At 72.5% G+C, this 111,497-nt stretch carries 101 protein-coding genes, 1 tRNA gene, 1 other RNA gene, 4 pseudogenes and 1 riboswitch (1 of these 108 running past the window's edge); of the genes and pseudogenes, 55 read left to right on the top strand and 52 right to left on the bottom strand.

The genetic code is table 11. The features are described 5' to 3' along the window. Positions 1-74 precede the first annotated feature (74 nt). Positions 75-734, top strand: coding sequence for a pirin family protein (locus ACFQZ6_RS11140; RefSeq protein ID WP_381618226.1), 660 nt, complete (start codon positions 75-77; stop codon positions 732-734). On the opposite strand, the gene ACFQZ6_RS11135 is transcribed toward ACFQZ6_RS11140, so the two are convergent. Further along, positions 731-1,000, bottom strand: a complete 270-nt coding sequence (locus ACFQZ6_RS11135) for a DUF397 domain-containing protein (protein ID WP_381607185.1) — start codon at positions 998-1,000, stop codon at positions 731-733. The genes ACFQZ6_RS11140 and ACFQZ6_RS11135 overlap by 4 nt on opposite strands. Continuing rightward, positions 984-1,808, bottom strand: coding sequence for a helix-turn-helix domain-containing protein (locus tag ACFQZ6_RS11130; protein ID WP_381607183.1), 825 nt, complete (start codon positions 1,806-1,808; stop codon positions 984-986). Before ACFQZ6_RS11130 ends, ACFQZ6_RS11135 begins: the two co-directional genes overlap by 17 nt. An 83-nt stretch (positions 1,809-1,891) precedes the next feature. On the opposite strand from ACFQZ6_RS11130, the gene ACFQZ6_RS11125 reads away from it, so the two are divergent. Continuing rightward, positions 1,892-2,308 carry an ATP-binding protein gene (locus ACFQZ6_RS11125; RefSeq protein WP_381607181.1) on the top strand — a complete coding sequence of 139 codons (417 nt, stop codon included), beginning with the start codon at positions 1,892-1,894 and terminating at the stop codon, positions 2,306-2,308. An 8-nt stretch (positions 2,309-2,316) separates the two neighbouring features. Here ACFQZ6_RS11125 and ACFQZ6_RS11120 read toward each other — a convergent pair whose 3' ends face one another. From ACFQZ6_RS11120 to ACFQZ6_RS11085, 8 genes are all read right to left on the bottom strand, one after another. Next, positions 2,317-3,444, bottom strand: coding sequence for a DUF5954 family protein (locus ACFQZ6_RS11120; protein ID WP_381607178.1), 1,128 nt, complete (start codon positions 3,442-3,444; stop codon positions 2,317-2,319). Positions 3,445-3,498: 54 nt separating this feature from the next. Then, a complete protein-coding gene (locus tag ACFQZ6_RS11115; RefSeq protein WP_381607176.1) occupies positions 3,499-4,701 on the bottom strand; it encodes a hypothetical protein in 1,203 nt (400 codons plus the stop codon). Continuing rightward, positions 4,698-7,643 (bottom strand): DEAD/DEAH box helicase, encoded by a 2,946-nt coding sequence (locus ACFQZ6_RS11110; RefSeq protein ID WP_381607174.1) that lies wholly within the window; start codon positions 7,641-7,643, stop codon positions 4,698-4,700. The genes ACFQZ6_RS11115 and ACFQZ6_RS11110 overlap by 4 nt, the downstream gene beginning before the upstream one ends. Before the next feature lie 7 nt (positions 7,644-7,650). Continuing rightward, positions 7,651-9,312 carry a phosphorylase family protein gene (locus ACFQZ6_RS11105; protein ID WP_381607172.1) on the bottom strand — a complete coding sequence of 554 codons (1,662 nt, stop codon included), beginning with the start codon at positions 9,310-9,312 and terminating at the stop codon, positions 7,651-7,653. Between the two features lie 52 nt (positions 9,313-9,364). Continuing rightward, entirely contained in the window at positions 9,365-9,928 is a 564-nt protein-coding gene (locus ACFQZ6_RS11100) for a DUF4913 domain-containing protein (RefSeq protein ID WP_381607170.1), read from the bottom strand. Between the two features lie 20 nt (positions 9,929-9,948). Further along, positions 9,949-13,239: a trypsin-like peptidase domain-containing protein gene (locus tag ACFQZ6_RS11095; RefSeq protein WP_381607168.1), complete on the bottom strand. Its 3,291-nt coding sequence runs from the start codon at positions 13,237-13,239 to the stop codon at positions 9,949-9,951. Positions 13,240-13,278: 39 nt separating this feature from the next. Then, on the bottom strand, positions 13,279-13,593 hold the full coding sequence (locus tag ACFQZ6_RS11090) for a trypco2 family protein (protein WP_381607166.1): 315 nt from the start codon (positions 13,591-13,593) through the stop codon (positions 13,279-13,281). Between the two features lie 67 nt (positions 13,594-13,660). Beyond that, entirely contained in the window at positions 13,661-14,485 is an 825-nt protein-coding gene (locus tag ACFQZ6_RS11085; protein ID WP_381607164.1) for a serine hydrolase domain-containing protein, read from the bottom strand. A gap of 79 nt (positions 14,486-14,564) precedes the next feature. Here ACFQZ6_RS11085 and ACFQZ6_RS11080 point away from each other — a divergent pair, with 79 nt between their 5' ends. Further along, complete coding sequence (locus ACFQZ6_RS11080) at positions 14,565-15,047, top strand: MerR family transcriptional regulator (protein WP_381607162.1); 483 nt, start codon at positions 14,565-14,567, stop codon at positions 15,045-15,047. Continuing rightward, on the top strand, positions 15,044-16,051 hold the full coding sequence (locus ACFQZ6_RS11075; RefSeq protein WP_381607160.1) for an aldo/keto reductase: 1,008 nt from the start codon (positions 15,044-15,046) through the stop codon (positions 16,049-16,051). Before ACFQZ6_RS11080 ends, ACFQZ6_RS11075 begins: the two co-directional genes overlap by 4 nt. 11 nt (positions 16,052-16,062) lie before the next feature. Here the strand turns inward: ACFQZ6_RS11075 and ACFQZ6_RS11070 are convergent, their stop codons facing one another. The 3 genes from ACFQZ6_RS11070 to ACFQZ6_RS11060 all read right to left on the bottom strand — a co-directional run bounded on the left by ACFQZ6_RS11070 (position 16,063) and on the right by ACFQZ6_RS11060 (position 19,070). Next, positions 16,063-16,923, bottom strand: a complete 861-nt coding sequence (locus tag ACFQZ6_RS11070; RefSeq protein WP_381607158.1) for a DUF4429 domain-containing protein — start codon at positions 16,921-16,923, stop codon at positions 16,063-16,065. 57 nt (positions 16,924-16,980) lie between these two features. Next, complete coding sequence (locus ACFQZ6_RS11065) at positions 16,981-18,198, bottom strand: alpha/beta hydrolase (RefSeq protein ID WP_381607156.1); 1,218 nt, start codon at positions 18,196-18,198, stop codon at positions 16,981-16,983. A 221-nt stretch (positions 18,199-18,419) separates the two neighbouring features. Next, a complete protein-coding gene (locus ACFQZ6_RS11060) occupies positions 18,420-19,070 on the bottom strand; it encodes a TetR family transcriptional regulator (protein ID WP_381607154.1) in 651 nt (216 codons plus the stop codon). 82 nt (positions 19,071-19,152) lie between these two features. On the opposite strand from ACFQZ6_RS11060, the gene ACFQZ6_RS11055 reads away from it, so the two are divergent. Both ACFQZ6_RS11055 and ACFQZ6_RS11050 read left to right on the top strand, forming a co-directional pair. After that, positions 19,153-20,748 carry an MFS transporter gene (locus ACFQZ6_RS11055; RefSeq protein WP_381607152.1) on the top strand — a complete coding sequence of 532 codons (1,596 nt, stop codon included), beginning with the start codon at positions 19,153-19,155 and terminating at the stop codon, positions 20,746-20,748. 88 nt (positions 20,749-20,836) lie between these two features. Next, entirely contained in the window at positions 20,837-21,145 is a 309-nt protein-coding gene (locus ACFQZ6_RS11050; protein WP_381618223.1) for a small hydrophobic protein, read from the top strand. Positions 21,146-21,286: 141 nt separating this feature from the next. Here the strand turns inward: ACFQZ6_RS11050 and ACFQZ6_RS11045 are convergent, their stop codons facing one another. Together ACFQZ6_RS11045 and aceE are read right to left on the bottom strand one after the other, a co-directional pair. Further along, positions 21,287-22,075: a potassium channel family protein gene (locus ACFQZ6_RS11045; protein WP_381607150.1), complete on the bottom strand. Its 789-nt coding sequence runs from the start codon at positions 22,073-22,075 to the stop codon at positions 21,287-21,289. A 63-nt stretch (positions 22,076-22,138) separates the two neighbouring features. Further along, positions 22,139-24,886 (bottom strand): pyruvate dehydrogenase (acetyl-transferring), homodimeric type, encoded by a 2,748-nt coding sequence (gene aceE / locus ACFQZ6_RS11040; RefSeq protein WP_381607148.1) that lies wholly within the window; start codon positions 24,884-24,886, stop codon positions 22,139-22,141. 410 nt (positions 24,887-25,296) lie between these two features. Between aceE and ACFQZ6_RS11035 the strand changes: the two genes are divergently transcribed. From ACFQZ6_RS11035 to ACFQZ6_RS11010, 6 genes are all read left to right on the top strand, one after another. Continuing rightward, complete coding sequence (locus tag ACFQZ6_RS11035) at positions 25,297-25,734, top strand: DUF3052 domain-containing protein (protein WP_360217037.1); 438 nt, start codon at positions 25,297-25,299, stop codon at positions 25,732-25,734. Positions 25,735-25,854: 120 nt separating this feature from the next. Then, complete coding sequence (locus tag ACFQZ6_RS11030; RefSeq protein ID WP_381607146.1) at positions 25,855-26,313, top strand: peroxiredoxin; 459 nt, start codon at positions 25,855-25,857, stop codon at positions 26,311-26,313. Between the two features lie 113 nt (positions 26,314-26,426). After that, positions 26,427-27,002 (top strand): calcium homeostasis/redox stress adaptation protein, encoded by a 576-nt coding sequence (locus ACFQZ6_RS11025; protein WP_381607144.1) that lies wholly within the window; start codon positions 26,427-26,429, stop codon positions 27,000-27,002. 139 nt (positions 27,003-27,141) lie between these two features. Next, positions 27,142-27,717, top strand: coding sequence for a TerD family protein (locus ACFQZ6_RS11020; protein ID WP_360217046.1), 576 nt, complete (start codon positions 27,142-27,144; stop codon positions 27,715-27,717). Between the two features lie 57 nt (positions 27,718-27,774). After that, on the top strand, positions 27,775-28,920 hold the full coding sequence (locus ACFQZ6_RS11015; protein WP_381607141.1) for a DUF475 domain-containing protein: 1,146 nt from the start codon (positions 27,775-27,777) through the stop codon (positions 28,918-28,920). Between the two features lie 122 nt (positions 28,921-29,042). Continuing rightward, positions 29,043-29,783 carry a TerD family protein gene (locus ACFQZ6_RS11010; RefSeq protein ID WP_381607139.1) on the top strand — a complete coding sequence of 247 codons (741 nt, stop codon included), beginning with the start codon at positions 29,043-29,045 and terminating at the stop codon, positions 29,781-29,783. A 118-nt stretch (positions 29,784-29,901) separates the two neighbouring features. On the opposite strand, the gene ACFQZ6_RS11005 is transcribed toward ACFQZ6_RS11010, so the two are convergent. Further along, a complete protein-coding gene (locus ACFQZ6_RS11005) occupies positions 29,902-30,699 on the bottom strand; it encodes a TerD family protein (protein WP_381607137.1) in 798 nt (265 codons plus the stop codon). A gap of 175 nt (positions 30,700-30,874) precedes the next feature. Between ACFQZ6_RS11005 and ACFQZ6_RS11000 the strand changes: the two genes are divergently transcribed. The 3 genes from ACFQZ6_RS11000 to ACFQZ6_RS10990 are packed head-to-tail and all read left to right on the top strand — an operon-like array spanning position 30,875 to position 35,344. Next, entirely contained in the window at positions 30,875-32,044 is a 1,170-nt protein-coding gene (locus tag ACFQZ6_RS11000; RefSeq protein ID WP_381607135.1) for an HpcH/HpaI aldolase/citrate lyase family protein, read from the top strand. 16 nt (positions 32,045-32,060) lie between these two features. After that, the gene (locus tag ACFQZ6_RS10995; protein ID WP_381607133.1) at positions 32,061-34,520 is read left to right on the top strand and encodes a phosphoribosyltransferase; all 2,460 of its coding nucleotides are present in this window, start codon (positions 32,061-32,063) and stop codon (positions 34,518-34,520) included. Continuing rightward, on the top strand, positions 34,520-35,344 hold the full coding sequence (locus ACFQZ6_RS10990; protein ID WP_381607131.1) for an HAD family hydrolase: 825 nt from the start codon (positions 34,520-34,522) through the stop codon (positions 35,342-35,344). The genes ACFQZ6_RS10995 and ACFQZ6_RS10990 overlap by 1 nt, the downstream gene beginning before the upstream one ends. Positions 35,345-35,438: 94 nt before the next feature. Here the strand turns inward: ACFQZ6_RS10990 and ACFQZ6_RS10985 are convergent, their stop codons facing one another. The 3 genes from ACFQZ6_RS10985 to ACFQZ6_RS10975 all read right to left on the bottom strand — a co-directional run bounded on the left by ACFQZ6_RS10985 (position 35,439) and on the right by ACFQZ6_RS10975 (position 37,976). Continuing rightward, the gene (locus ACFQZ6_RS10985) at positions 35,439-35,660 is read right to left on the bottom strand and encodes an FmdB family zinc ribbon protein (protein ID WP_381607129.1); all 222 of its coding nucleotides are present in this window, start codon (positions 35,658-35,660) and stop codon (positions 35,439-35,441) included. Positions 35,661-35,679: 19 nt separating this feature from the next. Continuing rightward, complete coding sequence (locus ACFQZ6_RS10980; protein WP_381607127.1) at positions 35,680-37,113, bottom strand: hypothetical protein; 1,434 nt, start codon at positions 37,111-37,113, stop codon at positions 35,680-35,682. Positions 37,114-37,187: 74 nt separating this feature from the next. Further along, positions 37,188-37,976, bottom strand: a complete 789-nt coding sequence (locus ACFQZ6_RS10975; protein WP_381607124.1) for a DUF4097 family beta strand repeat-containing protein — start codon at positions 37,974-37,976, stop codon at positions 37,188-37,190. Between the two features lie 285 nt (positions 37,977-38,261). Here ACFQZ6_RS10975 and ACFQZ6_RS10970 point away from each other — a divergent pair. The 4 genes and pseudogenes from ACFQZ6_RS10970 to ACFQZ6_RS10955 all read left to right on the top strand — a co-directional run bounded on the left by ACFQZ6_RS10970 (position 38,262) and on the right by ACFQZ6_RS10955 (position 41,182). Then, positions 38,262-39,889 (top strand): annotated as a pseudogene (locus tag ACFQZ6_RS10970) (IS200/IS605 family accessory protein TnpB-related protein). Between the two features lie 78 nt (positions 39,890-39,967). Beyond that, positions 39,968-40,039, top strand: a tRNA-Val gene (locus tag ACFQZ6_RS10965). Between the two features lie 227 nt (positions 40,040-40,266). Then, the gene (locus ACFQZ6_RS10960; RefSeq protein WP_381607122.1) at positions 40,267-40,683 is read left to right on the top strand and encodes a PASTA domain-containing protein; all 417 of its coding nucleotides are present in this window, start codon (positions 40,267-40,269) and stop codon (positions 40,681-40,683) included. Between the two features lie 130 nt (positions 40,684-40,813). Further along, entirely contained in the window at positions 40,814-41,182 is a 369-nt protein-coding gene (locus ACFQZ6_RS10955; RefSeq protein WP_381607120.1) for a hypothetical protein, read from the top strand. Between the two features lie 309 nt (positions 41,183-41,491). Here ACFQZ6_RS10955 and ACFQZ6_RS10950 read toward each other — a convergent pair whose 3' ends face one another. Further along, positions 41,492-42,040 carry a DUF1062 domain-containing protein gene (locus tag ACFQZ6_RS10950; protein WP_381607118.1) on the bottom strand — a complete coding sequence of 183 codons (549 nt, stop codon included), beginning with the start codon at positions 42,038-42,040 and terminating at the stop codon, positions 41,492-41,494. A gap of 188 nt (positions 42,041-42,228) precedes the next feature. Next, the gene (locus ACFQZ6_RS10945) at positions 42,229-42,576 is read right to left on the bottom strand and encodes a hypothetical protein (protein WP_381607116.1); all 348 of its coding nucleotides are present in this window, start codon (positions 42,574-42,576) and stop codon (positions 42,229-42,231) included. Between the two features lie 78 nt (positions 42,577-42,654). Between ACFQZ6_RS10945 and ACFQZ6_RS10940 the strand changes: the two genes are divergently transcribed. After that, positions 42,655-43,185 (top strand): GNAT family N-acetyltransferase, encoded by a 531-nt coding sequence (locus tag ACFQZ6_RS10940; protein WP_381607114.1) that lies wholly within the window; start codon positions 42,655-42,657, stop codon positions 43,183-43,185. 71 nt (positions 43,186-43,256) lie between these two features. Here ACFQZ6_RS10940 and ACFQZ6_RS10935 read toward each other — a convergent pair whose 3' ends face one another. Continuing rightward, entirely contained in the window at positions 43,257-44,171 is a 915-nt protein-coding gene (locus tag ACFQZ6_RS10935; protein ID WP_381607112.1) for a ketopantoate reductase family protein, read from the bottom strand. 122 nt (positions 44,172-44,293) lie between these two features. On the opposite strand from ACFQZ6_RS10935, the gene ACFQZ6_RS10930 reads away from it, so the two are divergent. After that, positions 44,294-44,527 (top strand): DUF2277 domain-containing protein, encoded by a 234-nt coding sequence (locus ACFQZ6_RS10930; protein ID WP_381607110.1) that lies wholly within the window; start codon positions 44,294-44,296, stop codon positions 44,525-44,527. 61 nt (positions 44,528-44,588) lie between these two features. Here ACFQZ6_RS10930 and ACFQZ6_RS10925 read toward each other — a convergent pair whose 3' ends face one another. After that, positions 44,589-45,182 (bottom strand): DedA family protein, encoded by a 594-nt coding sequence (locus ACFQZ6_RS10925; protein ID WP_381607108.1) that lies wholly within the window; start codon positions 45,180-45,182, stop codon positions 44,589-44,591. 204 nt (positions 45,183-45,386) lie between these two features. Between ACFQZ6_RS10925 and ACFQZ6_RS10920 the strand changes: the two genes are divergently transcribed. Further along, the gene (locus tag ACFQZ6_RS10920; RefSeq protein WP_381607106.1) at positions 45,387-45,917 is read left to right on the top strand and encodes a superoxide dismutase family protein; all 531 of its coding nucleotides are present in this window, start codon (positions 45,387-45,389) and stop codon (positions 45,915-45,917) included. Positions 45,918-45,938: 21 nt separating this feature from the next. On the opposite strand, the gene ACFQZ6_RS10915 is transcribed toward ACFQZ6_RS10920, so the two are convergent. Beyond that, complete coding sequence (locus ACFQZ6_RS10915; protein ID WP_381607104.1) at positions 45,939-47,603, bottom strand: alkaline phosphatase D family protein; 1,665 nt, start codon at positions 47,601-47,603, stop codon at positions 45,939-45,941. Between the two features lie 89 nt (positions 47,604-47,692). Beyond that, positions 47,693-48,337 carry an HNH endonuclease family protein gene (locus ACFQZ6_RS10910; protein WP_381607102.1) on the bottom strand — a complete coding sequence of 215 codons (645 nt, stop codon included), beginning with the start codon at positions 48,335-48,337 and terminating at the stop codon, positions 47,693-47,695. Positions 48,338-49,070: 733 nt separating this feature from the next. Between ACFQZ6_RS10910 and ACFQZ6_RS10905 the strand changes: the two genes are divergently transcribed. Both ACFQZ6_RS10905 and ACFQZ6_RS10900 read left to right on the top strand, forming a co-directional pair. Next, complete coding sequence (locus ACFQZ6_RS10905) at positions 49,071-49,652, top strand: TMEM165/GDT1 family protein (protein ID WP_381607100.1); 582 nt, start codon at positions 49,071-49,073, stop codon at positions 49,650-49,652. 184 nt (positions 49,653-49,836) lie between these two features. Beyond that, positions 49,837-50,505 (top strand): HAD family hydrolase, encoded by a 669-nt coding sequence (locus ACFQZ6_RS10900; RefSeq protein ID WP_381607098.1) that lies wholly within the window; start codon positions 49,837-49,839, stop codon positions 50,503-50,505. Between the two features lie 27 nt (positions 50,506-50,532). Here ACFQZ6_RS10900 and ACFQZ6_RS10895 read toward each other — a convergent pair whose 3' ends face one another. Beyond that, the gene (locus ACFQZ6_RS10895; protein WP_381607096.1) at positions 50,533-51,714 is read right to left on the bottom strand and encodes a peptidoglycan-binding domain-containing protein; all 1,182 of its coding nucleotides are present in this window, start codon (positions 51,712-51,714) and stop codon (positions 50,533-50,535) included. 182 nt (positions 51,715-51,896) lie between these two features. Between ACFQZ6_RS10895 and ACFQZ6_RS10890 the strand changes: the two genes are divergently transcribed. Then, on the top strand, positions 51,897-53,975 hold the full coding sequence (locus ACFQZ6_RS10890) for an MDR family MFS transporter (RefSeq protein WP_381618219.1): 2,079 nt from the start codon (positions 51,897-51,899) through the stop codon (positions 53,973-53,975). Here ACFQZ6_RS10890 and ACFQZ6_RS10885 read toward each other — a convergent pair. Next, positions 53,896-54,474 carry a GNAT family N-acetyltransferase gene (locus ACFQZ6_RS10885; RefSeq protein ID WP_381607094.1) on the bottom strand — a complete coding sequence of 193 codons (579 nt, stop codon included), beginning with the start codon at positions 54,472-54,474 and terminating at the stop codon, positions 53,896-53,898. The genes ACFQZ6_RS10890 and ACFQZ6_RS10885 overlap by 80 nt on opposite strands. Before the next feature lie 120 nt (positions 54,475-54,594). Between ACFQZ6_RS10885 and ACFQZ6_RS10880 the strand changes: the two genes are divergently transcribed. After that, positions 54,595-55,275 carry a hypothetical protein gene (locus ACFQZ6_RS10880; protein WP_381607092.1) on the top strand — a complete coding sequence of 227 codons (681 nt, stop codon included), beginning with the start codon at positions 54,595-54,597 and terminating at the stop codon, positions 55,273-55,275. A 4-nt stretch (positions 55,276-55,279) separates the two neighbouring features. Then, complete coding sequence (locus ACFQZ6_RS10875) at positions 55,280-55,786, top strand: hypothetical protein (protein ID WP_381607091.1); 507 nt, start codon at positions 55,280-55,282, stop codon at positions 55,784-55,786. A gap of 19 nt (positions 55,787-55,805) precedes the next feature. Here the strand turns inward: ACFQZ6_RS10875 and ACFQZ6_RS10870 are convergent, their stop codons facing one another. Continuing rightward, positions 55,806-56,213 (bottom strand): DnaJ family domain-containing protein, encoded by a 408-nt coding sequence (locus ACFQZ6_RS10870; protein WP_381607089.1) that lies wholly within the window; start codon positions 56,211-56,213, stop codon positions 55,806-55,808. 130 nt (positions 56,214-56,343) lie between these two features. Between ACFQZ6_RS10870 and ACFQZ6_RS10865 the strand changes: the two genes are divergently transcribed. Further along, on the top strand, positions 56,344-56,736 hold the full coding sequence (locus ACFQZ6_RS10865; protein ID WP_381607087.1) for a hypothetical protein: 393 nt from the start codon (positions 56,344-56,346) through the stop codon (positions 56,734-56,736). A gap of 33 nt (positions 56,737-56,769) precedes the next feature. On the opposite strand, the gene ACFQZ6_RS10860 is transcribed toward ACFQZ6_RS10865, so the two are convergent. Then, positions 56,770-57,441, bottom strand: coding sequence for an O-methyltransferase (locus tag ACFQZ6_RS10860; RefSeq protein ID WP_381607085.1), 672 nt, complete (start codon positions 57,439-57,441; stop codon positions 56,770-56,772). Between the two features lie 242 nt (positions 57,442-57,683). Here ACFQZ6_RS10860 and ACFQZ6_RS10855 point away from each other — a divergent pair, with 242 nt between their 5' ends. Together ACFQZ6_RS10855 and ACFQZ6_RS10850 are read left to right on the top strand one after the other, a co-directional pair. Beyond that, positions 57,684-59,750: a bifunctional glycosyltransferase 87/phosphatase PAP2 family protein gene (locus tag ACFQZ6_RS10855; protein WP_381607083.1), complete on the top strand. Its 2,067-nt coding sequence runs from the start codon at positions 57,684-57,686 to the stop codon at positions 59,748-59,750. Positions 59,751-59,925: 175 nt separating this feature from the next. Further along, positions 59,926-61,152 (top strand): M48 family metallopeptidase, encoded by a 1,227-nt coding sequence (locus ACFQZ6_RS10850; RefSeq protein WP_381618216.1) that lies wholly within the window; start codon positions 59,926-59,928, stop codon positions 61,150-61,152. A gap of 162 nt (positions 61,153-61,314) precedes the next feature. On the opposite strand, the gene ACFQZ6_RS10845 is transcribed toward ACFQZ6_RS10850, so the two are convergent. The 7 genes from ACFQZ6_RS10845 to ACFQZ6_RS10815 all read right to left on the bottom strand — a co-directional run bounded on the left by ACFQZ6_RS10845 (position 61,315) and on the right by ACFQZ6_RS10815 (position 68,886). Next, the gene (locus ACFQZ6_RS10845) at positions 61,315-61,731 is read right to left on the bottom strand and encodes an aggregation-promoting factor C-terminal-like domain-containing protein (RefSeq protein ID WP_449334073.1); all 417 of its coding nucleotides are present in this window, start codon (positions 61,729-61,731) and stop codon (positions 61,315-61,317) included. Positions 61,732-62,068: 337 nt separating this feature from the next. Then, positions 62,069-62,896, bottom strand: coding sequence for an ECF transporter S component (locus ACFQZ6_RS10840; RefSeq protein ID WP_381607079.1), 828 nt, complete (start codon positions 62,894-62,896; stop codon positions 62,069-62,071). After that, complete coding sequence (locus ACFQZ6_RS10835; RefSeq protein ID WP_381607077.1) at positions 62,893-64,677, bottom strand: ABC transporter ATP-binding protein; 1,785 nt, start codon at positions 64,675-64,677, stop codon at positions 62,893-62,895. The genes ACFQZ6_RS10840 and ACFQZ6_RS10835 overlap by 4 nt, the downstream gene beginning before the upstream one ends. Further along, positions 64,674-65,774 carry a CbiQ family ECF transporter T component gene (locus ACFQZ6_RS10830; protein ID WP_381607075.1) on the bottom strand — a complete coding sequence of 367 codons (1,101 nt, stop codon included), beginning with the start codon at positions 65,772-65,774 and terminating at the stop codon, positions 64,674-64,676. Before ACFQZ6_RS10830 ends, ACFQZ6_RS10835 begins: the two co-directional genes overlap by 4 nt. Further along, a complete protein-coding gene (locus tag ACFQZ6_RS10825; protein ID WP_381607073.1) occupies positions 65,767-66,420 on the bottom strand; it encodes an SCO2322 family protein in 654 nt (217 codons plus the stop codon). The genes ACFQZ6_RS10830 and ACFQZ6_RS10825 overlap by 8 nt, the downstream gene beginning before the upstream one ends. Next, positions 66,417-67,643 (bottom strand): prenyltransferase/squalene oxidase repeat-containing protein, encoded by a 1,227-nt coding sequence (locus ACFQZ6_RS10820; RefSeq protein ID WP_381607071.1) that lies wholly within the window; start codon positions 67,641-67,643, stop codon positions 66,417-66,419. The genes ACFQZ6_RS10825 and ACFQZ6_RS10820 overlap by 4 nt, the downstream gene beginning before the upstream one ends. Positions 67,644-67,769: 126 nt before the next feature. Beyond that, positions 67,770-67,859: riboswitch (cobalamin riboswitch) on the bottom strand. Positions 67,860-68,241: 382 nt separating this feature from the next. Then, positions 68,242-68,886 (bottom strand): TetR family transcriptional regulator, encoded by a 645-nt coding sequence (locus ACFQZ6_RS10815; protein ID WP_381618213.1) that lies wholly within the window; start codon positions 68,884-68,886, stop codon positions 68,242-68,244. A 176-nt stretch (positions 68,887-69,062) separates the two neighbouring features. Between ACFQZ6_RS10815 and ACFQZ6_RS10810 the strand changes: the two genes are divergently transcribed. Genes ACFQZ6_RS10810 through ACFQZ6_RS10800 form a run of 3 tightly spaced genes read left to right on the top strand, consistent with a single transcriptional unit; the run spans position 69,063 to position 72,258 of the window. Beyond that, positions 69,063-70,448: a glycosyltransferase family 4 protein gene (locus ACFQZ6_RS10810; protein WP_381607069.1), complete on the top strand. Its 1,386-nt coding sequence runs from the start codon at positions 69,063-69,065 to the stop codon at positions 70,446-70,448. Then, positions 70,442-71,185: a class I SAM-dependent methyltransferase gene (locus ACFQZ6_RS10805; protein WP_381607067.1), complete on the top strand. Its 744-nt coding sequence runs from the start codon at positions 70,442-70,444 to the stop codon at positions 71,183-71,185. Before ACFQZ6_RS10810 ends, ACFQZ6_RS10805 begins: the two co-directional genes overlap by 7 nt. Beyond that, positions 71,182-72,258: a prenyltransferase/squalene oxidase repeat-containing protein gene (locus ACFQZ6_RS10800; protein WP_381607065.1), complete on the top strand. Its 1,077-nt coding sequence runs from the start codon at positions 71,182-71,184 to the stop codon at positions 72,256-72,258. The genes ACFQZ6_RS10805 and ACFQZ6_RS10800 overlap by 4 nt, the downstream gene beginning before the upstream one ends. 23 nt (positions 72,259-72,281) lie before the next feature. On the opposite strand, the gene ACFQZ6_RS10795 is transcribed toward ACFQZ6_RS10800, so the two are convergent. Continuing rightward, positions 72,282-72,575: a hypothetical protein gene (locus ACFQZ6_RS10795; RefSeq protein ID WP_381607063.1), complete on the bottom strand. Its 294-nt coding sequence runs from the start codon at positions 72,573-72,575 to the stop codon at positions 72,282-72,284. A 149-nt stretch (positions 72,576-72,724) separates the two neighbouring features. Here ACFQZ6_RS10795 and ACFQZ6_RS10790 point away from each other — a divergent pair, with 149 nt between their 5' ends. The 3 genes from ACFQZ6_RS10790 to ACFQZ6_RS10780 are packed head-to-tail and all read left to right on the top strand — an operon-like array spanning position 72,725 to position 76,345. Next, a complete protein-coding gene (locus ACFQZ6_RS10790; RefSeq protein ID WP_381607061.1) occupies positions 72,725-74,014 on the top strand; it encodes a hypothetical protein in 1,290 nt (429 codons plus the stop codon). Then, positions 74,011-75,591, top strand: coding sequence for a vWA domain-containing protein (locus ACFQZ6_RS10785; RefSeq protein ID WP_381607059.1), 1,581 nt, complete (start codon positions 74,011-74,013; stop codon positions 75,589-75,591). Before ACFQZ6_RS10790 ends, ACFQZ6_RS10785 begins: the two co-directional genes overlap by 4 nt. After that, positions 75,578-76,345, top strand: coding sequence for a hypothetical protein (locus ACFQZ6_RS10780; RefSeq protein WP_381607057.1), 768 nt, complete (start codon positions 75,578-75,580; stop codon positions 76,343-76,345). The genes ACFQZ6_RS10785 and ACFQZ6_RS10780 overlap by 14 nt, the downstream gene beginning before the upstream one ends. A 69-nt stretch (positions 76,346-76,414) precedes the next feature. On the opposite strand, the gene ACFQZ6_RS10775 is transcribed toward ACFQZ6_RS10780, so the two are convergent. The 3 genes from ACFQZ6_RS10775 to ACFQZ6_RS10765 all read right to left on the bottom strand — a co-directional run bounded on the left by ACFQZ6_RS10775 (position 76,415) and on the right by ACFQZ6_RS10765 (position 80,307). Beyond that, positions 76,415-77,263, bottom strand: a complete 849-nt coding sequence (locus ACFQZ6_RS10775; RefSeq protein ID WP_381607056.1) for a hypothetical protein — start codon at positions 77,261-77,263, stop codon at positions 76,415-76,417. A gap of 157 nt (positions 77,264-77,420) precedes the next feature. After that, the gene (locus tag ACFQZ6_RS10770; RefSeq protein ID WP_381607054.1) at positions 77,421-78,413 is read right to left on the bottom strand and encodes an N-acetylmuramoyl-L-alanine amidase; all 993 of its coding nucleotides are present in this window, start codon (positions 78,411-78,413) and stop codon (positions 77,421-77,423) included. Positions 78,414-78,477: 64 nt separating this feature from the next. Continuing rightward, positions 78,478-80,307: a DUF1492 domain-containing protein gene (locus ACFQZ6_RS10765; protein WP_381607052.1), complete on the bottom strand. Its 1,830-nt coding sequence runs from the start codon at positions 80,305-80,307 to the stop codon at positions 78,478-78,480. Between the two features lie 133 nt (positions 80,308-80,440). Between ACFQZ6_RS10765 and ACFQZ6_RS10760 the strand changes: the two genes are divergently transcribed. The 3 genes from ACFQZ6_RS10760 to ACFQZ6_RS10750 all read left to right on the top strand — a co-directional run bounded on the left by ACFQZ6_RS10760 (position 80,441) and on the right by ACFQZ6_RS10750 (position 83,623). Continuing rightward, complete coding sequence (locus ACFQZ6_RS10760; protein ID WP_381607050.1) at positions 80,441-80,953, top strand: RICIN domain-containing protein; 513 nt, start codon at positions 80,441-80,443, stop codon at positions 80,951-80,953. Positions 80,954-81,123: 170 nt separating this feature from the next. Further along, entirely contained in the window at positions 81,124-82,887 is a 1,764-nt protein-coding gene (locus ACFQZ6_RS10755; RefSeq protein ID WP_381607048.1) for an MFS transporter, read from the top strand. Positions 82,888-82,957: 70 nt separating this feature from the next. Next, on the top strand, positions 82,958-83,623 hold the full coding sequence (locus ACFQZ6_RS10750) for a class I SAM-dependent methyltransferase (RefSeq protein ID WP_381607046.1): 666 nt from the start codon (positions 82,958-82,960) through the stop codon (positions 83,621-83,623). Positions 83,624-83,689: 66 nt separating this feature from the next. Here the strand turns inward: ACFQZ6_RS10750 and ACFQZ6_RS10745 are convergent, their stop codons facing one another. The 4 genes and pseudogenes from ACFQZ6_RS10745 to ACFQZ6_RS10730 form a co-directional block, all read right to left on the bottom strand. Next, positions 83,690-84,322: a response regulator gene (locus tag ACFQZ6_RS10745; protein ID WP_381618210.1), complete on the bottom strand. Its 633-nt coding sequence runs from the start codon at positions 84,320-84,322 to the stop codon at positions 83,690-83,692. 16 nt (positions 84,323-84,338) lie between these two features. Then, a pseudogene (locus ACFQZ6_RS10740) lies at positions 84,339-85,618 on the bottom strand (sensor histidine kinase). Positions 85,619-85,634: 16 nt separating this feature from the next. Further along, positions 85,635-86,351, bottom strand: coding sequence for an ABC transporter permease (locus tag ACFQZ6_RS10735; RefSeq protein ID WP_381607044.1), 717 nt, complete (start codon positions 86,349-86,351; stop codon positions 85,635-85,637). Continuing rightward, positions 86,351-87,241 (bottom strand): ABC transporter ATP-binding protein, encoded by an 891-nt coding sequence (locus ACFQZ6_RS10730; RefSeq protein ID WP_381607042.1) that lies wholly within the window; start codon positions 87,239-87,241, stop codon positions 86,351-86,353. Before ACFQZ6_RS10730 ends, ACFQZ6_RS10735 begins: the two co-directional genes overlap by 1 nt. Positions 87,242-87,473: 232 nt before the next feature. Here ACFQZ6_RS10730 and ACFQZ6_RS10725 point away from each other — a divergent pair, with 232 nt between their 5' ends. The 3 genes and pseudogenes from ACFQZ6_RS10725 to ACFQZ6_RS10715 all read left to right on the top strand — a co-directional run. Further along, positions 87,474-88,334, top strand: a complete 861-nt coding sequence (locus ACFQZ6_RS10725; RefSeq protein WP_381607039.1) for a MaoC/PaaZ C-terminal domain-containing protein — start codon at positions 87,474-87,476, stop codon at positions 88,332-88,334. A gap of 27 nt (positions 88,335-88,361) precedes the next feature. Further along, positions 88,362-89,441, top strand: coding sequence for a Zn-dependent alcohol dehydrogenase (locus ACFQZ6_RS10720; protein WP_381607037.1), 1,080 nt, complete (start codon positions 88,362-88,364; stop codon positions 89,439-89,441). A gap of 167 nt (positions 89,442-89,608) precedes the next feature. Then, positions 89,609-89,860, top strand: a pseudogene (locus ACFQZ6_RS10715) (hypothetical protein); the annotation flags it as partial. Between the two features lie 7 nt (positions 89,861-89,867). Here ACFQZ6_RS10715 and ACFQZ6_RS10710 read toward each other — a convergent pair. Further along, positions 89,868-90,026 carry a hypothetical protein gene (locus ACFQZ6_RS10710; RefSeq protein ID WP_381607035.1) on the bottom strand — a complete coding sequence of 53 codons (159 nt, stop codon included), beginning with the start codon at positions 90,024-90,026 and terminating at the stop codon, positions 89,868-89,870. Between the two features lie 97 nt (positions 90,027-90,123). Further along, entirely contained in the window at positions 90,124-91,350 is a 1,227-nt protein-coding gene (locus ACFQZ6_RS10705; protein WP_381607033.1) for a hypothetical protein, read from the bottom strand. A gap of 267 nt (positions 91,351-91,617) precedes the next feature. On the opposite strand from ACFQZ6_RS10705, the gene ACFQZ6_RS10700 reads away from it, so the two are divergent. From ACFQZ6_RS10700 to ACFQZ6_RS10690, 3 genes are read left to right on the top strand one after another with little or no spacing between them, the layout of a single operon-like run. Then, entirely contained in the window at positions 91,618-92,463 is an 846-nt protein-coding gene (locus ACFQZ6_RS10700) for a Nif3-like dinuclear metal center hexameric protein (protein WP_381607031.1), read from the top strand. After that, on the top strand, positions 92,460-93,203 hold the full coding sequence (locus ACFQZ6_RS10695) for a zinc ribbon domain-containing protein (RefSeq protein ID WP_381618207.1): 744 nt from the start codon (positions 92,460-92,462) through the stop codon (positions 93,201-93,203). The genes ACFQZ6_RS10700 and ACFQZ6_RS10695 overlap by 4 nt, the downstream gene beginning before the upstream one ends. A 13-nt stretch (positions 93,204-93,216) precedes the next feature. After that, entirely contained in the window at positions 93,217-94,434 is a 1,218-nt protein-coding gene (locus ACFQZ6_RS10690; RefSeq protein ID WP_381618204.1) for a bifunctional RNase H/acid phosphatase, read from the top strand. Here the strand turns inward: ACFQZ6_RS10690 and eda are convergent. Together eda and yaaA are read right to left on the bottom strand one after the other, a co-directional pair. Then, on the bottom strand, positions 94,406-95,050 hold the full coding sequence (gene eda, locus ACFQZ6_RS10685) for a bifunctional 4-hydroxy-2-oxoglutarate aldolase/2-dehydro-3-deoxy-phosphogluconate aldolase (RefSeq protein ID WP_381607028.1): 645 nt from the start codon (positions 95,048-95,050) through the stop codon (positions 94,406-94,408). The genes ACFQZ6_RS10690 and eda overlap by 29 nt on opposite strands. Positions 95,051-95,115: 65 nt before the next feature. Continuing rightward, a complete protein-coding gene (gene yaaA, locus ACFQZ6_RS10680; RefSeq protein WP_381607026.1) occupies positions 95,116-95,904 on the bottom strand; it encodes a peroxide stress protein YaaA in 789 nt (262 codons plus the stop codon). A gap of 157 nt (positions 95,905-96,061) precedes the next feature. On the opposite strand from yaaA, the gene ACFQZ6_RS10675 reads away from it, so the two are divergent. The 4 genes and pseudogenes from ACFQZ6_RS10675 (at position 96,062) to rnpB (ending at position 98,819) form a co-directional block, all read left to right on the top strand. Next, complete coding sequence (locus tag ACFQZ6_RS10675; protein WP_381607023.1) at positions 96,062-96,622, top strand: Uma2 family endonuclease; 561 nt, start codon at positions 96,062-96,064, stop codon at positions 96,620-96,622. Positions 96,623-96,694: 72 nt separating this feature from the next. Then, positions 96,695-97,489 (top strand): AraC family transcriptional regulator, encoded by a 795-nt coding sequence (locus ACFQZ6_RS10670; protein ID WP_381618201.1) that lies wholly within the window; start codon positions 96,695-96,697, stop codon positions 97,487-97,489. Positions 97,490-97,508: 19 nt separating this feature from the next. Next, positions 97,509-98,294 (top strand): annotated as a pseudogene (locus ACFQZ6_RS10665) (DMT family transporter); the annotation flags it as partial. Between the two features lie 118 nt (positions 98,295-98,412). After that, positions 98,413-98,819: RNase P RNA component class A (rnpB, locus tag ACFQZ6_RS10660), an RNA gene on the top strand. A 269-nt stretch (positions 98,820-99,088) separates the two neighbouring features. Here the strand turns inward: rnpB and ACFQZ6_RS10655 are convergent. The 3 genes from ACFQZ6_RS10655 to ACFQZ6_RS10645 form a co-directional block, all read right to left on the bottom strand. After that, the gene (locus ACFQZ6_RS10655; RefSeq protein WP_381607021.1) at positions 99,089-99,871 is read right to left on the bottom strand and encodes a DUF6907 domain-containing protein; all 783 of its coding nucleotides are present in this window, start codon (positions 99,869-99,871) and stop codon (positions 99,089-99,091) included. Further along, positions 99,868-100,185, bottom strand: coding sequence for a hypothetical protein (locus ACFQZ6_RS10650; RefSeq protein ID WP_381607019.1), 318 nt, complete (start codon positions 100,183-100,185; stop codon positions 99,868-99,870). The genes ACFQZ6_RS10655 and ACFQZ6_RS10650 overlap by 4 nt, the downstream gene beginning before the upstream one ends. Before the next feature lie 464 nt (positions 100,186-100,649). Further along, a complete protein-coding gene (locus tag ACFQZ6_RS10645; protein WP_381607017.1) occupies positions 100,650-101,573 on the bottom strand; it encodes a hypothetical protein in 924 nt (307 codons plus the stop codon). Between the two features lie 211 nt (positions 101,574-101,784). Here ACFQZ6_RS10645 and ACFQZ6_RS10640 point away from each other — a divergent pair, with 211 nt between their 5' ends. The 5 genes from ACFQZ6_RS10640 to ACFQZ6_RS10620 all read left to right on the top strand — a co-directional run bounded on the left by ACFQZ6_RS10640 (position 101,785) and on the right by ACFQZ6_RS10620 (position 110,417). Beyond that, positions 101,785-103,299, top strand: coding sequence for a hypothetical protein (locus ACFQZ6_RS10640; protein ID WP_381607015.1), 1,515 nt, complete (start codon positions 101,785-101,787; stop codon positions 103,297-103,299). Further along, positions 103,286-104,077: a hypothetical protein gene (locus ACFQZ6_RS10635; RefSeq protein WP_381607013.1), complete on the top strand. Its 792-nt coding sequence runs from the start codon at positions 103,286-103,288 to the stop codon at positions 104,075-104,077. The genes ACFQZ6_RS10640 and ACFQZ6_RS10635 overlap by 14 nt, the downstream gene beginning before the upstream one ends. Continuing rightward, positions 104,077-108,462 carry a hypothetical protein gene (locus tag ACFQZ6_RS10630; protein WP_381607011.1) on the top strand — a complete coding sequence of 1,462 codons (4,386 nt, stop codon included), beginning with the start codon at positions 104,077-104,079 and terminating at the stop codon, positions 108,460-108,462. Before ACFQZ6_RS10635 ends, ACFQZ6_RS10630 begins: the two co-directional genes overlap by 1 nt. Beyond that, entirely contained in the window at positions 108,459-109,364 is a 906-nt protein-coding gene (locus tag ACFQZ6_RS10625) for a hypothetical protein (protein WP_381607009.1), read from the top strand. Before ACFQZ6_RS10630 ends, ACFQZ6_RS10625 begins: the two co-directional genes overlap by 4 nt. 501 nt (positions 109,365-109,865) lie before the next feature. After that, on the top strand, positions 109,866-110,417 hold the full coding sequence (locus ACFQZ6_RS10620; protein ID WP_381607007.1) for an ATP-binding protein: 552 nt from the start codon (positions 109,866-109,868) through the stop codon (positions 110,415-110,417). A 123-nt stretch (positions 110,418-110,540) separates the two neighbouring features. Here the strand turns inward: ACFQZ6_RS10620 and ACFQZ6_RS10615 are convergent, their stop codons facing one another. Beyond that, complete coding sequence (locus ACFQZ6_RS10615; protein WP_381607005.1) at positions 110,541-111,086, bottom strand: IS1096 element passenger TnpR family protein; 546 nt, start codon at positions 111,084-111,086, stop codon at positions 110,541-110,543. A gap of 393 nt (positions 111,087-111,479) precedes the next feature. Between ACFQZ6_RS10615 and ACFQZ6_RS10610 the strand changes: the two genes are divergently transcribed. Then, a protein-coding gene (locus tag ACFQZ6_RS10610) for a hypothetical protein (protein ID WP_381607003.1) crosses the window boundary here: on the top strand, positions 111,480-111,497 show its 5' portion. The gene runs 831 nt beyond the window's last position; the window shows 18 of its 849 coding nt (coding positions 1-18); it begins with the start codon at positions 111,480-111,482; its stop codon lies beyond the right edge, outside the window.

Raw genomic sequence — 111,497 nt, 5'->3', positions numbered from 1 at the left:
GCGCCGCCCATGCGCCGCCGGGTCAGCAGTGCGCACGGGCGGGGGACGGGAGCGGGTCTACGGTGGACCCCGTGATGGACGTACGGCGCGCGGACGAGCGCTACCCAGGCGGCGACCCGCACGCGGGCATCGACACCCGCCACGCCTTCTCCTTCGGCCCGCACTACGACCCCGACAACCTCCGCTTCGGCCCCCTGATCGCCTGCAACGAGGAACACCTGGCCCCCGGCGCGGGCTTCACCGAGCACCCGCACAGCCACACGGAGATCGTCACGTGGGTGGTCGAGGGCGAGCTGACCCACCGCGACTCGACGGGCCGGGAGACGGTGGTCCGCCCCGGCGACGTCCAGCGCCTGAGCGCGGCGTCGGGCGTCCGCCACGTGGAACGCAACGACGGCCCGACGCCGCTGGTCTTCCTCCAGATGTGGCTGGCCCCCCGGGAGCCCGGCGGCGACCCCTTCTACGAGATCGTCCACGGCATCGCGGACTCCACGCCGTACGCCCTCCCGGAGGCGGGCGCGATGCTCCACGTCCGCCGCCTCGGTCCGGGCGAGCGCACGGCGGTCCCGGACGGCCGGTACGTGTACGTCCACGTCACCCGCGGCGAGGCCCGGGTGGGCACCGAGCACCTCGGCCCCGGCGACGCGGCGAGACTCACGGCCGAGAAGGAGACGGAGGCGGAGGGTCTGGAGGCGGGGGCGGAACTGCTGATCTGGGAGATGGCGGAGGGCTAACGCAGCCCGTCAACGAACGCCTGCCAGGCGGCTCCGCCGACGGTGAGGACGGGTCCGGAGGGGTTCTTGCTGTCCCGAACGGGGACGGTGCCGGTGGGGCGACCGGGGGCGACTTCTACGCAGTCGCCGCCGGTGTTGCCGCTGTGCGAGGACTTACGCCACGCCGCGCCGTCGATGACCGTGCACTCAACGCACTCGCCGCCGTTGGTGCCGCTGTACGACGACTTCCGCCACCGTGCTGCGGTCAGGTCATGGCCGGTCCCCATAACGTTCCTCCATCACGCGAGCGATCAGTGCCGCCGAGTCCTCGGGGGAGAGGGCTGTGGCTTGCAAACGAGCGTAGCCGACTGAACGCTCCTTGATTACCTGTGGGTTGGCGGTCATATGACCCTGGTCGTAGCCGTCCACGTAGAACAGGTCGGGGTCGTCGTCGAACCTGAGGAGCGTGAACGTGCCCATCATTCCCGTGTGCTGGCCGACCGAGAACGGAAGCACCTGGATCTGCACCCACGGGTTGTCACGGAACTCCAACAGGCGGGCGAGTTGCCCGCGCATGACGTCACGGCCACCGACGTACTGGAGCAGCGCGGCCTCGCTCAGTACCACCCACAGGGCCGGAGGCTGCTCGCGGGCCAAGATGCGCTGGCGCTCCAACCGGGCCGCCACCATCTCGTCGACCTTGTCGGGATGACCGACGCTGAGCAGCGCCCGCGCGTACTCCTCCGTCTGCAACAGGCCGTACACCAACTGCGCCTGGTAGGTCGAAATGTACGTCGCCTTCGCCTCCATGTCCGCGTACGGCTGGAACCACGTCGGCAGTTGGCTGCGGAGTACCAGGCCCACCAGCCGGGAGAACACCCCGTCCGTGCCCAGCGCCGCGTCCACGCGCTCGGAGAAGTCCCGGGTCGGGACCTTCTTCGCCGTCTCGATCTGGCCCACCAGCGAACCCGTGCAGAAGATGATGTCCCCGAGCTGACCCTGTCTCAGGTTGGCCGCCTCGCGCAGGCGGCGCAACTCGCCGCCGTAGTAGTGGAGCGGGGACGCGGTCGGGTCGAGCGTCTGGATGTGGGCCACGTGTGCACCTCCGGCCTGCAACGCCTCACAGCGTTCGTTTCGTTGCGTAGTCGAGCGTATGCGGTGCGTCGCATCCTGGTGACGTGAATCACGTAATTGGTCCGCGGGCGACGGACTTTGAGTCGAAGTACCGCGCCGAGTTCGCCGTGGGCGAGCACTCGGCACGGCACCTGCGCCGCATCCTGCGGCTGTACCTGACGGGCGCGGGCCTGCTCGACGTGGCGGACGCGGCCGAGCTGGCGCTGACCGAGCTGATGGCGAACGTCGTACGGCATGTGCCGGGGCGCCGCTGCCGTATCTGCTTCCTGCTGCTGCCCGCCGCCGTGCGGGTGGAGGTGTCGGACGGCTGTCCGAGGCTGCCGGTCACGGGCGGTGGGGACACGCTCGCCGACAACGGGCGCGGGCTGCTGCTGGTGGACGCGGTGACCGACCGGTGGGGCGTGACGGTACGCCCCACCGGCGACGGCAAGACGGTGTGGTTCGAGTGCCGGGCGAAGTAGCCGTCGGCTCAGCCGCCCCGCTTCCGCCGCCTGCGCTCCTTGGCGGCGAGGCGCCGGGCCTCCTCCTGCTCCCACAGGGCGTTCAGCTCACGGGCGCGTGCGTCGAGTTCGGGAGAGGTCTCCTCGTCCTCGTCCCACAGCCCCTGCTCCTCCAGTTGCCGCTTCTGCACCAGCACCGGTGGTTCGGGGTCGTAGTCGCTGGGCCGGGGCCCCTCGGGGCCGTCCGGGCCGATGCGGATGAGCCGCTCCATGCGGGTGACGCGGTACCGGACGCCGTCGACGGTGAGGTTGTTGCCGCGCTTGTCGTCGAGCACGTCGGCCGCGCGGGCGTACTCGGCCTTCTTCTCCTCCGGCAGCCGCAGCGTGAACGGGGCCATGACCCGCAGCCACCCGGTGAGGCTGTCGCGGGCGCCCTGCGGGGTGGAGTGCGAGGCGCCGGGGTTGTGGGACTGCCACTTGCCGTCCACCCGCTCGGAGATCATGAACACGGCGGGCAGCAGCACCCCGCCCGGATAGGCGTGCGCGGCGTGCCGCGCGTCCGCCAGTACGTCGTCGGGCGCGCTGGAGGGTACGCCGACGAGCTGGAGGAGGTCGAACTTCAGCAGGCTCTCGGAGAGTCCGGCGCTGGTGTACGGGTCGACGACGAACCCCTTGGTGCGGGAGCGCACCTGATAGCCCTCCCCGACCTCGGCAGGGTCGGGGTCGGAGGGCCGGGGCGGCTCGGGCCCGCTGCGGCCCATGCGGACGAACCGTGAGGCCCGCAGGACGCGGAACCGCTCGCCGCGGACGCGGAGGTCGTTGACGACCTCGCGGTCCATGCGCTCCGCGGCGGCCATCCACGTCTTGTGGGCCTTCGCGTCACCGTCGGCCTCGGCCTGCTGGGCGCGCTTGCGGAAGTGCGACCCGAGGGAGTCCCGGGCGCCCTGCGGTGTGTCGTTTCCGTACTCGGACAGCTCCCAGCCGCCCGTGTCCAGCTCCCGCGCGTGGAAGAACTCCGCGAGCCCGACCCCCATCAGGTCGGGGTAGTGCTCCCGCGCCTCCCACGCCTCCTGCTCCGCGAACGCCGCGATGGGCCCTTCCTGCGCGGCCACCCGGAACGTCAGATACGCGGGCACCCTGTCTTCGTAACCGGCCATGCACAGAGCGTGCCCGAAGGGGAGGTGCCTTCGCCGCGAAACCGGGAATTCGGCTCAGCTCGTCAGCCGGGCCAACTGGTCCGCGAGGGCGCGCAGGCCGGTGCGCTCCGCGCCGAGGCGTAGCTGCCAAAGGTCCGGCACGTCCAGCTCCAACTGCCGGGCGAGCTGGCCGACGAGCGCCTCCGCGTCGAGGACCTCTACCCGCTTCCGTGGGCCCAGCCACAGCTCCAGCCGCGCCAGCAGCGCGCGCTTGCGCAGGTTCTCGTCGGCGCACCACACGTGCAGGAAGCCGCCACCGCGCACGACGTACGAGCCGACCCGGGTGAGGGGGAGGCCGTCGCCGCCGAACGCGGACGCCGGGAGCGTGACCGAGTGGCGGCCGTCCGGCAGGCGGCGTGGCCGGTGCGCGCCCAGTCCCTGCCGCTCCAGCCACTGTTCGGCCGCCCGGCGGCTGGCGTCCCGGTGCTCCGCCTCCCGTTCCTCGGTCTCGATGGCGGCCAGGAGGTGCCCGGCCCGCTCCACGACCGCCGTCAGGTCGTCGTCGGGTTCGGCGCCGATCTGGCTGTAGACCAGCAGCCCCGGCCGCCCGCTGCCGCGCACGCCGCGCACCACGAGGACGGGCAGGAACACGCACTCCTCCGCGCCCAGGCTCTCCACCTGGTCCAGCGCCACGGGCAGGTTGAGCCGCTCGCGCTCCTCGCGCCCGGTGCGGGTGGCGAGCCGGGTGAGCGCCGCGTGGTCGAAGCCGGTGCGGGGGAACACCCGCGTGAACCGCGGGTACCCGCCCGTCTCCGGGGCGTCCCCGGCCACGTACGTCACCCGCTTCTCGTCGTAGTGGGTGCGGGGCAGCGGGGCGTGGGTGAGCGCGTCGAAGTACAGCTTGCGGCGGTCCTCGCGGGTGACGACGTACCGCCGGTCGTCCCGCACCGAGCGCAGGCCCAGCGGGGTGAGGCGGAGGGTGCCGCCGAGGTCCTCGACGTGCCCGGTGCGCGTCAGGAAGCGCACCGCCTGGGCGACGAGCGGCTCCTCCAGCGCGAAGAACTCCGCCAGTTCCGCCACGGTCTCCAGACCGCCGTAGGCGAGCCCGCGTTCCAGGAAGCGGTCGATGAGGTCGAAGTCCTCGCCCTCGGTGACCGTGGCCCGGATCTCCACCCGCCACACCGGCAGCAGCAGCGCGTGCAGCCAGGTCGGGGTGAGCCCCCGCCGCACCGCCGCGTCCTCCAGTACCCGTTCCGGCGGGTACGGCATGGTCGTCACGCGGTCCCGTCCCCTTCCGGCGCCGCCTTGTCGAGCAGCGCCACGATGTCGTCGTACGACCGGATGTCGCCGCACCCCGTGAGGTGCCGGTGCAGTTCGGTGGCGAGGGCGCGGAAGTCGGGGTCGTCGGCGGAGAGCAGGGTGCCGAGGTCGCCGACGAGGACGAGCTGCCGCTGGGCGCGGGTGAAGGCGACGTTGGCACGCCGCAGTTCCTTCAGGAAGCCGACGCGGCCCTGGGCGTTGCTGCGGGTGAACCCGTAGAGGACGACCTCGCGTTCGCCGCCCTGGAAGGAGTCGACCGTCTTCACCCCGTCGGCGGCGAGGGCGGCGCCGACGAGCGGGGTCAGCGCGGCGGTCACCGCCGTGATCTGGGCGCGGTAGGGCACGATCACCGTCCAGCCGGTGCCGCGCCGGTGGTAGAACGCGGCGAGCCGGGCGAGCAGCCGCGCCTCGCAGTCGTTGCGGACGCCCTTGCGCGCGAAGCGTTCGGTGGCCCGTCCGGTGGCGGTCTCGCGGCGCAGGCGCGCGGGCAGCCCGCCGGTGTCCACGAACGCCATCGGGCTGGCGAACAGGGGGTCGTCGTGCGGGTGGTCGTGCTCGGTGCGCAACCGGTTGCCGTAGAACACGGCGGACGCGAAGCTGGCGATCTCGACGGGCATCCGGCGCTGGAGGGTCAGATGGACGACGTGCGACTCCGGCAGCCCGTCGACGAGCCGTTCCAGTGCGCTCTTCGTCATCAGCTCCCGCACCTCGGCGCAGGCCACGTCCCGCCCCCAGGAGTCCACCTCGCTGTCGAGGAACGGCGGGAGCTGCATGTGGTCCCCGACCAGGACGCCGCGCCGGGCGCGTACGAGCGGGACGAGGGCGTCGGCGACGCCGATCTGGCCCGCCTCGTCGACGATGGCGAGGTCGAAGTCGATGCCGGACAGCTCGGGTCGGGACGCGGCGCCGATGCAGGTGGCGCCCACCACATGGGCGTACCGGATGAGTTCGGGGGTGAGCTGCCCCGGCTCGGCGGCGACCGCGGCCCGCCACTGGGAGGTCAGCTCGCGCCGGGCGAGGAGCAGCGGCAGGCGCTGGGTCAGCCAGTCGTGCAGCTCGCGCGGCCCGGTGTGCCCGTCGGCCGGTCGCGGCCACGGCGGTGTGTCCACGTGGGCGACGGCCGACGCGGCCCGGTCGGCCGCCTCGTGGGCCCGGCGTGCGGTGTCCGCGAGGTCGTCGAGCACCCGCTGCCGGGCGTCGCGGGCCCGCCGTACGGCGGGGGCGTCGCGGGTGACGGCCTCCCACTCGCGCTCCGCCGCCGTGATCGCGCCGTCGGTGGCGGTGAGCGCGGCGCGTAACTCCGCCTCGCGGGCCCGGAGTTCGTCGAGCCGTCGCTGTCGACGGGGGAGCAGGGCGCGGTGCAGCCAGCCCAGTGCCCTGCCGTCCGCGCGCTCCCGTGTCCGGCGTACCTTGAGCGCCGCCTGTTCGAGGTCGGCGGTGGTGCGCTGGTGCCGCTCGCGGTCCTGGTCCCGGCGTGCGGTCAGCTCGTCGAGGCGTTGCCGTACCGGGGCGCCGACCGTGCGCCGCGCGGCGTCCAACTCGGCCTGCGCGGTGGCCTCCGCCGCGGTCAGCTCGTCCAGCCGCCCTACCTCGCGGGCCAGTTCCCCGGCCCAGGCGCGGGCGGCGTCGAGGTGCGCGTACGCCTCCTCGCGCAGGCCCATCGTGCCGGTGACCTCCTGGGCCAGCTCGGCGGCCTGGTGCTCCAGCAGGTAGGGGCGGCCCTCGTCGGACACCTTGCCGTCGTTGCCGACGCGGATCACGACCAGGTCGCGCGGCAGCTTGCCCAGCACGTTGTCGACGGCGCGGTTGGTGTGCGAGGTGACCAGGACCCGGCCGCCCGCGCAGGCATGCGCGATCTGCGTGATGGTGCGGGTCTTGCCGGTGCCGGGCGGGCCGAGCACGACCAGGACGTCGTCGGTGGCGAGGGCCTTGTGGAACGCCGTGAGCTGGTCGTCGTCCAGGGGCAGGGTCGGTGTCACGGTGCTGGGCCGCAGGGGGCCGACCCGGTGTTCGGCCAGCGCGGGCAGCAGGCGCGGGTTGCGGCTGCCGCGGTCCCTGAGCAGCCGTACCGCCTCGCGCTGCTTGGCGAACACGACCGTGTTCGGCGTCGGCGTGAGTTCGCCCTGGGGTGGGAGGTGGTCCCAGGAGATCCGCTCGTCGAAGCGGACGGTCACCAGGTCGCCGTCCACCCGCGTGACCTGGCCGCGCGACTCGACCTCGCCGCGCACCTCGACGAAGGTGTCCGGCTCAGGCAGCGCGGGGCCGACCACGCGGAAGTCGTACAGGGCGCGCGGTCCGTGGCGCCGCCCGCCCGTCGCGACCACCTCGGCGTACGGGTAGGGGCCGCCGAGCCGTTCCTCGCGCGTGGTGATGCGCTCGCTGGCGTCGATGAGCCGCCCCACCGAGTCCAGGAACGCCGCCTCGGCGGGGTTCGGCGCGGGGACCTCGTGGGGGGCGGCGCGTACGGCGCCCAGGTGCCACCAGGCGTCGAGCACCCGTTGCCAGCCCGCGTCGGCGTTCAGCGGAACCGCGCGCACGTTGAACATCATGTGCCAGGCGGGGGCCCGTAACAGCAGGCAGGAGCGGGCGAGTTCGTTGTGGTCGCGCAGCCGCACCGGGTCGACGGCGCCGACGACGTAGCCCGTACCGCGGTTCGTCGGGAACAGCCGCAGCCGGTACGACGCCGTGTGCAGCAGCAGGCTGGCGTCCCGGCCGCCGCCGCCCTCGTCGATCCGCGCGGGCACGCCGTCCCGCAGGCTGCCCAGGTCTGCGGCGATTTGTTGGACGTCGTGTGCGGGCAGCGCGGGGTGGACGCGGGCCTTGTCCCGCAACTGCCTCTCCAGGGAGTTGCCGGGCACCAGGAACACGGGGGAGGTGAGGTCCAGCGTGGCGAGGGACATGGACGGTTCACTGCTTCCTGGACGCGGGGCGGTGGCTGAGGGTGTGCAGGGCGCGTGACAGGTCACGCAGTGGGGGACGCCGGGCGGGGTCGGCGTGGAGCGCGGCGTCGACGGTCCGCCAGGGTGGTCCCTCCCCGGCTGCGCGCAGCCCGGACGGCAGGCCGGGGACCGGTGGGGTGCCGGTGAGTATCCGGTGCGTCAGCGCGGCCAGGCGGTAGACGTCGGTGGCGGCGTCCGGTCGGGCGCGCCGGTTGAGCCGCTGCTCGGGGGCCTGGTAGGGGCCGGGGGCCTCGCCCGGCACCGGTGGCGTCGTCGCCAGCCCCAGGTCGCGGAAGAGGAGGGTGCCGTCGTCGTGGACGATCAGCGCGGTGGGTGTCAGGGCCCGGTGGGCCCGCTTCCGCTGATGCAGTTCGGCGAGCAGGCGGCAGCAGGCGGTCAGTCCGCGCAGGACCCGGTGCGTCCGCCAGGCGTCGAGGGGTTCGCCGTCGTCGCCCAGGAGGGCGGCGAGGGTCTCGCAGGGGGCGCCCGGCCAGCGCAGGGCGAGGGTGGTGGTGTCGGCGCGCCGCCCGAAGAAGGCGACGGAGGGAGCGGCGCGGGGGAGCTGGCGCAGCAGGTCGTGCTCGTCGGCCAGGGCGCGCAGGGCGACCTCGGCCACTGGATCGTCGTACGACCCCACGGCCTGCCGTACCCACACGTACCCCGCCTCGCCGCCCCGGCCCGGCACGACGCGGGCGAGCGCCTGCCGCCGCAGGACGCGGTGGTCGGGGGAGGCGGTCTCGGCGAGCAGGTCGCCCGGCCCGTCGTGCAGCAGGCAGGACTCGCCGCCCACGTCGACGACGGCGCCGCCGCGCCAGGCCCGCGCCCCGGGGTCCGCCGGGGCGGGCGGCGCGGCCACGAGGACCACCGACTCGCCCCGCGTCGGCTCGGGCGGGGCCGACGGCCGGGCGCCGGGCGGCGGCAGCTCCCGCAGGACGCGCACGGCGACGGCGGCGGCGCGCTGGGCGGCGACCGGCTGCCAGCCCTTGGCGTCGGTGTCCTTCTTGCTGCCGTCGGCGGGGTCGCTGACGCCACGGACGGCCAGCCACGGGACGCCGTTCAGGCGCGCGGCCTGCGCCATCCCGGCGCTCTCCATGTCGATGGCGACGGCGTCGTCGTAGGTGCGCTCGATCAGCTCGGTGAGCGGGGAGCGCCGGGTGTCGAGGACGACGTCCCCCGAGACGACCGGCTTGAAGTGCGTGTGGGCGTCCGCGCGGACGGCCCGGCGCACCCGCTGCTCCAGGGCGTGGTCCACCTCCCAGGCGCGGGGCCGGGCGCGCAGCCCGGCGTCGGTCTCCTTGCCGCCGTGGTGCAGGTAGACCTTGCTCGCCACGACCACGTCACCGAGCGCGACCTTGCCGCGCAGGCCGCCCGCGACGCCCACGAAGAACACCGCGGCGGGCCGGAAGCGCGCGATCGCCCGCTCGGTGTGGGTCGCGGCGCCGCTGGTGCCCTCACCGATCTCCGCGAGCGCCACCCGCCACGGCAGCCCGGACACCCGGCCCACGTCGAAGAGGGTGTGCTGGTGCTCGCGCACCTCCACGTCGGACAGGTGCTCGCGCACGGCCTGGAACTCCAGGCCCAGCGCGGTCAGCACCACGACCGTGGGCGTCGGGTAGGGGGCTCCCGCCAACGGGACACCTCGTCAGGGGTAGGGCGGCAAGTGGCCTTGGGCGTAGGGCAATTTAGCCCACGGTCCCGTTGTCGGGGGGCGGCATCGTGAGGGCGATCCAGCCGAGCCAGGGGCGTTCGGAGTTGCGGATGTCGTCGGCGGTGGGGCGTTCGGCGGCATCGGCGGCCTCCGCGGCCTCGCGTGAGTACGCGGGGTGGTCGAACATCTCCTGCGGCGCGGGGTCCGTGCGCAGTTTGGACTGCTGGACGTGGCCGCCCACCCGGTGGCAGGCGGCGAACGGGCCGAGCACGGGGTCCCGGAGCAGGCGCATGTGCGGGTCGACGTGCTGGGTCCACCACACGGACATGCCCAGGGCCGGGTCGGTCGTCAGGTACTCCATGGCACGCCACATGGCGCTGAAGCGGACGATGGCCTCCGGGTGGTCCCACCAGCTCGGGCACCAGGCGACCGGGGCGTTGTCGCCCGGGAGGCGCATGATCTCCGCCACGTAGTCCTCGACGAACGACACCAGGCTGTCGAAGATGAGGTCCCGGCCCCCCGGGTCCGGTTCCGCGTCCGGCTCCAGCAGGTCCTCCAGCCTTGAGGTGAAGGTCCTGCCGTCGGTCTCCTCGGGCATCTCGCCGCTCCCTTCCCTTGTCACGATGGTGTGGTCACTCGGCCGAGGCGTCTCTCCAACGCGTGCAGGGTGCCGACCGCGCCGAACGGGGAGCCGTCCGGGTACCTGAGCCTGCCGTCGTGCAGGCCGCGCATGACGGCCAGTGACTCCAGGGCCGGGCGGACCCCGGCGACGAGGTGTGCGGCGTTGCGCGGGTCGGCCGTGTCCAGGCAGATGGAGGCCCAGGTCCACAGGTAGCGGGCGAGCGCCTCGCGGCGGTACGCGGAGGAGGCGTCCGGCAGTCGTCGGCAGAGCGCGACGGCCCTGCGGACCGCCACCAGGGCCCGCGCCCGGTCCCCGACCCTGCGGTGCACGTCGGCCAGGGTGCGCAGGGACTCCGCCAACTCGCCGCCCGCGGTGTCGAGGTCCGCCTCGGCGAGGGACGCCCAGACCCGGACCGCCTCCTTGGCGTGCGGCAGCGCCCGCTGGGCCTGTCCGGCGGAGAGGCAGTGGTCGACCAGGTCGTTCATGGACCAGGCGTACTCGGTACCGAAGTCCTCGGGATAGTGCTCGGCCCGCACCCGCTGGAGGGCCGCGGCCTCCTCGGCCTGGGTGAGGGCGTCGGACTGGTCGCCCGGGTCGGGCAACTGGACCCGGTACTCGGCGAGCACCCCCAGCGCCCACGCCAGGAGGGGGCGGCCCCAGACCGGGTCCTGGGCCGCGGCCTGCCGGTAGTGCAGTACGGCTCCCTGCGCGGCGGCGATCGCCAGCCTGCGTCGGCCTTGCTGCCCATGGGCACGGGCCAGTACGGCCAACGACCGGGCGAATTGTTGCCGGTACCGGTCCGGGGTCGGGCCCATCAGCCGGGTCTGGATCTTCAGGGACTGCTCCAGAGCGAGATCGGCCGCGCGACGGTGTCCCAGATTCCGGAAGTCGATCGACAGGTTGTGCAGGGCGTTGGCGAAGTGCGCCTCGTGGGTGCGGGGGTCCTCACGCATCAGGCCCTCCAGGATGGTGCAGCACTCCCACGTCGCGCGCAGTGCCGCCTCGTGGTCGCCGAGCCGGGTGTAGTGGTAGCCCAGCGCCTTCAACGACGTGGCCAGGGACAGCAGATGGGCCCTGGCGTCCTCCGCGACGAGGGCGCGCCGCAGCTCTACGGCCTTGGTGATCCACTCGACGTTCCCGCCCCGGTACGCCCTGGATGACCAGGCCCAGCGCTGGTGCCAGGCCCAAGCGAGGTCCGCGGCGTCCCGGAGCCGCTCCGCCGGGTCCGCGGGCGTCCCGCGTTCGGTGAACGCCGTCACCAGGCGCTCCGTCACCCACAGGCCGAAGCGGACCAGCGGGGGCGACTCCCAGTCCGGCAGCGCCGAGTAGCAGCCGCGCAGTGCCTCGGTGTGCAGTCCTCCGACGTCCTCGGCGGCCGTCTCGATCTCCCGCAGCAGCCGCGCGCCCTCCTTGATCCGGCCCGCCCTCTCGTGCGCGAGCGCCGCTTGGACGAGGTCCGTGAGCAACTGTTCCTGCTGGGCGGGGGAGGCGTCGGCCAGCATCGCCGCCAGGAAGTTTTCGTGCTTCGCCACGGCCTGCCACGCCAGGAACTCCGCGACGCGGTCCGGCTGGAGGCGTCCCCAGAAGCGCTCGGGCGGCGGTGGGTAAAGCTTGCGCAGGAGAAGGGCGACCTCGGAGTGCTGGGTCGCGGGCAGTTCGGGGACCCGAGTGACAGTCCGCAGAGCTTCCTTCTTGTTGGCGGCCCCGCACAGGGTGGCGGCGGCGACGACGCGTCTTAGCAGCTCACTGCTCATGTCGACGCGGTAGGTGGGCGCGGCCGACTCCCAGTAGTCCTCCTCGTGGTTCAGGAGGGTCGCCTCCGACGGCTCGTTCGGCGCGGCGGACGCGTGACCCCTGCCGTGGTCGAGCAGCGCGGCCAGCGCGGCCATCTGGAGGTCCAGGGGGTTGCCGTACCTCTCCTCATCGAGCGTGCCGGGGACGGGGAGGGACCGGGCGACCTCCGCCCACCGAGTGGTGGCGCCGCGCGCGTCCACCGGGGGCCGCACGCCCGGCATCCTGTCCAGCCGCTCGCTGAAGGAGCGCGTCGCGGTGCGGAAGAACTCCTCCCGGGCCGCAGCCGGGTGCGCGATGGCGCTCAGCTCGATGACCGGGGCCTCGCTGAGGATCGAGCGCACCTGGGCGTCGGCCCGCATCGGGTCCTTGTTCCACGCGCCCGGCGCCCGCGCGACCAGCAGCAGCCTGACCTTCGGCCAGTGCCGCGAGCGGCGGTTCATCAGCCGCAGGAACTCCCGTAGTTCCTGCGGGCGCCTGTCGGCGTAGTCGACGACCAGCAGCAGTTCGCGTTCGACCTCGGTGAACACCGACAGGTCCGCGGCGGCGGGGGCGCTGCCGCCGTCGGACCGGTCGAGCTGGCCCGCCACCCACCCCCGTTCCGTCATCTCCGTCACCAGCCAGCGCGCCAGTCGGCTCTTGCCCTGCCCGCCCGTCCCGGCCAGGATCACCGCCGTGACCGTCGGCTCATCCCGCTCGCACCAATCGAGAAGCTCGCGCTGCTCCCGCTCCCGCCCCTGGAAGGGCACGACCTCGGCGTCCGCCCGCAGCAGCATCGTCGGGGACCCCTGGTAGCCCTCGGGCGCCAACGGGGTCAGCAGTGGGGCCAGTTCGGCGGGTTCCGGCAGCGGGCGCACCCCCGTCGCGGTGTGCACGGCGGCGCGGAACCCGGGATCGTCCAGCAGGTCCACGGCCCGGGTGGCGGTCAGCCTGCTGCCGCCGTCGGGGCGGCGGTCGTGCCGCACCACACCGATCAGCAGGTGGTGGTGGAAGACCGCGGCGCCCGACATGCCCGACCAGGGCGTGGTCCCGTCCCGCTCCCCGGACCGTACCGGCGCGGTGCCGCTGAGGATCTCGTAGCGGCGGCCGGGGGCGCCGGTCCCGGGGTGGACGTGGCCGGTGAGCTGCTCCAGGCCCCGGATTCCCGTGGGCGTGCGCTGCATCCGGGGGAAGCCCGCGGCCTCCACCTCGCGGCCCGGTAACTCCGTGACGAGCTCGCCCCACCGCAGCGGCGGCACCTCGGCGGGACCGCCGTCCAGGCGGAGCAGGGCGGCGTCGACGTCGTCGTCGTACCGGCTCCACACCACCTCGGCGGGCAGTACGGCGCCCGGGAGCGCGCGGGGCAACTCGACGAGGACCTGCCCGGAAGGCGGCCGGGGCGTGACGACATGGGCGGCCGTGAGCACCAGCCCCGGTGCGACGAGGTAGCCCGAACCCTGGACCGCCCGGCCGTCCCCGACCGCCGCCCGCACCACCGCGACTCGCTTCAGCGACATCCGCTCCCACCCCCCGTAGGCGCCGTCAGACGACGACCGTCATACGTCGTCGACGTCCCGCACCTCCACCGGCCCGCCCTCCCCGTTCCGCGCCAGCAGCGTCAGGGACACCCGGTGCGTCCGCCTGCGGGACGTCTCACCCCTGCCGTCGGCCCCCACGACACCGAACCGCAGCGCGCCGCCCGCGGCCTTGCTGCGGGTGAGTTCCAGCTCCAGCTCCACCGTCACGTCGGCGATCTCGAACCGGACCTCCGACGTGCCCGCGCGCCGCCTGGCCTCGACGACCTGCGCGCGGAGCAGGTCCACCGCGTCCGCGAGGTCCAGCCAGTCGTCGTCGCCCACTGTCCCTGTCATTCCCGCCCCCCGTGAAAGCGCCCCTCGGGACCGGGGTTGTACCCGCCCCGGAGACCTGGCTCACCTGCTACGACGCCCGAGTTTCCGCCAACACCGCGTCCGTGAACCCGGGCCACGCCGCGATCGCCCAGTCCCCGAACGCCTTGTCGGCCAGCGCCACGCACGCCACGTCCGCGTCGGGGTCGATCCACAGGAACGTCCCGGACTGCCCGAAGTGTCCGAAGGTGCGCGGGGAGGACGCGGCGCCGGTCCAGTGCGGGGACTTGCCGTTCCGGATCTCGAAGCCGAGCCCCCAGTCGTTGGGGTTCTGGTGGCCGTACCCCGGCAGGACGCCCTTCGTGCCGGGGAACTGCACGGTCATCGCCTCCGCGACCGTGCGGGGGTCCAGCAGGCGCGGCGCCTGCACCTCCGCGGCGAAGCGGAGCAGGTCGTCGACGGTGGAGACGGCGTCCTTGGCGGGGGAGCCGGTGAGGGTCGTGGACGTCATGCCGAGGGGTTCGAGGACGGCCTGGCGCAGGTACTCGGGGAAGGGGATGTCGGTCGCCTTGGCGACGTGGTCGCCGAGCGCCTCGAACCCGGTGTTGGAGTACAGTCGCCGCTCGCCGGGGCCGAACATCACCCGCTCGTCGTCGAAGGCCAGCCCGGAGGTGTGGGCGAGCAGGTGGCGGACGGTGGAACCGGCGGGCCCCGCCGGTTCGTCCAGCTCGACCGCGCCCTCCTCGTACGCGACCAGGACCGCGTACGCCGCCAGCGGCTTGGTGACCGAGGCGAGGGGGAAGGGCCGCCCGACCGGGCCGTGCCGACCCAGCACCGTGCCGTCGGCCCGTACGACGCCCGCCGCGGCGGTGGGGACGGGCCAGTTCTCGATCAGCGCGAGGCTCTGCAGCGACATGCGGCCGAGCCTATGCCACCCACGATTTCTTGCCGACGCCGCTTGCTTGGAGCGCACTCCAAGGTCATAGCGTGGGGGCATGACGGTGATGGAGACCACGGCCGCGGCGACCGCCACGGCCACCAGGACCGACAACTGCGCCGGACTGCCCCAGCAGGAGCGGCGACCGGACGGACAGGACAGGTACACGATCAGCGAGGTCGTCGCCCTCACCGGTCTGTCGGCGCACACCCTGCGCTGGTACGAGCGCATCGGGCTGATGCCGCACATCGACCGGTCGCACACCGGCCAGCGGCGCTACCGCAACCGCGACCTCGACTGGCTCGACCTCGTCGGCAAGCTCCGGCTGACCGGGATGCCGGTCGCCGACATGGTGCGGTACGCCGAACTCGTCCGCGAGGGCGACCACACGTACACCGAACGCTTCGAACTGCTCAAGCAGACCCGGCAGGACGTGCTGGCCCGGATCGCGGAACTCCAGGGCACCCTCGCCGTCCTGGACCGGAAGATCGATTTCTACGCGGACGCCGGACACGCGCTGGCGTCAGAGAGGTCCTCATGACGATCAAGACGGTGAAGCTGGGCACGGACGGCCCCGAGGTGGGCGCCCAGGGCCTGGGCTGCATGGGCATGAGCTTCGCCTACGGCCCCGCGGACGCGGACGCCTCCCGGGCCACCCTGGAACGGGCGCTGGAACTCGGCGTCACCCTGTACGACACGGCCGACGCGTACGGCGCCGGGGAGAACGAGCGCTTCCTGTCGCCGTTCTTCAAGGCGCACCGCGACGAGGTCGTCATCGCGACCAAGTTCGCCCTGTCGATCCCGCCGGACGACCCCTCGAAGCGGGTCATCCGCAACGACCCGCCCTACATCCGCCAGGCGGTCGAGGCCAGCCTCAGGCGGCTCGACGTCGACGTGATCGACCTGTACTACATGCACCGGCGCGATGTGAACGTGCCGATCGAGGAGACCGTCGGCACGATGGCCGAGCTGGTGCGCGAGGGCAAGGTCAAGCAGCTCGGGCTGAGCGAGGTCACCGCCGACGAGCTGCGGGCGGCGCACGCCGTGCACCCGATCGCCGCGCTCCAGTCGGAGTGGTCGCTGTTCAGCCGGGACATCGAGGCGAAGGTCGTCCCGGCCGCCGCGGAGCTGGGCGTCACCGTGGTGCCGTACTCGCCGCTCGGCCGCGGGTTCCTCACCGGTGCCTTCACCAACGCGGAGACCGACCTCACCGCGGACGACTTCCGCCGCCAGCAGCCCCGGTTCACCGGCGACAACGCCGCCGCGAACGCCGCCCTGCTGGCGCCGGTCCGCGCGGTGGCCGAGGCGCACGGGGCGTCCCTCGGGCAGATCGCGCTGGCCTGGGTCCACCAGCAGTCGGCGGTGCACGGCCTGCCCCTGGTCCCGATCCCGGGCACCCGCAAGCCGAGCCGGGTGGAGGAGAACGTAGCGGCGACGGCCATCGTCCTCACGGAGGAGGAACTGGCCCAACTGGAGCCGATCGCCGGTCAGGTGGCGGGCGACCGCTACGCGGACATGCGGTTCGCGTCGGCGGGCCGCGAGTAGCGGCTCCTGGGCTACAGCTCGGCCAGCAACGCCGCCTTCTTCGAGGAGAACTCCTCATCCGTCACCAGACCGGCCTGGTGCAGCTCCCCGAGGTGGCGGATGCGCTCCGCGATGTCGGCGGGGTCCCGGCGTGGTACGACCGTCGCCGGGACCGCCGTCGACCTGTCGCGTACGGCGCCCAGGACCGCCGCCGCGAACGGCAGCGACTCGTGCACGGGCCCGTAGCCGAGGCCGAAGGTGACGGCGGCCGGGTCCTGGTCGGCGGGGACGGCGGCCGGGGTGCCGTCCCGCAGTTCCCGGGGCTCGCGGGGGAGCAGCCGCAGATGGCCGTCCGGCCGCCACTCCACCCCGCTCAGCTCGGTGACGGCGAAACTCTGGTCCCCGGCCTTCCACTTGGCGGTGGACGCGCCCGTCCAGAACCAGCGGAACCGCACCGTCGTCCCGTCGAAGGACGCCTTGCCGTCGTACGCCTTGAACGCGAGCGGTGCCTCGGGCGGCGCCACGAGGTGCCGGTCGGCGGGACCGGTGTCGTCGATCCGCGCCCGCAGCTCGTCGGCGTACCGCTCGGCGAGGGCCTCCCGTTCGGCGGGCAGCACCAGCCGGTACGGGTCGTGCACGTCCTTCAACTGTCCCGCCGCCGCCTCCATCAGGGGGTCGGCACCCGCCCTCGGCTCCGCCCGCAGCACGACGGTCCCGCGCTTGCCGGGGGAGAGCGTCACCCCCGCGAACGCCGCCAGGGGGACACGGCGTTCCCCGAGCGCCTGGAACAGCTTCGGTGTGCGTATCCCCCGTTCGTAGCGGATGAGCACGGAGTCGGTCCCGAACTCCCAGGCGGCATGAAATCCGGCCAGTACGTCACCCATGCGGCTCATCGTATGCGGCATGTGCTCGTTCGTCCCCTCCCCGCACGGACCGCAGTTCTTCCGTCTCTACGCGCGTCCGACCGGGTCCGTACGGGACAAACCCGCCCGGCAGCCCCCGGCATCGTCGGCGCAGTGCACCGACGAGTATGCGCCGACCCCGATCTCGGCGAAGTTCCACAGGCTCTCCGTGCCGGGCTCGAAGTACCCGGCGTGCCCGTGCGCGCCGTCCGCCGACAGCACCCGCGCGCCGAACGCGGCGGACACCGGGTCGGCGCCGTGCCCGAAGCCGCCCAGCTCCAGGTAGGGCACGTCCTGGATCCAGTCGTCCGCGTCCCGCATCGCCCACACCCGGGCGGAGGTCCGCAGGTGCGTCGCCTTCTCGGCGCGCATCCCGGGGCTGCCCGCGACCGCGATGTCCGTCACCCGGTCCGGCAGCCGGTGCGCGGCGACCCCGCACACCACCGAGCCGTAGCTGTGGCAGAACAGCGAGACCGGCGCCCGGCCGGGCAGCGCGCGCACCAGCGCGTCCAGCCGTACGGCGCCGTGCTCGGCGCGCATCGCGGTCGCCGCGTCCATGCCGATGCCGCTGGGGGCGGTGTAGTCGGCCCAGGCGATCACCGCGGTGGCGGTGCCGGGGCTCGCCGCGTGCTCGGCCCGGTACAGCGACTCGGCCATGCCGACCGGGGCGCTGTACCTGCGCTCGGTGCGCTGGAAGGTGAGCAGGTCGGTGTCGACGCCGGGGACGACGACCGAGACCCGCTGGGCCTTGGTGAGGCTGCCGAAGACCTCGGCGACCCGGCCCGAGCCGTCGGGGCTGAACGCGAGGATGTTCCGGCCCGGTGTGAGCAGCGACTCCAGGCGGTGCATCCGGCGCCCCGCCTCGTACTGCCCGGCCGGGGTGAGCCGGGGGTCGTGCATCCGGCGCCGCTCGACCGTACGGGCCTGCGCGAGGGCGAGGCGGTTGGCCCGGTAGCGCAGGGCGACGGGGGCGCCGTTCAGGTTGCCGACGACCAGGGGGTAGCGGCGGGCGAGGCGGGCGCGGTCGGCCTCGGTGAGGGCGGCGAAGAAGCGGGCCAGCCGGTCGGGGGCGGACTGCGGGTCGGGCAGTCGGCGTCCGTGCAGGCTGCCGTGCTCCCAGGCGCTGACCGCGGCCTGGAACGGCGTCGACTCCCGCTGGCCCCGCAGCGCGGTCCAGCCGGAGGTCGCCAGCATCACGAACACCACGGCCAGCGCGAGCAGTGCGCGCCAGACGCCGAGTTGCGGGGAGGTGTCGAAGGAAGTCACTGGGAGGACACACTAGGAGAACGGGACGGTCTCACGTGAACCAAGTGATGGGGATCACGTTTGAGGCGGGGGGCGAGAGTTGGGGCGACGAATCGGACAACTCCGGGCGATTGCTGACAGTTGGTGGCGGTGCGATCAGCCGGACCGCCCAGGAGCTCCGTCCGCCCCTCCCGGCGTGTTCACGGGCCGCCCAGGAACCCCGCCCGCCCCTCCCGGCGTCTTCAGGGCGCGCGCCAGTCGCCCGCCAGCGCCGGGCCGACCTGGTCGAGGTAGCGCGCGGTCAGCTCCCGGATCGCGGGCACGCTGAAGTCGCCGTCCGCGCCCCACTGCCGTTCCGTGGCCCGGATCACCCCGCTGAAGACGGCCACCGCCACCCGGGGCCGCGGGTCGGTGTCCGCGTCGAGCCCCTCCCGCTCGGCGATCACCCGCGTGACCCGCTCCTCGGTCTCCATGGCGCGCCGCAGGTGCGCGGCGAGCAGCACGGGCGTCGACTCCACCACCCGCCACATCCGCAGGTGCAGTTCGACGGGTACGACGGCCTCGATGGCGTCGCTGATGGTGTCCCAGCCCTCCAGGATCGCCCGGCGCAGCGCCTCCATGGGCGGCTCGTGCGGCGGTCTGGCCCGCACCGCCTCGACGAAGTGCGCCTCCGCCAGCGTCTGGAGGGCGAGGGCGGCCTCCTCCTTGCCCGCGAAGTAGCGGAAGAAGGTGCGCTGCGAGACCTCGACGGCCTCGGCGATCTCGTCGACGGTGGTGCGCTCGTACCCCTGCTCGGTGAACAGCTCCAGCGCGGCCCGCACCAGCGCGTCCCGGGTGCGGCGCTTCTTGCGTTCTCGCAGTCCGACGTTCTGTTCACCACTCAAGGGGCTCAAGGGATCGTCTCTCCTGTTCACGTCAGTTACCGACTTGTGAATACGTTTGTCAACTGTCAGAGGCTGTCATTAACCTCGTGGCATGACTAGTCAGACCACCATCGAGACGGCGGGGCCGGGGGACGCGGTGCCCGGCAAGGGGCTGCGCGGCCACCCCTGGTTCACCCTCATAACCGTCGCCGTAGGGGTCATGATGGTGGCCCTGGACGGCACCATCGTGGCGATCGCCAACCCCGCCATCCAGAAGGACCTCCACGCGAGCTTCGCGGACGTCCAGTGGATCACCAACGGATACTTCCTGGCCCTCGCGGTCTGCCTGATCACCGCGGGCAAGCTCGGTGACCGCTTCGGCCACCGGCAGACCTTCCTCATCGGCGTCGTCGGCTTCGCCGCGGCCTCCGGTGCCATCGGACTGTCCAGCAGCATCGCGCTGGTCGTCACCTTCCGCGTCCTCCAGGGCCTGTTCGGCGCGCTGCTGATGCCCGCCGCGCTCGGGCTGCTGCGGGCCACCTTCCCGGCCGAGAAGCTGAACATGGCCATCGGCATCTGGGGCATGGTCATCGGCGCCTCCACGGCGGGCGGCCCGATCCTCGGCGGCGTCCTCGTCGAGCACGTCAACTGGCAGTCCGTCTTCTTCATCAACGTCCCCGTCGGCGTCCTCGCCGTCGCGCTGGGCGTCGGCATCCTGCTCGACCACCGCGCGGAGAACGCGCCGCGGTCCTTCGACCTCCTCGGCATCGCGCTGCTCTCGGCGGCGATGTTCTGCCTGGTCTGGGCGCTCATCAAGGCCCCGACCTGGGGCTGGGGCGACGGCAAGACCTGGCTGTTCATCGTCGCGTCGGTCGCCCTGTTCGCGGGCTTCGCCTTCTGGGAGACGCGGGTGAGGGAGCCGCTGATCCCGCTCGCGCTGTTCCGCTCGGTGTCGCTGTCGGCCGGTGTCGTGCTGATGGTGCTGATGGCCATCGCCTTCATGGGCGGCCTGTTCTTCGTCACCTTCTACCTCCAGAACGTGCACGGCATGAGTCCCGTCGACGCCGGTCTGCACCTGCTGCCGCTCACCGGAATGATGATCGTCGGCTCGCCGCTCGCCGGGGCCGCGATCACCGCGATGGGCCCGCGCATCCCGCTGGTCGCGGGCATGGCCTGCACCGCGGTCGCCATGTGGGGCATCTCCACCCTGGAGACCGACACCGGCAGCGGCATGATGTCCCTCTGGTTCGCCCTGCTGGGCCTCGGCCTCGCGCCCGTCATGGTCGGCGCCACCGAGGTCATCGTCGGCAACGCGCCGCTGGAGCTGTCCGGGGTCGCCGGTGGCCTCCAGCAGTCCGCCATGCAGATCGGCGGCAGCCTGGGCACGGCCGTCCTGGGCGCCATCATGGCCTCCAAGGTCGACAGCGACCTGCCGGGCAACTGGGCCGACGCGGGGCTGCCGCCGCTGAGCCCCGAGCAGTTGGACAAGGCGTCGGAGGCGGTCCAGGTCGGCGCGGCGCCGGTGACCCCCGAGACCCCTCCGCAGGTCGCCGCCCAGATCACCGACGTCGCCCACGACACCTTCATCTCCGGCATGAGCCTGGCCTCCCTCACCGCGGCCGGGGTCGCGGCGGTCGCCGTGCTGGTGGCCTTCCTGGCCAAGCGCGGGGAGAACGCGGAGGCGGGCGGAGGAGCGGTCCACATCTGAACGCCCTTGACAACTGAGGAGGATTGAGCTCCGTGGGCGGGGTACTCGCGTGGCGAAGGCCGAACACACCCACCAACTCCGGGAGTTGATGATGGCGGGCTTCGGACAGAGCACGCGCAGGAACCCCCGCTCACGTGGCCGGACGTGGTCACGGACCGGGCCGGATCGCGCGACGCTCGGAATCATCGGCGCCATCTGCGCTGTCGCTGGCTTCTTCGTGCTGGGGATCATCCTCGGCCCGGCGGCGATCGTCTGCGGCTGGCTCGCCATGGGCCGCACCTGGACGGGCTCCCGCCACGTCCCGGCCCTGATAGCGGTGGTCCTGGGCGCGATAGACACCCTGCTGGCCCTGATCTGGCTGGCGGGGGCGGCGTCCCCGGGCACGGGAGCGTTCTGACCCCCCTCGACCGCGACGACCCGGCCCGCGGCTGCGATACGCGGCTGCGGGCCGTCGCTGGCTGGTCGCGCAGTTCCCCGCGCCCCTGGGTAGGCGCAGTCACGCCCGCCTAGCCGTACCGCCCTAGCTGCGGGCAACAGGTCACCGAGGGTCCAGCTCGGTCGGCCGCTCCCGTACCGCGCCGGAGGCGATCGCCGCGACCTCCGCCCGCAACGCCCGCACCTCCTCCGTAAGCGCCACGATCGCCTCCGTCCGCCGCCGCTCCTCCTCGTCGTCCATCTCGAACCGGGCGATGAACCACGCGGCGATGTTCGCGGTCACCACACCCAGCAACGCGATCCCCGACAGCATCAGCCCGATCGCCAGCACCCGCCCGAGACCGGTCGTCGGCGCCATGTCGCCGTACCCCACCGTGGTCATCGTCGTGAACGCCCACCAGATCGCGTCCCCCAGCGTGTGGATGGACGCCCCCGGCTTCCCCCGCTCGACCTCCAGCACCGCCAGCGCCCCGAAGACCAGCAACCCCAGGCACGACCCCGCGACATACGTCGTCACCCGCACCTGCGACGCCAACCGCGCCCGCTGCCCCGCGAGCAGCAGCAACGACACCAGCTTCAACAGCCGCAACGGTTGGAGCAGCGGCAGCACGACCGCAAGCAGCGCCAGCGGGTTGCCGCGGACGAACCGCAGCCGGTCCTCCGTCAGCCACAGCCGCGCGAGGTAGTCGACAGCGAAGGCACCCCACACCGCCCAGTTGGCGACGTGGCAGGCGGTCAGCAGCCCTTCCGGCGCGTCCGGCTGGACGATCGGATAGGCGTAGGCGACGGCGAAGACGACGGCGAGCCCCAGCAGCGGCCCCTGCGTACGTCGTTCCCAGCGGTCCCGTGCGGTGGGCGCGGTCGGTGCGGTGGCTTCGGACATGCGGGCCATCGTAGGAAAGGCGGCGGCGGCACGGACGAACCCGCACCGCCGCCACCGCGCCAGCCGTCAGACCTACGCGTCGCCCCCCGCCGTCCCCGGGTCCGCCGCCGCGACGTCGAGCAACTGGTACCGGTCGATCGCCTGCTTCAGCACCGACCGGTCCAGCTTCCCCTCCCGCGCCAGCTCCGCCAGCACCCCCACCACGATCGACTCGGCGTCGATGTGGAAGAAGCGCCGCGCCGCACCCCGGGTGTCCGCGAAGCCGAAGCCGTCCGCGCCCAGCGACTGGTACGTCCCCGGCACCCACCGCGCGATCTGGTCCGGCACCGACCGCATCCAGTCGGAGACCGCGAGGAACGGTCCCTGCGCCGCGCCGAGCTTCCGGGTGACGTACGGCACCCGCTGCTCCTCCTCCGGGTGCAGCAGGTTGTGCCGCTCGCAGTCCACCGCCTCGCGCCGCAGCTCGTTCCAGGAGGTCGCGGACCAGACCCCCGCCCGCACGTTCCACTGCTCGGCGAGGATGCGCTGCGCCTCGACGGCCCACGGCACCGCGACGCCGGAGGCGATGATCTGCGCCGGGATGGAGCCGGAGTCGCCCTCGCTGAGGCGGTGGACGCCCTTGAGGATGCCCTCGACGTCCACGTCCTCCGGCTCTGCGGGGTGCTGGATCGGCTCGTTGTAGACGGTCAGGTAGTAGAAGACGTCCTCACCGTGCGGGTGCCGCTCGTCGCCGCCGTACATCCGGCGCAGCCCGTCCTGCACGATGTGTGCGATCTCATAGCCGTACGCCGGGTCGTAGGCGACGCACGCCGGGTTGGTGGAGGCCAGCAACTGCGAGTGGCCGTCCGCGTGCTGCAACCCCTCGCCGGTCAGGGTGGTACGGCCAGCGGTCGCGCCCAGGACGAAACCGCGCGCCAACTGGTCGGCCATCTGCCAGAACTGGTCGCCGGTGCGCTGGAAACCGAACATCGAGTAGAAGACGTACACCGGGATCAGCGGTTCGCCGTGCGTGGCGTACGCCGAGCCCGCCGCCACCAGCGACGCCGTGCAGCCCGCCTCGGAGATGCCGTCGTGCAGCATCTGGCCGGTCGGGGACTCCTTGTAGGCGAGCAGCAGCTCCCGGTCCACCGACTCGTACTGCTGGCCCAGCGGGTTGTAGATCTTCGCGCTCGGGAAGAAGGAGTCCATGCCGAAGGTGCGGTACTCGTCCGGCGCGATCAGCACGAACCGCTTGCCGAGTTCCTTGTCCCGCATGAGGTCCTTCAGCAGCCGTACGAACGCCATGGTCGTGGCGATCTGCTGCTGACCGGTGCCCTTCTTCACGGTCGCGTACGTCTTGTCCGCGGGCAGCGGCAGCGGCTTGGAGCGCACCACCCGCGTGGGCACGTAACCGCCGAGACCCTTGCGGCGGTCGTGCATGTACTGGATCTCCTCCGAGTCCCGGCCCGGGTGGTAGTACGGCGGCGCGCCGGACTCCAGGTCCTTGTCGGCGATCGGCAGGTGCAGGCGGTCCCGGAAGCGCTTCAGGTCGTCGACCGTCAGCTTCTTCATCTGGTGCGTGGCGTTGCGGCCCTCGAAGTTCGGGCCAAGGGTCCAGCCCTTGATGGTCTTGGCGAGGATCACCGTCGGCTGGCCCTGGTGCTCCACGGCCGCCTTGAACGCCGCGTACACCTTGCGGTGGTCGTGGCCGCCGCGCCCGAGGTGCAGGATCTGCTCGTCGGTCATGTTCTCGACCATGGCGCGCAGCCGGTGGTCGTCACCGAAGAAGTGCTCACGGATGTAGGCGCCGGACTCGGTGGCGTACGTCTGGAACTGGCCGTCCGGCGTCGTGTTCATCTTGTTGACGAGGATGCCGTCGCGGTCCTGGGCGAGCAGCGGGTCCCAGGTGCGGTCCCAGATCAGCTTGATCACGTTCCAGCCCGCGCCCCGGAACACCGACTCCAGCTCCTGGATGACCTTGCCGTTGCCGCGCACCGGCCCGTCCAGGCGCTGGAGGTTGCAGTTGACGACGAAGGTGAGGTTGTCCAGGCCCTCGCGGGCGGCGATGGTGAGCTGGCCCAGCGACTCCGGCTCGTCCATCTCCCCGTCGCCGAGGAACGCCCACACGTGCGACTTCGAGGTGTCCGCGATCCCGCGCGCGTGCATGTAGCGGTTCATCCGCGCCTGGTAGATCGCGCCGATCGGGCCGAGGCCCATCGACACCGTCGGGAACTCCCAGAACCCCGGCATCAGCCGCGGGTGCGGGTACGAGGAGAGGCCGTACGGCGCCTTGGACTTCTCCTGGCGGAACCCGTCGAGGTGCTGTTCGCTCAGCCGGTCCAGCAGGTACGCGCGCGCGTAGATGCCCGGCGAGGCGTGGCCCTGGAAGAAGACCTGGTCGCCGCCGTCGCCCTCGTCCTTGCCGCGGAAGAAGTGGTTGAAGCCCACGTCGTAGAGGGAGGCGGAGGACGCGAACGTGGCGATGTGGCCGCCGACGCCGATGCCGGGGCGCTGCGCGCGCGAGACCATGACCGCGGCGTTCCACCGGGTGGCGTTGAGGATCCTGCGCTCGATCTCCTCGTTGCCGGGGAAGAACGGCTCGTCCTTGGTGGCGATGGTGTTGACGTAGTCCGTGCTGCGCATCTCGGGCACGGCGACGCGCTTCTCACGGGCGCGTTCGATCAGCCTCAGCATCAGGTAGCGGGCGCGCTCCCGCCCGCGCTCGTCGATCGCGGCGTCGAGTGAGTCGAGCCACTCCTGGGTTTCCTCGGGATCGAAGTCAGGAACCTGACTCGGAAGGCCGCCAATGATGATCGGATTGCGATCGGATCCGGAAGCCACGCTGGTCCTTACCTGTCAGAGGGTTGTCCAAATGCCTGCGCCGCCCCCCATCGTCTACCTCGGCGCCTCAATCGTCATCTCTACCCATGGGTAACCGAGACCTTCGTCAGCTCTCGTCAGCTCTCGGCGCAAAAGCATTCGAACTTCGTACCCGTATATGGTTCCCAAATGGGCAAACAGGGCACAACGGTGTGGTGTGCGTCACCAACGGCCACGGAAGTGTGGCGTGAGTTGCGGCGACACCGCCGGGATCGTCACCGTTTCGGCGGTCCGAACCGCCGGGTACTTGCGCGATCCGCCCCGCCCGTGTGGACTACGGCCAATGCTTCGCGCACGCGCGTGGCTGAGATCCCCCGGACTCGAACGAGCGGGGGACACCCCAATTCGAAGACATGATCAGGAGGCACCCCGTGAGCGCGACCGCGGACCACGCGGAGGAGCGGACGAACCCCGCCGTCAGGCTGGGGTTCCAGCCCGGGCAGGTGGTCCAGGAGATCGGCTACGACGACGACGTCGACCAGGAACTCCGCGATGCCATCGAGGAAGCCATCGGCAGCGACCTGATGGACGAGGAGTACGACGACGTGGCCGACGCCGTTGTGCTGTGGTTCCGTGACGACGACGGCGACCTGACGGATGCGCTGGTGGATGCCACCACGTACATCGAGGAAGGCGGCGCCATCCTGCTCCTGACGCCGAAGACCGGCCGTTCGGGGTACGTGGAGCCGAGCGACATCTCGGAGGCCGCGACGACGGCCGGACTGACGGCGTCCAAGAGCGTCAGCGTGGGCAAGGACTGGAGCGGCAGCCGCCTGGCCACGCCCAAGGCGGCCAAGTCCAAGAAGTGACCGCCCGCTGAACGCGACCCTGGCCCGGAACCGCCCCGGGCCAGGGTCGCGCGCCGGAACCCGGTGGCCGCTGCGTAGGGTGGGTGATCCACCCGAACAGCCCCACTGGAGGGACGACGCATGGCGATCCAGGTCGGCGAGAAGGCGCCCGACTTCGAACTGAAGGACAACCACGGCCGCACCGTGCGGCTCTCCGACTTCCGCGGCGACAAGAACGTGGTGCTGCTCTTCTACCCGTTCGCCTTCACCGGGGTGTGCACCGGCGAGCTGTGCGAGGTGCGCGACAACCTCCCGAAGTTCTCCGACCGCGACACCCAGGTGCTCGCCGTCTCCAACGACTCCATCCACACCCTGCGCGTCTTCGCCGAGCAGGAGGGCCTGGAGTACCCGCTGCTCAGCGACTTCTGGCCGCACGGCGAGACCTCGCGCGCCTACGGCGTCTTCGACGACACCAAGGGCTGCGCGGTGCGCGGCACCTTCGTCATCGACAAGGAGGGCGTCGTGCGCTGGACCGTCGTCAACGGTCTGCCGGACGCCCGTGACCTGAACGAGTACGTCACCGCGCTCGACACCCTGTGATTCTTCGGTCGCAAGCACTGCGGGCGGCGGGAACCCGTCACTAGGATCGAGTCGTTTGATCCGATAGCAACGCATGACGGGGCTTCCCGCCCCTGGACACCAATGGAGGACTCGTGGGAGTCAGCCTCAGCAAGGGCGGCAACGTATCGCTGACCAAGGAGGCGCCGGGCCTGACCGCGGTCATCGTCGGTCTGGGGTGGGACGTGCGCACCACGACCGGCACCGACTTCGACCTCGACGCCAGCGCCCTGCTGCTGAACAGCGCGGGCAAGGTCGCGAGCGACCAGCACTTCGTCTTCTTCAACAACCTCAAGAGCCCCGACGGCTCGGTGGAGCACACCGGTGACAACATCACCGGTGAGGGCGAGGGCGACGACGAGCAGATCAAGATCAACCTGGCCGCCGTCCCGGCCGACATCGAGAAGATCGTCTTCCCGGTCTCGATCTATGACGCCGAGAACCGCCAGCAGTCCTTCGGCCAGGTGCGCAACGCGTTCATCCGCGTCGTCAACCAGGCCGGTGAGGCGGAGATCGCGCGCTACGACCTCAGCGAGGACGCCTCCACCGAGACCGCGATGGTCTTCGGTGAGCTGTACCGGCACGGCGCGGAGTGGAAGTTCCGCGCCATCGGTCAGGGGTACGCCTCGGGTCTGCGGGGTATCGCTCAGGACTTCGGCGTCAACGTCTGACGTCCGCCGTCCGCCAGGCAGTCGGTTTCACCGTCCGGCCGCCAGGCAGCCGTTCTCACCGTCCGGCGCCGCACCGAGAGCGTGCGGCGCCGGACGCGCAGCACAACCAAAGAGGCATGACCAGGGGAGGACCAGCATCATGGGCGTCACGCTCGCCAAGGGGGGCAACGTCTCCCTGTCCAAGGCCGCGCCGAACCTCACACAGGTGATGATCGGACTCGGCTGGGACGCGCGCTCCACCACCGGAGCCCCGTTCGACCTCGACGCCAGCGCGCTGGTGCTCAACAGCGGGCGGGTGCTCGGCGACGAGTGGTTCATCTTCTACAACCAGCTCAAGAGCCCGGACGGCTCGGTGGAGCACACCGGTGACAACCTCACCGGTGAGGGCGAGGGCGACGACGAGTCGATCCTGATCGACCTCTCCAAGGTGCCCGCCCACTGCGACAAGATCGTCTTTCCGGTCTCCATCCACATGGCCGACGAGCGCGGCCAGACCTTCGGGCAGATCAGCAACGCCTTCATCCGGGTGGTCAACCAGGCCGACGGCCAGGAACTGGCCCGCTACGACCTGAGTGAGGACGCCTCCACCGAGACCGCGATGATCTTCGGTGAGGTCTACCGCTACCAGGGCGAATGGAAGTTCCGGGCGGTGGGACAGGGGTACGCGTCCGGACTGCGGGGGATCGCTCTAGACTTCGGGGTCAATGTTTCGTAAAGCCGGGTGCGGCGCGGGGGAGACCCGTACACCCCGATACAAGGGATTGGGTAGCCAGTGGTACTGAAAACCTTCGGCTGGTCGTTCGTGGTCACCGCGCTCGGCCTGGTCGCGGCGGTCTTCTACGGGGGGTGGACCGCGTTCGGCATCGTGGCGATCCTCTCCGTCCTGGAGATCTCGCTGTCGTTCGACAACGCGGTGGTCAACGCCGGAATCCTGAAGAAGATGAACGCCTTCTGGCAGAAGATCTTCCTCACGGTCGGCATCCTGATCGCGGTCTTCGGTATGCGGCTGGTGTTCCCCGTCGTCATCGTGGCCATCAGCGCGCAGATGGGCCCGATCGAGGCCGTGGACCTCGCGCTGACCGACAAGGACCGCTACCAGGAGCTGGTCACCGACGCGCATCCGGCGATCGCCGCGTTCGGTGGCATGTTCCTGCTGATGATCTTCCTGGACTTCATCTTCGAGGACCGGGACATCAAGTGGCTGGCCTGGCTTGAGCGTCCGCTGGCCAAGCTGGGCAAGGTCGACATGCTGTCGGTCTGCATCGCGCTGATCGTGCTGCTGATCTCCTCCATGACCTTCGCCACGCACGCCCACCTGCACGCCGGGTCCGCCGACAAGGCGGAGACGGTGCTGCTCTCCGGTATCGCGGGTCTGATCACGTACATGGTGGTGGGCGGCCTCTCCGGCTACTTCGAGGAGCGGCTGGAAGAGGAAGAGGAACGCGAGCACGAGGAGGAGGAAGAGGCGAAGCGGGCGGGCAAGCAGAAGCCCGCGATCCTGCTCGCCGGCAAGGCCGCGTTCTTCATGTTCCTCTACCTGGAGGTCCTGGACGCGTCCTTCTCCTTCGACGGCGTGATCGGTGCCTTCGCCATCACCAACGACATCGTGCTGATGGCGCTGGGCCTGGGCATCGGCGCGATGTACGTCCGGTCGCTGACGGTCTACCTGGTCCGCCAGGGCACGCTGGACGACTACGTGTACCTGGAGCACGGCGCGCACTACGCGATCGGCGCGCTGGCGGTCATCCTGCTGGTCACCATCCAGTACGAGATCCACGAGGTCATCACCGGCCTGGTCGGCGTCTTCCTGATCGCCGCGTCCTTCTGGTCCTCCGTGCGGCGCAACCGCGCGCTGGAGGCGGCGGAGGGGTCGTCCGGGTCCTCTGGTGAGAAGGCCGAGGTCTCTTCCGGGGTGTGACGTTCCCGCGGGTGTGGGAACGCTTCTGAACGGGGCGGTGTGGAGGACGTGTCCTCGGCGCCGCCCCGTTCGCTGGTTCTTGTTGGGTCGTGCCGGTGGTGGCTGGCTGGGTGGGGGCGTTGATGGGACTGTTCGACGGACTGCTGTGGCGGGGGCGGACGCCCCAGTTCGACTCGGGGAGCGCGTCGAGCAACGCGATCGAGCTGACCAGACGGCACGGGCAGGTGTCGCTGACCAAGCAGGACGCGGCGACCGGGCACCTGCGGATCAACCTGAACTGGCGGATGCGGACGTCCGACTTCGGGGGGCCGCAGCGGGAGAGTCTGCTGCGGCACCCCTTCAAGGCGCTGAAGCCGCCGGAGGTGATGGGCCACAGCCAGTCGATGGTCAACGTCGACCTGGACCTCGGGTGCCTGTACGAACTCCAGGACGGCACGAAGGGGGTCGTACAGCCGCTGGGGGGCTACCTCGGGGACGTGAACGCGCCGCCGTACGTCAAGCTGAGCGGCGACGACCGGTTCGGGTCGGCGTCCGGGGAGACGATCTACGTCAACCTGGACCACCGGGACGCGATCAAGCGGCTGCTGGTCTTCGCGTACATCTACGACCAGACGCCCGCGTTCGACCGGACGCAGGCGGTGGTGACGCTGTACCCGAGCAACGGGCCGCGGATCGAGATCCACCTGGACGAACGGCACCCGCAGGCGCGGTCCTGCGCGGTGGTGATGATCGAGAACGTGAAGGGCGAGATCATCGTCCGCCGCGAGGTGAAGTTCGTCTACGGCTTCCAGGGCGAACTGGACCGCCTGTACGGCTGGGGCCTCCAGTGGGGGCGGGGCTACAAGACGAAGGCCCAGCGTTGACAGCCGTGCGTGCGGTGGTTCTTCGGGTGCGGCCCGTCGGTGGCTGGGCGCGCAGTTCCCCGCGCCCCTAGGTGGGTATGGTCAACGCCCCCGTGGCCTCCAGGTGGGCGCGGTCACGTCAGCGGCCGATGAACTGGGGGCCCTGGGGTGGGAGGTGGAAGTTGGGGTCCGGGCCCGGGGGGATCGGCAGGGGCGGGGGGTAGCCGTACGCGGGCTGTGGGTAGCCGTACGCCGGGGCGGACGAGACCGACGCGGGCCGCGGATAGCCGTACGTCGGCGCGGGTGCCGGAGTGATGGCCGTCGGCTGTTCCGGGGGCAGCGGCGCGGAGACCTCCGGCGCGGCGGGCGCGGCCACGCCCGCGTCCGTGGACTCCGACTCGTCCACCGAGATCCCGAAGTCCGTCGCCAGCCCCTTCAGCCCGTTGGAGTACCCCTCACCCAGCGCCCGGAACTTCCACCCCTCCCCCCGCCGGTACAGCTCGCCGCAGATCAGCGCCGTCTCCTGCCCGGTCTCCGGCGTCACGTCGAACGTCGCCACCGGCTCCCCGTCGGCGTCCGCCGCGTCATGGAGGAGGATGCGCAGATCCCGTACCCGGTCGAAGGCGACCCCGTCCGCGGAGGCGACCAGCAGGATGCGCCCGACGTCCGGCTGGACGCCGGAGAGGTCTGTCTGAATCGTGTCGGTCAGGTATTCGGCGGCCCGCTTCTTGCCCAGCCGCCAGACCTTCCCGGAAGGGTGCCGGGGCTGGTTGTAGAAGACGAAGTCCTCGTCGGAACGCACACGGTCCTCGGGCCCCAGCAGGAGCGCGGAGACGTCGACGTCCGGCACCCCCTGCCCAGGCGTCCAGCGCAGTACGGCGCGTACCGTGGTGGCTTCCAGGGGGACGTTCGACCCCTTCAGCATCGCGTGCGTCATGCCGTCATCCTGCCTTCTCGGTCCTGCTCACGACAACGCGGGGGGCGCACAGTTGGCTCACGTGCGTTACTTGGAATTCATGCCCGGCGGGAACCGCCGACATGGATTGATACGTACTATTACCGGCCACCCGTGGACAGTCCACAGGGTCACACCGTCACCACAGGGGAGTTCAATGCGTCATTTCGGGCACATCGCCCCTGAGGTGCGGAATCGGTTGTTCTACCGGGAGCCGTGCACGTTCACCGCGGACTCCCCGGCCCGGTTGCTCGCCGCCGCCCTGGGAGCCACGCTCTACAGCCCGGCGACCCGGCCCCGGCTGGCCGACGACGTCGTCAAACAGGGCGCACGGGGCGTGGTCTCGATGGTGCTGTGCCTGGAGGACTCCATCGACGACGCGGAGGTCCCCGACGCCGAGGAGAACCTCGTACGGCAGTTCACCGAGCTGGCGGGGCGGGGCGCGGGCGGCGAGCCGCCGCTGCTGTTCATCCGGGTGCGCGCGCCCGAGCAGATCCCCGACCTCGCGCGGCGGCTCGGCCCCGCCGTCCGGCTGCTGTCCGGATTCGTGCTGCCCAAGTTCACCGAGGAGCGGGGCATCCCGTTCCTGGAGGCGCTCCAGGCCGCCGAGGCCGGGACCGGGCGGCGGCTGTTCGCCATGCCGGTGCTGGAGTCGCCCGAGCTGCTCTACCGGGAGTCCCGGGTGGGGACCCTGGAGGGCATCTACCGCGCCGTCGACAAGTTCCGCGACCGGGTGCTCGCGCTGCGGCTCGGGGTGACCGACTTCTGCTCGTCGTACGGGCTGCGCCGGGCGTCCGACATGACCGCCTACGACGTCCAGGTCGTGGCGTCGGTGATCTCCGACGTGGTGAACATGCTGGGGCGGGCCGACGGGACCGGGTTCACCGTCACCGGGCCCGTCTGGGAGTACTTCCGCGTGCAGGAGCGCATGTTCAAGCCGCAGCTGCGGCGCAGCCCCTTCCTGGAGGGGCAGGCCGACGAACTGCGGGCCGCGCTGATCGAGCACGCCATGGACGGACTGCTGCGCGAGATCGCCCTCGACCAGGCCAACGGACTGCTGGGCAAGACCTGCATCCACCCCTCCCACGTGCCGCCCGTGCACGCGCTGTCCGTGGTCAGCCACGAGGAGTACAGCGACGCCCAGGACATACTGCGACCCGAACGCGAGGGCGGCGGCGTGCTGCGGTCCGCGTACACGAACAAGATGAACGAAGTGAAGCCGCACCGCGCCTGGGCCGAGCGGACCGTGCTGCGCGCCGAGGTGTTCGGCGTGGCCAACGAGGACATCGGCTTCGTGGAACTGCTCGCCGCGGGCATACCCGGCTGAGGGACGACAGGGACGGATGACGAACGCAGTGAACAACGGGGCCAACGGGGCCAACGGGGTCTGGTCGGGTACGTGGGTGGCCGAGCGGCTCGGCGTCGAACTCGTCGGCGACGGCCAGGTGCGGGAGCTGCTGGGGCTGGCCCTGCGCCGCAACCCCAAGCGCGCCCACCTGCTGGTCTCCCACGTGCTCGGCAAGCACGTACCGCAGTCACCCTCGGTGGTGTACGGCGCTGGGTTCGCCCTCGGCAGGCGGGTGCGGGAGCTGCTCGGTGACCCGAGGGGCGCCGTCGTCGTCGGCTACGCGGAGACCGCGACCGGGCTCGGGCACTCCGTCGCGGACGGCCTCGGGGACGTGCCGTACCTGCACTCCACGCGGCGGCCCGTGGACGGCGTCGCCACGGCCGGGGGGTTCGAGGAGTCCCACTCGCACGCCACCTCCCACCTGCTGCTGCCCGAGGACGACCGCTTCCTCGCCGGGGACGGGCCCCTCGTCCTCGTCGACGACGAGTTCTCCACCGGCAACACGGTCCTCAACACCGTACGGGCGCTGCACGAGCGCTGGCCCCGGGAGCGGTACGTCGTCGTCGCGCTGGTCGACATGCGCTCCGCGCACGACCAGGAGCGGCTCACCGCGTTCGGCCGGGAGATCGGCGCCCGGGTCGAGCTGGTCGCCGCCGCGCGGGGGAGCGTACGGCTGCCCGACGGCGTACTGGAGAAGGGGCAGGCCCTCGTCGCCGCGCACGAGGGCGGTGCGGGGCCCGCCGCGCTCACCGAGCGGGGCTCCGTGCGGCGGGTCGCGCTGCGCTGGCCCGGCGGCGTGCCCGACGGCGGTCGGCACGGGTTCACGCCCGCGCACCGGCGGCGCCTGGAGCGCGCCCTGCCCGCGCTGGGCGCCCGGCTCGCGGAGGCCCTCCCGGCGTCGGCGCGGCGGGTGCTGGTGCTGGGGTGCGAGGAGCTGATGTACGCCCCGCTGCGGCTGGCCCGGGAGCTGGAGCAGATCGCCCACGGCGTGGACGTACGGTTCTCCACCACGACCCGGTCACCCGTCCTCGCCGTCGACGACCCCGGGTACGCCATCCGCAGCCGACTGGTCTTCCCGGCCCACGACGACCCGGCCGACGGGCCCGGCGAGCGGTACGCCTACAACGTCGCGGGCGGCGGCTTCGACGCGGTGGTCGCCGTCGTGGACTCCACCGCCGACACGCCCGAACTGCACGCCGCCGGGGGCCTGCTGGACCAGCTCGCCGCGCACGTCCCGCACGTCCTGCTCGCCGTGGTGCCCTCGTACGTTCCCGCGCACGCCCCTGAAAGGCCCCCCATGCTGCCCGAGCCCCTCCGCGGCCCCGCCTTCTCCTCGTACGCGCCGGAGGAGGTGGGCTGGCTGCTCCAGGACCTGTCGGACGTCACCCTGGAGGCGCCGACCGAGGAGCGCGAGGAGGCCATCCAGAGCGGCGGCGCGCACTACGCCGAGTCGCTGCCGGTGGAGTACCAGCCGAGCGAGGAGTACCAGCGCCTCTTCCACGCCGCGCTCGACGCCTCCGCGGACCGGCTCGCGCACGCCGTGGGCGTGGTCACCGAGACCGTCCTCGCCGAGCGGTCCCCGCGGCCCGTGCTGGTGTCGCTGGCCCGGGCGGGCACGCCGGTCGGGGTGCTGATGCGGCGCTGGGCGCGCTACCGGCACGGCCTCGAACTGCCCCACTACGCCGTGTCCATCGTGCGCGGGCGCGGCATCGACGCCAACGCGCTGCGCTGGCTGGCGCGGCACCACGACCCCGCCGACGTCGTCTTCGTCGACGGATGGACCGGGAAGGGCGCCATCAGCCGCGAACTCGCCGCCGCCGTGCGGGAGTTCGAGGAACGGGAGGGGATCGGCGGGTTCGACCCCGACATCGCCGTACTCGCCGACCCGGGGTCGTGCGTACGGACGTACGGCACCCGAGAGGACTTCCTCATCCCGTCCGCCTGCCTCAACTCCACCGTCTCCGGGCTGATCTCCCGGACCGTGCTGCGGGCCGACCTGGTGGGCCCCGACGACTTCCACGGCGCGAAGTTCTACCGCGAACTCGCCGGGGCCGACGTCTCCGGCGACTTCCTGAACGCCGTCTCCGCCCGCTTCGAGGAGGTCGCGGAAGCGGTCGACGCCGCCGTGAAGGAACTGCTGTCCGCCGACCGCACGCCCACCTGGGAGGGCTGGGCCGCCGTCGAGCGGATCAGCGAGGAGTACGGCATCCACGACGTCAACCTGGTCAAGCCGGGCGTGGGCGAGACCACGCGGGTGCTGCTGCGCCGGGTGCCGTGGAAGATCCTCGCGCGCAAGGGCGCCGGGGCCGACCTCGACCACGTGCGGCTGCTCGCCGGGCAGCGGGGGGTGGTGGTCGAGGAGGTCGACGAACTGCCGTACTCCTGCGTGGGGTTGATCCACCCCCGGTACACGCGGGGCGCGACCGGCGCCGACGGCAAGGCGGTGGCGGGCTGATGCCGGTGCTGGTGGCGAGCGACCTGGACCGTACGCTCATCTACTCCTCGGCGGCCCTCGCGCTGACCATGCCGGACGCGCGGGCGCCCCGGCTGCTCTGCGTCGAGGTGCACGAGAGCAAGCCGTTGTCCTACCTGACGGAGACCGCCGCGGGGCTGCTGGCCGAGCTGGGGGACGCGGCGGTGTTCGTGCCGACGACCACCCGGACCCGTAAGCAGTACGAGCGCGTCAACCTGCCCGGTCCGGCGCCCCGGTACGCGATCTGCGCCAACGGCGGGCACCTGCTGGTCGACGGGGTGTCCGACGCGGACTGGCACGGGCGGGTCACCGCCCGGCTCGCCGACGAGTGCGCGCCCCTCACGGAGGTCCGCGAGCACCTGCGCACGACGGCCGACCCGGCGTGGGTGCGCAAGCACCGGATCGCGGAGGACCTCTTCGCCTACCTGGTCGTGGAGCGGGAGCTGCTGCCGGAGGACTGGGTGAAGGAACTGGCGGTGTGGGCGGAGAACCGCGGCTGGACGGTCTCCCTCCAGGGCCGCAAGCTCTACGCCGTCCCGAAGCCGCTGACCAAGAGCGCCGCCATGCGCGAGGTCGCCCACCGCACCGGCGCCTCCCTCACCCTCGCCGCGGGCGACTCCCTGCTCGACGCCGACCTGCTCCTCGCGGCCGACCGGGGCTGGCGCCCCGGGCACGGGGAGCTGGCGGACGCCGGATGGAGCGCGCCGACGGTCGGCGCGCTGCCGGAGCGGGGGGTGCTGGCGGGGGAGCGGGTGTTGCGGGAGTTCCTGCGGGTGGTGCGGGGTGGTGACGGGGGTACGGGGTGAGGCCGGGGCGGCTGTTCAGGCGGGCCGCTGGGTGAGGCTGGTGGGGGCTGCTGACTGAGTGCGGCGGCTGGGGGTCAGCCGCAGGGCTGGGGGGTCAGCCGCAGCAGCCGCCTCCGCAGCAACCGCCGCCTCCGCCGCCCGCGCGGGGGGCCGGTGCGGGGGCGCTGGCGGTGCCGCCGACCGCGACCGTCGACAGCAGCTTGACGGTGTCGTCGTGCCCGGCGGGGCAGGCCGCCGGGGCGGCGGAGTCGGCCATCGGGCGGCTCAGTTCGAAGGTGTCGCCGCAGGTACGGCAGCGGTACTCGTAGCGAGGCATGGGCACAGGTTAACCGGCGTCAGTGCCCCGTCGTAGCGCCCCGCTCCTCCCGGATCCGGCCGACGACACCGGCCACCGTCCGCCGTACCGCCTCCGTCTCGGTGAGGAAGTGCCAGTAGTCGGGGTGGCGGCCCTCCAGGGAGGCGATCGCGCGCTCCAGCCGGGCCACGGAGTCGTCGAGCGGGCGCGCGTGCTGGGGGTCGGGGGTGTTGCGCCCGGCCATCGCGAGCCGCTGGGCGTCGCGGATGGCGAACCGGGTGCGGTCGATCTCCTGCTGGGGGTCCTTCTGCACGGCGTTCAGTCGGCGCAGCCGGTCACCGGCGGCGGAGACGGCCTCGTCGGTGCTGTTCAGCAGCGCCCGCGCGGTGGAGAGCAGGGCGGTGGCGTCCGGCCAGCGCTGCGCCTCCCGCGCGGCCCGCGCCTCGGCGAGCTTCCGCTCGGCCTGCCGTACGGTCTCGGTGGCCTGCTCGGGTACGTGCTGGAGGTCCTGCCAGCAGGCGGCGGTGAACCGGCGCCGCAGCTCGCTGAGGACCGGCTCCACCTGCCCGGCGCGGGTGGTGAGGGCCTCGGCGCGGGTGCGCAGGGAGACCAGCCGGTGGTCGATCTCGGCGGCCCGCTCCGGCAGCCGCTCGGCCTCCGCGCGGATCGCCTCCGCCTCCCGGGCGACCCGCTCGGCACGCTCCAGGGTCTGCGGGACGCCGTGCTGCCCGGCGCCCTGGTTCAGCCGGGTCAGCTCGGGGCCGAGGGCGGCGAGGCGGGCGGCGAGGTCGTCGGCGGCCAGCTCCGAGGCGCGGACCGCGTCCAGGGCGTTGGAGGCGGCGAGCAGGGACTGCCGGGCGCGCTCGACGGCCGGGGCGAGCCTGGCGAGCTGGGTCTCGGCCTTGCCGAGCAGCGGGCCGAGGCCGTCGGCGAACCGGTCCAGGTCCTTCTTGACCCGCTCCAGCTCCTCCTTGGCCTGCGTCAGTTCGGTGCGGGCGCGGGCGGCGACGGAGGCTTCCAGGTCGTCGCGGTCGAGGTCGTGGGCGTCGACGGCCTGGATGTAGCGGTGGCTGGCCTCGTCGATGCGCTGGCCGATCGCGGCGAAGTCGCCGGTGGCGCGGCGGGCGGCCGGGGAGTCGTCGACGGCGGTGATCGTCTCTATGGAGATGCGCAGGTCACGCTGGGCGGTGTCGAGTTCGTAGAACGCCGCCGCGGCGGCGTCCTTCGCGGCCTGCGCCTCGGCCCGCTGGCTCTCGGCCCGACCGCCGAACCAGCGCCGGGTGCCGCCGCCTCCGGCGAACGCGACGGGCAGGGCGAGGACGACGACCAGGGGCAGGGCGGCGAGCGTGACCAGATCCCTGAGCGGACCGGCGGCCGGGCGGGCGACTGGGCTGCTGGGGACCGGAGCGGTGACCCGGCGGTCGCGCACGCGCGACCCCGACGGCGAGTACGGCTGCGCTGGTGTCGCCGTCACATCCCTCTCCCGTGCTGTGATCCACCCTGCCCGGTGTCATTCTCCCACCGGTTAGGGACGAACACACGGGCCGGTCAGTTCGCGGTTCGCACCGTGACTTTGCCGTCGCCGGTGCGGGCGTTCACCACATGGGCGCTGGACTCGGCGCGCGGCACGGACACGTTCACCGAGCCGTCGCCGGTCTGGGTGGTGACCCGGTAGGTGGCGGCGGGCAGCGCGATGGTGACGGAGCCGTCCCCGGTGCGGGAGTCCACCAGGTCCGGTACGGCGCCCAGGGCGAGGTCGACCGAGCCGTCCCCGGTCTGGGCGCGGATCTCGCGGGAGGTGACGTCCGCGTGGATGGAGCCGTCACCGGTGCGCACGGTCAGCGGCCCGGTGGAGTCGGTGACGTCGACGGACCCGTCGCCCGTGCTGATCTCCAGCGGGTCCTCGAACCCGCGGGCCCGCACGCTGCCGTCGCCCTCCTCGACCTTGACGGTGATCCCGCGCGGGACCTCTATGCGGTGCTTCGCCGCGCAGTTCGCGACCATGCCGCTGCACTTCACCCGCAGCTTCAGCCGGTCGCCCGTCATGGACCAGGTGACCTTGGGGTCGGACCCGACCACCACCGACCCCTGGAACCAGCGGGTCACCTCCACCTTTCCCGCCGCGTTCGAGTCCGCGGCGATGATCTCCAGCGTCGAGTCGTCGGAGTCGACGGTGAGCGTGCCGCCCGCCACGGGGAAGGTGCGGTGCTCGGGGTCGCTGTCATCCTCGGCGGACGCCCCACAGGCGGTCGCCCCCGCGAGCAGCACCGCCACGGCCCCGGCGACGGCGGCTGCGCGGACGGGGACGGCGGTACGGCGCGGGCGAGAGCTGGACATGAGGAGTTCCCCCTGATCACCTGGGACAGCCGGTGCGCTGTCGACACCTACGACCGTAGAGATCCACCGCCCCCACGGGCATCCGGGCCGTCCCCGGATCGGGGGTGGGGTTATCCCCAGTAGGCCTTCGTGGGCGTGGGTGAGTGTCGGTGTTGGTAGTCGGTCGTGGAGGCGGGTTTGTGGTTGATGTGAACGTGAGTTTGTCCGTCGAACGCGTGACTTTTCGTGGATGGTGTCGTTGGGTGCGGTGACGGGATCTTCGACTGGCGCAGGGGGGTGGGTGGGGTGGCTGTGCTGTGGGAGGTGGCGGCATCGTTCGTGGTGCCCGGCCCCGTGGGAGTGGCGATCCGGGCCCGGCTCAAGGGCCTGACCCGCGGGGATGAGGAGGTGTTGCGCCTGGTCGGCGGCCATCTCGGCTCGCTGGCTTCCCGGGATATGAGGGCGCGGTGTGCGGACGGTTTCGATCACGACGCCGACCGGTGGGCGGAACGTAAGCGGGCGTTGACGGGTGAGTCGTCGTCACGGTGGGCGGGCAGTATCACGAAGGCCACACACGATCAGTGGGCGCTGGCGAGGCGAGGTCAGGCCGCGCATCTGCAGAGCCTGGAGGCCGGGATCGCCGCGGTCCGCCGTCGACTGTCCCTGCCCATCGGGAGAAGGGAACGAAACGTGCGGCAGGCGGCTACGGCAGCGAGCGGGAGTGGTTCGCGAAGTCGCGTCGCCTGCGGGTGCTGGAGGACCGGCTGGACCGGGAGCGCGCCGACCGGGAGGCGGGGCGGGTGCGGGTGGTGCGCGGCGGCAAACGGCTGTTGACCACCCGCCACCACCTTCAGCGGGCCCAGCTCACCGCAGAGGGGTGGCGCCGCCGGTGGGAGGCATCCCGCCGGTTCCTTCAGGCCGACGGCGAGTCCGGCAAGCGCCACGGCAACGAGACCATCCGCGTCAGCCCCGACGGCAGGGTGAGCATCCGCCTCCCGGCCCCGCTCGCTCATCTGGCCAACGCCCCACACGGCCGCTACGTCCTCGTCGCGCGAGTCGTGTTCCGGCACCGGGGCGAGACCTGGCGCGACCGCGTCACCGCGCACCGGGCGGTGGCCTACCGCATCCACGAAGACACCAACCGGGACCGCTGGTACCTGACCGCCTCCTGGACTCTTCCCCCGGCCCCGACCGTGCCGCTGTCCACCGCCCGCGCGGCGGGCGTGGTCGGCGTGGACATGAATGCCGACCACCTGGCCGCATGGCGCCTGGACGTGCACGGCAACCCGGTCGGCTCCCCACGCCGCTTCGACTACGACCTGACCGGCACCGCCGCGCACCGCGACGCCCAGGTCCGCCACGCCCTCATCCGTCTCCTGCACTGGGCCAAGCGGTACCACCTGGCGATCGCGATGGAGGATCTGGACTTCACCGCCGAGACCACGCGGGAGAAGCATGGCCGCCGCAAGCGCTTCCGGCGCTTGGTCTCCGGGATGCCCGTCGCCCGGTTGCGCGCCCGGCTGGTGTCCATGGCCGCCGAACTCGGCATCCCGCTGGTCGCCGTCGACCCCGCCTACACCTCCCGCTGGGGCGCCCAGCACTGGCAGAAACCCCTCACCAGCAAGAACCGGAAAACCAGCCGCCATGACGCGGCCGCCGTGGCGATCGGACGGCGCGCCCTGGGGCACCCGATCCGGCGACGGACGACACCGCCCCGTACCCACCAGAGCGATGGGTACGGGCATCGGACCGTCCAGGCCGGACCGGGTGCCCCAGGGCGTGAGGGATCCCGCCCCTGCATCCCCGGACCACGGACACGATCCGTCGGCGCCGGACGCGGAGCGAACGCGGGCAACCAGCGTGTCCAACACCGCTCGGGGCACGCGGCTGAGCAGCGATCCTGGATCCAGGTCGCGCTACCGCTCAGTCTCTAAGATGGCTACGCCCTGCCCTGCTCTCGGTAAGAGTTTGCGGGGCAGCACCTCGGACAATGTAGGCTGTCGACTTGTCCCGGGTGCGTAGCTCAGCGGTAGAGCGCCTGCCTTACAAGCAGGATGTCGGCGGTTCGAAACCGTCCGCGCCCACCCAGCGCAGAGGCCCTCCGCATGATCCGCGGGGGGCCTTCTGCAGATCATCTAGGCGATAGTTGGGACCCACAGGCGGAATGTCAGCGCCTGGAGGTGACCGCTTGGAGCCCGGCCTGCTGCTCGTTTTGGTGCCCGCTCGTGTCACGGGAACGTCACTCAGCCTGCAGGTGACCCCTATGCGACGCAAGCTGGACCCGTAGGTACCGCACCGCCCTGGGGACATCATGCGCACCCGAACCACTGCCGCAGCACTCATCGCCACAGCCCTGCTGGCGCTCCCCGCTTGTGAGAGCACCGACGACACTGGCCCCACCAAGCCGGACACCACCGCCGAGCACACCAGCGGCCAGCCGAAGCAGGACACCGACAGCCCCGAGGCAGATACTGAAACGCCCACCGAGGATGACAAAGCCGACACCGCGAAGCTGCCCAACCTCGTCGGCAAGGATCTCCAGGCCGCCCAAGACGAGGCGCAAGCCGCCGGTTTCTACGTCCTCGACGACCAGGACGCCAGCGGCCAGAACCGCTTGCAGATCCTCGACCGCAACTGGACCGTGTGCAGCCAGGACCCAGCGCCCGGCACGCACCCCACTGACACGCTCGTGACTCTGTTCGCGGTAAAGGACGACGAGAGCTGCTGAGACCCTGAAATCGCCGGTCTCCCTCCCGGTCAGACACCGGTCCGCGCGGAGGTTGGCCCCTCCGCCTCTGGCCGTCAGGCGCGCGTCGTGAGATCGTCCCCCGGTGACGGACGCTGCTGGTGGGGCATCGATGGTGAGACGACCGGACGACCGTGCGGCGTCCGCGCTGCGCTTCGTGACGGAACTCGTCGCGTGGGTGGCCACCCCTTGGGCACTGGCTGGCCACTCCTGGCTGCTCGCCGCCCTGTCCGTGCTGGTTCTGATCGGGCTTCCGACGGTGTTCTCCACCCCGGGGGACAAAGCCAACGTGATCATCGCGGTCCCGGGGTGGGCCACGATCCTGCTGGTACTGCTCCAGCTCGCCGCCGCCGTGGTCTCGTCATGGCTGGCCTGGCCGACTTGGGTGGCGGTTCCCGTGACCCTCCTGGCCTCCGCCACCCTCGTCACAGAACGTCGACGCTGGCGCTGGCTGGTCTCCGCGAACCGACTCGTCAACTGACGCGCCCGCTGGCATCTTTCCCCCGTATCTCACCTCCCGGGGGGACCATGAGACTCCGGCACCTCGCCGCGGCCACCGCCATCACGGCGCCCACACTCACCACCCGCTCGTCAGGCGACGACACGGCCAGCACCGGCCCCGCCAACATCCCACCGGCCACCATCGCCGAGCCCAGCGCCGACTACAGCGAAGGCGAGGCCACCCCGCAGCGGCGAGACAGCGGTCGCGGGATGGCCCCGCGACACCAGGGCGGGAACAGGGCCCCTCGCGGATCGTGCGAGGGGCCCCTGTGCTGTCCGGTGGGGGACGTCAGCGTTTGAGGGTGAAGGTGAAGTCGTCGGAGAGCCTGCCGCCCAGACGGACGGCTGAGACGAGTCTTCCGTCGGTGAGGAGGCGTTCGGTCTCGGCGCGGGAGAGGCCGCAGCCGTCGGCGATCAGGCGGAGTGGGCGGACGGGGATGCGGGCCGCGAAGCGGACCGAGACGTCGAGCACTTCGTGGTCCAGGTGGTCCGGGCCGTCGGTGTCGAGACGCCAGGCGCCGGTCCAGTCGAGGGCGACGCGGTTGCGGTGCCGTAGGGCCGGGTCCTGGAGCAGTTCGGCGGCCAGGGTCGGGTCGTTGTCGTGCATCCGGGTCAGCAGGTCGGGGTGGATGGAGCGCACATGCGCGCGCTCCAGGACCGTCAGTTTGGCCGTGTCCCCGCAGCCGGTGCAGAGGACCAGCAGCCAGGCGTCGAGGAGTTTGTGGTTGGCGTTGACCCGGAACTTGCCGTTCGCGTGGAAGCGGTCCGACGCGCAGGCCGGGCAGCGGCGCAGGACGGCAGGCAGGCAGGTGGGCGTGACCACCCAGGTGTTGAGCACAGGAGTACACCGGTTCCAGTGAGAAATCCGCAGCAAGAAGCAGCGCGGCGCGGAAGTACGCGACGCGCGACCGATCAGCTCTCGGGGGGTCTCACACGGTGTACAACGGCACGTCCTTGCCTCGGCGATGGGGCTCGGCAGCACCGTAGGGGCGGGGGGTGACGTCCTGCCAGTGGTTTTCCGTGGGGCTACCGCCCGTCGTGGTCCGGCGGGGGCTCGTGGGCGTGCTTGAGGTGCGAGCGGGCCGCCACCCGGTCCTGGCCCGTGAGTTCGGACCAGTAGCGGTGGGTCGTGACGAAGACGGCGAGTTCGTGTTCGCGGCGGCGCAGCTTCTCCACCTCCGCCTGTTCGTCGGCGGTCCAGCCGGGGGAGGCGGGGCGTTCGACCTTGCGCCAGCCGTTGTCGTCGCTGAAGCCGTCCACGGGCTCCACCGACCAGGGCAGCCGCTTCAGCAGGGCCGACAGCTCGGCCCTGACCTGATGCAGCTCCTCCTGACCGGCGAGGAGGTCGCTGGGGAAGTCGTAGGTCGTAGCCACGGCCCAATGCTACGCCTGTTCGATTTTGGGGCGCGAGTTTTCCCGGGAGTGTCAGACCCTCGTCCTAGTGTGGCGGACATGGGTGACGAAGTGCGGCTCGAGGCGTGGGGGGAGGCGGACCTGTGGGTGCTGCGCGGGCTGAACAGCGCGGAGATGACCGAGCACTTGGGCGGGCCCGAGAGCGAGGAGCAGGTGCTTGCGCGGCACCGGCGGTATCTGGAGCTGGGGGACGGGCGGATGTACCGGGTGGTGCTGGCCGGGAGCGGGGAGACCGTGGGGTCGGTCGGGTTCTGGGAGCGGGAGTGGCGGGGCGGCCTGGTGTGGGAGACCGGGTGGGGGGTGCTGCCCGGGTTCCAGGGGCGCGGGCTGGCCGTCCGGGCCGCCCGGGCCGTGGTGGGGGCGGCCCGGACGGCCGGTCGGCACCGGTATCTGCACGCCTACCCGAAGGTCAGCCACGCGGCGTCCAACGCCGTGTGCCGCCGGGCCGGGTTCACCCTGCTCGGCGAGGTCGGCTTCGAGTACCCGAAGGGGAACCCGATCACCTGCAACGACTGGCGGGTGGACCTCGGGGTGGATTCCGGGGGCGGGTCCCAGGCTGGTGGTGCCTAGCCTGGCGGTTCCTGGCTTGGCGGTTCGTTGCCTGGCGGTTCGTTGCCTGGCGGTTCCTCGCCTCGTGGTTCCTAACCGGCCTGCGGGGTCAGCTCCGTGACCACTCGGGTCGCCGTGGGGACGGGGACGCCGTGCCGGGTCGCGGCGCGGAGCAACGCGCCGCCGATGGCGTCCAGTTCGAGCGGGCGGCCCGCCTCCGCGTCGCGCTGCATGGAGGACTTGGTGCCGGGCGGGAAGGTGTCGTAGCGGGCGAGCACGCCCTGCGGGTCGGCGGGGCCGCCGCAGGCCCGGCTCACCGCCGCCGTCTCCGTGACCAGGGCGGTCAGCTCCTCGCGGTGGCGGCCGCGGATCTCGCCCAGCGGGACGCCGTAGCGGGTGGTGAGCAGGGCGATCGGGGCGAGGAACGACATCTTGGCCCACAGGGCCGCGGTCTCGTCGTCAAGGACCTGCGTGGTCACGCCCGTCTCCGTGAGCGCCGTCGCCAGGGTGTCCAGGCGGGGGCGGGGGACCGGGTCGCCCGCCAGGTCGATCTGCGCGAACGGGCTACCGTGTTCGATTTCGCCCGGCGCCACCCGGGTCGACTCGACGCGGATCGTGGACGGCGCCACCTGCTCGGGGCGGTAGCGGGCGCGCAGCAGGGCCGGGTGCTCCACGCCGTTCAGGAAGGGGACGAGGAGGGTGTCCCCGACCGTGGCGGCGGGGAGGCGGGTCAGGGCCGCGTCGAGGCTGGTCGCCTTGACGGTGATCAGGCAGGCGTCCACCGGCGCGCGCAGCTCGGTGTCGGCCTCCACCTCGGCCGTGAAGTTCCCGAACTGGCCGCTGCGGACGCGCAGTCCACGGGTGCGCAGGGTGTCCGCCGTGGTCTCCGAGGCCAGGCAGACCACCCGGTGTCCGGAGCGGGACAGCAGCGCGGCGAGCAGCCCGCCCACCCCGCCGGGGCCGAGCACCGCGATGGTCAGGCGGTTCTGGAGTACGTCCTGTGTCATGCCGTACGGCTCCTCTCGTCGGTCGGCCCCGGGTGCGGTGGCCGCCAGAAGTGATCATGACAGGTCGGGCGGGTCGTCGGGAGGCCCGTGCCGGAAACGTTCAGGAAGGTGAGACTGGAACCATGTGCCGCAGTATCAAGACGCTCCGCCCGCCCGCGCTGCCCGAGGAGGCGACGGAGGACGACATCCGCGCCGCCGCCTTGCAGTACGTCCGCAAGGTGTCCGGTTTCCGGGCCCCCGCCGCGCACAACCAGGAGGTGTTCGACCGGGCCGTCGACGCCGTCGCCGAGGCCACCGCCGAACTCCTCGCCGGTCTGGAGATACGGGGCGCGGCCGCCCGCAAGGCGGCCGGGTAGCCACGCCACCCGCCTGGGACCGACGCCCACCGCCGGGCCCCGCCGCACCGGGGGCCGGTGCTCACGCCGGGCGGCGGCGTACCAGGTATGTCGCGGCGGCGCCCGCGCCCAGCAGGGCCAGCATGGACACCGCCGTGGCCAGCCAGGGCGCGCCCAGCCAGTGCGTGCCCAGGTAGCCGAGGGCGACGCTGTACGTGGCCCAGGACAGCCCGGCCAGCGCGGACCACGGCAGGAACTCCCGCACCCGGCGGTGCGCCGCCCCGGCGCCGAGGGAGACCACCGAGCGTCCGGCGGGGGCGAACCGCGCCAGCACCACCAGGGCGCCGCCGCCCTTCGCCAGCGCCGCGCCAAGGCGTTCCTGCGCGCCGCGCAGCCGACGCGAGCGGGACAGCGCCCGGTCCAGCCGGGCGCCTCCGCGCCGGGCCAGCCGGTAGGCGACCAGGTCGCCCAGCACGGACGCGGTGGTGGCGCAGAGCGTGAGCACCAGGATGTCGGGGACGTAGTGCGCGGCCGTCTGGGCGGCCGCCGCCGTCGCCGCCATGATGACCAGCACCCCGCTCGGCAGCACCGGCAGGAAGACGTCGAGGAGGACCGACACGGCCACCACGGCGTAGATCCAGGGGCTCCCGGTCAGTGACCCCATACTCTCCAGCACCGCGACTCCCCGTGACTCCCCCGTGGGCCAGCCTGATGCCGCGGTGACGCGGGGCGGCAGGACGGGCCGATGACAGCCATACAGCGTACGCCCGGGGTGTGACAGTTGGTTCACGGGGGGCTTGCGTGTTCGATGAGGCATGTTCACACATGCCCGGTTCGTCTGTCCGTAACGTGAGGGAACGTACACATCATGGTGGCAGGGATGAGCGCCGTCGCCGTCGCCGCGGCCGTGCTCGCGGCCGGTACCGGTGGTGGTGCCGGGGGTTACTCGATGCGGACGGACGCGCGGTTCGCGCCGTCCCTCTCCTACGTCGCCCCGGCGGCGGTCACGTACGACCAGTTGCTGGTCCCGGAGGGGGCGTGGATCGAGGTGGGGCAGCGGACCGACCCGGACGGTGCCACGACGGTGCGGCTGCGGGTCACCGGGATGCGGCCGGGCGCCCGGTACGACGTCCATGTGCACCGCGAGCCCTGCGGCGCCGACCCCGCCGCGGCGGGCGGCCACTACCAGCACCGGCCCTCCGACGACCCCGTCGCCGCCAACCCGCACAACGAGGTCTGGCTGGACTTCCGGGCCGACCGCCACGGCGCCGGGCACGCCGTCGCCCGGCACGACTGGGGCTTCCGGCGCGCCGAGGCGGGCTCCGTCGTCCTCCATGACGCGCGGGACCACACCAAGCGCCGGGTGGGGTGCTTCACGGTGCCGTTCGGGTGGGTGGCGGCGGTGGGGTGATCCGGCCCCGCGTGGCGGTGGTCAGAGGGACAGGTCCCTCTCCGTCACCGTGCGCAGGGCGGGGCGGGTGTCCCGGCCCGTGCGGGCCGCGCGTTCCAGGCGCAGCCGCGCCGAACGACCGCGCAGGGTCAGCGTCATGAGCTGGTTGCCGAACCAGGGCCCGCCCGTCCTGCGCCAGTCGACCGCCGCCCGCGGCAGGCGACCGTGCCGGGCGACCAGCCGCCCCAGCGCCCGCGCCACCGCGCTCCACCCGAACCGGAAGCCGAGCCGGATGGACAGCGGCACCGAGTTGTGCACCGGCGAGCAGGTGAGCTGCACCACCCGGGCGGTCGGCCGGACCGGCGCGCCGGACGGCCAGGTCGGCTCGGCGACGTACGCGTGGTGGACGTCGCCGGAGAGCACGCACACCGTCGCCGGGGCGTCCGTGCCGCCGCCCGCCTCCGCGACCAGCGCCGCCAGCGCGTCGAACGACGCCGGGAACGCCGCCCAGTGCTCCAGGTCCGCCGCCCGCCGCAGCCGTTCCCCGAACCGTGCCCAGCGCGCCCCCTTCACGCCCCGGCACAGCGCCGCGTCCCACCCCTCCACGTCATGTACGAGGTGCGGCAGCAGCCAGGGCAGCGAGGTGCCGATGAGGAGGTGGTCGTAGGAGCCGGGCGCGGCCAGCGCCTGGTCGCGCAGCCAGGCCGCCTCGCCCGGGTCGAGCATCGAGCGGGCGTCCTCGGCGAGCACCCGGGCCGCGCGGGAGTCCACCATCAGCAGCCGTACGCGGCCGAAGTCGCGCCGGTAGCTCCAGCGGACGGCGGCCGGGTCGGCGTCGGCGCGGGCGGCGAAGGTGCGCAGCACGTCGGTGCCGTCGGCGGTGGCGCGTACGGCGTCGTAGACCGGGTCGGCGGCCAGTTCGGCGGGGGTGAGGTTGCCCAGGTGCTGGTAGACCCAGTACGACATCAGGCCGCTGAGCAGCCGCTCCCGCCACCAGGGCGTGGCCCGCATGTCGGCGAGCCAGGCGGCGGAGGTGTTCCAGTCGTCGATGACGTCGTGGTCGTCGAAGACCATGCAGTTCGGCACGGTGGAGAGCAGCCAGCGGATCTCCGGGTCGAGCCAGGACTCGTAGTAGAGGCGGGTGTACTCCTCGTAGTCCGCGACCTGGTCGCCGGGGGGTTCGCGCAGGTCGCGGCGGGCGGACAGCCAGCGTCTCGTCGCGTCGGAGACCTCGTCGGCGTAGACCTGGTCACCGAGCAGCAGCAGGACGTCGGGGCGTTCGGCGGTGGGGTCGGCGGCCAGCCGGGCGGCGAGGGTGTCCAGGGCGTCCGGGCCGACGGGGTCGTCCTCGGCGGCGGGGGGCGCGGCCCAGCGGCAGGAGCCGAAGGCGACGCGGACGGTGCCGTCCGTGCCCGTCTCGGCGGCCGGGGTCTGGATGGCCGACGGCGGGAAGGGCGACCCCGGCGGCGGCCACACGCGCGTGCCGTCCAGGAACACCTCGTACGGCGTCGAGGTGCCCGGGGTGAGGCCGGTCACCTCGACGAGGGCGTAGTGGTGGCCCGCGATCTGGAAGGTGCGGGCGGTGCCTTTGGCGGTGCCGTCCGGGGCGCGCACCTCGGCGGTGCACGGACGGCTCGCCTCGACCCAGACGGTCGCGGACGAGCCGTCGGCGTACCTCAGCAGTGGCCCGAGGCGCAGTTCCGGCATGGTCGATCACCCTCCTCCGTCGCCCCGTACCGTACGGAACGACGGGGGACGGCGGGGCGGTTCCGGAAATCCGTGCCGGGGGCCGGGGGTCAGCAGCTCGCGAGGTAGTTCGTCAGCGCGCTCTTCTCGGCCGAGTCGACGGACAGGCCGTAGTAGTACTTCACCTGCACCCAGGCGCGGACGTAGGTGCAGCGGTAGGTGGTGCGGGACGGCATCCAGGTGGCCGGGTCCTGGTCGCCCTTGGCCTGGTTGACGTCGTCGGTGACGGCGATGAGCTGCGGGCGGGTCACGTCGTTGGCGAAGGACTGGCGGCGGGAGGTGGTCCAGGAGCTGGCGCCGGAGTCCCACGCCTCGGCGAGCGGGACGAGGTGGTCGATGTCGACGTCGGAGGCGGCGTACCAGGTGGCGCCGTCGTAGGGGGAGTACCAGCTACCGCTGGTGGCGGCGCAGGAGGAGTCGGTGACGACGTTGGAGCCGTCCCGCTTCAGGACCGTCTCGCGGGTGTTGCAGGCGCCGCTGATGGTGATCCAGTGCGGGAAGAGGTCGCGGCTGTAGCCGGTGCGGTTCTCGGTGCGGACGGGGAGGGTGGCGAGGTAGGAGCGGGCCGTGGCGGCGCTCACCGGGGTGGGGAGGGCGGCGGAGGCGGTCGGGCCGGTGAAGAGTCCGACGAAGGCGGTGAATCCGGTGAGGGCCGCGAGTATGCTGAGCCGTCGACGCGCGTAGAACTTCGGCATGGTGAACTCCCTTGGGGGATGGGGGTGTTGCAGCGAGCGAGGGAATGCTCGCGGTGGGGTGTTGCGTGTGGGTGTGCGTACGGTGAGAAGTTAGTGACGTGTTCATGACACGACAAGGTCTGCGACGGTGATCGCGACGGGCGCCTGCCCGGCGGGGGTTGTGCGGCGGGGGCCTGCCCGGCCGCGGGCGTCCGGTTTGGGTTCCCGGTGGGGGGAGTCTGGCGGGGATGCGTGGTGGGGTTTCCGGGCGGGGGCGTCCGGCGGGGTTCTCCCGGCGGGGGTCGCTTGGTGGGTTTTCCGGGCGGAGGCGTCCGGCCGGGGTTTCCCGGTGGGGGGCGTCCGGTCGGGGTTTCCCGGTGGGGGGCGTCCTGCGGGGCTTTTCCGGCGGGGATGCCCGGTGGGGTTTCCCGGCAGGGGACGCCCCCCGGGTTTTCCCGGCCGGGATCGCGGCTGAGCCCCCGGTGTGGGTGTCGCGTACCATGGGGGGCGCAGAAGGGGAGTAGCTCTTCGCCGGACCGTCGACATACTGCTCAGCCCAGGCTGGGCCGGCGCCCGGAGCCGGATGATCCCGACCGCCCCGCGGTCGTGGTGACCGGCCAGCGAGACCTTCGGCAGACAGTGCACGCCCGTGCCCCCGTGGCGCGGGCGCCGAGTGTGCTGTCCCTGCCGAGGTGTCGCGTCCGAAGGGCCCGTACTTCTCGGTGGGGGACAGCCCCGACCGATTGAGGGACCCTTGCTCAGCCTGACCGTGATGGCGCTCACCTTCGGCGTCGTCTTCCTCGCCGAACTGCCGGACAAGACCGCGCTCGCCGGGCTCGTCCTCGGCACCCGCTACCGCGCCTCGTACGTCTTCGTCGGCGTCGCCGCCGCCTTCGCCCTGCACGTCACGCTCGCCGTGGCGGCGGGCAGCGTGCTGACGCTGCTGCCGCAGCAGTTGGTGCACGCGCTCACCGGCGTGCTCTTCCTGGGCGGCGCCGCGATGCTGCTGATGAAGCACGACGACGGTGAGGAGGAGGTCCGCAAACCGCGGGACCAGTCGTTCTGGAAGGTCTCCGGCGCGGGCTTCATGCTCATCCTCGTCGCGGAGTTCGGCGACCTCACGCAGATCATGACGGCCAACCTCGCGGCCCGTTACGACGACCCGCTCTCCGTCGGCCTGGGCGCGGTGCTCGCGCTGTGGTCGGTGGCCGGGATCGGCATCGTCGGCGGGAAGGCGCTGATGAGGCGGGTGCCGCTGGGGCTGATCACCAAGATCGCGGCGCTGCTGATGCTGGGGCTCGGGCTGTGGAGCCTGTGGGAGGCCGTGACCGGGTGAGACGGGTGCGAGCCGGTGCGCTCGGCTGAACATCAGGTCAAGGATCGGTGACGGTGGTGGCGGGTGGTCGCCAGGTTTTGTACCGTAGAGGAACAAAGTGGTTCCGCCCGTTTTCCCTGACCGGCGGGCGGGGCCGCTCTGTCCCCCTCCCGGGACCCCCGTTCTCCCTGTTTTGGAGTTGCCGATGACGGCCCCGACCGTGCTCACCGCCCGCGCCCTCCTGCTCGACATGGACGGCACCCTCGTCAACTCGGACGCCGTCGTGGACCGCGTCTGGCGGCGCTGGGCCGAGCGGCACGGTCTGGACGGCGACGAGGTGATGAAGGTCGTCCACGGCCGCCAGGGGTACGCCTCGATGGCGCTGCTGCTGCCGAACCGGCCCATGGAGCAGAACCACGCCGACAACGCGCGGATGCTCGCGGAGGAGACCGCCGACATGGACGGCGTCGTCGCCGTGCCCGGTGCGGGGGAGTTCCTCGCCGCGCTGCGGGGGCTGCCGCACGCCCTGGTCACCTCCGCCGACGTCGCGCTGTCCACGGCACGGATGGCGGCGGCGGGGCTGCCGATGCCGGACGTGCGCGTCACGGCGGAGTCGGTGGGCGCGAGCAAGCCCGACCCCGAGGGGTTCCTCAAAGGGGCGGCGGAGCTGGGCGTCGCGCCCGCGGAGTGCGTCGTCTTCGAGGACTCCGGGGCGGGGATCTCCGCGGGGCGGGCGGCGGGGATGCGGGTGGTCGGTGTGGGGGCGCGGGCCGGGTACCACCGGCCTGATGTGGTGGTGCGGGACCTGACGCAGGTGCGGGTGGAGTCCCTGGCCGACGGCGGGATACGCCTGCATGTGGCGGGCGTGGGCTGAGCACCCACGCCCCTGAGGGGGCGGGCGCTACAGCTCCGGCGTCTCCGCCTCCAGCTTGGCCCGGGTCTGGGCGTCGTAGACCCCTAGTTCGTCGGTCTGGATGCCTCGGGACCACTGGTAGGTGCGGACGGCGTCCTCCAGGCGGTGGCTGTAGTAGCCGTTGGTGTCGCCGTTCCAGAGCCAGACCTTGGTCAGGCGCTGCTGGAGTTCGGTGACCTCGGGGCCGCGGTCGCCGCGGCGCAGTACGGGGCCCTCCGCGGCCCCCGTCGCCCCGTTGGGGCCGACGGTCGCGGTGGCCGCCGCGGTGGTCGGGGGAGGGGACGCCGACGCCGACGGGCGCGGGGAGTCGGACGCGGACGGCGACGCCTCCGACGGTGACGCCGACGCCGAGGCGCTGTCGCTGTCGCTGTCGCTGGGCGACGGGCTCGGGGAGGCCGAGGTCGGCGCGGCGGACGAGGCGGCGCCGGTGCTGGGCGGGGCCGAGGTCGCCGCGTTGGTGGAGGTGTCCGGTACCGCCTCCCGTACGTCCTGCGGCATCGCGGTGTCCCGGGTCGGGGTGTCGTAGGAGAACACGCCGTTGGCCAGTCCGGCCGCCGCCACCACCGCCACGGCGGCGCCCGCCGCGCCGAGCAGCGCGACGCGGCGGCGCCGGGAGCCGCGTCCGCCGTCCGGCGTGGGCGCCTGCGGTGCCGTACTCTGCGGGCCGTCCGCCCGCTCACCGGCCTCGAACAGCCGCAGGTCCGTGGCGCTCGGCTCGGTCGCGGACGGGGCGAGCGGGGTGGGCAGCGGGGACGTGGCGTCGGCGGGCTTCGCGACGGGGGTGGGCTCCGCGACGGGGGCGGTCGCGGTCGGCTTCCCGTCGGCGTCCACCGCGCGCAGCACCACGGTCGCGTCTCCGGCGTTCCCGGCGCCCCCAACGTCCCCGGCGTCCACCGCGTGCAGCGCCATCGTCGTCTCGGCGGCCTCGCCCGCTGTGTCCCCGGCGTCTCCGGCGTCCCCGTTCCCCGGGTCCGCCACCTCCCCCACCTCCCCCAGATCGACGTACGGCCGTATCCGCAGCGGGTTGAAGTCCTCCGCCGCCGCCTGTTCGGCCGTACGGGCATGGTGCAGCGCGTCCGACGCCCGTCGGCCGCACGCACAGGACGGGGTGTTGTCCGTGCCCCGCTGTTCCCCGCACTGCGGGCACGGGTGCCCCTTCGGCTTGGCCATGCCTTCGTTCCTCCCCTTGCGAACTCCAGAGATTATGCAGACCGTGCGCACACGTTCTTCGCGCAATCCCCCACTTCGGCGCCGCTGACCTGCGGAAGTACCCCTTCCAAAGGGACTCGACAGGCCATAACCGGACACAGCCGCCACGATGGAAGGTGTCACAAGAGCCCCGGGAGGACTTCATGGCGGGGGAGGCCCGCGATATGACGCACGGTATGGCGAGCGGGGTACGGGACGAACGGCCACCCGGGAGCACCGGCGAGGAGCATGTGCCCGGGAACGTCCTCGTCTCCATCGGCGCCCTGCTGCTCGGCATGTTGCTCGCCGCCCTCGACCAGACCATCGTGGCGACCGCGTTGCCGACGATCGTCAGCGAACTGGGCGGCCTCGACCACCTGTCCTGGGTGGTGACGGCGTATCTGCTGGCGTCGACCGCCGCGACCCCGCTGTGGGGCAAGCTCGGCGACCAGTACGGGCGCAGGCGGCTGTTCATGACCGCGATCGTCATCTTCCTGGTCGGCAGCGCGCTGTGCGGGGCGGCGCAGAACATGCCGCAGCTCATCGCGTTCCGGGCGTTGCAGGGGCTCGGCGGCGGTGGGCTGATCGTGCTGTCGATGGCGATCGTCGGGGACCTGGTGTCGCCACGTGACCGGGGGCGCTACCAGGGGCTGTTCGGGGCCGTGTTCGGGGCGACCAGTGTGCTCGGGCCGCTGCTCGGCGGGCTGTTCACCCAGCACCTGAGCTGGCGCTGGGTGTTCTACGTCAACCTGCCGCTGGGCGCGGTCGCGCTCGCCGTCATCGCGACCGTGCTGCACCTGCCGCCCAAGCGGACCCGGCACACCATCGACTACCTCGGCACCCTCCTCATCGCCTCCGTCGCCACCTGCCTGGTCCTCGCGGCCTCCCTCGGCGGCACCACCTGGGGCTGGGGCTCGCCGCAGATCATCGGCCTGGTCGTACTGGCCGTCGTCCTCGCCGTGGTGTTCGTGCGCGTGGAACGCCGGGCCGCCGAACCCGTACTGCCGCTGAAGCTGTTCCGCATCCGCACCTTCACGCTCTCCGCCGTCATCAGCCTCATCGTCGGCTTCGCGATGTTCGGGGCGATGACCTACCTGCCGACGTTCCTCCAGGTCGTGCACGGGGTCACGCCCACCATGTCCGGTGTGCACATGCTGCCGATGGTGTTCGGGCTGCTGCTCGCCTCCACCGGCTCCGGACAGGTCGTCAGCCGCACCGGCCGCTGGAAGGTGTTCCCGATCGCGGGCACCGCCGTCACCGCGCTCGGGCTGCTGCTGCTCCACGAGCTGGACGCCGACAGCTCCACCGCCGAGATGAGCGCCTGCTTCTTCGTCTTCGGCGTCGGACTCGGGCTGGTCATGCAGGTGCTGGTGCTCATCGTGCAGAACGCCGTGTCGTACGAGGACCTCGGCGTCGCCACCTCCGGCGCGACGTTCTTCCGGTCCATCGGGGCGTCGTTCGGCGTCGCCGTCTTCGGCACCGTCTTCGCGGGCCGCCTCGGCGACCTGCTCACCGACGCCTTCCGCGGCACACCGCTGCCGCCGGGCGTCTCTGTCGACGCCCTGGAGTCCGACCCGCGCGGCATCGCCGCCCTGCCGCCGCCGCTGCGCCCGGCCGCGCTGGACGCGTACGCCACCGCCATCACCGACGTGTTCCTGTACGCCGCCCCCGTCGCCCTCCTCGGCTTCGTGCTGGCCTGGTTCCTGCGCGAGGACCGGCTGCGCGGCTCGGTCACCGCGCCGGACGCCACCCAGACCCTCGCCAGCAACCCCGTGGAGCGGTCCAGCCACGACGAGGTGTGCCGCGCGCTGTCCGTGCTCGGCACCCGCGAGGGCCGCCGCGCGGTCTACCAGCGGATCACCGACCGGGCGGGCTACGACCTGCTGCCCGCCGCGAGCTGGCTGCTGCTGCGGATGAAGAGGTACGGCACGGTCGAGCCGGGCGTGCTCGCCGAGCACAGCCCCGTGCCGCTGCCGGTGATCCTGGAGGCCGCCCGGCAGGTCGAGGAGCGCCGCCTCGCCCTCCGGGAGGGGCTCGGGCTGCGGCTGACCGACACCGGGCGGACGGTCGCCGAACGGCTGGCGGACGCCCGCGAGGAGTCGCTGGCCGAACTGCTCGGCGACTGGTGGGGGCCGGACCGGCCCACCGATCTGGTCCTGCTGGTCAGGGAGCTGAACGAGGAGCTGTGCGGCTCGACCCGGGAGCAGCCGCAGGGGTCCGGGCCGCTGGCCCGCTCCCGGTGACCAGGTCCTTGCGGAACCAGTGCTCGGCGTACGGCTCGTCGTTGTGCGGGGCGGTCTCCTCGTAGCCGAGCCGGGCGTACAGGGTGCGCGCCTCCACCAGGTCGCCGCGGGTGTCGAGGACGATCCGGGTCGCGCCGAGCGCGCGGGCGGCGTCCTCGGCGGCGGCGACCAGCAGCGGGGCCCCGCCCCGGCCGCGCATCGCCTCGTACACGAAGACCCGCTTCAGCTCGGCCGTCGTCGCGTCCAGCAGCCGTACGCCCGCCATCCCGGCCGCGACCCCGCCGTACCGCGCCACCAGCAGCCGCCCGGTGGGCGGGGCGAGGGAGTCGCCGGGGTCGGCGGCGATCTCCCGCTCCAGCTCGGCGGGGTCGGTGCGGCGCCCCTCGTGCAGCAGGTACCAGCGGTCGCTGACCTCCGTGTAGTACGCCCGCCACAGGGCGACGGCGTCGGGGGAGCCGACGGGTTCCGGGGCGACGGTCCAGTCCGCGGTCGTGTTCATGCCGGTCATTGTGGTGTCGGCGCCGTGGCCTTTGCGAACTGTTTGAGGAGCGCCGCCGAGGCAACCCGACAGGCGGACCGGCCACGCGGGCCGGTCGGGTCGAGAACCCGGAAGGCATTCATGTCCACTGGCTGGATCATTGCTCTGATCGTGATCGTGGCGGCCCTGGTGATCGTCGCGGTGGCCGTGCGGGGCCTGCGCTCCCGTGGCGGCGGGCTCGGCGGTACGTCACTCAAGCGGCGCTTCGGGCCGGAGTACGACCGTGCCGTGGCGCGGCACGACGGGGACGCCAAGGCGGCCGAGCGGGAACTCGCCGAGCGCCTGGAGCGCCACGGCGACCTGCGCGAACGGCCCTTGGAACCCGCCCAGCGGCAGCAGTTCGAGGCCCGCTGGACGGCGGCGCAGGAGCGGTTCGTCGACTCGCCGCGGGACGCGGTGGGCGAGGCGGACCGGCTGCTCGCGGAGCTGGCCGCGGCCCGCGGCTTCCCCGAGGGCGGGCAGTACGAGGAGCAGCTCGCCGCGCTGTCCGTGCACCACGCGCACCACGTGCACGGCTACCGGCGGGTGCACCGCGTCGCCCGTACGCCCGTCGACGGGGCGGGGAACGGCGCCGCCACGGAGGAGATGCGCGAGGCCATGGTCGAGGCCCGCGCCCTGTTCGAGGACCTGGTGGCCCCGTCCCGCCAGGACCGCCGCACCGGCACCGGTGACCGTGACGGGCGGACCGCCGCCCCGGCCAGGACCGGTGGCCGCGCGCACCTGCCGTTGGCCTTCGGCAGGCGTCATCCGAAGGGGAGTTGAGGACATGTCCGACGCGACACGGCCGACCGGCACGTTCGACGAGAACCCCGACCGCGGCCCCGGGCGCCGCGAGGACGTCACGGGGCGCGGCATGGCCACGGCGGAGACGCGCGGGGTGACGGAGACACACGCGGCCCATGTGGCGGAAGGGGCCACGGGGACGCCGGGTGCGCCCGGGACGCGGGGCGGCCCCGCGGCCCACGGCACCACCGGCACCCCCCACCCGGCCACGCCGCTGCTCCCCCACGAGGAGAGCGAGCAGCTCTCCCGGCGTATGCAGCACGCCGTCACCGGGTTCGTGGACGGGCCCCGGTCCGCCGTCGAGGAGGCGGACCACGCGCTGGAGGAGATCGCCGCCCGCTTCGCCGACGCCGTCACCCAGCGGCGCCGTACGCTGCGGAAGTCCTGGCAGGAGACCGACGAGGACCGCACGACCACCGCCGACACCGAACAACTCCGGCTGGCGCTGCGGGACTACCGCGAACTGGCGGACCGGCTCCTGCACCAGTAGATCCCGGCCCTTAGGGGCGTCAGCTTGCCGCCCGGCCCTCCCGCCACCGCCGTACCACGTCCTCGACGTCGTACGGCCTACGGCCCAGCGGGGGGCCGGGCGGCGGCTTGAGCAGCATGTCGCGGATGCGGGCGTTGACGTCTGTGATGATCTTCCGGACGACCCGCTCCGAAGGGGCGTTCAGCGCCGCCTCCAGCGCGTCCTCCGCCTGCTTGCGCAGCTCCAGCGCGGGCGGCAGCACGGAGACGCCCTCACGGGCGAGCTTTTGCCGGATCCACCAGTTCTCGTCGTACGCCGCCCCCGCCGGGTCCGGCAGCGGCTTCCCCGCGCCGGGCAGCCGGTCGAAGTCGCCGCGCGCCTGGGCTTCTTGAATCTGCTTGTCCACCCAGGACTCGAACGGCACACCCGGTGGCTTTCGCTCGGTCATGGCCCCATTGTGCCGGACGGGACCGGGCCGGGCGTTTTATCATCTGGCGGCGGTACGTCCCCGTGGGGCGCCGCAGTTGGACGTCCGACGTCTCCCGCCGCGGCGGCAGAACACCTCACGAGGAGCGCACGTGCTCGAACTCACCATGGCCACCGTCTCCGGGGCGGACGAGGGTGCCACGGCCGGGATGCTGATGGCCGACGCGCCCAGCGAGCCGGGCGCCGTGCTGCGGGTGGGCAGGGACCGGGCCGTGTGCCGTCTGACGACGCCGCAGGACTGGCTGTTCGTCTCCCGTGTGCATCTGGAGTTCGTGTGCGGCCCGGACGGCGCCTGGCAGGTGACCTGGCTGCGCGGCTCCCAGCCCGACCCGTCCTCCGAGGTCCGGCTGACGGTCGGCCAGCACGCCCAGCCGCTCGGCTACGGCGGTACGGTGCCGCTGCCCCGGGGCGCGGGCGGCGAGCTGGTCATCCAGGACCGGACCGGCCCGCGCACCGTCAACGTGGGCTTCTACCACGAGGTGTGACCCGACCCGCGCACGGGACGGCCCCGCCGCCGCTCAGCCCAGCACGCGGGCCAGCGCGAAGCCGTCGTACCCCTTGGCGCCGACCGTCTGGAGCGCCGTACCGTCGAGGCGGGGGTGCGAGCCGATGAGTTCGATGGCGGCGCGGGTGCCGCGCACGTCGGCCTCGGTGCTGCCGGGGTCGGCCACCCGCCCGCCCCGGACGACGTTGTCGACGACGATGAGGCTGCCCGCGCTGGTCAGCTTGAGCGCCCACTCCAGGTACCGCTCGTTGTTGGCCTTGTCGGCGTCGATGAAGACCAGGTCGAAGGGCGGCGGGTTCTCGTCCGCGAGCTGGGGCAGCGACTCGAGCGCCGGTCCGACCCGCACCTCGGCGACCTTGTCCAGACCCGCGCGGGCGATGTTGCGCACGGCGACCTCGGCGTGCCGGGGGCTGTACTCCAGGGAGACGAGCCTGCCGTCGGCGGGCAGGGCGCGGGCCAGCCAGATGGTGCTGTAGCCGCCGAGGGTGCCGATCTCCAGGACGGTGCGGGCGCCCTGGACCGTGGCCAGCAGGTGGAGGAACTTGCCCTGGGTGGCGGTGACGTTGACCTCCGGGAGCCCGGCCGCCTGGCTGTCGCGCAGGGCCGCCCGGAGCGCCTCGTCGTCGGGGGAGAGGTGGCCGGTGAAGTACTCGTCGACGGCGTCCCAGGTCTGCGACTCGCTCATACGCTCTGCCTCTCGTATGCCTTCTTAGAACCGCTAACTAGTTTCCCTAACGAGTGTAGTCCCGCCCGTGCGCCACGTGTGATCGAGATCGCGCCGAGTGGAAGCAACCCAATCCCGCCCGCACTATCGTCTTCTGGACAAGGGAAGATGGGCCGTCAGGTGAAGAGGGGATGGCCTGCGTCTCCTCCCTGGGGAACACGGGACGACGCTCGGGACGGACGGGGCGGGAGGGCCGACTAGGCGTGGCGAACGTGGAACGCGGCGGAAGACCGCCGGAGCCGCTCGGAGCGACGGCCGTGGGCACGCCCGGAGCGCGGCTGCGGCTGGCTCGCGCGGGCCTGTGGGCGGTGGCCGCCGTCCTCGCCGTACGGCAGATCGCCGTCGTCCTGAGCACGCCGCGCGGGGAGCGGCTGACCGACCTGGAGACCTGGGTCGGACCGCACGGAGTCCTGCACGTCACGGGCTCCCTCTACGACTCCACCCGCTTCACCGGCACCCCCTTCGCCGGGCTCGTCCTCAAGCCACTCACCCGTTCGGCGGAACAGGCCCTCGGCTGGGGCTGGACCTTCGGCACGCTGCTGCTGGTCGCCGCGCTCGGCCTGGTCGCCGCCCGCGCGCTGCCGCAGCCGGTGAGCCGCCGCACCTCGCTGTTCGCGGCGCCGGTCGCGATCTGCCTGCTGATGCTGTCGCTGCCGGTGCGCAACGCCTTCTGGCTCGGCCAGACCAGCATCCTGCCGGTCCTGCTCGTCCTCCTCGGCTGCTTCGCCGTGCGCGGCCAGCGGGCCAGCGGCGCGCTGATCGGCGTGGCCGCCGCGCTCCAGCCGACGCTGCTGCTCTTCGCCGCGCTGCTGTGGTGGACCGGACGGCGCCGGGCCGCCGCGTCGCTCGGCGCCACGTTCGCCGGGTGTACGGCGCTGGCGTGGGCGGCGCTGCCGCACGACTCGTCCACCTACTGGGTCCACCACCTCGCGGGCGTCGGCCTCGGCGGGCGCGCGGACGCGCTCGCCAACCAGTCCCTGCACGGCGCGCTGCTGCGGCTCGGCCTGACCGGGTGGCCGGAGACCGTCGTCTTCCTGGTGCTGGGCGCGGCGGTCGCGGTCCTCGCCCTGCGCCGCGCCGTCCGCTACGCCCACGACGGCCAGTTGCTCCTCGCGGTCGCGGTCACCGGGTGCGCGGCGATCGTCGCGGCCCCGACCGCCTGGCAGCACCAGCTCCTGTGGGTGCTGCTGGCGGTCGTCGGCCGGGTCGGCAAGCGCGCCTCGGACCGGCTGGTCTGGCCGGTCGCGGTCCTGGTGGTGATGACGCTGCCCGCGAGGTGGCTGCTGCCGGAGATGGCGTCGCTGTACCCGCTGCGCGACAACGCCGTCCTGCTGGCCGCGCTGGCCGCCGCGACGGCCGTCCCGTTCCTGCCGCGCACCTCGCCCTACTACCGCGACCCGATCCCCACGCCGTACGCCGACCCCGTCCCCGCCCGCTGGAGCCGCGTCCCCCTGCTGCCGTTCCTCGGCCGGGTCCTGACCCGCCCGAACCTGCTCCTGGAAGCGCTGCTGATACGGGTCACCTACGCCGCCTACTCCCAGGTCCGGCTGGCGGCGACCGGCGGCACGATCTCCGGGGGCCGGGAGCGGGCCGAGGCGCACGGCGAGCAGATCCTCGACCTGGAGCGGCTGCTCGGCCTGGACATCGAGCACGCGGTCAACCACGCCGTGGTGAAGGTGGACTGGCTGCGGGAGTTCTTCGACTTCTACTACACGTCCTTCCACTTCATCGTCCCGCTGACGGTCCTCGGCGTCCTGTACTGGCGCCGCCCCGTCGACTACCGCTGGGCCCGCTCCACCCTCGGCCTCACCACCCTGCTCGCCCTGGTCGGCTTCTGGCTCTACCCGCTCGCCCCGCCCCGCCTGATGCCGGGCCTCGGCATCATCGACACCGTCCACGGCGTCCAGGACTTCTCCCAGCCCGACTACGGCACCCTGACCGCCCTCACCAACCAGTACGCGGCGATGCCGTCCCTGCACTTCGGCTGGTCCTTGTGGTGCGGCGTGATCATCGCCATCGTCGCCCCCCGCCCCTGGATGAAGGCCCTCGGCCTCCTCCACCCCCTCCTCACCTGCTCCGCCATCGTCGCCACCGGCAACCACTGGGTCCTCGACGCGGCGGGCGGCGCGGCGGTGGTAGCGGCGGGCTTCGCCCTGTCGTACGCGTTCCAGGGGCCCCGCGCCCGTCCGGAGCCCCGCGGGGACGGGGCGGGCAAGGGCGGCGGCCCGTCGTCGGCGTCGGCGGAGGGGCGGTACGTGGCGGCGGAGTGAACGGCGCGGGAACCGGTACCGGCGTGTGCTTTACGTGGGGACCGGGGGCGTGATCAGCTCTGGTTGTCATGTGCAGGGGGCCTGGGAGAGGGCCGAGGGTGGGGAGGGCGTGCGGGTGCGTGCCGTGGGGGAGGGGGCGCTGCGGGCGTGCCCTGAGTGTGGGGGCTCGTTGCCGGTGCACGAGCGGTTCACCGCGTGGTGTGCCGGGTGCGGCTGGAACGTCGATCCGGAGGGCGGGCCGGACGAGCCCGCCGGGCGGGGGGAGCGGGTCCGGCGGAGGCTGGCGCGGCGGCACGGGGAGCGACTGCTCGCCGACCTCACGGAGGACGGGGTGCGCCCCGTGCGGGACGTCTTCGGGGTGCTGTCCTACGGGATCGCCCTCGCCGTGCACGCGGTCACCGTCGTGCTGGCGGTGGGCGGTGTGGTGTCGTTGGTCAGCGGGTCGGGGTTCTGGGGGGTCGTCGGCGGGGTGCTGGCCCTCGGGGTGGCCTGGACGCTGCGGCCCCGGCTGGGGCGGCTGCCCCGGGACGGCATCGTGCTGCGGCGCGCCGACGCGCCCGAACTGTTCGCGCTCGTCGACGAGGTGGCCCGCGCGGTGGGCACCCGGAGCGTCGACGCCATCGTCGTCGACGCCGAGCTGAACGCCTCGGTGATGACCCTCGGCGTACGGGGGCGGATGCTGACGCTGGGCGTGCCGCTGTGGGAGGTGCTCACCCCCGACGAGCGCGTCGCCCTGCTCGGGCACGAGCTGGGCCACTTCGTCAACGGCGACACCCGGCACGGTCTGGTCGTGGGGTCCGCCCTGCGGTCACTGACCGTCTGGCACGACTACTTCCTGCCCTACCGGCACCCCGGCACCTTCTTCGAGGTGCTCACCAACCTGGTCGCGCTCCCGTTCCGCCTCGCCACCGGCGCCCTGCTCACGCTGCTCGACCTGGTCGCCCTGCGCGCCTCCCAGCGCGGCGAGTACCTGGCCGACTCCGCGGCGGCGCGCGCCGGTTCCACCGGGGCCGCGGTGGGTCTGATGGACCGGCTGCTGGTGGCGGACCCGGTGGAGATCGCCCTGCGCCGCGAGATCAACTCCCGGCGCATGAACGGGCGGGGCCGCCGGGGCGCCGAGGCGGCGAGCGCGGGGCTCTGGGAGGCGCTCGCCGCGTACGCGGCCGAGGTGCCGGAGTCCGAGTACGAGCGTCGGCGGCGCGTCGGCGCACTGCGCGGCCACAGTGTCGACTCCACCCACCCGCCGACCCATCTGCGCCGCGAGTACCTGCTGCGCATCCGTCCCGAGACCGGCACCGTGGTGACGGACGGCGCCCGCGAGGGCCGTATCGCCGCCGAACTCGCCGGGGCGCGGGCGCGGGTGGCGCGGGAACTCGTGCGGGACGGGCTCGACGGGGAGTAAGGGGAGTGAGGGGAGTGAGGGGAGTGAGGGGAGTGAAGTAGGTCGAAGACCCGTCGGCTTCAGGTCAGCGCGTGACGGGGCCGGACACGGGTGAAGGCGGCGGCCCGGGGATCGGGGGCCGCCGCCTTCGTATCAAGGGGCCGCTCGCAGCGTGGGTGCCGCTCAGTACCAGCCGTTGGCCTGCCAGAAGTTCCAGGCGCCGACCGGGCTGCCGTAGCGCTCGTTCATGTAGTTCAGACCCCACTTGATCTGGGTCTTGGCGTTGGTCTTCCAGTCGGCCCCGGCGGAGGCCATCTTCGAGCCGGGCAGGGCCTGGACCAGGCCGTAGGCGCCGGACGACGCGTTGGTGGCGTCGACGTCCCAGCCGCTCTCGTGCTGGACGATCTTGCTGAACGCGTTGTACTGCGCGGTGTCCGGGATCATCTGCTTCGCGATCGCCTGGGCGCTGGCGGCCGAGGAGGTGGTCGCCGCGTGGGCCGGGGCGGCCGTCAGCGCCATACCGGCGGTGGCGGCGGCGACGGCGAGACCGGTGAGGGCCTTCTTGGGGGCGGCGGCACGACGGATGAAGGTGGCGGGCACAGTGAACCTTTTCTTCGGGGACGGTGGTGTCGGCGGCATGTCGGAACCACGCGGTGCGGGGCGGGGACATGCGCTGGCGCCGGGCCCGTGGGGGCACCTCGGCGCCGTGCGACGTCATCCAGAGAAGCAGGCCGGGCAGGGGTCCGCAATGACCCCTTTTACTAGTTGTGGTCGCATACGCTCCGATCTTCCGCTCTGTGACCTGGCTCTCAAAGCGCAGGTCAGCGCGAGTAATGTCCGGTTCATGTCACGACGAATCGGCTACTAAGGGGCGTAGTGAGTGATCTGGGTCATGTGGGGTGGTTCACCACGTAAGTAACCGCCCGTGCGCGCGCCCCTACCCGGCGGGTGCGTCGAATGTGACCGGCGCCTCGAAAGCGGCCCGCCGCGTCGCCCGCCGCAGCGCCCGCAGCACCGCCGGACCGAGGACGAGGGTCAGTACGACGGTGACGAGGGCGCGTCCCAGGTCCCAGCCGAGCGAGGTCGCCAGGCAGTAGGCGACGAACCGGGCCAGGTTGGCGGCCACCCCGGCGTCGGCGTCGAAGGCGATGGTGGAGGCGTTGGTGTCCATGAACGTCCAGCCCGCCAGGTTCATCACCGTGCCGTAGGCGAAGGCGGCCAGGAAGCCGTAGCAGGCGAGCAGCGCCAGCTCCGCCCGGCCGCGCAGCCGGTCCGGGCCCGGCAGCAGGCCCGCGCCCATCGTGAACCAGCCCATGGACAGCATCTGGAACGGCAGCCACGGCCCCACCCCGCCGGTGAGCAGCGCGGAGGCGAACATCGTCACCGAGCCCAGCACGTAACCGAACCCGGGGCCGAGGACCCGGCCGCTGAGCACCATCAGGAAGAACATCGGCTCGATGCCCGCCGTGCCCGCGCCGATCGGCCGCAGCGCCGCGCCCGTCGCCGCCAGCACGCCGAGCATGGCCACCGCCTTCGGGCCCAGCCCGGACTCCGCGATCGTCGCCGCGACCACCGCGACGAGCAGCACCAGCAGCCCCGCGAACAGCCACGGCGCGTCCTTGGCGTGCGCGGCGACCTGCGACTCCGGCGGTACGAGGAACGGCCAGCCGACCGCCGCCACCCCGACCGCGCTGACCAGCGCCAGCGCGGCGAGCGACCGCGGGCCGAGCCGGACGGCGCGGGCCTGCCGGTCCGGGTGCGTCATACGAGGGCCTCCTTCACCTGGGCCACCGTCAGGTACGGCCGGGGGGCCAGGATCTTGGTGACCTGCGGCGCGAACGAGGGCGACGAGACCACCACGTCGGCCGTCGGGCCGTCCGCGATCACCTCGCCCTCCGCGAGCAGCACCACCCGGTGCGCGATCTCCGCCGCCAGCTCCACGTCGTGCGTGGCCAGCACGATCGCGTGCCCCTCGGCCGCCAGGCCGCGCAACACCCCGACCAGCCGTGCCTTCGCCGCGTAGTCCAGACCGCGGGTCGGCTCGTCGAGGAGGAGCAGCGGCGGGCGGGCGGTCAGGACGACGGCCAGGGCGAGCGCGAGCCGCTGCCCCTCGGACAGGTCCCGGGGGTGCGTGCCGTCGCCGACCCCCGGCAGCAGCGCCGACACCAGCGCACGGCACGTGCCCGGCGCGGCGTCCGCGTCCTCGTCGGCGGCCCGGCACTCGGCGGCCACCGTGTCCGCGTACAGCAGGTCCCGCGGCTCCTGCGGGACGAGCCCGACCCGGCGTACGAGGTCCCGTGGCGCCGTCCGGTGCGGGGTCGCCCCACCGACGCGCACCGTGCCCGACGTCGGCTCGACCAGGCCGACCAGGGCGGACAGCAGCGTGGACTTGCCCGCGCCGTTACGGCCCATCAGCGCGACCGTCTCACCGGGGGCGACGGCGAGGTCCACCCCGCGCAGGGCGCGCACCCGCCCCCGGTCGACGGCGAGCGAGCGCACCTCGGCGGCGCGGGGGGACGCCTGCGGGAGGTCGCCGGGCGGGCGGCGCCGTAGCAGGGAGCGGAGGGTGGGACGGCTGACGGGGGGTGCGGCATCCGGCGCGCCGGCGGGGATGGGCTTCGCGGGAGCCGTACCGCCCGGCCGGGCCCCAAGGGGCCGCGCGGGTAGGGGCTCCCCGGAGGCCGGATCGCCCGGCCCGGCCCGCAGGGCCCCCGTGGGCGCGGGTTCCGCGTCCCCCAGCCGGTCCCGCAGGGCCCCCGCGCGGCGGCGGGCGTCGCGGACCGTCAGGGGGAGCGGGGACCAGCCCGCCCACCGGCCCAGGTCCACCACCGGCGGGAACACCGGCGAGACGGCCATCACCTCGGCCGGGGCGCCGAGCACCGGTGCCGTGGCCGGGGCGGGCAGCAGGAGCACCTGGTCGGCGTACTGGACGACCCGTTCCAGCCGGTGTTCGGCCATCAGGACCGTCGTACCGAGGTCGTGCACGAGCCGTTGGAGGACCGCGAGGACCTCCTCCGCGGCGGCCGGGTCGAGGGCCGACGTCGGCTCGTCGAGGACCAGCACGCGCGGGTGCGGCGTCAGCACCGAGCCGATCGCCACCCGCTGCCGCTGCCCCCCGGAGAGCGTGGCGATGGGCCGGTTCCGCAGGTCGGCGAGGCCCAGCAGGTCCAGGGTCTCCTCCACCCGGCGCCGCATCACGTCCGGGGCGAGGCCGAGGGACTCCATGCCGTAGGCGAGTTCGTCCTCGACGGTGTCCGTCACGAAGTGCGCCAGCGGGTCCTGGCCCACCGTGCCCACCACGTCGGCCAGTTCGCGCGGCTTGTGGGTGCGGGTGTCGCGGCCCGCCACCGTGACCCGGCCGCGCAGGGTGCCGCCGGTGAAGTGCGGGACGAGCCCGCTCACCGCGCCGAGCACGGTCGACTTGCCGACGCCGGACGGGCCGACCAGCAGGACGAGTTCGCCCTCCGGCACCTCGAAGTCCAGGCCGCGCACGGCCGGTTCGGCGGCGCCGTCGTAGGTGACGGTCACGTCCTCGAAGCGGATCACGACGGCTCCTTGTCGGGTACGGGGGCGGGCACCGGTTCCGGCGCGGGGGTGGCGAACGCCGGGAGCAGCCCGACGAGTACGGCGGCGGCGGGCCACAGCGGCAGCTCCGGCGCGGTCAGCGGGACCACCCCGGGCCGCAGCGCCGCCGGGTCCCGGCTCCCGGCCAGCACCAGCAGCGCGGCGACGGCGGCCCCGGAACCGGCGACCAGCCAGGCCCGCGCGCCCCACGGGTCCGGGCGGTAGCGGGTGCGCGGGGTGCGCCTGCCGCCCAGCCACAGCCCGGCCAGCGCCGCGCCGAGCCCGGCCAGCAGCACCGGCAGCCCGTAGGTGCCGCCCGCCGCCGTCAGCACCCCGTACGTGCCCGCGCAGACGCCGAGCAGTCCGCCGAGGGTGAGCGTGGCCGTCGTACGGCGCACCGCGGCGGGGACGGCGGCGGTACGGCCGTAGCCGCGGGCGTCCATCGCGGCGGCGAGGGCCACCGAGCGCTCCAGGGCGCCCTCCAGGACCGGCAGCCCGACGTGCAGCAGCCCCCGCACCCCCGTGTCCCGGCGCCCGCGCAGCCGCCGGGCGGCACGCAACCGCCGGGCGTCCGCGATGAGGTGCGGCGCGAAGGTGAGCGCGACGACCACCGCGACACCCATCTCGTACAGCGCGCCCGGCAGCGACTTCAGCAGCCGGGTCGGGCTGGCGAGGGCGTTCGCGGCGCCGACGCAGACCAGCAGGGTGGCCAGCCGCAGCCCGTCGTACAGCGCGAACACCACCGCCTCCGCGGTCACCCGGCCGCCGAGCCGGATGCCCTGCGCCCAGTTGGGCAGCGGGACCTCGGGCAGCGTGACCAGGACGTGGGTGCCGGGGATGGGGGAGCCGAGGGCCACCGCGAACACCAGCCGGATCGCCAGCACGGCCAGCGCCAGCTTCACGAACGCGCCGTAGGACCGCGCCCAGGGCGCGTCCGGGCGGCGGGCCGCGACGACGTACGCGGAGACGGCGACGAGCAGGGCGAGCAGCAGCGGGTTGGTGGTGCGGGTCGCCGCGGTCCCCAGGGCGAGGGACCACAGCCACCACGCCCCGGGGTGGACGGCGGCCCGCTCACCCACGGCGGCGGACCTGCCACACCGCCGCCGCGGCGAGCACGGCGACGACGGCACCGCCCGCGAGCAGCCCCAGCGAGGGCCCCTCGTCGGTCTCCGTACCGCCGCCGCCCTTGCCGTGGTCGTCGCCGGTCGCTGTCTGCTCGCCGCAGCCCCGCTGCGGGTACCCGGCGATCGCGCACAGCAGCGCGTTGGTGTCGTAGCGCAGGGGCTTCGCCACCACGGCGAGGGCCTCGGCCGTGCTGGCGTCGGGGGCGACGCTGGCGCAGACCGTGCGGCGGGCGGGCGGGGTCTCGCCGGAGGGGGCGTCGGCGCTCGTGCCGAAGTCCAGGACGAGGGCGATCCGCTTGCGGTCGGCCCGCTTGGGCGTCGCGCCGCAGATCGCGGTGAAGTCCGCCGTGCCGCGCGGCTGGGCGGCGTCCGCGGAGTCCTCGCTCACGGCGAACCGGAAGCCGTGCACGGCGCCGTCAGCGGGCCGGACCTGGGACGGGCCCTGGCTGGCGTAGGTCCACCGGCCGTCCTGGCGCTCCCAGAACGACCAGTAGCGGTAGCCCGTGGCCGACGCCGGGGACGCGGCGGCCACGAGCGCGGTCAGCAGCGCGGCGAGGACGAGCGCGGGCAGGGCGACGGCACGCTGACGGCGCGGTATCACGGCTGCGACTTCCTGCGGCCGCTGATCAGGAAGCCGATGCCGATCCCGGCGACGAGGAAGACGCCGACGGTCCACCACACCCCGAACCCGGAGTCGTCGTCCTCGGCCTCGGCCTCGTCCTTCGCCTCGGTCGCGGCTTCCGTGGCCTTCGGCGCCGGACCCGTCGCGTTCAGCCGCTCCACCAGGTCGTCGCCGCTGCCGCCGAAGTCGTGGACGTCGAACCCGGCCGCGTCGGCGGCGAGGATGAGCTGCGCGTACGCGGCGGGACCGGACTGCTTGGCCCAGCCCTGGTAGTGGGCGCCGAGCCAGCGCATCGCGTCGGCGGCCTCGTCGGCGTGCCCGGCGGTGGCGAGGGCGAGGACGGCGTCGGCGGTGTTGCCGTAGTCGGGCTGGTCCTCGGCGCCGGGCAGCGCGGACATCAGGTGGCCCTCCTTGCCGAGGGCGGCCAGGAGGTGCGCGGCGCCGTTCCGCGCGGCCTGCTCGGGGCCGGTGGCCTTCGCGCAGGTCGGCTCGGTGCCGTCCGGCTTCGGGGAGGCGCCGGTCAGGCCCTTGCCGAGGGCGCCGACGACGGCCGCGGCGGTGGCGTCGTCGTTGGCGGCGAGCTTGCCCTTCTCGTCGGGCTGGTAGGCGAAGGCGCCGCCGCCGCCGTCCGCGCCGCAGGGCAGGGAGAGGCCCAACAGGGCGTCGTACGGCGACTTGCCGCCCTTGACGGTCTCGCCGGGCTTCTCGCCGACGGCGGCGAGGGCGCCGATGACGACGGAGGTGGAGTTGGCGTCGCTGGGACTGCCGGGGGTGTAGCCCCAGCCACCGTCCGCGTTCTGTACGGACTTCAGCCAGCCGACGGCCTTCGTCGTCACGGCGTCGTGCCCGCCGAGGGCGGCGAGGGCCTGGACGGCGGCGGCGGTGTTGTTGGTGTCGACGGCGGTCTTGGCGTCGCACTCCTCGCCGGTGTCGGCCCGGTACGGCGCGAAGGAGCCGTCGGCGCACTGCTGTCCGGTCAGCCACGTCACGGCCTCGGCGGCGGGGGTGACGCCCACGGTGTCCTGGGCGAGCAGCGCCAGGGACTGCCGCCAGACGCCGTCGTAGGTGGGGTCGGCGGTGCCGTACAGGGCGGCGGGCAGCGAGGCGGACGGCGACGGGTCGGCGGCGTGCGCGACCGGTGCCGCGACGGCGCCGGTCAGGGCGGCGGCGGCCAGGACCGCTGCGCTGCGGCGGAAGTTCATGATCGGCGGGTGCCTCTCTGTGCTGCGCGGGCAGCCGGGCAGCAGGGGACACCCCCGGCGGCTCGGCTCCGTATGCCTCGACGGTGCCGCGCACCCGCGGGACGCCGGTGCGCTTGAGCCGGTCACGGTTTCCGTCCGGGGCAGTCCGGCTCACCGCCCTTTCTCGGATGGGCGGTTCACGGTTGCGGGTCAGCGCCGGAATTGCACCGGCTTCCCCCCGTACGGGTGTGATGACGACCGGCCCATGCTACCGGGCCGTAGTCGGCGCGCCTCCCGCCGGTCGCCTACAGCGCCTGGTAGGAGACCGCCGCCGCGGCGGAGGATTTTTGCCGCCAGAGGACTAGCGCTCACCGCAATGCCGGATTTACCCTATTTACAAGACCTGCGAGACGAGTGAGGGAGTTCGACCGGAGTAGCCGACTCTGGCGCGACACCGAGCAGTACGGGTATCCGCTGGTGCCGACGTCGACGGTCGGGCTGAGAGGCCCGGAGGGCGCCAGCCGCGAGGCGAACGCCCGAAAGGCGACCCCCAGCAACCTGATCCGGACAATACCGGCGAAGGGAACCCGCCTCGTAGGTCGCCCCATGTCCCGCCCGCTCAGGGCGCCGCCGGTTCCGTCAGGTCGATCAAGCGGCACGCTGTTTCGATGTCGATTCTGACCTGGGCGATGGAGGCGCGGCCCGAGAGCCAGGTGGTGAGGGCCGAGTGCCAGGTGTGTTCGATGACGCGGACGGCGGCGAGCTGGTCGGCGGTGGGCGGGGTCTCAAGGCCCATGGCGTCCAGGATGATCGCCGTGGTCTGGCGGGAGACCTGGTCCACCTCCGGGCTCACGCCGCGGTCCGCGAACGTCAGCGCCCTGACCATCGCGTCGGCGAGGTGCGGCTCGCGCTGGAGGGCGCGGAAGGCGCGCATCAGCGTCTCCGCGACCCGCTCGGACGCCGTGTCACCCGCGGGGGGCTTCTTGCGCAGGGTGGCGTGCATGTGGTCCAACTGGTCCCGCATCGTCGCCACCAGCAGGTGGATCTTGGAGGGGAAGTAGCGGTAGAGCGTGCCGAGGGCCACCTGTGAGGACTCCGCCACCTCCCGCATCTGCACCGCGTCGAAGCCGCCCCGGCTGGCCAACCGTGCCGTCGCGTGCAGGATGCGGCGGCGCCGGGCCGCCTGCCGTTCGGTGAGCGGCGGCGCCTCGGGGCGCGCCCCGCCGACGCCGGGGACGGCGTCCGCTCCGGCCGCCTTGGCCACCTTCTCCACCCTGCCCACTCCGCCCTGCCCCGCCGTGGCGCGAATCACCTGATCCACTGGTCACAGCACCCCTACCTGCCGGTAGATTCGGAGCTTCCGAACGATCAAGTCTGAAACTTGTTCTAGATTAGCGTCTCGACGTAGGCTCGCGCAGTGCAGGGAGAAGGGGGCCCAGAGTGACCGCTGAGGCCAGTCAGGCGGGTCCCCGCCAGGACCTGGCAGACCACCTGGCAGACCTGGCAGCCGACGGCTTGCGACCGCTCCGCATCGCACTCCTCACCTACAAGGGCAACCCGTTCTGCGGCGGCCAGGGCGTCTACGTCCGGCACCTCTCCCGCGAACTGGCCCGCCTCGGCCACCGCGTCGAGGTCATCGGCGCCCAGCCCTACCCCGTCCTCGACGAGGGCCACGACGGCCTGACCCTCACCGAGCTGCCCAGTCTTGACCTCTACCGCCAGCCCGACCCCTTCCGCACCCCGGGCCGCGACGAGTACCGCGACTGGATCGACGCCCTGGAAGTCGGCACGATGTGGACCGGCGGCTTCCCCGAGCCGCTCACCTTCTCGCTGCGCGCCCGCCGCCACCTGCGCGCCCGCCGCGGCGACTTCGACGTCGTCCACGACAACCAGACCCTCGGCTACGGCCTCCTCGGCGACCTCGGCGCCCCGCTCGTCACCACCGTCCACCACCCCATCACCGTGGACCGGCGGTTGGAACTGGACGCCGCCACCAGCCGCGCCCGCCGCTGGTCCGTGCGGCGCTGGTACGCCTTCACCCGGATGCAGAAGCGCGTCGCCCGCCGACTGCCCTCCGTGCTCACCGTCTCCGGCACCTCCCGCGCCGAGATCGTCGAACACCTCGGCGTCCGCGAGGACCGCGTCCACGTCGTGCACATCGGCGCCGACACCGACCTGTTCTCGCCCGACCCGTCGGTGCCGAAGGTGCCCGGCCGGATCGTCACCACCTCCAGCGCCGACGTCCCCCTCAAGGGCCTGGTCTTCCTCGTCGAGGCGCTGGCCAAGGTCCGCACCGAGCACCCCGGCGCCCACCTCGTCGTCGTCGGCAAGCGCCCCGAGGGCGGCCCCGTCGCCCGCGCCGTCGAGCGGTACGGCCTCGAAGGCGCCGTCGAGTTCGTCAAGGGCATCTCCGACGCCGAACTCGTGGACCTGGTGCGCTCGGCGCAGGTCGCCTGCGTGCCCTCGCTGTACGAGGGGTTCTCGCTGCCCGCCGCCGAGGCCATGGCCACCGGCACCCCGCTGCTCGCCACCACCGGCGGCGCCATCCCCGAGGTCGCCGGACGCGACGGCGACACCTGCCTCGCCGTACCCCCCGGCGACCCGGACGCCCTCGCCGCCGGGCTCCGCCGCCTGCTCGCCGACCCCGAGCTGCGCGCCCGCCTCGGCGCCGCGGGCCGGGAACGCGTCCTGGACCACTTCACCTGGGCCCGCGCCGCGCAGGGCACGGTGGCCCACTACCGTGCCGCGATCGCCCGCGCCACCGGCGCCCCCGCGCCCACCCCCACCACCACCGGCGTCTCACCCGAAAGCAGGGCCACGTGCTGACCGTCGACTTCACCCGGTTCCCGCTCGCCCCGGGGGACCGTGTCCTGGACCTCGGCTGCGGAGCGGGACGGCACGCCTTCGAGTGCTACCGGCGCGGCGCGCACGTCGTGGCCCTCGACCAGAACGGCGAGGAGATCCGCGAGGTCGCCAAGTGGTTCGCGGCGATGAAGGAGGCCGGGGAGGCGCCCGCCGGGGCCACCGCCACCGCCATGGAGGGCGACGCGCTCGCGCTGCCCTTCCCCGACGAGTCCTTCGACGTCGTCATCATCTCCGAGGTGATGGAGCACATCCCCGACGACAAGGGCGTCCTCGCCGAGATGGTCCGGGTCCTCAGGCCCGGCGGCCGGATCGCCGTCACCGTCCCGCGCTACGGCCCCGAGAAGGTCTGCTGGACCCTCTCCGACGCCTACCACGAGGTCGAGGGCGGCCACATCCGCATCTACCGGGCCGACGAACTCCTCGCGAAGATGCGCGAGGCCGGGCTGCGCCCCTACGGCACCCACCACGCCCACGCCCTGCACTCCCCGTACTGGTGGCTGAAGTGCGCGTTCGGCGTCGACAACGACAAGGCGCTGCCGGTGCGGGCGTACCACAAGCTGCTGGTCTGGGACATCATGAAGAAGCCGCTCGCCACCCGGGTCGCCGAACAGGCCCTCAACCCGCTGATCGGCAAGAGCTTCGTGGCCTACGCGACCAAGCCGCACCTGCCCCGCGTGCCCGAGGCGGACGCGCGGTGACCACCCCCCGCACCGACCACCTCGTCCTGCCCGGCGTCCTCACCGCCGACGAGGCCGCCGCGACCGTACGCGCCCTGCTCGCCGTACAGCGCGCGGACGGCGCCATACCGTGGTTCCGGGGACACCACCTCGACCCCTGGGACCACACCGAGGCCGCCATGGCCCTGGACGCCGCCGGTGAGCACGAGGCCGCCGAGCGGGCCTACGCGTGGCTGCGGCGGCACCAGAACGCCGACGGCTCCTGGTACGCCGCCTACGCCGACGGCGACGCGGACGCCGTCACCGACCGGGGCCGCGAGACCAACTTCGTCGCCTACGTGGCCGTGGGCGTCTGGCACCACTACCTCGCCACCGGCGACGACGCCTTCCTCGACCGCATGTGGCCCACCGTCTACGCGGCCGTCGAGTTCGTGCTCGCCCTCCAGCAGCCGGACGGCCGGATCGGCTGGCGCCGCGACGACGACGGCACCGCCACCACCGACGCCCTGCTGACCGGCTCCTCCTCCGTCCACCACGCCCTGCGCTGCGCCCTCGCCATCGCCGAGCAGCGCGAGGAGGCCCAGCCCGACTGGGAACTGGCCCTCGGCACGCTGCGGCACGCGATCCGGCGGCACCCGGAGCGGTTCCTCGACAAGTCCCGCTACTCCATGGACTGGTACTACCCCGTCCTCGGCGGCGCGCTGACCGGCGCGGAGGCCAAGGAGCGGATCGAGGAGGGCTGGGACCGCTTCGTCGTGCCCGGGTTCGGCGTCCGCTGCGTCGTCCCCAACCCGTGGGTGACCGGCGGCGAGTCCGCCGAACTCGCCCTCGCGCTGTGGGCGGTGGGCGAGTCGGACCGGGCGCTGGAGATACTCCAGTCCATCCAGCACCTGCGCGACCCCGCCTCCGGGCTGTACTGGACCGGCCTCGTCTTCGACGACGAGGTCGTCTGGCCCGAGGAGCTGACCACCTGGACGGCGGGCTCACTGCTGCTCGCCGTGGCCGCGCTCGGCGGCGACGAGGCCACCTGCGCGGTCTTCGGCGGCGACCACCTGCCGCGCGGCCTGGACGACGCGGAGACGGACTGCTGCTGACGGCGGCCCGTCTCCCGGGAGCGTCAGGAGCGGCGGTAGATCCGGCCCGCGAGGGCGTGCCCCACGAACAGGTAGACGACCGCGGCGAGGCCGTAGCCGCACACCACCCGCGCCCACTCCTCGTCGAAGGTGAACAGGTCGTGTGACCAGCCCGCGAGCCAGCGGGCCGCGTCATGGATGAACTGCACGAAGTCGTTCGCGCGGTTCGCGTCCAGCAGATACATCAGGATCCACAGGCCGAGGATCAACGCCATGATGTCGGCGACGACCGCTATCACCCGGCCTGCCTGTGAACCAGCGTGATATCGAGGGGACATGCCCTCCGGGTAGCCAGCGCACGCCCCCTGAAACCGGCGCGCCCCCGCGCCGGTAGTTCACCCCTGGTTTCAATGGAGTTCATTCTTCCGGGGGTTGACGTTAGACGTGGTCGCTGATGATCCTGCCCCCTGAAGAGTCAGGAGAGCCGGTGCCCGACGATCCGAGCGCAGCCACCACCCTGGGGGAACCGCGGCTCGCCACCCGCCAGCGCCGGACCCGCCGCCAGATCCCCCGCCACGTCGCCGTGGCGCTGCCGCTCGCGCTGGCCGGACTGATCTCCCTGCTCGTCACCGGGAACACCCTGCGCCCCTTCGAGACCATCACCACCATCGACGCCCGCATGGCCTCCAAGAGCGACTACTTCCGCGACCCCGAGGTGCAGCGCCTGTTACTGGAGCACGGCCTGCGCGTGGACGTCCGACGGCTCGGCTCCCGCGGCATCGCCACCCAGTCCCTGAAGGGCATGGACGTCGTCTTCCCCTCCGGACAGCCCGCCGCCAAACTCATCCTGGACCGCCAGGACCGCTCGGTGCGCTCGGTACGGCCCTTCGTCACCCCCCTGGTCCTCGCCACCTTCCGCGGCTACGCCGAGACCCTGGTCCGCGCGGGCGTCGCCCACCGGCAGCCCGCCGAGAACGGCGCCAAGTCCCTCTACTACGACCTCGACATGACGAAGTTCACCCACCTCCTCGACGGCGCGGACGGACCCCCCGCCCACCACGACGGCGAGGACGCCGACGCCGACCACTGGAACGGCATCGGCTACGACGAACTCACCGGCCGCAGCAACAGCGGACGCGTCCTGGTGCGCACGTCCAACGTCTGCGAGTCCAACGCCGCGGGCACCTACCTGAGCATCCTGGCGTTCGTCGCCAACGGCAACAGCACCCCCGGCGCGGAACACACCGACGAGGCCGGCCGCGCCGCCGAGGTACGTGCCGTGGGCCGGAGGATCAAACCTCTCATCAGCCTCCAGGGCATGTGGGCCGACGAACAGGCCGAGAGCTACTTCTCCGACATCGGCGAGAGCATCGCCCCGATCTCCGTGATCTACGAACACCAGTACCTGGCCCACCAGATAGCCCACCACGACCGGTACGGCACCCAGGACGACCAGCGCGTCCTGCTCTACCCCACGCCCTACGCCCTCACCGAACCCCAGCTCATCGGCCTCACGGACGACGGCGACCGGCTGGTCCGGCTGATCGAGCAGGACCCGGAACTGCGCCGCCGCGCCATCGAACTCGGCTTCCGCGTCCGCTTCTCCGGCGAGGACGGCACCAGCGAACAGCTCAACGCCTACCTGCGCGACCACGGCATCCAGGCCCCGGCCCCGAACCCCGACCAGTCGAAGGTGTACGAACCCGACCTGGAGGTCCTGGAGGAGATCATCGACTACGTCGGCGACTGCGTCCCACCCGTACGGGACGCCTCATGAGGGCCCTGCCGCGCCGCGCCCTGCCGCGCCTCGCCCTGGCCGTCCTGCTGCTCGCCACCGCCCCCGCCGCCCTCACCGCCTGCGCCTCCGGCGACGAGGACACCACCCTGCGCGTCATCGCCAGCCCCGAACTCGCCGACGTCGCACCCCTGCTGGACGACCTGGAGGACGACACCGGCGTCAAGCTGGAGATGACGTACGAGGCCACCGCCGACCTCGCCGGGACGGGGCGGACGGCGTACGACCTGGCCTGGCTCGCCTCCGACCGCTCCTATCTGCTGCGGCTGCGCGACGAGGGCCGCACCCGCCCCGAGTCCACGCCGATCATGCGCTCCCCGGTCGTCGTCGGCCTCGCCCCCGGCACCGCGACCCGGCTGCGCGAGGACGCCCCCGGCGGCCGGGTCTCCTGGGCCGACGTCGCGGACGCCGCCGCCGACGGCACCGTCCGCTTCGGCATGGCCGACCCGCGGGTCAGCGACACCGGCCGCGCCGCCCTCGTCGGCGTCGCCACCGCCGCCGCCGGGACCGGCACCGCCCTGCGCGAACAGGACGTCACCTGCGACCGCCTGCGCGGCTTCCGCTCCGGCCACACCCTCACCGCCGCCAGCTCCCGCCAGCTCACCGCCGACTACCCCGCCCACCAGGACGACGCCAACGCCCTCATCGCCCACGAGTCCGAACTGCTCTCCCTCAACGCCTCCGGGAAGCTCCGCCACCCCCTGGAGATCGTCCACCCCGACGACGGCATGGTGCTCTCCGACTTCCCGCTGCTCCTCCTCGACGAGGACCAGCGCTCCGCGTACCAGAAGGTCGTCGAGTGGCTGCTCGGCGCCGACGCCCAGCGCGCCCTGATGACCGACACCCACCGCCGCCCCGTCAACCAGGACGTGACGCCCGCGCCCGAACTGCGCGCCGACGTCGGCAACGCGCTCTCCTTCCCCGACCGCCTCGCCATCGTCGAACGCCTCGTCACCGACTACGGCGACCCCACCCGCCAGAGCGCCGACCAGGTGGTGTTCGTGCTGGACTTCTCCACCTCCATGCGCGGCGCCCGCATGGCCGACCTGCGCGCCGCGTTCGCCGGGCTCAGCGGCGCCGACCGCACCGCCACCGGCAAGTTCGCCCGCTTCTACCGCGGCGAGCGCCTCACCGTCGTCCGGTTCGGCGGGCGGGTCCTGGAGGAACGTACCGTCACCGTGCGCGGCGACGCCGACCTGCGCTCGCTCCAACGGACCGTCGCCGAGGGCGGCTACGACGACGCCACCGCCGTGTGGACCGCGCTCGACCACGGCTACCGCACCGCCACGGCCGCCGCCCACGAACAGCCAGGACGCCCCGTCGCCATCGTGCTGATGACGGACGGCGAGAACAACACCGGCATCGGGTACGAGGAGTTCCGGCGCCGCCACCGCGGACTCGGCGACGCGGCGGCCGACGTGCCCACCTTCACCGTCCACTTCGGGGAGGCCGACGCCGCCGCGCTGGAGCGGGCCGCCGCCGCGACCGGCGGGCGGATGGTCGACGCGAACCCCTCCTCCCTCTCAGACGCGTTCAAGGAGATCCGTGGGTGTCACTGACGGTCAGTGGTGGGGTCTGTGGTGGCCGTGGCTGGTCGTCTGGGCGGTGACGGCGGCCTCGCTCGCCGTGCTCGCCCGGTACGCGCTGCTCCGCCTCGGCCTCGGGCGCCGACGCCGCCGCGGCGCGCGCACCGGGTACGGCATGTGCCTGTTCCTGCACGACAACCGGGTCATGGACCTGTACCAGACGGGCGGCTTCTCCGCCGCGCTCGAACAGGAGGTCGCGGACCGCACCAACGTCACCAGCGGGGTGCACGTGCTGGGCAGGCTCGGCTTCGGCGGCGGCCGGGCGGCCCGGGACGTCACCCGGGAACGCGTCACCGCCTACATCCAGCAGAGCACGCCCATCACGGTGATACGGCTGCTGATGGACACCATGCGCAACGAGGACGTCGTCGTCGACGTCGACCTGACGACCGGCGTGCTGACGCCCAACCGGGACCTCAGGGACGCCCTCGGGGACCCCGCCGAGGGGGTGCCGCTGACCGCCGTCATGTCGTCCTTCGTGTCGGTCACCGGACTGTTCTCGGCCCACCGCAGGGAGGACGGCGCCATCGAACTGCGCGCCCCCTACGGCGGCGACGGCTCGACCGCGCGGGTCCGGGTCTACTGCGAGGCCGAGGGGCTGCGCGAGGGGTTCCGGGGCGAGGAGTACTTCAGCGGCGAGTTCCGGGCCCGCTGCCTGGGCAAGGTGTGGACCTGGGACCGCACGCGCGGCGAGCTGACCCTGGAGCCGGTGGCGATCTTCCGCTGAGCGGCGCCGCACGCACAACGGCCCCCCGCCCGGAAGGGCGAGGGGCCGCGGGAGGTGACGCGTGGTACGTCAGCCGCGCTGGATGCCGCTGGTGTCCTGGAGGACGCCACGGCGGCCGTCCTGCGTCTGGGCGACCAGGGCCGGACCGCGCTGCTCGACGGCCAGGTACCAGGTGCCCGGCGCGAGTTCGGCGATCGTCGTCTGCGAGCCGTCCTCCGCGAACAGCGGACGCGGCACCGGCACGGCGAACCAGAACGGCGAGAAGTCACCGGCGGGCGGCTGCGGCGCGGCGGCCTGCGGCTGCGGGGCCGCGGGCTGACCGCCGCCGAAGGGCTGGCCGGGCGCGCCGGGCTGCGGCTGACCGCCGTACGGCTGCGGCTGCTGCTGGGCGCCGGGGTAGCCGTAGCCGCTGGGCGGCTGGGCGCCGCCGTAGGGCGGCTGCGGGGCGGCCGGGCGCGGGGCGCCGAGGAGGGCGGCCTTCAGCGCCGGGACCAGCGGGGTGGCGACCGCCGCGGCGGCCATCACCAGGGTGGCGATCAGCGCGAGGATCAGACCGGTGCCGGAGTCGGGGCCGTCACCGCCGCCCTCGAAGTTGTCGGCGCCACCGGCCGGGTCGAAGATGTTGCCGAGCGCGCTCCAGGCGGCGAACACCGTGAGGGCGATGCCGAACTGGGCCAGGTCGAGCCCGGCGACCTTCGGCGCCTGCGGCAGGCCCCGGGCGACGACGATGAGCACGGCGCCGATGATCCCCGCCAGCACGACCCCGAGCAGGACCGGCCCGCTGCTCCAGAGGCTGGGAACGTCGAAGCTGTCAGGGGCCCCGTCGATCGAGTACAGATCGAGGAACGACGCGATGAACAGCAATACCGCTGCTCCGATCACCACGCCGTCGCCTCTAGTGAGGGAGCGGATATTCACTTCAGGTCCTTCGTCAGTCGTCTCGTCATCGTGGAGGCGTCGCTGACACCATGTCGCCGTGCGGCCGTGGTGTGAAGCGCGGGGGTGGCCCCACATCGTAGGGCCGAGACTATCGTCCGCTCCCGAACGCTGTCCGCCGGGATGCGCGCGCTGATCACTACCCGCGCAGGAAACTCACGATTCCCTCAGAGATCCCCTGCGCGGCCCGCTGCCGCCAGGCCCCGCTGGTCAGCAGTGCCGCGTCCTTGCTATCGCGCATGTTGCCGCACTCGATGAACACCTTGGGAACCGTTGACAGATTGAGACCGCCGAGATCGTCACGGGTGACCAGTCCGGTACCGCCGCCGACGTAGTTGGCGGGCGCGCTGCCGGTGACCCGTACGAAGTTCCCCGCGATGCGCTCACCCAGCTCCCGGGACGGCGCCGCGATGGCGCGCGTGTCGGCGGCGCCTCGCTGGACCACCGCGGGCAGGATCACGTGGAACCCGCGGTTCCCGGCCCCCGACCCGTCGGCGTGCACCGACACCACGGCGTCGGCGCCCGCCTCGTTCCCGATCCGGGCCCGCTCGTCGATGCAGGGCCCGTACGCCCGGTCCTCGTCCTGCGTCAGCCTCACCGTGGCGCCCTGCGCCTCCAGCAGCTCCCGCAGCCGCCGTGAGACGTCCAGCGTGAACCGGGCCTCGGCGTACCCGTCGTTGGTGGAAGTGCCGGTCGTGTCGCACTCCTTGCGCCCGGTGCCGATGTCCACCGTGCGGTTGATCTCCGACGTGTGCTGGAAGTTGCCGGGGTTGTGCCCCGGGTCGATGACGACGACCTTGCCCTTGAGGGGGCCGGAGGCGGACTGGTCGGGGGTGGGGGTGGCAGGGGTGGGGCTGGGGGCCTTCTGGTCATCCGGCCCGCCAGAGGACGAGGACGAGGATGAGGACGAGGGTGAGGGCGCCGCGGAGGAAACGGTTCCCCCGGCTGTCGGCGCCCCCGAGGACGCCACCGCGGCCCGCCCCTCATCCCCGCCGCCGTCGCCCACCGCCGCGTACACCAACCACCCGGCCAACGCCCCCGGCACCAGCGCGGCGACCGCCACGACCAGGGGGCGGCGGAGACGGGAGCGGCGGGGGTGGGGCGGTTCGAAGCCGGGACCGGTGTAGGACACGGCGAACACCTTACGGGCCCACCGCCGGGCACGCCTCGCCGCGCTCACCGGTTCCGGTGCGCGGTTAGTTGTCATGCCGCGCGGCCAGGGCGCTCACGCCGCGTCGCAGGCGGCGGAAGTACGTGGCGCGGCTGAGGTGCAGGCGGTTGGCGACCTGCCAGTGGGTGCCCGACCGGTCGACGTAGTACGCGCGCAGGATCTTCCCGGCCTCGGCGTCGGCCGCCGCGGGGCTGGCCGCGAGGGCGTCCACGGCTTCGACGAGCCAGGCGCGCAGGGCCTGGGCCGTCGGTGTGTGCGCGGCGGCCAGCAGCGGACTGCCGGTCAGCCCTTTGGGGGTGTGCAGGTTGCCCAGTGCCTCGGTCATGTGGGCGGCAGTGGGTCCATCGGCGGTGAGCGGGGCGGTCGCGGCGGCGCCCAGGCGGCGGAGCCAGGAGGGGAGCGCCGTGCCGGTGAAGTCGTTGCTGTAGACCTGCGGGGCGCGTCCGCAGCGGTAGACGTCGTCGCGGATCTCCCCGTGGCGGCGGAAGGCGAGTCTGTCGAGGAGCTGGTGGTAGCCGGGGTCGGCGGTGGACACCAGGAGCCTTCCGTTAGTGACCGCCTGCCGCAGGATGTGGCGCAGCACCTGGGCGTGGACGGCCGGTTCGGGGCAGAAGGCCGCCCCCAGGAACAGCCCGCCGCGGTCGCCCGCCGTGAGGTGCTCGGTGTGCTGCTGGAGCAGCGGCTCCACGCCCGCCAGGGTCTGCTCCCGGACGCCGATCAGGCTGAACAGGCCGATCGGCTGTCCGTCGGGGTCACGGGCCAGGTGGAACCCGGTGATGTCGTCGTCCAGCCACTGGCTGACCAGCCGTTCCGTCCTGCGCTGGTCGAACCCCTTGAGGGAGGCCCAGCCGTGCATCAGGCGGCCGATGTCGTCCGCGTCGGTGCCCTGGGCCGTCACGATCGGGACCGGTGGGCGGCCGGGCGGGAAGAGCACCTCCCGTACGACCGGGTCGCCGGTCAGGAGCATCGACTGCTCGACCAGTTCGGCCCGCAGTTCGGGCGGGGCCGACCCGGTGAGCATCGCACCGCGGTAGCGCGCCGCGCGGGCGAGCAGCGCGCCGTGCTGCTCCGGGCGCCGCCAGCGGTAGGTCATGTCGAGCAGGGCGCGGTACGGTTCGGCGACGGTCAGGCCCAGGGCGGTCCGGTGCACCAGGCTGAGCCCGGCCAGGTCAGTGAACAGGTCCGGGCCCGTGGCCAGTAACCTCTCGTCCGCCGTGCCGACGGCGGCGAGCAGCCGGAGCGCCTGGGCCCTGCGGCGGCCCGGCAGTTCGCGCTCAAGGCGCTGGAGGATCTCGACGCTGACCGCGTCGGCCACCGCCGCGGGTGCGGTGGGCGTGGCCCCGGCGTGCATCGCCCGGCAGGCGGCGAGCGCCACCAGGGGGATGCCGCCAGCCAGTCGGACGACGACGTCCCGCGCGCCGGGGTCCGCGAGGCCCGCCCGGCTCGCGAGCGCCGCGATCTCGTCGTCGGGTAGCGGGGGAACGGCGAGGGTGACCAGGTCGCCCCCGGCCCAGCCCCGAGCCGCCCGTAACGGTCTGCGGCTGAGCACGAGTACGGGGCGGTGGCCCGCGGGGGCGTCGTCGAGTGCCCCGGCGGCGGACTCGATCGCCGCGGGCCCGTCGACGCCGTCCAGCACCAGCGGCCTGCGGTCCGCACCGGTCACGGCCCGCCGCAGGTCATTGGGGCGGTGCGGGCGGGACAGATCGACGCGCTGGGCGTCGAGCGTGTGGGCCAGCCAGGTCTTCCCCACGCCGAGCGGACCGGTCAGGTTCACCAGTGGACGGGCCGCGACCGCCGCGCCCAGTTCGGCGGCCAGTTCCGCCCGGGTACCGCAGACATCATCGTTCGCCCCCATCGCGCCCCCATCGCACGGTCCCCTGATGTGGCCCGGGGCCCCGATACGGGTTGAGACACATCTGAGACTCCGGGCGAGGCGGGAGCTTATACGTTCGATCACGCCTGTTCGGACCAACTGCAACGGAGGAGCCGTGAAGAAGTCCATCGGGGCGGCCGGAGCCGTGCTCAGCGCCCTCGCCCTCGCCGCGGGAATGGCGACCCCCGCCGCGGCCGACACCCCGGCCAACGGTCAGTACAACAACATGCGGGTCCTGCACACCGGGATGTGCGCCGCCGTGGGCAACAACTCGACCAAGGTGGGCGCCGGGCTGATCCAGTACCCGTGTGACTCGAAGTACAACAAGCAGTTCTACGCCCAGTGGGCGGGCACGAACGCGTACTTCCTGCGGATCAGATCCACCGGCATGTGCGTGAGCCCGCAGACCGGCGCCGACCACGCCCTCGTCGTCCAGTTGCCGTGCGCCAACGTGGACTCGCAGGTGTGGGTGGCCGAGCCGGTCGGCACCGACAGCTACACGCTGCGGAACCGGTCCACCGGCTTCTGCATGGGCGTCGCGTGGGGCACCACCAACAGCGGCCAGCCGCTGGACCAGTCCACCTGCGGCTCGTTCAACGGCCAGACCTGGCGGTTCACCGCGGTGTAGGGCGTCCGGCCGGACGGCCGCGTCTGCTGGCGCGGGCCACCACGACCCGGTGGCCCGCGCCTCCCGACGCGCCGCGGGCATTCTTACCCGCGCCTTACGTCCCGCCGGAATAGTTGCCCCGGACGACGGAGTTCGTAATCCACGTATCCAACGTGGAAGGTCATCCCTCAATGCCCCGATCGACGAACGACGACCGTCCCACCGACAGAACACCGCCCGCCCCGACCCCGCACCCGGCCGTCGTCCCCGTGCTCGCCTTCGCGGGCATCACCGTCGCGGTGATGCAGACGCTGCTCGTGCCGGTCATCAAGGACCTGCCCCAACTGCTCGACACCTCCCCCAGCGACGCCACCTGGGTGCTGACCTCGACCCTGCTGTCCGGCGCCGTCGCCACCCCGATCATGGGCCGCCTCGGCGACCTGTACGGCAAGCGGCGGATGCTCGTCACCAGCCTCGCCGTGATGGTCGTCGGCGCCCTGGTCAGCGCCGTCACCAGCGACCTGCTGACGATGATCGTCGGCCGTACCCTCCAGGGCTTCGCCATGGGCGCCATCCCGCTCGGCATCGGCCTGATGCGCGACACCCTGCCCCGCGAACGCCTCGGTTCCGCGATGGCGCTGATGAGTTCCTCCATAGGAGTCGGCGGCGGACTCGCGCTGCCCGGCGCCGCGCTCGTCGCCCAGCACGCCGACTGGCACGCCCTCTTCTACGGCGCCGCGGGCCTCGGCGTCCTCTCCATCGCCCTCACCCTGCTCGTCGTACCGGAGTCCCCGCTGCGCGCCAGCGGCGGCTTCGACCTGTCCGGCGCGCTCGGCCTCTCCGCGGGCCTGGTGCTGCTCCTGCTGCCGGTCACCAAGGGCAGCGACTGGGGCTGGTCGGCGCCCGGCACGCTCGGCATGTTCGCCGCCGCCGTCGTCGTCCTGGTGCTGTGGGGCCTGATGGAGCTGCGCCGCGCCGCGCCCCTGGTCGACCTGCGCACCACCGCCCGCCGCGAGGTGCTGCTCACCAACCTCGCCTCGATCATGGTCGGCGTCGCCTTCTACGTCGTCTCCCTCGTCCTGCCGCAGCTCCTCCAGCTCCCCACCAGCACCGGCTACGGACTCGGCCAGTCCATGGTCGTCGCCGGGCTGTGCGTGGCCCCGCTGGGCCTGACGATGATGTTCACCGCCCCGCTGTACGCCCGCCTCTCCGCCCGCTACGGCCCCCGCTCCACCCTCATCCTCGGCCTGCTCGTCATCGCCCTCGGCTACGGCGGCGGCCTCGGCCTGATGGACGCCGCCTGGCAGACCCTCGTCACCTCCGTCGCCCTCGGCGCGGGCATCGGCCTCGCCTACTCCTCGCTGCCCGCGCTGATCGTCGCCGCCGTCCCGGCCTCCGAGACCGGCGCCGCGAACGGCCTCAACACCCTCATGCGGTCCATCGGTACGTCCGTCTCCAGCGCCGTCGTGGGCAGCGTGCTCGCCAGCACGGCGAACGACGTCGGCGGGGTCGCCGTACCGACCATGCACGGCTTCCGGATCTCCTTCCTGATCGCCACCGCCGCGGTCGCCGTCGGACTCGCCCTCGCCCTGTTCCTGCCCCGCACCCGCCCCGCCGCCACGCCGCAACTGCGCGCCAGCAGCGAGGAGGACGCCAACCTCGCCCGCGCCACCGAGGCGCTGCGCGGCTTCCACGGCCGGGTCACCGACGCCGGGGGAGCGCCGGTCGCCCGCGCCCGGGTCACCCTCATCGACCAGCGGGGCCGCAAGGCGGGCGCCACGCACTCCGCCGAGGACGGCAGCTACGCGCTGACCGTGCCCGCGGCGGGCGCGTACGTCGTCACCGCGCGGGCCACCGGCCACGGCCCGCACGCCTCCTCCGCGACCCACGCGGGCGACGACCGTCCGGTGGAGGTGGACCTCGCCCTGCCGGGCGAGACGGCGGTCACGGCCTGACGGGGGTGGCGGGTGCCGCCGTAGCATGTGGGGCGCCATCCGCGCAGACGGTACGACCGAGAGGGACCCCATGACCGCCGCGGCACCCCCGCTTCCGCCTCCGCCTCCCGTCCTGGCCGCGTTCGAGGCAGCGAAGGGCTTCATGCCCGTGGACGAGGGGCTCGCGCTGTACGCGGCGGCCCGGGAGGCGGGGCGGCTCGGGCTGCCGCTGCTGGAGGTCGGCACCTACTGCGGGCGCTCCACCATCCTGCTCGCGGACGCCGCCCGCGCCGCCGGGGTCACCGCGCTCACCGTCGACCACCACCGCGGCAGCGAGGAGCAGCAGCCCGGCTGGGAGTACCACGACCCCGAGACCGTGGACCCCGACCTCGGCCTGATGGACACCCTGCCCACCTTCCGCCGCACCCTGCACCGGGCGGGCCTGGAGGACCACGTCGTCGCCCTCGTCGGCCGCTCGCCCCAGGTGGCGCGGATCTGGGGCACCCCGCTCGGCCTCGTCTTCATCGACGGCGGCCACACCGACGAACACGCCACCGCCGACTACGAGGGCTGGGCCCCGCACGTCGCCGACGGCGGGCTGCTCGTCATCCACGACGTCTTCCCCGACCCCGTCGACGAGTTCACCGGTCAGGCGCCCTACCGCGTCTACCTCCGCGCCCTCGCCTCCGGCGCGTTCACGGAGGTCGCGGCGACGGGGTCCCTGCGGGTGCTGCGGCGGACGGCGAGCGGGGTCTGACCCCCGGCTGCCTCGGCCGTCTCGGCTGTCTCGGCTGTCTCGGCTGTCTCGGCCGTCTTGCCCGCCTTACAGCCACCCCTGGCTGCGGGCCTCGCGCAGCGCCTCCGCGCGGTTGCGGGTGCCGGTCTTGCCGATCGCGGCGGAGAGGTAGTTGCGGACCGTCGACTCCGACAGGTGCAGCCGGGCCGCGACGTCCGCGACGGTCGCGCCGTCGGCGGACGCCCTCAGCACGTCGCACTCCCGCGCGGTGAGCGGACTGGGCCCGGCGCTCAGCGCGGCGGCGGCCAGCGCCGGGTCGACCACCGTCTCGCCGGTCAGCACCCGGCGGATCACGGCCGCCAGCTCCTCCACGGGACCGTCCTTCACCAGGAACCCCGCCGCCCCGGCCTCCATCGCCCGGCGCAGGTAGCCGGGGCGGCCGAAGGTGGTCAGGATCAGCACCCGGCACTCCGGCACCTCGTCGCGCAGCTCGGCGGCGGCGTCCAGGCCGCTGCGGCCCGGCAGTTCGATGTCGAGGAGGGCCACGTCGGGGCGGTGCGTCAGCGCGGCGTCCACGATCGCGTCGCCCGCCGAGACCTGCGCCACCACCTCGATGTCCGGCTCCATGCCGAGCAGCAGGGCCAGCGCCCCGCGCAGCATCTGCTGGTCCTCGGCGAGCAGCACCCGGATGGATCTCGCGGGGCGGCGGTCGCGGGGCATCTCGTCGGTCACGGGGTCAGCGTAGGCCGGGTGGGCTCCGTACCAGCTCGGCGTCCGCGGGCAGTTCCGCGGTGACCTCGAAGCCCCCGTCCGGCCCAGGGCAGGCCGTCAGCCAGCCCCCCACCGCCGCGAGCCGCTCCGTCAGGCCCGTGAGCCCGTTGCCCGCGCCACCGCCCCCCGCCGCCGTCAGCCGCCCGGTCACGCCCGTCAGCCCGTCGCCCCCGCCCCCGTCGCCCACCGGGCCCGCCGTACCCCCCGCCCCGTCGTCCACCGGGCCCACCGGGCCCACCGGGCCCGCCGTACCCCCCGCCCCGTCGCCCACCGGGCCCACCGCACCGCCCACCCCGTCGTCCACGACGGTCAGCCGTACCCGCTCCTCCCCGCCCCGCACCCCGATCTCGCACCGCGTCACCGCGCCCCCGTGCCGTACGACGTTGGTGACCGCCTCCCTTACCACCCACCCGAGGAGCGCCTCCGACTGCGGGGCCAGCGGTGGGCCCGAGCGGTGGACGGACAGGGCGACGCCCGCCGCCGCGAGGACGGAGCGGCCCGGGTCAGCTCCGCGTCGAGGCTGCCCCGCCGGTAGCCGGTGACGGCCTCGCGGATCTCGGTGAGCGCCTGACGGCCGACGGACTCGATGTCGGCGATCTGCTCAAGCGCCGCCTCCGGGGCGCGGGGAGTGAGCCGCCGCGCCGCCTCCGCCTTCACGACGATCACGGAGAGCGTGTGGCCGAGGAGGTCGTGCAGATCGCGGGAGAACCGCAGCCGCTCCTTCTCCACGGCCCGCCGGGCGAGTTCCTCCCGCGCGTCGCGCAGTTCACCGACCGTGTCGGCCAGCGAGAGGATCGCCGCCGTCACCAGCACGGACAGGAACGTGCCGTAGGCGATGCCGATCGCGCCCCAGCCCTCGTGGAACGCGGTGACGACCGCGGCGACGGCGGTCAGGCCCAGCCCCGCCGGGGCCAGCCAGCGCCCCCGCATCGCCGCGCCGACCGCCAGCCCCAGCAGCGGGAAGAACGCCAGCCAGCTCCCGCCGTACCCGATCGCCAGCACGCAGGTCACCAGGCCCATCACCGCGAGCGCCAGCCGGGTCGCCGTCGACTCCCTGACCTCCGTCACGAACACCCGCCAGACGACGTTGATGTAGAGCGAGTTGAAGACCACCAGCCCCACGACGCCGACCCACGGGTTCGGCGTCTCGCCCTGCACCAGGTTGGCGACCGCGCCCATCCCCATCAGCAGCCACGGCAGCCACGTGAAGGGCATGGGCGGCCGTCCCGGCGTCCTGCGCGTCATGACTCCCCCCGCCCCCTCAGCTCGCGCCCGCGCCACGGCGGTACGCCAGCACAGCGTACGAACCGAACAGCAGCAGCCACCCCGTCAGGACCAGCACCGCCCCCGCCCCCGGCGCGTGCCCGTCCGCGACCGCCCCGCCGAGCTGCGCGAACCGGAACGTCGGGGTGTACGGCGACAGCGCCCGCAGCCACGCGGGGAACAGCTCGACCGGGAACCACAGCCCGCCGAGCACGGACAGGCCCAGGTTGCACACCAGGTTGGCCATGGCCGTCGTCTGCCCGGTGAGCCGGTAGCCGTTGCCGAGGCCGAGCAGCGTGAACGGCAGCGAGCCCAGCCACAGCAGCACCGCCAGCGCCGCCCACTGCCAGGCCGTAAGCCGTACGCCGTTGACCAGCCCGCCCGCCGCCAGCACCGCGCCGATCGCGGGCAGCACGGTGACCGCGCCGGTCAGCGCCCGCCCGACGACCACCTGGTGCGGCGGCATCGGCGTCACCCGGAGCTGCCGCAGCCAGCCGACCGCCCGGTCCTCCGCGACGCCGCCCCCGGTGCCGAGCGCCGAACCGACCGCGCCGTAGGCGGCCATGCCGACCATCGCGCCGGTCCGCCAGCCGCCGTCCGCCCCGCCCACGTTGGTGAACAGCAGGTACATCAGCACCGGCACCGCGATCCCGCCTACCACGAACCCCGGGTCCCGCAGCGTCCGCCGCGCCTCCAGCCGCAGGTAGGCCCACATCAGCGCACCTCCGTCAGCGCGAGGAACGCCTCGTCCAGCGTCGCCGGTACGACCTCCAGGCCCCGGATCGCGCCCCGCTCGGCCAGCGCCCGCACCGTCGCGTCGGAGTCCTCGGTGCGCAGCCGCGCCCGCCCGCCCCGCACCTCGACCGACCGCACCCCGGGCAGCAGGGCCAGCCCGTCGGGACCCTGCCCGGCCGCCATGTCCACGGCGACCAGGGAGCCGCCCGCCGCGCGGCGCAGCTCGGTGCCGGTGCCGTCGGCGACGGTCCGGCCGCGGTCGACGACGACGATCCGGTCGGCGTGCGCGTCGGCCTCCTCCAGGTGGTGGGTGGAGAACAGCACGGTGTGGCCGCGCCGCGCGTACTCCCGCATCGACGTCCAGAACTCCCGCCGCGCCGCCACGTCCAGGGCGGCGGTGGGCTCGTCCAGGACCAGCAGCGCGGGGTCACCGGCGAGCGCGAGGGCCAGCCGGACCCGCTGGAGCTGGCCCCCGGACAGCCGGTCCACGCGCCGCCCCGCCAGCTCCGGTATCCCGGCCAGCTCCAGCGCGCGCGGCACGGGCAGCGGCACCGGATAGCGCCCGGCGACGAAGGCGACCAGCTCCCGCACGGTGACCCGGGGCACCGCCCGCGCGTCCTGGAGCATGGCGCCGACCCGGCCCTCCCGTACGGCGGTCTCCGGCCGGGCGCCGAACAGCTCCGCCCGGCCCGCGTCCGGCTCCACCAGCCCGAGCAGCAGCGCGATGGCCGTCGACTTGCCCGCGCCGTTGCGACCGAGCAGGGCGACGGTCTCCCCGGCCGCGAGGGCCAGTTCGACTCCGTCGACGGCGGTCGTGGGGCCGTAGCGCTTCACCGCCCGTGAGAGGGCGGCCACAGGTGTCCTGTTCATGGCTGCGACGCTATGGAGCGGGGCAGGTGGCCCGGCAGAGGCGGTTGTACGGACTCCGACGGGACAAATGTCCTACCCCGACCGGTGGCCTGACGCGCCGTCAGCGGTCTTCCCAACTGCCGCCCGCTGGGCTATACAGAGGGCGCTGTCACTGGAACGCGTTCTAGAACGGGACGGGTTCGCGATCCCCGAAGACGTCCCGAAGGCGGCCCCGCGCCACGTCAGGAGCCCCATGCCCATCGACGCAGCCAAGGCGCTCGCCGCCGGACCCCGGACCGGCGAGATCTCCTGGACCCCCAAGGACGTCCTGCTCTACCACCTCGGCATCGGCGCGGGCCTGCCCGCCACCGACCCCGACGAGCTGCGCTACGTCCTGGAGTCCCGGCTGCACGTCCTGCCGAGCTTCGCCACCGTCGCCGGTTCCGGCGCCCCCGGCGTGATCAGCGGCCTGTCCATGCCCGGCGTCGACGTCGACCTCGCCCGCGTCCTGCACGGCGGCCAGGCCCTCACCGTGCACCGGCCCCTGCCGACGACCGGCGAGGCGACCGCCACCTCGCGCGTCGTCGCCGTCTACGACAAGGTCAAGGCCGCGGTGCTGGTGCTGCGCACCGAGGTCTTTGACGCCGACGGCCCGTTGTGGACCAACGACGCGCAGATCTTCCTGCGCGGCGAGGGCGGCTTCGGCGGCGACCGCGGCCCGTCCGCCCGCACCGAGCCCCCGGCCGGACCGCCCGACCGCACCGTCGAACGGGCCGTCCGCGAGGACCAGGCCCTGCTGTACCGCCTCTCCGGCGACTGGAACCCGCTGCACGCCGACCCCGAGTTCGCCAGGGTCGCCGGGTTCGAGCGGCCCATCCTGCACGGGCTGTGCACCTACGGCATGACCCTGAAGGCGGTCGTGGACACGCTGCTCGACGGCGAGGTGACGCGGGTGCGGGAGTACCGGACCCGGTTCGCCGGGGTGGTGTACCCGGGCGGGACCCTGCGGGTGCGGATGTGGCGGACGTCCGGCACCGAGGTCCGGGTCGCCGTGAGCGCCGCCGACCGGGACGACGCCCCCGTCCTCGCCGACACCGTCGTAGCGCACACCTGAACACCTGTCTTCGAGGGGAGCCGCACCATGCGCGCAGCCGTACTGCACGAGACCGGTCAGGAGAAGCTGGAGGTCCTCGACGACGTGGAGGCGACCGGCTTCGGACCCGGCCGGGTCAGGATCCGGGTGCGGGCGACCGGCCTGTGCCACTCGGACCTGTCCGCGATGAGCGGCGTACTGCCGCAGCCCGCCCCGTTCGTGCCCGGCCACGAGGGCGCCGGGGAGATCGTCGAGGTGGGGGAGGGGGTCGGCAACCTGAGGCCCGGCGACCGGGTCATCGTCTGCTGGCTGCCGTCCTGCGGCGCCTGCCCCGCCTGCAAGCGCGGCCAGACCGAACTGTGCCTCACCGGCTTCGTGAACGCGGGCACCCCCAACTTCCGCCGCCCCTCCGGCGACGTGTTCGGCTTCGCCGGGACCGGCACCTTCGCCGAGGAGGTCGTCGTGGACGCCGGGTGCGCGGTGCCCATCCCCGACGACGTGCCCTACGACATCGCCGCGCTGATCGGCTGCGGGGTGACGACCGGGCTGGGCGCCGCGCTCAACACCGCCGACCTGGAGGCCGGTTCGTCGGTCGCCGTGATCGGCTGCGGGGGCGTCGGCATCTCCGTCATCCAGGGCGCGCGGCTCCGGGGCGCCGCCGAGATCGTCGCCGTGGACCCGGTCGCCGCGCGCCGCGAGGCCGCCCTCCGCTTCGGCGCGACGCGGGCCGTGGCGCCGGACGAACTGCCCGACGCCAAGCAGCGGCTCACCGCCGGGGGCGAGGGCTTCGACCACGTCTTCGAGGTCGTCGGCCGCTCCACCACCGCCCGCACCGCCTACGAGACCACCCGGCGCGGCGGCACCCTGGTCGTCGTCGGCGCGGGCGCCATGGACGACGTCCTCCAGCTCAACATGTTCGAGCTGTTCTTCGACGAGAAGCGCATCCTGCCGTCCCTGTACGGCGGCGGCGACGTCCGGCGCTCCTACGAGCGGACGATCGCCCTGTGGCGGGCCGGACGCGTCGACCTCGCCGGACTGATCACCCACCGGGTACCGCTCGCCGACATCAACGAGGCCCTCGACCAGATGCGCACGGGAACCGCGCTGCGCACGTCGATCGAGATCTGAGGGGGGGACGGCCGTCATGACGCCGCCGCTGGACGGCCTGGTGGCCATCGCCACCGGCGCCGGACGCGGCCTCGGCCGGGCCGAGGCGCTCGAACTGGCCCGGCTCGGCGCCGCCGTCGTCGTCAACGACCACGGCCAGCCCGGCCGCGACAGCTCCGGCGCCACCTCCGCCCGCCCCCGAGCACGTCGCCCCGCTGGTCGGCTATCTGGCCTCCCCCGCGGCGGCGCGTGTCGACGGGCAGGTGCTGGTGGTGCACGGCGGCGTGGTCGCCGTCGTCGAACGGCCCCGGGTGCGGGCGCGGCTCGACAGCGAGCGGGACACCTTCACCTACGCGGAACTGGACGCCGTAGGAACGGGAACGGCCCCGCTCCTCCCCCGATGGGGGGCGAGCGGGGCCGTCGTCATCGACCGTGACTGACGTACCGTCAGGCGGCGTTCTCGGCGTGCTGCTGGTCCACCGGCTTGCGGTGCCGACCGTGCGGAGCCGTCTCGGCGTCGTGTGCCGAGCGCGGGCCCCGGTGCTTGCCGTGACTGTCGTGCTCCTGGCTGTCGGACAGCGGCTGGGACGTGCTGGTGTCGCTCATCGGAAGGAATTCACCCCGTCAACATGATCTTCTTTACAGCCGGGCGAGTTTAACCGGCCACCCACGGGCCGGATAAAGACAGCCACGCGAACCGCCGCTACTTCGTTACAAGACGGGCGAGCGGGGCCTGTTGGAGGGGAACGGGGCGGGGGGTGAGCGGGTGCGGAGGGTCCGGTTCCAGGGGGGACGGGGTGTCTGTTCCCGGCGGTACCGGGGCGGCTGTTCCTGAGGTGTCCGGCGGTACCGGGGCGTCCGCTTCCGGTGCCGTGGACGCTTTCGGCGGGGCGGGCGGCAGCGGGGCCGCCGTCGCCACCCCGCAGGGCACCGCCTCCGTGGCGTACGGCAGCCGCAGCACCCCGTCCGCCGTCCACAGCCCGGCGCCCGCCAGCCACCCGGCGGGCGCGCCCACGTGCCGCACCCGCCGGTCCGCGGGCCGCCACACCGCCACCCCACTGCCCCCGGGACCGTCCACCCGCAGCGCCACCGCACAGCCCTCCGGCGTCAGCACCTGCCCCGGCTGGATCGCGAACGGCGTCACCGCGCGGCCCGGCAGCCGCAGGCACTCCGGGAACCGCACCGGCAGCGCACTGCCCAGGACCCCCCAGCCCAGCCGGGCACGCCCGGGGGAGGGCGCGTCGGAGCGGACCAGCAGCAGCCCGCTGTCGGGGTCGGCGAGCAGCAGCCGGTCGTCGCTGTCCTCGGTGAGCTGGAGCAGCGGCGAGACCTCGCCCCCGCGCCCCAGGTCGACCACGACCGTCTTGGTCCGCCCGTCCGCCTCCCGGTCCAGGGCCAGCATCCGCCCCGTCCGGTCCAGCCACACCCCGCCCGAGCAGCGCCCCGGCACCTCCGCGAGGTGCTCAGGGCCGAACGCGCCGCCCGCCACCAGCCACACCGCGCACGACCGCGGCCCGGTCTGGAGGGCGTACGCCTTGTCGCCGCCCGGCGCCGGGGGCAGCAGCCGCAGCCGGGTGCCGGTGTCGTCCGGGCACTCGACCGCGCCGAGCGGCAGCTCACCGGTGCCGGGGCCGGTCGGGTACAGCAAGGAGAAATGATTCCGCCCGTCCGCGAAGCGCCGGATCAGCACCCGCCCGTCGCCCAGCGGCTGCACCTCGGTGCCGGGCTCCTCGGGCTGGTTGCCGGGCAGCGGCACGGCGTACGGCTCGGGGCCGTCCAGCGTCCAGCGCTCCGGGAACCAGCAGTCGCCGCGGCGGGCGAGGCGGGCGGCGTAGCTCCCGCTCACCGTGAGCACGCAGGCGGCGGGCGGGGCGGACGCGTCGGCGTCCCCCGCCCCGGTTTCGGTGGCTTCGATCGCACAGGCCGTCATCGTTCGGTCACCTCCGGCGACGAAGCTAGTTTTCGTACGCACAGGCGGGGGACCGGCGGCTGGGGGCTTCACACATAAGGGTGGCCGCGTAACGATTCGCTTGAGGAAACGGGGGCGGCTGTGCTGAGCGTTGCCTGAGGAGAGGGGGGCGGCTGTGCTGAGCGTTGCCTGAGGAGAGGGGAGCGGCTGTGTTGAGCGGGGAGCGGCGGCGGGTGCGCCTCCCGCCAGCGGTTCAGCCCCGGGGAACGGACAGGTAGCCTTTTCCCCGTGCCCCGTCTGTCAGAAGTCATCGCCGCGCTGGAGAGCCTGTGGCCCGCCGAGCGGGCCGAGTCCTGGGACGCGGTCGGCACCGTCGTGGGCGACCCCGACCAGGAGGTCGGCCGCGTCCTGTTCGCCGTCGACCCGGTGCGGGAGATCGTCGACGAGGCGGTGAAGCTGGACGCGGACCTGCTGGTCACCCACCACCCCCTCTACCTGCGCGGTACGACGACGGTCGCGGCCTCGCACTTCAAGGGCCGCGTCGTGCACACCCTCATCAAGAACGACATCGCGCTGCACGTCGCCCACACCAACGCCGACACCGCCGACCCCGGGGTGAGCGACGCGCTCGCCGGGGCCCTGGGCCTGCGCGTCGTCCGCCCCCTGGTGCCGGACGCCACCGACCCCGAGGGCCGCCGCGGCCTGGGCCGGATCTGCGAACTGGACCACCCGCTGACCGTCCGCGAGCTGACCGCCCGCGCCGCCGAGCGCCTCCCCGCCACCGCCCAGGGCATCCGCGTCGCGGGCGACCCCGAGGCACTCGTCCACACGGTCGCGGTGAGCGGCGGCTCGGGCGACGGCCTCTTCGACGTCGTACGGGCATCAGGAGCCGACGCCTTCCTCACCGCGGACCTGCGCCACCACCCGGTCTCGGAGGCCCGCGCCGCGAGCCCCCTCGCGCTGCTCGACGCGGCGCACTGGGCCACCGAGTGGCCCTGGTGCGAGCAGGCCGCCGCACAGCTCGACGAGATCTCCGACCGCCACGGCTGGGACCTCCGCGTCCATGTCTCCAGGACGGTCACCGACCCCTGGACCAGCCAGTCCCCTTCACTTCCCCTTGGAGCCCCCAACTGAACGCCGCGCCCGCCGACCAGATCCGACTCCTCGACGTCCAGGCACTCGACGTCCGCCTCCAGCAGTTGGCGCACAAGCGGAAGTCCCTGCCCGAGCACGCCGAGATCGAGTCGCTGACCAAGGACCACACCCAGCTCCGCGACCTGCTCGTGGCCGCGCAGACCGAGGAGAGCGACTGCGGTCGCGAGCAGACCAAGGCCGAGCAGGACGTCGACCAGGTCCGCCAGCGTGCCGCCCGCGACCAGCAGCGCCTGGACTCCGGCGCCGTCTCCTCCCCGAAGGACCTGGAGAACCTCCAGCGCGAGATCGCCTCCCTCGCCAAGCGACAGGGCGACCTGGAGGACGTGGTCCTGGAGGTCATGGAGCGCCGGGAGTCCGCGCAGGAGCGGGTCGCCGAACTCACCGAGCGGGTCGCCTCCGTCCAGTCGAAGATCGACGACGCGACCGCGCGCCGTGACGCCGCGTTCGAGGAGATCGACGGCGAGGTGGCCACGGTGACGAAGGAGCGCGAGGTCATCGCCGCCGCCGTCCCCGCCGACCTGCTGAAGCTCTACGACAAGCTGCGTGAGCAGCAGGGCGGCATCGGCGCGGCCCGCCTCCACCAGCGCACCTGCCAGGGCTGCCGCCAGGAGCTGGCGATCACCGACATCAACGAGATCCGCGCGGCGGCCCCCGACAAGGTGGTGCGCTGCGAGAACTGCCGCCGCATCCTGGTGCGCACGGCGGACTCGGGTCTGTAGGGCGGCCCTCGTGGTGCGGGAGTTCATCGTCGAGGCGGACGGCGGGTCACGGGGCAACCCCGGGCCCGCGGGCTACGGCGCGCTGGTGATCGACGCGGCCAGCGGGGAGACGGTGGCGGAGGCCGCCGAGTACCTCGGCACGGTCACCAACAACGTCGCCGAGTACCGGGGCCTGCTGGCAGGTCTCCGGGCGGCGCGGGAACTGGACCCGACCGCCACGGTCCACGTCCGGATGGACTCCAAGCTGGTCGTCGAGCAGATGTCGGGCCGCTGGAAGATCAAACACCCCGACCTGAAGCCCCTGGCGACGGAGGCGGCACGGGTGTACCCACCGGGCCGGGTGACGTACGAGTGGATTCCACGGGAGTCGAACAAGCGGGCGGACCGGTTGGCGAACGGGGCGATGGACGCCGGGGTGGGCGGCAGGGCCGCGGGGTCGGGGGGCAGGGCCGCGGCTGATACGCGTGCGGCACGTGCGGTGGCGGGCACGTCGAATGCCGGTGAGACGGCGGGCACGTCGAATGCCGGTGAGACGGCGGGCACCTCGATTGCCGGTGAGACGGCGACCGTGCCCACCGTCGGCTGGGGAGCGGCCGCCGACATGGGCGCCCCGGCGACCTTCGTCCTCCTCCGCCACGGCGAAACCCCCCTCACCCCCCAGAAGCGCTTCTCGGGCAGCGGCGGCACGGACCCGTCCCTCTCGGAGACGGGCCGCGACCAGGCGGAACGGGCGGCGGCCCTGTTGCTCCGCCGCGGCACGATCGAGGCGATCGTCACCTCCCCCCTGAAGCGCACCCGCGAGACGGCGGCGATCGTGGCCGCCCGCCTGGGCCTGGACGTCACGGTGGAGGACGGCCTGCGGGAGACCGACTTCGGCGCGTGGGAGGGCCTGACCTTCGCCGAGGTCCGCGACCGTCACCCCGACGACCTGAACGCGTGGCTGGCGTCCCCCGACGCGGCCCCCACGGGCGGCGGCGAGAGCTTCGCCTCGACGGCGACCCGCATCGCGGCCACCCGCGACAAACTGATCGCGGCCTACGCGGGCCGCACGGTCCTGCTGGTCACCCACGTGACCCCGATCAAGACCCTGATCCGCCTGGCCCTGGGCGCTCCCCCGGAGTCCCTCTTCCGCATGGAACTGTCGGCGGCGTCGCTGTCGGCGGTGGCGTACTACGCGGACGGCAACGCGAGCGTCCGCCTCCTCAACGACACGTCACACCTACGGCCCTGAGCCCCGCGGCGACCCGCGCCAACGCCGTGACCCGCCCCCAGTCCCGAGCCGCGACGGCGTCGGCGGGAAGCATCCAACTCCCGCCGACACAAGGGACGTTGGGAAGTGCGAGGTATTCGTGCGCGGAGTGGTCCGTGATCCCCCCGGTGGGACAGAACCGAACCTGAGGCAGCGGCCCGTACAACGACCTGAGATAAGGAACCCCGCCCGCGGCTGCCGCCGGAAAGAACTTCATCTCCCGCACCCCCCGCTCCCACAACGCGACGACCTCCGACGCGGTGGACACCCCGGGCAGAAACGGCACCGTGGAGTCGCGCATGGCGCCGATCAGCAGCTCGGTCCACCCCGGACTGACGAGAAACCGGGCCCCGGCGCCGACGGCGAGGTCGACCTGCCCCGGCGAGAGCACGGTCCCGGCCCCGACGACGGCCTCCGGCACCCCGTCGGCGATGGCCCGGATGACCTCCGGAGCGGCAGCCGTCCGCAAGGTCACCTCGATCGCGGACAGCCCCCCGTCGACGAGCGCCCGGGCGAGCGGCACGGCGTCGGCGGGATCGTCCAGCACGACGACGGGCACGACGGGAGCGACGACGAGATCAAGGACGGAGGAGGCCATGGCGCCATGGTGCCCACCCTGGTCATGCTCCGCAACGCACGTTGCGCAAGCCGCAACGCGGCACGTCAGTGGAGATCATCGACCAGCACATCCACCCGCCAGGGAGCCCCCGCCTTCCCCGGCACATCCACCTCGACCCCGTACCCCAGCCCCCGCAGGGCATCGACAAGCTCGGCGGGCCCACCCGGCTCGCCCCCCTCCGCCGTCATGAGACTGCGCACGATGCGCCCCTTGGTCGCCTTGTTGAAGTGGCTGACGACCTTCCGGGTCGGCGCGTGCAGCACCCGCACGGTGACGGTCCGCCCGGCGACCTCCCCCTTCGGCTTCCAGGCGGCGGCATAGGCGGCGGACCGCAGATCAAGCACGAGCCCGTCCCCGGCGACGCCCGGCAGCACCCCCGCCATGGCCCCCCGCCAGTAGGCCCCCAGCGCCCCGAGCCCCGGCAGTCTGACCCCCATGGAACACCGATACGACGGAATCCGATCCCCGATCCGCACGGCCCCCCACAACCCCGAAAAGATCAACAGCGACCGCGAGGCCCGCCGCTTGGCGACGCCGTCCAGCGACCCGAGCCCGAGCGCGTCGTAGAGCACCCCGGTGTACACCTCCCCGGCAGGCCGAGTGGGAGCGTCATGGAGCCGAGCGTTCTTGCCGACTTCACCCACAAGCCCGGCACTCAACCCGAGCACATCCCGCGCCTTCTCCTCGTCCCCCTGACACAGGGCGACCAACTCCCCGAGCACGACCTCCCGCGCATCCCCCAACTCCGGCAACGACAGGCTCCCCAACTCCAACGGACCACCGTCCCCACCAGAGGGCGCCTTGCCTTCGGACGGGGGGAGCAGGACGAGCACGGGGAGTCTCCTATTTCACGGAACCTGGGCGTCGGGGACCTGGCCAGGGTACGGCGTGAAGCCCCACGTCCCACGATCGGGGGAAGCGAGGCCGGTCGGGCCGAGGATGATCCACTCAGCGGTCAGCCTGGCAAGCACCTGAGGAGAGAGGGCGCCGATGGATCCGTACTCGCAGAAGCTGCTGCTGGACTGGTTTGTCGAACTGGAGACCCCACTGGGTTTCCGGGCGGAACTCATTGAGGGGGAGCTGTATCTGAACCCGCTGCCGAACGGAGGGCACGAGCGCTGCATCAGCAGAACCGTCCGCCAGGTCCACCTGGACTCCCGCACTCCCATGATGTTCTCCGCCAACAAGGGCCTGACGCTGAAGAATGCGGACGGTCGCCCGCAGGACCACGTCATCCCGGACGGCACGTTCGTCGCCAGGGCCGACCGGCTCTTCCGGGAAGCGCCCCCCTGGATGCCCAGTGCCGGAGTCCGCATGGTGATGGAGGTGACGGGACACAGGCCCGAGAACGATCGCGAGGTCAAACGCGGCTGCTACGCCCGCGGCGGGATCCCCCTCTACCTCCTGATCGACCGAGGAGCCGCCCAGAGCACCCTCTTCCGCGATCCCTGGAACGACGACTACCGCGAACACCACACCCGCCCCTTCGGCAAACCACTTCCCCTCCCCACCCCCTTCGAATTCGAACTGGACACATCCGACTTCCTCTGATGCCCTGATTCCCGTGACCAGGGGGAGGACGCGGTGAACGGGCGAGAGAAGGCGCTGTGGACGAGGGCCCGCATGGGCCACGACGGCCCGCCCCTCGACCTCCTCACCGCCCGCTTCGACCGCCACGTCTACGCCCCCCACGCGCACGACGAGTACACGATCGGCGTGACGATCGGTGGCCTGGAGGTCATCGCGTACCGGGGCGGACGTATCCACTCGGGCCCGGGCTCCATCGTCGTACTGGAACCCGGCGAGATGCACACGGGCGGCCCCGCGGCCCCCGAGGGCTACTCCTACCGCGCCCTGTACGCGTCCCCGGACCTCCTCACGGACGGCACCCTGGGCGCGCTCCTGCCGCACTTCAGCGAGCCCGTCCTGCACGACCCGGAACTGGCGGCGGCCCTCCGCCTCACCCACACGGAACTCAGCGCCTGCCCGGACCCCCTGGAAACGGAGTCGCGCCTCCCGTGGCTGCTCACGGCCCTGTCCCGCCGCCACTCCACGGCCCGCGCGACGGACGACGCGATCCCCGGCGCGAAGGCCATAGCCCACGCGGTACGCGACCGCCTGGCGGACGACCTCACCTCCCCACCCTCCCTGTCGTCCCTGGCGGCGGACCTGGGCCTGTCCTCCCGCTACCAACTCCTGCGCGCCTTCCGTACGACGATGGGGGTCCCGCCGTACGCGTGGCTCGCCCAGCACCGGGTGCACCGGGCGCGCACGCTGCTGGACGGCGGCCTGCGCCCGGCCGAGGTGGCGGCGCTGGTCGGCTTCGCGGACCAGGCGCACCTGACCCGCTGGTTCCGCCGCGTGCTGGGGGTCACCCCGGCGGCGTACCGCAACAGCGTTCAAGACGGCGGGCGCTGACCGGCGCGAGACTCACCGCATGACTGCACGAGGCTGGTTCCTGTTCTCCCTGATGGGAGTGGTCTGGGGTATCCCGTACCTGATGATCAAAGTGGCGGTGGACGAGGTGTCCCCGTCGACGGTGGTGTTCACCCGCTGCGCCCTGGGCGCGGCCCTGCTCCTCCCCTTCGCCCTGCGCCAGGGCGGCCTCGGTACGACCCTCCGCTCCCACTGGAAACCGATGCTGGCCTTCGCGGTGATCGAGATCATCGGCCCGTGGTGGACCCTGACCGACGCGGAACGCCACCTGTCCAGCTCCACGGCGGGACTCCTGATAGCGGGCGTGCCGATCGTCGGCGTCGTCCTGGCCCGCTTCTTCGGCCTGGGCGAGACGGAACGCCTCGGCTGGCGCCGGGTGACGGGCCTGGCCCTGGGCCTGTCGGGCGTCGCGTTCCTCACGGTCCCGCACCTGACGGGCGGCGACGCCCGCTCCCTCGCCGAGGTCCTGCTGACGGTGGTGGGCTACGCGACGGCCCCGCTGATCGCGGCCCGCCACCTGCGCGACGTCCCCTCCCTCCACCTGACGGCCCCCTGCCTAACCCTGGCGGCCCTGGTGTACGCCCCCGCGGCGGCCCTGACCCACCCGAACGAACTGCCCCCCACCCAGGTCCTGCTCTCCCTCGCCGCCCTGGGCGTGATCTGCACGGCCCTCGCCTTCGTCGCCTTCCTGGAACTGATCAAGGAGGCGGGCCCGACCCGGGCGACGGTCATCACGTACGTGAACCCGGCGGTGGCGGTAGCGGCAGGCGCCCTCTTCCTGGACGAGCCCCTCACCACCACGATCGGCATCGCCTTCACCCTCATCCTGGCGGGCTCGGTCCTCGCCACGTCCGCCGCCGGTGCGCGGCGGGAAACGCGCCGGGTACCATGGTCGACACGGCAGACGAGCCGGGCGGACGGCCGCGTGGAATCCCCGTGAGGGGGCTCCCCGAGGAACGTCCGGGCTCCACAGGGCAGGGTGGTGGCTAACGGCCACCCGGGGTGACCCGCGGGACAGTGCCACAGAAAGCAAACCGCCGGGGACCTCGGTCCTCGGTAAGGGTGAAACGGTGGTGTAAGAGACCACCAGTGCCCAGGGCGACCTGGGCAGCTAGGTAAACCCCACCTGGAGCAAGGTCAAGAGGGGCCACCGTAAAAGGTGACCCTGCGCGGACGCTTGAGGGCTGCCCGCCCGAGTCCGCGGGTAGACCGCACGAGGCCGACGGCAACGTCGACCCTAGATGGATGGCCGTCACCCCGCCTCCCGCGAGGGACCGGGGGACAGAACCCGGCGTACAGCCCGACTCGTCTGCCGCCACCTGCGGCTTTGCCTGGGAAAGGGCCTCTGACCTGCGTCGGAGGCCCTTTCCGGCCTTTCGAGGGCTTGCCGCGTTACGCGGCGGAAAGTCCCTCGGAAGTCCCTCAGACAGCGCTGAAAGTCCCTGAAAAGTCCCTGGAACTGGCGGTCGGGAGAGGCCTCTGAGCTGGCCGTTCGGCACGGCCGCCGGAGCATGAGCTGGAGGCGCAGGACTCGGGGTGATTCCAGGAACGGCGGGATCACGCGACCTCGGCCTGCGCAGCCTATTCGGCGCGTGCTGTGGTGAGCCGGGGCTGCATCGCGCGCAGCTCCTCCAACTGCCCAGCCACCCTGTGGATGAACTCGGTCAGCTCGTCCGGATCCATCGGACGGGTCCAGGTGTCGGCGGTCACTTCGACCGCAACGTGTGGGACTCGGTAAGCCGGGCTGACTGTCGAGTCCGGACTTACGGCGAGGTGCGCGCAGAGCAACGGCCGGGACTCGTACTTCTCGTAGGCCTCGGTGTACTCGGCGTGGGCCTCAGCGCCGTACAGCTGGTGGCGGACATCGGATGGGGCGGACTTGAGTTCCATGTCGTGGGTGTGGTCCGTCGTGCACCAGGACGGGCAGGTGAGGGTGTATCTGGTGCCGCTCCTGTTGGCGTAGGTCCATGTGCGACCGGGTGCTGTGGCTGTCGGGCCGAGCCTGCGGGCCATGAGGTCGGCCATCTGTGTACGCACTGCCCGTAGCTTCACCAGGTGCGCGCTCATGTCGCTGATCAGTTCGTCGACCTCTCCGAGGGCGAGCGTCGGCCAGTCGCCGCCGGCTTCGAAGTCCAGTCCGGGTGTCTCGTCGTTGATCTGTACCAGGTGGAAGGCCATGATGCCGTCGCTGTGCCGATCGGCGTAGGCGCGGCCAGCACCCATGCCGGTGATCGGACCGCGGTGAAAGTGCTCGGTCGGGTTCTTGTGGTCCGCGGGGTGTCCCGTGCAGAAGGGGACGCCATCGGGGCAGTTGGCTACGTCCGGCGCAATTGGCTGCTCGCGGCTGGTGAAGGCGTCCATCATGTCTGCGAGGGTTTCGAGGTCGTCGGCGAACCTGCGCAGCTCCGTCGCCTTCGCACGGCCTCGGTCGCGTCCGTGTCCGTCTCGCTCAGGCCGATAACCGGACCAGATCCGGTGAAGTCCAGGAGGCCGGAGTTGAGAAGTTCTCTGCCGTCATTGCCCATGACGACATGCCTGGCGCCGAAATGGGCGTCGTGGATTCCGGTCTCGGTGCACCAGTCCGGGTGCACGGTGCACTTCTGCCCGTCGTCGTCCTCGAAGGCGGCGAAGTCCTTGCTGCTGCCGCTGTTGGTGGTCGTCGATACGGCGATGCTCACGTCGTCTTTCCTTGTCGTAGGTGGGGCAAGCTCGGATGCCTGGGCAGGGCGCGGGTGTGGCCGCTGGCTTCCTGCCTTCTGTTGCCTGGCTCCTCGTTGCTCAGCACTCGTTCAGCCCGGGCACGCGTTACCCGACCGAGCCGGATCTGGCCCCCGGGTCCCTGTACGCCGGTAGACTGCGCAGCCTTTGCGGCGCGCTGGGGCGGCGGTGTGTCGTCACGAAGTTCGGTTGATCACCAGCGCGAGACACGGCTTCCGTATTGCGCACCACGCTGCTTCAGGCTGCTAGCTGAAACCGCCGACCTCTGTTCTGTTGGTTATGGGATCGAGTCTCAGGCGTCCTACATGCGGGCCCCTGTATCCGGTGCGAGGACCGGATACAGGGGGCTATGGCTCGCCACGAGGCCCGACCGTTCAGGCGCGGGCGTAGTGAATCTCTCCCGTGTCCCGAGAAGCGCTCCCCGTCACGCCGCCTGCGGAGGCGCTTCCTCTGCCTGGGTGGGGCGCGAGAGGAGGGGGAAGGCGCAGTCCTCGGGGCGGCGGCCCATCCGCTGCACCGTGACTGCCGCGAGCAGCGCCGTGCCCGGGCCGGTTACCGGCGAACGCTCCATTCCCACGTAGAAGATCCCGTCCTCGTCGGGCTCGGCGTCCACGCGGTCGAGGCTGGCGGACAGGGCGGCGCAGTACCCCCACAGGTCCGCTCGCAGCCCGCTGGGGATGTCCGTGCGGACCCAGACCAGGGGGTGCAACCTTCCTTGCTCGTCGTAGCCGAGCGCGACCAGGGCCCCCACTCCTTCAGGAAGTGGATAGGCCTCCTCCGGCATGTCCTCGGCCGTGCCGGCGAGGGCATCGGTGATCAGTGTGCGCAGCGCCGTGATCACCTCCTCGTCGCTGCGCCAGCCGTGCAGTGGCGCGTAGTCGGATCCTTCGTAGAGGTCGCGCACGTCCTTGCTCCGCTTCGGGCGGGCGTCGGGTGGGTCGATTGCCGAGCAGTCCTTCGGGTCGACCTCCTGCAGGAAGGTTCCGACGAACGTCACCCCGTCCTCCGAGTCCACTGTGATGGCGGGCCACCCGTGACGGATGTACTCGCAGAAGAGCTGCCGGATGTAGTGCTCCCTCGCCGCCTCGGAGAGTCCGGGGACCGTGAAGACAACGATGAGGCCGCGGAGGACGATGAGCCATGCCTCATGGTCGTCGATCAACTCCTTCTCGGAGAACCTCACGCCCAGGGCATCCCCCAGGACCTCGACCGGCAGTGCCCATGCGTCGTGTGCGCGCAACTGGGCCTGCTCTGACGCCGGGGGCTGTGCGTGCGGCGCACTGGTTCCGGGCTGCTGGTCGCAGACTCGGGCGTTGTTCGTGACCGTGCGATCTGCTTTGAGTGCCACGATGCTTCCTTTCGCCGTGAAACTGAACAAATCCAGTCTTCGAAGGCGAGTCGCGTGGCGCCGCATATAGTTTGAAAAGCTCTCTTCGTATGACCTACGCCTGCCAGGCTTGGGGCCCGAGCGCCGCAGGGGGTCGTGACTTCGGCGGCTGGCCATACTCTTTTGCATCAGGAAGTCGACGGCTGTTGCCCGACCGGCTGAGGAGGTGCGAGTGAAGAGCACCGGTTCTCCCTTGACGAGCACTGCCGCCCGCCGCCGTCGCACCCTTGCCCACCTGTCGCCGATCTTCGACGTGCACCTGAACCGGGCGAGGAACCCGTCGAGGGTGCAATGGGAGGCGTACGACTTCGTCGCCTTGACCCAGTCGTGCGTGGACACGATCGCACTGTCCTCCGGGCTGGAGGGCAATCTCGGCGCCCCACGTGATGAAGTGCTCGCCGATATGGCCCAGGTCGCCGGGCGTATGGCCCCGCACCGCCCCACTGACGAGCACGCGCACGTGGCCCGCCATCTACTCGACCACCTTCTCCGTCACGACGAGCCGACCCCGTACTTCACCGTCGAGTACGCGGATCCAGACGCCAGTTGGCAGCCGGTGCACCATCAGGTACGGGTGCTGTACGAGACGCTTGCCGCCGACGGGCGCACCCTGCACGTCAACGCCGACAACACTGCCGTGACCCTGCTGCTCATCGCCACCAACCGTTCCCTGGAGGACGAGCACGAGGCGGTGATCGCGGTGATGCGGGCGCAGGCTGAGAGCGGGCGTTTGGACGCGGCGATCGACTCGGCTGAGGACGCCCTGACGCTGTCGCGGACCTACGCGGCGAACGTCCGGCGCTTGATCGCTGAGGCCGAGCGTGACGTGACCCGCGTCGACTACCTGCGGGTCTTGCGGCCCGAGCTGATGGCCGCGGCTACGCATCTGGAACGGCGGATCAGCGTCGACGGTACGTTGCTGCGGCACCTGGAGAACTTGAGAGCGGACGCCTCCGAGGAGCAGGACCCCGTGGCGGTCCGGCAGCTGTCTGTGGCCGCGTCGCGGCTCGGCGATGCGGTGGAGACTCTGGCTGTGCTGCAGACCGACGTGATCGGGGCCACTCCGCGCTGGCGCGAGGCGCAGGCCGCGCAGGCGTTCAGCGCTGTGCCGGTGAGCGAGATCGACCCGACGGCGGATGTGCTGACGGCGCTGTTGGGCGGCCTGCCCTTGCCGCGCGGCGCCAGGTTGGGTCCACCGGCTCCACGGGTGCTGTTGGACGTCGCGGCTCTTGCCGACAGGCTTGCCGTGCCGCCGCAGCAGATGCCGGAGCCGGAGGCGGCGCCCGTCGTGGAGGAGCCACTCGAAGACGCTGACGGGGTGTACGAGCAGTTCCCGGAGCAGTTTCACGATGTGGCCCACGTGCTGAGAGCCCATCGGATCATGCCTGGCACGAAGGCGCGGCTGACCGACCTGCTGGCCGACGCCGACAGGCTGTTCGCCGCAGAGGAGCCCTCCGCCGTCGTCGACGGCTTGGTCGCCGTGGTCGGGGGTTCGCGGGAGACCGCCCGTCGCAGGCTGCGGCTGCTGCTCGCGCTCGACGCGATGATGCTCTGGCGGCCCGACGGTCGGCCCGACGCTTCTGACGAGTGGTGGGCGTTGGACGACGGCATACGCGGGCTGCTCGCCGACCTCGACGTTCCCGATCTGCTCGTCTGCCGGAAAGGGGACGATGATGACGGCACGTGACGACGCCCGGGATGTAGGCCTCCTCCTCAGGTACGGCCTCGACCCCACCATGTCTCCAGCCCGCCATGACGTCTACAGCCGACTGCTGGACCGCTTCCACACCGATCCCGATCTGCGTACCGCCTTCGACGAGACGGCCGACGGTCTCGGCCTGAGAGTGCTGACCGCTGATCGCTCCGCGGGGCTCGTGCTGGTCGCCGAACCCACCTCGCCGCTGGCCGTGACTGACACCAGCCGCTGGCTCCGTATACGGGGAACGGCTGATCGGCTGGTGTACGGGCTGGCCCTCGGCGGCACGACAGCCTGGTGCTATCCGACCGCTCGCGCGGTGCGCGAGCCGGGCACGCGGCGCGTCACGGCCCTGGACGTCGACCGCCTGGTACGCGACCACGCCGCGGCCATCGAGGCGGAAGAGATCACGCTTGACGGCGGGCTGGGCGAGGCATGGCGGGAGTACGCCACCAACCGTAAGCAAGTCGCTCTGACTTCGAGCGGCCGACTCAAGCGGGACTGCACGGTACGTATGTGCGAGGACGTGCTGCTGATGCTCGCGTCGTTCGGGCTTGTCGTGGTCGACAGGACGGTTCCGCCTCCGCGAGACGAGCTGAGAGTGTGGCGCTCCACGGACCGCTTCCGCGCCCACATCGCGATCGCCGGCGGTCCCCTCGTGCGGCAGACGATCACCGGTTCGCAGGTGTCGGAAGGACACCGACAGGCAGGCCAGGACCAGTCCGGTCCCCCTGACTACGGCGAGCCCTTCGATGAGAGGGGCGAGTGATGCAGACGGGCTGGCGCCTCGAACGCACCTACCTGGCCGGCGCGGGCTTCCCCGAATCACGGCTGGAAGGGCTCAGCATCAACTGGTCCGATCCCTTCGAGCCGACCGGACACGCCGCCCTGTGGGCCGACAACGGCACGGGAAAGACGACGATCACGGCCCTGCGATTCGGGCTGTACCTGCCGCACGCCCGGGACTTCATCCGCGGTGAATCCGACCGGTCCCTGGCGAAGCTGGTGTGCTCGGGAGATGTCTGTCACGTGGTCGAGCAGGCCACCCGAGTCGTGGACGGCGAACTACAGCGCCTGGTCATGGGCATGGTCGCTGACTGGTCAGACGGCGGCACTCAGGACCTCGACAACCCGAGCAAGCTGCACCGCGACTTCTACGGATGGGTGACCTACGGCTCGGGGCCGACCATCGAAGACCTGCCGTTCCGCACCAGCGTCGGCCGACGGGCGACCCATGCGCAGTTCGTGGAAACAGTGCGTGGGATGTTGCCCAAGGGTGGCGCGCTACCGCCGCATCGTCCTTCCGACCACCAACGGGCCTGGATCGACTGGCTGGCCGCCGCAGAAGTCGATGTGGAACAGCTGCGGTTCCAGTCCCAGATGAACGCCTCCGAAGGCGGCGTCGACCGCGTGATGCGGTTCTCTGACTCCGACGCCTGCGTCCAGTGGCTCATCGGCGCGACCACGCCGACCACGACCGTCGAGCAGATCGGCAAGAGCATCGAGGTCCTGCGGGCGAACGCGGCCGCACGGCCCCGATGGTCCGACGAACTCGCCCTCTGGGAGAGCCTCACCGAACCGCTACTCCGCCTCGCGATCGCACATGATCAGGTCGCCACTCACCGGCGGGCGGTGGCCACCGCGGAGGCAGACGCGGCAGCCGTGGTGGCCGACTCCGAGGCGACCCTGGCCGAACTGGCCGCCGAAGAGGCCAGTGCCGGAGAGAAGCACGAGGAGCACGAACGCCTGCGCCGGGAGGCGGGCTCGACCGCACGCAGGGCACAGGCACACCGGTTGCGCATGTGGCTGAGAGCGGCCGAACTCCGGGCCGGCGCAGCAGCAGCCCTGGCCGACAAGCGCCGCGCAGACCGCGACCAGGCTGTCCGTGAACTGGCCGCGTGGCGACTCGTTCAGGACGTACTCGACGCCAGCACCGCCAGGACCCGGCTCGCCGGGCTCACAGCCCGCCTTGAGGCCGCCGAGAAGCACACCGCGGAACTCCGCGAGGAGGAACAGCGGCATCTGCACTCCCTCGCCCGCCTCCTCACCGACCACCGTGACCGTGCCGCCGCCGATCTCCAAGCCGCCGAGGAACAGCGGGAACGGGCCTCCGCTGCCTTCGCGACGGCTCAGGGCGAGCAGCGCGAGGCAGTGGCAGCACACGCGACGGCCGTCGAGCAGCTCCGGCACGTTGGTGGACAGATCACCGAGTCCGAACGGACCCTCTCCGAGGCGGTCACCACCGGTCTGGTTCCGGAGGGCGCCGATCCAGCAGTGGTGGAAGCCGAGTGGGTGGATAAAGCCGCTTCAGCGCTGAGCAGCCGCGAAGCGGCTGACGAGGCGCTCAAGACCGTCGACAGACAGGCTGATGCCCAGCAGAAGACCATGTCGAAGGCACAGAACGCGCTCGTCGCCGCTCGGCACGACGTGGAGAACGGAGAGCGTCAGCTACAGCAGGTGAACGACAGGGTCCGCGCGCTGGAGGGCGACGAACGCATAAGGGACGCGGTTGGCGACGGCGGCATCGAGTTGTGGAGCGCCCGCTCAGCACTCACGGACGCACTGAGCCAACGGGCCGAGTCAGCCGACCGAGACGCCGCCGAGGCACGCGCCGCCACCGATGACGCACGGCGCACGCTCGACGCGGTCGGCGCCGACGGTCTGCTTCCGGGGTCCGCTCTGGTGGAGGAGGTCGTTCGGCGCTGCCAGGACGCCGACGTTCTGGCCTGGCCGGGATGGCGATGGCTGGCGGACACGATGACCTCCCAAGCCGCCCTGACCTTCGCGACGGTACGTCCCGACATCGCGTCCGGGGTGGTCGTCTCCCACCCCGATCACTTCGGCCGCGCCCTCGACGCCATCGGTGATCTCGACACCGACACGGCGGTCTGGGTCGGTGCCGTCCTCGACCCGGAGGCGGCCGTGTCACCGAGCGCGGCCGACCATGCCGACGGAACACTGGCCCGAGTCCTCCTCCCGCACCCAGGTACCTACGACCGAGATGCGGCGCGCGACATGGTCGCAGCCGCCGAGAACGCGCTGACCTCGGCGACTGTGCGCCTCCAGGAAGCCGGTCAGCGCGCCACCGACGCCCGCAGCGCCCTCGCGGCCCTGGCCCAGCTCTGGAAAGACCTCCCCGAAGACCCACGTACCGCCATCCAGGAGAAGATCAGGTCCGCTCAGGAACGGGTGGAAGCAGCCCGGAACGACGAACAAGCCGCGGCGGATGCCCTCCATGACCTCGCTCGGCTCAAGCAGGAGCACCAGGCCGCACGAGACGCGGCACAAGAACGCATCGACCGCGCGACCGAGACCCGACGGCTCCTCGTCCCCGCCATCAGCGCCGCGCACGCCCTCTCCAGCGCCCGTGAGCGGCTGCCGGGCCTGCGCACGGCCGAGGCCCAGCACCGTCGCCGTATCGACCAGCTTGGTGAGCAGATCCCTGAGCTCGCTGACGCCGTCGATCGAGCACGTGACCGTGTGAGCATCCACGAGCGCCGTCGGGACGACGCTGCCAACGAACTACGCAGAGCGGGACTGTCGGCCACCACTCACGGCCCCGTCCCCGACGAGGACGTGCCCACCATCCGGGCGCGCCTGGAAAGTGTTACGTCGGCTCTGGAGGACGCGGCGGTCGACCCGGAACTTCGCCACCAGATCACCGACGCCAGGCAACGCCTCGCGGACCTGGACGCGAAACTGGACGCCGACATGGAGCAGCGGCGTCTGGCCGAGCGGTTCGCCGGCACCGATGACGCGCGGCACCCTGTCGCGCTCCGCACGGCGACCCGCCGTGCGGAGGCTGGCGAGGCGGAAGCGCGCGAGGCGTACGCGAGGGCATTGCAGGCCGCCGAAACCGCCAAGCGGGAACACCAGCGGCAGGCCGAGGAGCGGGCAGACCGTTCTTCTCCGGACATTGAGGGATTCCCGTCGGCCGAGCTGGTCGCTGAGGCCGACGAGGCCGAGGCGTTCGCCGACCAACTCGACGAACTGGCGGCTCAGTCGCTGCTCACCCACCGCGCCGAGGATCAACTCGCCCGCAACGCGGAGACCGCCGCGACCGCGGCACGTCAGTCAGCCCAGCTCGTCGAAGCAAGCGTGAGAGGGCTGCGCTACCTCGCCGACCCGGCACTAACCGGCCGCCGCGCGGACGACATCCCCGCACTCACCACCCGAATCGCAGGGCTCGCTGAACGCGTTCGCGAGTCGCGGAAGCAACTGGGGGACAGCGAGCAGACTCGACAGAGAGTGGCGGGCGCAGTCCGCGCGTACGCCAACAGCCCGCAGGCTCGCAAGGTCGAGGCCGCGGAGGATACCCGTGTCACCGATCTGATCTCACGGCTGCGCGGCGACGAGCAGCTGCCCGCGGAGGCAGAGCGCATCGCGGGGGAACTCGAACAGCGGGCCGTTTCGCTGCGGGACGACCTGGACCGGCACGACCGGGACGTCCACACCTGTGCGGTCATGTTGCACGTGCAGGCATCGCGAGCGCTCGACCGGCTTCGTGCCTACCAGAACCAGTCCCGACTCCCGGACGGACTGGGCGAGTGGTCCGAGCGACGCTTCGTCGTCATCGAGCACGAGAAGGTTCCGGCCGACGAATCCGTCGCCATCGACCGGGTTGCCCGCGTCGTCCACTCCCTGCTGACGCCCGGCACCAGCCGGTCGGACGCAGAGTCGCTGCTGTTCGCCGCCGCCCGGGCGCTCGTCGACGCGCCCTTCAAGGTGCGCCTGCTCAAACCGCATATCGATCTCTCCCTCGACCGAGTCGACGTCGCCGAACTGAAGAACTTCTCCGGTGGGCAGCGAGTGACCGCAGGTGTCCTCCTCTACGCGACGATGACGAAAGTCCGCGCCCTCTCGGACACCACCTCCGTGGGCTGGCTCTGGCTGGACAACCCGTTCGGCCAGGCATCCGCGGACCAGTTCGTCCGGACGATGCGACGCGCCGCCGACCAACTCGGCCTGCAGTTGCTGTTCACCGCCGCGCCCAAGGACAAAGGCGCACTGTCGATGTTCGACCGCACCATCATGCTCGGTCGGCGCTCCCGCCCGTCCTCGGGTGAGAAGGTCGTGGTCGTGGACGACGGATCCCGCGAGTTGGTCGACCTGGTCCTCGTACAACGCGACGTCAGGGCGGTGCTCGGAGAATGAGTTCCGTCGACCTGGTCGCGTTGATCACCGCCCTCGACCCTGATGGGCGCGGTGGCCGACGCCACGCTGACGACATCGCCGCCGCTGTCGGCGCGCAGAATCCTGGGATCGAGGCGTCCGCGCTGCCGGAGGTCGTCCACGACACGATCAGGCGCGGGGAGCGGGAAGGGCTGTGGTCGGCGAGCCGGACCACGACCGTACGTCGGGGACGGACGGTTCTACCCAAGGCGGTGACCCTGCTGGGAACGGCCCGCTCCGTCGACAAGCTGCGGCCCGTCGACGTACCACTGCGCAGCGAACTCGCTGGCTGGGCAGCCACGCTCCGTCTCTCCACGACACAACGACAGCTCCTCCTAGCCGTCAACGACTGGCTCCGGCGTACCGACGGCGGGCAGGTCCCGGTCGTGTCCGTGGCCGAACGGGCCTACGAACTCCTCCGCGATGAGAAGGCGTTCGACGCTAATCCTCCGCGTGGGGGTAGCACCCTATGGGCGCCCGGCAGACTGACGTTCGAGCTGCTGCGGTGCGAACGTCTGCCGACTCCCCTCGTCTGGGAACCGATCACATCGGACATCCGCCATCCCGGTGCTGTTATCTGCGTCGAGAATCACGCCACCTTCCGCACGCTCGTCCGCGTCCTGCGGGCTCGCGCTATCCCACCTTGGACTGCCGTCGCCTGGGTCCAGGGCCGCAACACCGCGCCTCTGGAGTCCCTTGCGACGCTACCCTTCCCCGTCACACGTCTGGACTACCTCGGCGACCTGGATGCTGCCGGTCTCCAGATTGCAAACGCGGCCTGCGCCGTGGCTGAGCACGCCGGTGTTCCGGCGGCCGGCCGAACGCCTCTGGGCCCTGCTTGTCGTCCAGCCGTCACGCCCGGCCCGTCCCACACCGGATATTGAGGCCCAGGAGCTGGTCGCATGGCTCCCCGCCCCAGTCCGAGATCAGGCACGTCGCCTGCTGGTCACCGGCCAAGCGGTTCCCCAGGAGGCACTTCGCTTCGACGTGCTGAATGACGCGTCGCTGGCCCACTAATCCGATTACCAGCCCATGGTTCCGGCCGAGCGCGGTCCTCGTTTACTTGCCGCTGCCGCTCGCGGCAGCGCCCATGACCCTCTGCCCCAGCCCTCCCAGGTCGGAATCTCGGTCTCAATGGTGCCGACACAGACGAACGCGAGCAGTTCACGATGGGAACTCCGTGCCGAATCGACATCGCGACAGTGATATCACCGGAGGAATTGAGAGTCGGGCGGTCAGTAACTCATGGTGGTTGTCCGCCAGTGCCGGGCTCTCCGAATATTCCTGTCACCTTGTAGGGATGCCCGGCGAGGCAGGCGAGCGATCCATTCACCCCAAAAGATCGCGTTGACGCCCTAGCTCCCGCCCGTTGAGAGGTTCCAGCTATGTCGCGCCCGTTCGAGGAATCGCCCTACGCGTTCACCGTCCCACCTCGGGTCGAGGCGGTGCCGGCAGCACGCGACCGCGTCGTGGACCGTGCTCGGCGGATTGGGCTGGAATTGGGCGAGGAACTGACCGACGACTTGAAGCTGCTCACCGGAGAACTAGTCGCGAACTCGGTCACGCACACGAAGGCCGCGTGCGTGGTGTGCGTACGGTGGACCGGAGAGCGGCTCCGTGTGGAAGTCACCGATATCGATCCCACGCCGGTGACTCTCTCACAAGCTTCACCTGTGGACGAGCACGGGCGTGGTCTCTTCCTCGTTGCCGCACTGGCAACAGAGTGGGGCTCGCAATCCTGCGTTGCCGGGAAGACGATCTGGTTCGAACTGGAAGTGCCACCCTCAGCAGAAGCGGCCATGAGCATGGCGACCTCGCGTCGTGAAATCCCGCCTGAGCAGGCTATGGCCAGCTGCACCGGCAGCGCCCCCTGGGTGCTGGCGAAGCCCTTGCCGATAGTCGGCGCACGAGCACGAGCCGAGCACCAAGCGGCCTGAAGGCGTCCCGATGCCGGACATATGGAGGGGAAGTTTCCGGACCTCTGGTGCACGTCGGCGGCCCGTTCGCCGTGGCCACTTCCATCCCCACCGTCCTGCCATTTCAGCTACATGGCGTGAAGTTCAGCTGTGACGCCGATCTCCCCACCAAGGCAGGATCGGGGGCAGATCGCTCAGCCCTCGGGCGGGTCGCTTGGGCATGGGCGACTCGCCGTCGTCGCCGTCCCAGCGGCGACCGTACTGATCCGGGAGGCTCCCCCAGCCCCAGTACGGAACCGGGCTGCCGGGCGTCTCGCCGAACTCCTCCAGCGGATCGATGCGCTTGTCGCCCACCGTGCACAGGTGCGCCCAGTCGTCTCCCAGGTCGAAGACGTAGGCGAACTGCTCGCCGGCCTGCAGCCTGCTGAGCTTGGCGGTGTGGCCGTCCAGGGTGCCGTCCGGGGCTTCACCGTCCCACCGCACCAGCGGGGTGACGCCCGTTCCGTCGGCCAGCGTGAACATGTGCAGGTGGGCCAGGTCCCAGCGGGCGAAGGCGCGATCGATGGCCACCGCGAGCTGGGCGAAGGAGTGGGTCCGTGCCGCGGCGAGGATCCGGCCGGGGCGAGGCCACAGATCCGCCCCGTGACCGGACACCAGCTCGACGCGGATGGACAACCACGTGCGTGCCATGCCGACTTGCTCCCCTCGGATCAGATGCCAGACCGCGAGTGAGACTACAGAAAGTCACCACAGTGTGGGAAAATTGTCCGGCCGTACGTCAGGAGAGCGCCCTGACCTCCGGCTACGGGGGAACCGAAGGTCAGGGCAGTTCATCAGAGCCGGTCACGGTGAGCGGACACGACTGCCGTTCCCCGTAGTCGAGAGGTGGCGGCTTCGCGATCGTGGGATCCGGTGCTCCGGTCGGCACAACTCTGCACCTCGGCGCTGCTCTGAGCACATCACGTGCGTGATATCGCAGCTGGACATCGTTCGTTACCGTTGGACGGAGAAGCCCCGGAGCATGAGCGATCACGCGTGGGGCTGCTTCTTGTCAGTAGCGCGGCACAGTAGCCAAGGACCTCCATGACAGCGTCGTTGCCG

Origin of the sequence: Streptomyces flavalbus, from assembly GCF_042674625.1 — a bacterium.
Taxonomy (GTDB): Bacteria; Actinomycetota; Actinomycetes; order Streptomycetales; family Streptomycetaceae; genus Streptomyces; species Streptomyces flavalbus.
This window is presented reverse-complemented; position numbering and strand designations above follow the sequence as displayed.

Coding starts and splice junctions, on each gene's coding strand:
- ACFQZ6_RS11140 (WP_381618226.1), top strand. CDS start 75: ATGGACGTACGGCGCGCGGACGAGCGCTACCCAGGCGGCGACCCGCAC.
- ACFQZ6_RS11135 (WP_381607185.1), bottom strand. CDS start 1,000: ATGGGGACCGGCCATGACCTGACCGCAGCACGGTGGCGGAAGTCGTCG.
- ACFQZ6_RS11120 (WP_381607178.1), bottom strand. CDS start 3,444: ATGGCCGGTTACGAAGACAGGGTGCCCGCGTATCTGACGTTCCGGGTG.
- ACFQZ6_RS11110 (WP_381607174.1), bottom strand. CDS start 7,643: ATGTCCCTCGCCACGCTGGACCTCACCTCCCCCGTGTTCCTGGTGCCC.
- ACFQZ6_RS11100 (WP_381607170.1), bottom strand. CDS start 9,928: ATGCCCGAGGAGACCGACGGCAGGACCTTCACCTCAAGGCTGGAGGAC.
- ACFQZ6_RS11095 (WP_381607168.1), bottom strand. CDS start 13,239: ATGTCGCTGAAGCGAGTCGCGGTGGTGCGGGCGGCGGTCGGGGACGGC.
- ACFQZ6_RS11090 (WP_381607166.1), bottom strand. CDS start 13,593: ATGACAGGGACAGTGGGCGACGACGACTGGCTGGACCTCGCGGACGCG.
- ACFQZ6_RS11085 (WP_381607164.1), bottom strand. CDS start 14,485: ATGTCGCTGCAGAGCCTCGCGCTGATCGAGAACTGGCCCGTCCCCACC.
- ACFQZ6_RS11080 (WP_381607162.1), top strand. CDS start 14,565: ATGACGGTGATGGAGACCACGGCCGCGGCGACCGCCACGGCCACCAGG.
- ACFQZ6_RS11075 (WP_381607160.1), top strand. CDS start 15,044: ATGACGATCAAGACGGTGAAGCTGGGCACGGACGGCCCCGAGGTGGGC.
- ACFQZ6_RS11070 (WP_381607158.1), bottom strand. CDS start 16,923: ATGAGCCGCATGGGTGACGTACTGGCCGGATTTCATGCCGCCTGGGAG.
- ACFQZ6_RS11055 (WP_381607152.1), top strand. CDS start 19,153: ATGACTAGTCAGACCACCATCGAGACGGCGGGGCCGGGGGACGCGGTG.
- ACFQZ6_RS11050 (WP_381618223.1), top strand. CDS start 20,837: ATGATGGCGGGCTTCGGACAGAGCACGCGCAGGAACCCCCGCTCACGT.
- ACFQZ6_RS11045 (WP_381607150.1), bottom strand. CDS start 22,075: ATGGCCCGCATGTCCGAAGCCACCGCACCGACCGCGCCCACCGCACGG.
- ACFQZ6_RS11030 (WP_381607146.1), top strand. CDS start 25,855: ATGGCGATCCAGGTCGGCGAGAAGGCGCCCGACTTCGAACTGAAGGAC.
- ACFQZ6_RS11020 (WP_360217046.1), top strand. CDS start 27,142: ATGGGCGTCACGCTCGCCAAGGGGGGCAACGTCTCCCTGTCCAAGGCC.
- ACFQZ6_RS11010 (WP_381607139.1), top strand. CDS start 29,043: ATGGGACTGTTCGACGGACTGCTGTGGCGGGGGCGGACGCCCCAGTTC.
- ACFQZ6_RS11005 (WP_381607137.1), bottom strand. CDS start 30,699: ATGACGCACGCGATGCTGAAGGGGTCGAACGTCCCCCTGGAAGCCACC.
- ACFQZ6_RS11000 (WP_381607135.1), top strand. CDS start 30,875: ATGCGTCATTTCGGGCACATCGCCCCTGAGGTGCGGAATCGGTTGTTC.
- ACFQZ6_RS10995 (WP_381607133.1), top strand. CDS start 32,061: ATGACGAACGCAGTGAACAACGGGGCCAACGGGGCCAACGGGGTCTGG.
- ACFQZ6_RS10990 (WP_381607131.1), top strand. CDS start 34,520: ATGCCGGTGCTGGTGGCGAGCGACCTGGACCGTACGCTCATCTACTCC.
- ACFQZ6_RS10985 (WP_381607129.1), bottom strand. CDS start 35,660: ATGCCTCGCTACGAGTACCGCTGCCGTACCTGCGGCGACACCTTCGAA.
- ACFQZ6_RS10975 (WP_381607124.1), bottom strand. CDS start 37,976: ATGTCCAGCTCTCGCCCGCGCCGTACCGCCGTCCCCGTCCGCGCAGCC.
- ACFQZ6_RS10960 (WP_381607122.1), top strand. CDS start 40,267: ATGCGCACCCGAACCACTGCCGCAGCACTCATCGCCACAGCCCTGCTG.
- ACFQZ6_RS10955 (WP_381607120.1), top strand. CDS start 40,814: ATGGTGAGACGACCGGACGACCGTGCGGCGTCCGCGCTGCGCTTCGTG.
- ACFQZ6_RS10940 (WP_381607114.1), top strand. CDS start 42,655: ATGGGTGACGAAGTGCGGCTCGAGGCGTGGGGGGAGGCGGACCTGTGG.
- ACFQZ6_RS10935 (WP_381607112.1), bottom strand. CDS start 44,171: ATGACACAGGACGTACTCCAGAACCGCCTGACCATCGCGGTGCTCGGC.
- ACFQZ6_RS10930 (WP_381607110.1), top strand. CDS start 44,294: ATGTGCCGCAGTATCAAGACGCTCCGCCCGCCCGCGCTGCCCGAGGAG.
- ACFQZ6_RS10920 (WP_381607106.1), top strand. CDS start 45,387: ATGAGCGCCGTCGCCGTCGCCGCGGCCGTGCTCGCGGCCGGTACCGGT.
- ACFQZ6_RS10915 (WP_381607104.1), bottom strand. CDS start 47,603: ATGCCGGAACTGCGCCTCGGGCCACTGCTGAGGTACGCCGACGGCTCG.
- ACFQZ6_RS10910 (WP_381607102.1), bottom strand. CDS start 48,337: ATGCCGAAGTTCTACGCGCGTCGACGGCTCAGCATACTCGCGGCCCTC.
- ACFQZ6_RS10900 (WP_381607098.1), top strand. CDS start 49,837: ATGACGGCCCCGACCGTGCTCACCGCCCGCGCCCTCCTGCTCGACATG.
- ACFQZ6_RS10895 (WP_381607096.1), bottom strand. CDS start 51,714: ATGGCCAAGCCGAAGGGGCACCCGTGCCCGCAGTGCGGGGAACAGCGG.
- ACFQZ6_RS10890 (WP_381618219.1), top strand. CDS start 51,897: ATGGCGGGGGAGGCCCGCGATATGACGCACGGTATGGCGAGCGGGGTA.
- ACFQZ6_RS10885 (WP_381607094.1), bottom strand. CDS start 54,474: ATGAACACGACCGCGGACTGGACCGTCGCCCCGGAACCCGTCGGCTCC.
- ACFQZ6_RS10880 (WP_381607092.1), top strand. CDS start 54,595: ATGTCCACTGGCTGGATCATTGCTCTGATCGTGATCGTGGCGGCCCTG.
- ACFQZ6_RS10875 (WP_381607091.1), top strand. CDS start 55,280: ATGTCCGACGCGACACGGCCGACCGGCACGTTCGACGAGAACCCCGAC.
- ACFQZ6_RS10870 (WP_381607089.1), bottom strand. CDS start 56,213: ATGACCGAGCGAAAGCCACCGGGTGTGCCGTTCGAGTCCTGGGTGGAC.
- ACFQZ6_RS10860 (WP_381607085.1), bottom strand. CDS start 57,441: ATGAGCGAGTCGCAGACCTGGGACGCCGTCGACGAGTACTTCACCGGC.
- ACFQZ6_RS10840 (WP_381607079.1), bottom strand. CDS start 62,896: ATGACGCACCCGGACCGGCAGGCCCGCGCCGTCCGGCTCGGCCCGCGG.
- ACFQZ6_RS10820 (WP_381607071.1), bottom strand. CDS start 67,643: ATGAACTTCCGCCGCAGCGCAGCGGTCCTGGCCGCCGCCGCCCTGACC.
- ACFQZ6_RS10795 (WP_381607063.1), bottom strand. CDS start 72,575: ATGTCCCCTCGATATCACGCTGGTTCACAGGCAGGCCGGGTGATAGCG.
- ACFQZ6_RS10785 (WP_381607059.1), top strand. CDS start 74,011: ATGAGGGCCCTGCCGCGCCGCGCCCTGCCGCGCCTCGCCCTGGCCGTC.
- ACFQZ6_RS10765 (WP_381607052.1), bottom strand. CDS start 80,307: ATGGGGGCGAACGATGATGTCTGCGGTACCCGGGCGGAACTGGCCGCC.
- ACFQZ6_RS10755 (WP_381607048.1), top strand. CDS start 81,124: ATGCCCCGATCGACGAACGACGACCGTCCCACCGACAGAACACCGCCC.
- ACFQZ6_RS10750 (WP_381607046.1), top strand. CDS start 82,958: ATGACCGCCGCGGCACCCCCGCTTCCGCCTCCGCCTCCCGTCCTGGCC.
- ACFQZ6_RS10745 (WP_381618210.1), bottom strand. CDS start 84,322: ATGCCCCGCGACCGCCGCCCCGCGAGATCCATCCGGGTGCTGCTCGCC.
- ACFQZ6_RS10735 (WP_381607044.1), bottom strand. CDS start 86,351: ATGTGGGCCTACCTGCGGCTGGAGGCGCGGCGGACGCTGCGGGACCCG.
- ACFQZ6_RS10730 (WP_381607042.1), bottom strand. CDS start 87,241: ATGAACAGGACACCTGTGGCCGCCCTCTCACGGGCGGTGAAGCGCTAC.
- ACFQZ6_RS10725 (WP_381607039.1), top strand. CDS start 87,474: ATGCCCATCGACGCAGCCAAGGCGCTCGCCGCCGGACCCCGGACCGGC.
- ACFQZ6_RS10720 (WP_381607037.1), top strand. CDS start 88,362: ATGCGCGCAGCCGTACTGCACGAGACCGGTCAGGAGAAGCTGGAGGTC.
- ACFQZ6_RS10710 (WP_381607035.1), bottom strand. CDS start 90,026: ATGAGCGACACCAGCACGTCCCAGCCGCTGTCCGACAGCCAGGAGCAC.
- ACFQZ6_RS10705 (WP_381607033.1), bottom strand. CDS start 91,350: ATGACGGCCTGTGCGATCGAAGCCACCGAAACCGGGGCGGGGGACGCC.
- eda (WP_381607028.1), bottom strand. CDS start 95,050: ATGGCCTCCTCCGTCCTTGATCTCGTCGTCGCTCCCGTCGTGCCCGTC.
- ACFQZ6_RS10675 (WP_381607023.1), top strand. CDS start 96,062: ATGGATCCGTACTCGCAGAAGCTGCTGCTGGACTGGTTTGTCGAACTG.
- ACFQZ6_RS10670 (WP_381618201.1), top strand. CDS start 96,695: ATGGGCCACGACGGCCCGCCCCTCGACCTCCTCACCGCCCGCTTCGAC.
- ACFQZ6_RS10655 (WP_381607021.1), bottom strand. CDS start 99,871: ATGATGGACGCCTTCACCAGCCGCGAGCAGCCAATTGCGCCGGACGTA.
- ACFQZ6_RS10635 (WP_381607013.1), top strand. CDS start 103,286: ATGACGGCACGTGACGACGCCCGGGATGTAGGCCTCCTCCTCAGGTAC.
- ACFQZ6_RS10630 (WP_381607011.1), top strand. CDS start 104,077: ATGCAGACGGGCTGGCGCCTCGAACGCACCTACCTGGCCGGCGCGGGC.
- ACFQZ6_RS10625 (WP_381607009.1), top strand. CDS start 108,459: ATGAGTTCCGTCGACCTGGTCGCGTTGATCACCGCCCTCGACCCTGAT.
- ACFQZ6_RS10620 (WP_381607007.1), top strand. CDS start 109,866: ATGTCGCGCCCGTTCGAGGAATCGCCCTACGCGTTCACCGTCCCACCT.
- ACFQZ6_RS10615 (WP_381607005.1), bottom strand. CDS start 111,086: ATGGCACGCACGTGGTTGTCCATCCGCGTCGAGCTGGTGTCCGGTCAC.